118 protein-coding genes and 5 tRNA genes (2 of these 123 only partly in view) are annotated in these 110,506 nt (G+C 62.7%); 28 read left to right on the forward strand and 95 right to left on the reverse strand.

Annotated features, from left to right (window positions below; all coding sequences use genetic code 11):
* Positions 1-731 carry the 5' end (the start) of a YhdP family protein gene (locus AC0GUR_RS06960; RefSeq protein WP_472876735.1) on the reverse strand. It extends 3,154 nt beyond the left edge of the window, so the window shows 731 of its 3,885 coding nt (coding positions 1-731); it begins with the start codon at positions 729-731; the stop codon falls past the left edge of the window.
* A gap of 71 nt (positions 732-802) precedes the next feature.
* Entirely contained in the window at positions 803-2,296 is a 1,494-nt protein-coding gene (rng, locus tag AC0GUR_RS06965; RefSeq protein ID WP_472876736.1) for a ribonuclease G, read from the reverse strand.
* A gap of 193 nt (positions 2,297-2,489) precedes the next feature.
* Between rng and AC0GUR_RS06970 the strand changes: the two genes are divergently transcribed.
* Positions 2,490-3,002, forward strand: a complete 513-nt coding sequence (locus tag AC0GUR_RS06970; RefSeq protein WP_472876737.1) for a mismatch-specific DNA-glycosylase — start codon at positions 2,490-2,492, stop codon at positions 3,000-3,002.
* Positions 3,003-3,065: 63 nt separating this feature from the next.
* On the opposite strand, the gene AC0GUR_RS06975 is transcribed toward AC0GUR_RS06970, so the two are convergent.
* Entirely contained in the window at positions 3,066-3,965 is a 900-nt protein-coding gene (locus AC0GUR_RS06975; protein WP_472876738.1) for a LysR family transcriptional regulator, read from the reverse strand.
* Positions 3,966-4,057: 92 nt separating this feature from the next.
* Between AC0GUR_RS06975 and AC0GUR_RS06980 the strand changes: the two genes are divergently transcribed.
* The gene (locus tag AC0GUR_RS06980; protein ID WP_472876739.1) at positions 4,058-5,044 is read left to right on the forward strand and encodes an NAD-dependent epimerase/dehydratase family protein; all 987 of its coding nucleotides are present in this window, start codon (positions 4,058-4,060) and stop codon (positions 5,042-5,044) included.
* 12 nt (positions 5,045-5,056) lie between these two features.
* On the opposite strand, the gene AC0GUR_RS06985 is transcribed toward AC0GUR_RS06980, so the two are convergent.
* The 59 genes from AC0GUR_RS06985 to AC0GUR_RS07275 form a co-directional block, all read right to left on the reverse strand.
* Positions 5,057-6,340, reverse strand: a complete 1,284-nt coding sequence (locus AC0GUR_RS06985; RefSeq protein WP_472876740.1) for a c-type cytochrome — start codon at positions 6,338-6,340, stop codon at positions 5,057-5,059.
* Positions 6,341-6,612: 272 nt separating this feature from the next.
* Entirely contained in the window at positions 6,613-7,362 is a 750-nt protein-coding gene (locus AC0GUR_RS06990; protein ID WP_472876741.1) for a c-type cytochrome, read from the reverse strand.
* Between the two features lie 193 nt (positions 7,363-7,555).
* Positions 7,556-9,232: an MASE1 domain-containing protein gene (locus AC0GUR_RS06995; protein WP_472876742.1), complete on the reverse strand. Its 1,677-nt coding sequence runs from the start codon at positions 9,230-9,232 to the stop codon at positions 7,556-7,558.
* Positions 9,233-9,445: 213 nt separating this feature from the next.
* Positions 9,446-10,831, reverse strand: coding sequence for a class II 3-deoxy-7-phosphoheptulonate synthase (locus tag AC0GUR_RS07000; protein WP_472876743.1), 1,386 nt, complete (start codon positions 10,829-10,831; stop codon positions 9,446-9,448).
* Between the two features lie 15 nt (positions 10,832-10,846).
* Positions 10,847-11,344 carry a disulfide bond formation protein B gene (locus AC0GUR_RS07005; protein WP_472876744.1) on the reverse strand — a complete coding sequence of 166 codons (498 nt, stop codon included), beginning with the start codon at positions 11,342-11,344 and terminating at the stop codon, positions 10,847-10,849.
* Between the two features lie 290 nt (positions 11,345-11,634).
* Complete coding sequence (rplQ, locus tag AC0GUR_RS07010; protein ID WP_472876745.1) at positions 11,635-12,015, reverse strand: 50S ribosomal protein L17; 381 nt, start codon at positions 12,013-12,015, stop codon at positions 11,635-11,637.
* A 305-nt stretch (positions 12,016-12,320) separates the two neighbouring features.
* A complete protein-coding gene (locus AC0GUR_RS07015) occupies positions 12,321-13,319 on the reverse strand; it encodes a DNA-directed RNA polymerase subunit alpha (RefSeq protein WP_472876746.1) in 999 nt (332 codons plus the stop codon).
* Positions 13,320-13,335: 16 nt separating this feature from the next.
* Positions 13,336-13,962 carry a 30S ribosomal protein S4 gene (gene rpsD, locus AC0GUR_RS07020; RefSeq protein WP_472876747.1) on the reverse strand — a complete coding sequence of 209 codons (627 nt, stop codon included), beginning with the start codon at positions 13,960-13,962 and terminating at the stop codon, positions 13,336-13,338.
* 11 nt (positions 13,963-13,973) lie between these two features.
* Positions 13,974-14,360, reverse strand: coding sequence for a 30S ribosomal protein S11 (rpsK, locus tag AC0GUR_RS07025; protein WP_007513384.1), 387 nt, complete (start codon positions 14,358-14,360; stop codon positions 13,974-13,976).
* Between the two features lie 12 nt (positions 14,361-14,372).
* A complete protein-coding gene (gene rpsM / locus AC0GUR_RS07030; RefSeq protein WP_019464879.1) occupies positions 14,373-14,729 on the reverse strand; it encodes a 30S ribosomal protein S13 in 357 nt (118 codons plus the stop codon).
* 137 nt (positions 14,730-14,866) lie between these two features.
* Positions 14,867-16,192, reverse strand: a complete 1,326-nt coding sequence (gene secY, locus AC0GUR_RS07035; RefSeq protein WP_472876748.1) for a preprotein translocase subunit SecY — start codon at positions 16,190-16,192, stop codon at positions 14,867-14,869.
* Positions 16,193-16,196: 4 nt separating this feature from the next.
* Positions 16,197-16,634, reverse strand: a complete 438-nt coding sequence (gene rplO, locus AC0GUR_RS07040) for a 50S ribosomal protein L15 (RefSeq protein ID WP_472876875.1) — start codon at positions 16,632-16,634, stop codon at positions 16,197-16,199.
* On the reverse strand, positions 16,634-16,828 hold the full coding sequence (rpmD, locus tag AC0GUR_RS07045; protein WP_472876749.1) for a 50S ribosomal protein L30: 195 nt from the start codon (positions 16,826-16,828) through the stop codon (positions 16,634-16,636). Before rpmD ends, rplO begins: the two co-directional genes overlap by 1 nt.
* Positions 16,821-17,330: a 30S ribosomal protein S5 gene (gene rpsE / locus AC0GUR_RS07050; protein WP_472876750.1), complete on the reverse strand. Its 510-nt coding sequence runs from the start codon at positions 17,328-17,330 to the stop codon at positions 16,821-16,823. The genes rpmD and rpsE overlap by 8 nt, the downstream gene beginning before the upstream one ends.
* 119 nt (positions 17,331-17,449) lie before the next feature.
* A complete protein-coding gene (gene rplR / locus AC0GUR_RS07055) occupies positions 17,450-17,803 on the reverse strand; it encodes a 50S ribosomal protein L18 (RefSeq protein ID WP_472876751.1) in 354 nt (117 codons plus the stop codon).
* A 29-nt stretch (positions 17,804-17,832) separates the two neighbouring features.
* A complete protein-coding gene (gene rplF / locus AC0GUR_RS07060; protein ID WP_472876752.1) occupies positions 17,833-18,360 on the reverse strand; it encodes a 50S ribosomal protein L6 in 528 nt (175 codons plus the stop codon).
* Between the two features lie 10 nt (positions 18,361-18,370).
* Entirely contained in the window at positions 18,371-18,766 is a 396-nt protein-coding gene (gene rpsH / locus AC0GUR_RS07065; protein WP_472876753.1) for a 30S ribosomal protein S8, read from the reverse strand.
* A 239-nt stretch (positions 18,767-19,005) separates the two neighbouring features.
* The gene (gene rpsN, locus AC0GUR_RS07070) at positions 19,006-19,311 is read right to left on the reverse strand and encodes a 30S ribosomal protein S14 (RefSeq protein ID WP_472876754.1); all 306 of its coding nucleotides are present in this window, start codon (positions 19,309-19,311) and stop codon (positions 19,006-19,008) included.
* 18 nt (positions 19,312-19,329) lie between these two features.
* Entirely contained in the window at positions 19,330-19,872 is a 543-nt protein-coding gene (gene rplE, locus AC0GUR_RS07075; protein WP_324861381.1) for a 50S ribosomal protein L5, read from the reverse strand.
* 12 nt (positions 19,873-19,884) lie between these two features.
* Complete coding sequence (rplX, locus tag AC0GUR_RS07080; protein ID WP_472876755.1) at positions 19,885-20,199, reverse strand: 50S ribosomal protein L24; 315 nt, start codon at positions 20,197-20,199, stop codon at positions 19,885-19,887.
* A gap of 14 nt (positions 20,200-20,213) precedes the next feature.
* Entirely contained in the window at positions 20,214-20,582 is a 369-nt protein-coding gene (rplN, locus tag AC0GUR_RS07085; protein ID WP_007513359.1) for a 50S ribosomal protein L14, read from the reverse strand.
* A gap of 14 nt (positions 20,583-20,596) precedes the next feature.
* Positions 20,597-20,857, reverse strand: a complete 261-nt coding sequence (rpsQ, locus tag AC0GUR_RS07090; RefSeq protein WP_324861385.1) for a 30S ribosomal protein S17 — start codon at positions 20,855-20,857, stop codon at positions 20,597-20,599.
* A 12-nt stretch (positions 20,858-20,869) separates the two neighbouring features.
* Positions 20,870-21,055: a 50S ribosomal protein L29 gene (gene rpmC, locus AC0GUR_RS07095; protein ID WP_266183058.1), complete on the reverse strand. Its 186-nt coding sequence runs from the start codon at positions 21,053-21,055 to the stop codon at positions 20,870-20,872.
* Position 21,056: 1 nt separating this feature from the next.
* The gene (gene rplP / locus AC0GUR_RS07100; protein ID WP_038620428.1) at positions 21,057-21,470 is read right to left on the reverse strand and encodes a 50S ribosomal protein L16; all 414 of its coding nucleotides are present in this window, start codon (positions 21,468-21,470) and stop codon (positions 21,057-21,059) included.
* Positions 21,471-21,481: 11 nt separating this feature from the next.
* Positions 21,482-22,231, reverse strand: a complete 750-nt coding sequence (rpsC, locus tag AC0GUR_RS07105) for a 30S ribosomal protein S3 (RefSeq protein WP_472876756.1) — start codon at positions 22,229-22,231, stop codon at positions 21,482-21,484.
* 13 nt (positions 22,232-22,244) lie between these two features.
* Positions 22,245-22,580, reverse strand: a complete 336-nt coding sequence (rplV, locus tag AC0GUR_RS07110; protein WP_102303877.1) for a 50S ribosomal protein L22 — start codon at positions 22,578-22,580, stop codon at positions 22,245-22,247.
* Positions 22,580-22,852: a 30S ribosomal protein S19 gene (gene rpsS, locus AC0GUR_RS07115; protein ID WP_046972909.1), complete on the reverse strand. Its 273-nt coding sequence runs from the start codon at positions 22,850-22,852 to the stop codon at positions 22,580-22,582. The genes rplV and rpsS overlap by 1 nt, the downstream gene beginning before the upstream one ends.
* Positions 22,853-22,864: 12 nt before the next feature.
* On the reverse strand, positions 22,865-23,686 hold the full coding sequence (rplB, locus tag AC0GUR_RS07120) for a 50S ribosomal protein L2 (protein WP_354013032.1): 822 nt from the start codon (positions 23,684-23,686) through the stop codon (positions 22,865-22,867).
* An 18-nt stretch (positions 23,687-23,704) separates the two neighbouring features.
* Entirely contained in the window at positions 23,705-23,998 is a 294-nt protein-coding gene (gene rplW / locus AC0GUR_RS07125; RefSeq protein ID WP_266183063.1) for a 50S ribosomal protein L23, read from the reverse strand.
* The gene (gene rplD / locus AC0GUR_RS07130) at positions 23,995-24,597 is read right to left on the reverse strand and encodes a 50S ribosomal protein L4 (RefSeq protein ID WP_472876757.1); all 603 of its coding nucleotides are present in this window, start codon (positions 24,595-24,597) and stop codon (positions 23,995-23,997) included. The genes rplW and rplD overlap by 4 nt, the downstream gene beginning before the upstream one ends.
* A gap of 11 nt (positions 24,598-24,608) precedes the next feature.
* Entirely contained in the window at positions 24,609-25,250 is a 642-nt protein-coding gene (gene rplC / locus AC0GUR_RS07135) for a 50S ribosomal protein L3 (protein WP_109126895.1), read from the reverse strand.
* Between the two features lie 20 nt (positions 25,251-25,270).
* Complete coding sequence (gene rpsJ / locus AC0GUR_RS07140) at positions 25,271-25,582, reverse strand: 30S ribosomal protein S10 (RefSeq protein ID WP_017461875.1); 312 nt, start codon at positions 25,580-25,582, stop codon at positions 25,271-25,273.
* 464 nt (positions 25,583-26,046) lie between these two features.
* A complete protein-coding gene (gene tuf / locus AC0GUR_RS07145; RefSeq protein ID WP_472876758.1) occupies positions 26,047-27,237 on the reverse strand; it encodes an elongation factor Tu in 1,191 nt (396 codons plus the stop codon).
* A 46-nt stretch (positions 27,238-27,283) separates the two neighbouring features.
* Positions 27,284-29,401, reverse strand: coding sequence for an elongation factor G (fusA, locus tag AC0GUR_RS07150; RefSeq protein WP_472876759.1), 2,118 nt, complete (start codon positions 29,399-29,401; stop codon positions 27,284-27,286).
* A gap of 33 nt (positions 29,402-29,434) precedes the next feature.
* Entirely contained in the window at positions 29,435-29,902 is a 468-nt protein-coding gene (rpsG, locus tag AC0GUR_RS07155; protein ID WP_102305037.1) for a 30S ribosomal protein S7, read from the reverse strand.
* Between the two features lie 16 nt (positions 29,903-29,918).
* The gene (rpsL, locus tag AC0GUR_RS07160) at positions 29,919-30,293 is read right to left on the reverse strand and encodes a 30S ribosomal protein S12 (protein ID WP_019464011.1); all 375 of its coding nucleotides are present in this window, start codon (positions 30,291-30,293) and stop codon (positions 29,919-29,921) included.
* Between the two features lie 179 nt (positions 30,294-30,472).
* Entirely contained in the window at positions 30,473-34,687 is a 4,215-nt protein-coding gene (gene rpoC, locus AC0GUR_RS07165; protein ID WP_472876760.1) for a DNA-directed RNA polymerase subunit beta', read from the reverse strand.
* A gap of 79 nt (positions 34,688-34,766) precedes the next feature.
* Positions 34,767-38,924 carry a DNA-directed RNA polymerase subunit beta gene (gene rpoB / locus AC0GUR_RS07170; protein ID WP_472876761.1) on the reverse strand — a complete coding sequence of 1,386 codons (4,158 nt, stop codon included), beginning with the start codon at positions 38,922-38,924 and terminating at the stop codon, positions 34,767-34,769.
* A 321-nt stretch (positions 38,925-39,245) separates the two neighbouring features.
* The gene (gene rplL / locus AC0GUR_RS07175) at positions 39,246-39,617 is read right to left on the reverse strand and encodes a 50S ribosomal protein L7/L12 (RefSeq protein ID WP_199045690.1); all 372 of its coding nucleotides are present in this window, start codon (positions 39,615-39,617) and stop codon (positions 39,246-39,248) included.
* Between the two features lie 46 nt (positions 39,618-39,663).
* Positions 39,664-40,200, reverse strand: coding sequence for a 50S ribosomal protein L10 (gene rplJ / locus AC0GUR_RS07180; RefSeq protein WP_472876762.1), 537 nt, complete (start codon positions 40,198-40,200; stop codon positions 39,664-39,666).
* 354 nt (positions 40,201-40,554) lie between these two features.
* A complete protein-coding gene (rplA, locus tag AC0GUR_RS07185; RefSeq protein WP_472876763.1) occupies positions 40,555-41,262 on the reverse strand; it encodes a 50S ribosomal protein L1 in 708 nt (235 codons plus the stop codon).
* Between the two features lie 3 nt (positions 41,263-41,265).
* Positions 41,266-41,694 carry a 50S ribosomal protein L11 gene (rplK, locus tag AC0GUR_RS07190; protein WP_472876764.1) on the reverse strand — a complete coding sequence of 143 codons (429 nt, stop codon included), beginning with the start codon at positions 41,692-41,694 and terminating at the stop codon, positions 41,266-41,268.
* Positions 41,695-41,887: 193 nt separating this feature from the next.
* A complete protein-coding gene (nusG, locus tag AC0GUR_RS07195; protein WP_102305030.1) occupies positions 41,888-42,448 on the reverse strand; it encodes a transcription termination/antitermination protein NusG in 561 nt (186 codons plus the stop codon).
* Positions 42,449-42,457: 9 nt separating this feature from the next.
* Positions 42,458-42,853, reverse strand: coding sequence for a preprotein translocase subunit SecE (secE, locus tag AC0GUR_RS07200; RefSeq protein WP_472876765.1), 396 nt, complete (start codon positions 42,851-42,853; stop codon positions 42,458-42,460).
* An 81-nt stretch (positions 42,854-42,934) separates the two neighbouring features.
* Positions 42,935-43,010, reverse strand: a tRNA-Trp gene (locus tag AC0GUR_RS07205).
* Positions 43,011-43,148: 138 nt separating this feature from the next.
* Positions 43,149-44,339, reverse strand: a complete 1,191-nt coding sequence (tuf, locus tag AC0GUR_RS07210) for an elongation factor Tu (RefSeq protein ID WP_472876758.1) — start codon at positions 44,337-44,339, stop codon at positions 43,149-43,151.
* Between the two features lie 65 nt (positions 44,340-44,404).
* Positions 44,405-44,480, reverse strand: a tRNA-Thr gene (locus AC0GUR_RS07215).
* A gap of 24 nt (positions 44,481-44,504) precedes the next feature.
* Positions 44,505-44,578 (reverse strand) — tRNA-Gly (locus AC0GUR_RS07220).
* Positions 44,579-44,595: 17 nt separating this feature from the next.
* Positions 44,596-44,681 (reverse strand) — tRNA-Tyr (locus AC0GUR_RS07225).
* A gap of 104 nt (positions 44,682-44,785) precedes the next feature.
* The gene (locus AC0GUR_RS07230) at positions 44,786-45,274 is read right to left on the reverse strand and encodes an acyl-CoA thioesterase (RefSeq protein WP_472876766.1); all 489 of its coding nucleotides are present in this window, start codon (positions 45,272-45,274) and stop codon (positions 44,786-44,788) included.
* 74 nt (positions 45,275-45,348) lie between these two features.
* Positions 45,349-45,864 (reverse strand): GNAT family N-acetyltransferase, encoded by a 516-nt coding sequence (locus AC0GUR_RS07235; protein WP_472876767.1) that lies wholly within the window; start codon positions 45,862-45,864, stop codon positions 45,349-45,351.
* 89 nt (positions 45,865-45,953) lie between these two features.
* Complete coding sequence (ychF, locus tag AC0GUR_RS07240) at positions 45,954-47,045, reverse strand: redox-regulated ATPase YchF (protein WP_472876768.1); 1,092 nt, start codon at positions 47,043-47,045, stop codon at positions 45,954-45,956.
* 50 nt (positions 47,046-47,095) lie between these two features.
* Positions 47,096-47,695: an aminoacyl-tRNA hydrolase gene (gene pth / locus AC0GUR_RS07245; RefSeq protein WP_472876769.1), complete on the reverse strand. Its 600-nt coding sequence runs from the start codon at positions 47,693-47,695 to the stop codon at positions 47,096-47,098.
* A gap of 45 nt (positions 47,696-47,740) precedes the next feature.
* On the reverse strand, positions 47,741-48,391 hold the full coding sequence (locus AC0GUR_RS07250) for a 50S ribosomal protein L25/general stress protein Ctc (RefSeq protein WP_472876770.1): 651 nt from the start codon (positions 48,389-48,391) through the stop codon (positions 47,741-47,743).
* Between the two features lie 106 nt (positions 48,392-48,497).
* A complete protein-coding gene (locus AC0GUR_RS07255; protein WP_472876876.1) occupies positions 48,498-49,436 on the reverse strand; it encodes a ribose-phosphate diphosphokinase in 939 nt (312 codons plus the stop codon).
* A gap of 53 nt (positions 49,437-49,489) precedes the next feature.
* Positions 49,490-49,566: transfer RNA gene (locus AC0GUR_RS07260), tRNA-Gln, on the reverse strand.
* Between the two features lie 17 nt (positions 49,567-49,583).
* Positions 49,584-50,978 (reverse strand): 4-(cytidine 5'-diphospho)-2-C-methyl-D-erythritol kinase, encoded by a 1,395-nt coding sequence (ispE, locus tag AC0GUR_RS07265; RefSeq protein ID WP_472876771.1) that lies wholly within the window; start codon positions 50,976-50,978, stop codon positions 49,584-49,586.
* Between the two features lie 131 nt (positions 50,979-51,109).
* Positions 51,110-51,739 (reverse strand): lipoprotein insertase outer membrane protein LolB, encoded by a 630-nt coding sequence (lolB, locus tag AC0GUR_RS07270; RefSeq protein WP_472876772.1) that lies wholly within the window; start codon positions 51,737-51,739, stop codon positions 51,110-51,112.
* Positions 51,736-53,421, reverse strand: a complete 1,686-nt coding sequence (locus AC0GUR_RS07275) for a tetratricopeptide repeat protein (RefSeq protein ID WP_472876877.1) — start codon at positions 53,419-53,421, stop codon at positions 51,736-51,738. The genes lolB and AC0GUR_RS07275 overlap by 4 nt, the downstream gene beginning before the upstream one ends.
* Positions 53,422-53,585: 164 nt before the next feature.
* On the opposite strand from AC0GUR_RS07275, the gene hemA reads away from it, so the two are divergent.
* From hemA to ppk2 (AC0GUR_RS07295), 4 genes are all read left to right on the forward strand, one after another.
* Positions 53,586-54,860: a glutamyl-tRNA reductase gene (hemA, locus tag AC0GUR_RS07280; protein ID WP_472876773.1), complete on the forward strand. Its 1,275-nt coding sequence runs from the start codon at positions 53,586-53,588 to the stop codon at positions 54,858-54,860.
* 71 nt (positions 54,861-54,931) lie between these two features.
* Positions 54,932-56,011, forward strand: coding sequence for a peptide chain release factor 1 (prfA, locus tag AC0GUR_RS07285; RefSeq protein ID WP_472876774.1), 1,080 nt, complete (start codon positions 54,932-54,934; stop codon positions 56,009-56,011).
* 50 nt (positions 56,012-56,061) lie between these two features.
* A complete protein-coding gene (locus tag AC0GUR_RS07290) occupies positions 56,062-58,167 on the forward strand; it encodes an O-linked N-acetylglucosamine transferase, SPINDLY family protein (protein WP_472876775.1) in 2,106 nt (701 codons plus the stop codon).
* Positions 58,168-58,282: 115 nt separating this feature from the next.
* A complete protein-coding gene (gene ppk2, locus AC0GUR_RS07295) occupies positions 58,283-59,062 on the forward strand; it encodes a polyphosphate kinase 2 (protein WP_472876776.1) in 780 nt (259 codons plus the stop codon).
* Between the two features lie 31 nt (positions 59,063-59,093).
* On the opposite strand, the gene AC0GUR_RS07300 is transcribed toward ppk2 (AC0GUR_RS07295), so the two are convergent.
* From AC0GUR_RS07300 to AC0GUR_RS07315, 4 genes are all read right to left on the reverse strand, one after another.
* Positions 59,094-59,591, reverse strand: a complete 498-nt coding sequence (locus tag AC0GUR_RS07300) for a VOC family protein (protein ID WP_472876777.1) — start codon at positions 59,589-59,591, stop codon at positions 59,094-59,096.
* A 322-nt stretch (positions 59,592-59,913) separates the two neighbouring features.
* Entirely contained in the window at positions 59,914-60,180 is a 267-nt protein-coding gene (locus tag AC0GUR_RS07305) for an acylphosphatase (protein WP_472876778.1), read from the reverse strand.
* A gap of 1 nt (position 60,181) precedes the next feature.
* Positions 60,182-60,661, reverse strand: a complete 480-nt coding sequence (locus AC0GUR_RS07310) for a TlpA family protein disulfide reductase (protein ID WP_472876779.1) — start codon at positions 60,659-60,661, stop codon at positions 60,182-60,184.
* Positions 60,658-61,935 carry a YihY family inner membrane protein gene (locus AC0GUR_RS07315; protein ID WP_472876780.1) on the reverse strand — a complete coding sequence of 426 codons (1,278 nt, stop codon included), beginning with the start codon at positions 61,933-61,935 and terminating at the stop codon, positions 60,658-60,660. The genes AC0GUR_RS07310 and AC0GUR_RS07315 overlap by 4 nt, the downstream gene beginning before the upstream one ends.
* Before the next feature lie 112 nt (positions 61,936-62,047).
* Here AC0GUR_RS07315 and wrbA point away from each other — a divergent pair, with 112 nt between their 5' ends.
* The 3 genes from wrbA to AC0GUR_RS07330 all read left to right on the forward strand — a co-directional run bounded on the left by wrbA (position 62,048) and on the right by AC0GUR_RS07330 (position 65,796).
* A complete protein-coding gene (gene wrbA, locus AC0GUR_RS07320; protein WP_472876781.1) occupies positions 62,048-62,650 on the forward strand; it encodes an NAD(P)H:quinone oxidoreductase in 603 nt (200 codons plus the stop codon).
* Positions 62,651-62,685: 35 nt separating this feature from the next.
* The gene (locus AC0GUR_RS07325) at positions 62,686-63,000 is read left to right on the forward strand and encodes a DUF2069 domain-containing protein (protein WP_472876878.1); all 315 of its coding nucleotides are present in this window, start codon (positions 62,686-62,688) and stop codon (positions 62,998-63,000) included.
* 297 nt (positions 63,001-63,297) lie between these two features.
* Positions 63,298-65,796, forward strand: a complete 2,499-nt coding sequence (locus AC0GUR_RS07330; protein WP_472876782.1) for a S9 family peptidase — start codon at positions 63,298-63,300, stop codon at positions 65,794-65,796.
* A gap of 225 nt (positions 65,797-66,021) precedes the next feature.
* Here AC0GUR_RS07330 and pdxR read toward each other — a convergent pair whose 3' ends face one another.
* Entirely contained in the window at positions 66,022-67,500 is a 1,479-nt protein-coding gene (gene pdxR / locus AC0GUR_RS07335) for a MocR-like pyridoxine biosynthesis transcription factor PdxR (RefSeq protein ID WP_472876783.1), read from the reverse strand.
* 102 nt (positions 67,501-67,602) lie between these two features.
* Between pdxR and AC0GUR_RS07340 the strand changes: the two genes are divergently transcribed.
* From AC0GUR_RS07340 to AC0GUR_RS07355, 4 genes are all read left to right on the forward strand, one after another.
* A complete protein-coding gene (locus tag AC0GUR_RS07340; protein ID WP_472876784.1) occupies positions 67,603-68,598 on the forward strand; it encodes a transporter family protein in 996 nt (331 codons plus the stop codon).
* 12 nt (positions 68,599-68,610) lie between these two features.
* Positions 68,611-69,372, forward strand: a complete 762-nt coding sequence (locus AC0GUR_RS07345; RefSeq protein WP_472876785.1) for a class I SAM-dependent methyltransferase — start codon at positions 68,611-68,613, stop codon at positions 69,370-69,372.
* Positions 69,373-69,532: 160 nt separating this feature from the next.
* Complete coding sequence (locus tag AC0GUR_RS07350) at positions 69,533-71,179, forward strand: acyl-CoA dehydrogenase family protein (protein ID WP_472876786.1); 1,647 nt, start codon at positions 69,533-69,535, stop codon at positions 71,177-71,179.
* A 189-nt stretch (positions 71,180-71,368) separates the two neighbouring features.
* A complete protein-coding gene (locus AC0GUR_RS07355; protein ID WP_472876787.1) occupies positions 71,369-71,860 on the forward strand; it encodes an asparaginase domain-containing protein in 492 nt (163 codons plus the stop codon).
* 87 nt (positions 71,861-71,947) lie between these two features.
* Here AC0GUR_RS07355 and ppk2 (AC0GUR_RS07360) read toward each other — a convergent pair whose 3' ends face one another.
* From ppk2 (AC0GUR_RS07360) to sufT, 3 genes are all read right to left on the reverse strand, one after another.
* Positions 71,948-73,078 carry a polyphosphate kinase 2 gene (gene ppk2 / locus AC0GUR_RS07360; protein WP_472876788.1) on the reverse strand — a complete coding sequence of 377 codons (1,131 nt, stop codon included), beginning with the start codon at positions 73,076-73,078 and terminating at the stop codon, positions 71,948-71,950.
* 70 nt (positions 73,079-73,148) lie between these two features.
* Complete coding sequence (locus AC0GUR_RS07365; RefSeq protein ID WP_472876789.1) at positions 73,149-73,367, reverse strand: YdcH family protein; 219 nt, start codon at positions 73,365-73,367, stop codon at positions 73,149-73,151.
* Between the two features lie 110 nt (positions 73,368-73,477).
* Positions 73,478-74,035 carry a putative Fe-S cluster assembly protein SufT gene (gene sufT / locus AC0GUR_RS07370; RefSeq protein ID WP_472876790.1) on the reverse strand — a complete coding sequence of 186 codons (558 nt, stop codon included), beginning with the start codon at positions 74,033-74,035 and terminating at the stop codon, positions 73,478-73,480.
* A gap of 224 nt (positions 74,036-74,259) precedes the next feature.
* Here sufT and AC0GUR_RS07375 point away from each other — a divergent pair, with 224 nt between their 5' ends.
* Entirely contained in the window at positions 74,260-74,700 is a 441-nt protein-coding gene (locus tag AC0GUR_RS07375; protein WP_472876791.1) for a hypothetical protein, read from the forward strand.
* Between the two features lie 29 nt (positions 74,701-74,729).
* Here the strand turns inward: AC0GUR_RS07375 and AC0GUR_RS07380 are convergent, their stop codons facing one another.
* Complete coding sequence (locus tag AC0GUR_RS07380; RefSeq protein ID WP_472876792.1) at positions 74,730-76,160, reverse strand: NAD(P)(+) transhydrogenase (Re/Si-specific) subunit beta; 1,431 nt, start codon at positions 76,158-76,160, stop codon at positions 74,730-74,732.
* Positions 76,160-76,465, reverse strand: a complete 306-nt coding sequence (locus AC0GUR_RS07385) for an NAD(P) transhydrogenase subunit alpha part 2 (protein WP_472876793.1) — start codon at positions 76,463-76,465, stop codon at positions 76,160-76,162. Before AC0GUR_RS07385 ends, AC0GUR_RS07380 begins: the two co-directional genes overlap by 1 nt.
* 138 nt (positions 76,466-76,603) lie before the next feature.
* On the opposite strand from AC0GUR_RS07385, the gene AC0GUR_RS07390 reads away from it, so the two are divergent.
* Genes AC0GUR_RS07390 through AC0GUR_RS07400 form a run of 3 tightly spaced genes read left to right on the forward strand, consistent with a single transcriptional unit; the run spans position 76,604 to position 78,158 of the window.
* Positions 76,604-77,188, forward strand: a complete 585-nt coding sequence (locus AC0GUR_RS07390) for an RNA polymerase sigma factor (protein WP_472876794.1) — start codon at positions 76,604-76,606, stop codon at positions 77,186-77,188.
* Positions 77,185-77,574, forward strand: coding sequence for a DUF3619 family protein (locus AC0GUR_RS07395; protein WP_472876795.1), 390 nt, complete (start codon positions 77,185-77,187; stop codon positions 77,572-77,574). Before AC0GUR_RS07390 ends, AC0GUR_RS07395 begins: the two co-directional genes overlap by 4 nt.
* 2 nt (positions 77,575-77,576) lie before the next feature.
* Positions 77,577-78,158: a DUF3106 domain-containing protein gene (locus tag AC0GUR_RS07400; protein ID WP_472876796.1), complete on the forward strand. Its 582-nt coding sequence runs from the start codon at positions 77,577-77,579 to the stop codon at positions 78,156-78,158.
* A gap of 44 nt (positions 78,159-78,202) precedes the next feature.
* Here the strand turns inward: AC0GUR_RS07400 and AC0GUR_RS07405 are convergent, their stop codons facing one another.
* On the reverse strand, positions 78,203-79,303 hold the full coding sequence (locus tag AC0GUR_RS07405) for an NAD(P) transhydrogenase subunit alpha (protein ID WP_472876797.1): 1,101 nt from the start codon (positions 79,301-79,303) through the stop codon (positions 78,203-78,205).
* Positions 79,304-79,467: 164 nt separating this feature from the next.
* On the opposite strand from AC0GUR_RS07405, the gene cdd reads away from it, so the two are divergent.
* From cdd to AC0GUR_RS07445, 8 genes are all read left to right on the forward strand, one after another.
* The gene (cdd, locus tag AC0GUR_RS07410) at positions 79,468-79,875 is read left to right on the forward strand and encodes a cytidine deaminase (protein WP_472876798.1); all 408 of its coding nucleotides are present in this window, start codon (positions 79,468-79,470) and stop codon (positions 79,873-79,875) included.
* 111 nt (positions 79,876-79,986) lie between these two features.
* Positions 79,987-80,556 (forward strand): nitroreductase family protein, encoded by a 570-nt coding sequence (locus tag AC0GUR_RS07415; RefSeq protein WP_472876799.1) that lies wholly within the window; start codon positions 79,987-79,989, stop codon positions 80,554-80,556.
* Entirely contained in the window at positions 80,553-81,443 is an 891-nt protein-coding gene (locus tag AC0GUR_RS07420; RefSeq protein ID WP_472876800.1) for a 5'-3' exonuclease, read from the forward strand. Before AC0GUR_RS07415 ends, AC0GUR_RS07420 begins: the two co-directional genes overlap by 4 nt.
* 180 nt (positions 81,444-81,623) lie before the next feature.
* Complete coding sequence (locus AC0GUR_RS07425; RefSeq protein WP_472876801.1) at positions 81,624-82,448, forward strand: AraC family transcriptional regulator; 825 nt, start codon at positions 81,624-81,626, stop codon at positions 82,446-82,448.
* Between the two features lie 163 nt (positions 82,449-82,611).
* Positions 82,612-83,577, forward strand: a complete 966-nt coding sequence (locus AC0GUR_RS07430) for a DMT family transporter (RefSeq protein ID WP_472876802.1) — start codon at positions 82,612-82,614, stop codon at positions 83,575-83,577.
* Between the two features lie 70 nt (positions 83,578-83,647).
* Positions 83,648-84,223, forward strand: coding sequence for an NUDIX hydrolase (locus tag AC0GUR_RS07435; protein ID WP_472876803.1), 576 nt, complete (start codon positions 83,648-83,650; stop codon positions 84,221-84,223).
* Between the two features lie 94 nt (positions 84,224-84,317).
* Positions 84,318-84,680: a hypothetical protein gene (locus tag AC0GUR_RS07440; RefSeq protein WP_472876804.1), complete on the forward strand. Its 363-nt coding sequence runs from the start codon at positions 84,318-84,320 to the stop codon at positions 84,678-84,680.
* A gap of 223 nt (positions 84,681-84,903) precedes the next feature.
* On the forward strand, positions 84,904-86,097 hold the full coding sequence (locus AC0GUR_RS07445) for a GGDEF domain-containing protein (protein WP_472876805.1): 1,194 nt from the start codon (positions 84,904-84,906) through the stop codon (positions 86,095-86,097).
* A 77-nt stretch (positions 86,098-86,174) separates the two neighbouring features.
* Here AC0GUR_RS07445 and AC0GUR_RS07450 read toward each other — a convergent pair whose 3' ends face one another.
* The 12 genes from AC0GUR_RS07450 to AC0GUR_RS07505 form a co-directional block, all read right to left on the reverse strand.
* Positions 86,175-86,552, reverse strand: coding sequence for a cupin domain-containing protein (locus tag AC0GUR_RS07450; RefSeq protein ID WP_472876806.1), 378 nt, complete (start codon positions 86,550-86,552; stop codon positions 86,175-86,177).
* 174 nt (positions 86,553-86,726) lie between these two features.
* Entirely contained in the window at positions 86,727-87,029 is a 303-nt protein-coding gene (locus tag AC0GUR_RS07455) for an STAS domain-containing protein (protein ID WP_472876807.1), read from the reverse strand.
* Positions 87,030-87,040: 11 nt separating this feature from the next.
* Positions 87,041-88,225 (reverse strand): methyl-accepting chemotaxis protein, encoded by a 1,185-nt coding sequence (locus AC0GUR_RS07460; RefSeq protein ID WP_472876808.1) that lies wholly within the window; start codon positions 88,223-88,225, stop codon positions 87,041-87,043.
* Between the two features lie 15 nt (positions 88,226-88,240).
* On the reverse strand, positions 88,241-89,338 hold the full coding sequence (locus AC0GUR_RS07465; protein ID WP_472876809.1) for a protein-glutamate methylesterase/protein-glutamine glutaminase: 1,098 nt from the start codon (positions 89,336-89,338) through the stop codon (positions 88,241-88,243).
* A 100-nt stretch (positions 89,339-89,438) separates the two neighbouring features.
* Positions 89,439-90,098: a chemoreceptor glutamine deamidase CheD gene (gene cheD, locus AC0GUR_RS07470; RefSeq protein WP_472876810.1), complete on the reverse strand. Its 660-nt coding sequence runs from the start codon at positions 90,096-90,098 to the stop codon at positions 89,439-89,441.
* On the reverse strand, positions 90,095-90,976 hold the full coding sequence (locus tag AC0GUR_RS07475) for a CheR family methyltransferase (RefSeq protein WP_472876811.1): 882 nt from the start codon (positions 90,974-90,976) through the stop codon (positions 90,095-90,097). The genes cheD and AC0GUR_RS07475 overlap by 4 nt, the downstream gene beginning before the upstream one ends.
* Before the next feature lie 2 nt (positions 90,977-90,978).
* Positions 90,979-92,694, reverse strand: a complete 1,716-nt coding sequence (locus AC0GUR_RS07480; protein WP_472876812.1) for a methyl-accepting chemotaxis protein — start codon at positions 92,692-92,694, stop codon at positions 90,979-90,981.
* Between the two features lie 26 nt (positions 92,695-92,720).
* Complete coding sequence (locus AC0GUR_RS07485; RefSeq protein WP_472876813.1) at positions 92,721-93,227, reverse strand: chemotaxis protein CheW; 507 nt, start codon at positions 93,225-93,227, stop codon at positions 92,721-92,723.
* A gap of 198 nt (positions 93,228-93,425) precedes the next feature.
* Positions 93,426-95,099 carry a methyl-accepting chemotaxis protein gene (locus AC0GUR_RS07490; protein WP_472876814.1) on the reverse strand — a complete coding sequence of 558 codons (1,674 nt, stop codon included), beginning with the start codon at positions 95,097-95,099 and terminating at the stop codon, positions 93,426-93,428.
* Positions 95,100-95,271: 172 nt separating this feature from the next.
* Positions 95,272-97,257 carry a chemotaxis protein CheA gene (locus AC0GUR_RS07495; protein WP_472876815.1) on the reverse strand — a complete coding sequence of 662 codons (1,986 nt, stop codon included), beginning with the start codon at positions 97,255-97,257 and terminating at the stop codon, positions 95,272-95,274.
* Between the two features lie 39 nt (positions 97,258-97,296).
* Positions 97,297-97,659: a response regulator gene (locus AC0GUR_RS07500; RefSeq protein WP_472876816.1), complete on the reverse strand. Its 363-nt coding sequence runs from the start codon at positions 97,657-97,659 to the stop codon at positions 97,297-97,299.
* A gap of 14 nt (positions 97,660-97,673) precedes the next feature.
* Positions 97,674-97,994, reverse strand: a complete 321-nt coding sequence (locus AC0GUR_RS07505) for an STAS domain-containing protein (protein ID WP_472876817.1) — start codon at positions 97,992-97,994, stop codon at positions 97,674-97,676.
* Between the two features lie 196 nt (positions 97,995-98,190).
* Here AC0GUR_RS07505 and fliK point away from each other — a divergent pair, with 196 nt between their 5' ends.
* Together fliK and AC0GUR_RS07515 are read left to right on the forward strand one after the other, a co-directional pair.
* The gene (gene fliK, locus AC0GUR_RS07510; protein ID WP_472876818.1) at positions 98,191-99,336 is read left to right on the forward strand and encodes a flagellar hook-length control protein FliK; all 1,146 of its coding nucleotides are present in this window, start codon (positions 98,191-98,193) and stop codon (positions 99,334-99,336) included.
* Entirely contained in the window at positions 99,333-99,608 is a 276-nt protein-coding gene (locus AC0GUR_RS07515; protein ID WP_472876819.1) for an EscU/YscU/HrcU family type III secretion system export apparatus switch protein, read from the forward strand. The genes fliK and AC0GUR_RS07515 overlap by 4 nt, the downstream gene beginning before the upstream one ends.
* Before the next feature lie 58 nt (positions 99,609-99,666).
* On the opposite strand, the gene AC0GUR_RS07520 is transcribed toward AC0GUR_RS07515, so the two are convergent.
* The 10 genes from AC0GUR_RS07520 to AC0GUR_RS07565 form a co-directional block, all read right to left on the reverse strand.
* Positions 99,667-100,755, reverse strand: coding sequence for a porin (locus AC0GUR_RS07520; RefSeq protein ID WP_472876820.1), 1,089 nt, complete (start codon positions 100,753-100,755; stop codon positions 99,667-99,669).
* A gap of 131 nt (positions 100,756-100,886) precedes the next feature.
* A complete protein-coding gene (locus AC0GUR_RS07525; protein WP_472876821.1) occupies positions 100,887-101,816 on the reverse strand; it encodes a LysR substrate-binding domain-containing protein in 930 nt (309 codons plus the stop codon).
* Positions 101,817-101,935: 119 nt separating this feature from the next.
* The gene (locus AC0GUR_RS07530; RefSeq protein WP_472876822.1) at positions 101,936-103,153 is read right to left on the reverse strand and encodes a cytosine permease; all 1,218 of its coding nucleotides are present in this window, start codon (positions 103,151-103,153) and stop codon (positions 101,936-101,938) included.
* Positions 103,154-103,194: 41 nt separating this feature from the next.
* Positions 103,195-103,584 carry an allophanate hydrolase-related protein gene (locus AC0GUR_RS07535; RefSeq protein WP_472876823.1) on the reverse strand — a complete coding sequence of 130 codons (390 nt, stop codon included), beginning with the start codon at positions 103,582-103,584 and terminating at the stop codon, positions 103,195-103,197.
* A gap of 62 nt (positions 103,585-103,646) precedes the next feature.
* On the reverse strand, positions 103,647-104,609 hold the full coding sequence (arcC, locus tag AC0GUR_RS07540) for a carbamate kinase (protein WP_472876824.1): 963 nt from the start codon (positions 104,607-104,609) through the stop codon (positions 103,647-103,649).
* A complete protein-coding gene (locus tag AC0GUR_RS07545) occupies positions 104,606-106,033 on the reverse strand; it encodes a YlbE family protein (RefSeq protein WP_472876825.1) in 1,428 nt (475 codons plus the stop codon). The genes arcC and AC0GUR_RS07545 overlap by 4 nt, the downstream gene beginning before the upstream one ends.
* A complete protein-coding gene (gene fdrA, locus AC0GUR_RS07550) occupies positions 106,030-107,595 on the reverse strand; it encodes an acyl-CoA synthetase FdrA (protein ID WP_472876826.1) in 1,566 nt (521 codons plus the stop codon). The genes AC0GUR_RS07545 and fdrA overlap by 4 nt, the downstream gene beginning before the upstream one ends.
* Complete coding sequence (locus AC0GUR_RS07555) at positions 107,592-108,554, reverse strand: oxamate carbamoyltransferase subunit AllH family protein (RefSeq protein ID WP_472876827.1); 963 nt, start codon at positions 108,552-108,554, stop codon at positions 107,592-107,594. The genes fdrA and AC0GUR_RS07555 overlap by 4 nt, the downstream gene beginning before the upstream one ends.
* 24 nt (positions 108,555-108,578) lie before the next feature.
* Entirely contained in the window at positions 108,579-109,247 is a 669-nt protein-coding gene (locus tag AC0GUR_RS07560; protein ID WP_472876828.1) for a cysteine hydrolase family protein, read from the reverse strand.
* 486 nt (positions 109,248-109,733) lie between these two features.
* Positions 109,734-109,964 (reverse strand): hypothetical protein, encoded by a 231-nt coding sequence (locus AC0GUR_RS07565; RefSeq protein WP_472876829.1) that lies wholly within the window; start codon positions 109,962-109,964, stop codon positions 109,734-109,736.
* Between AC0GUR_RS07565 and AC0GUR_RS07570 the strand changes: the two genes are divergently transcribed.
* Positions 109,951-110,506: the beginning of a hypothetical protein gene (locus AC0GUR_RS07570; RefSeq protein ID WP_472876830.1), read on the forward strand. The gene runs 575 nt beyond the window's last position; only the first 556 of its 1,131 coding nucleotides appear in the window; its start codon is at positions 109,951-109,953; its stop codon lies off the right edge, out of view. The two genes, AC0GUR_RS07565 and AC0GUR_RS07570, sit on opposite strands and share 14 nt — an antisense overlap.

Below are 110,506 nucleotides of genomic sequence, written 5' to 3' on the forward strand. Positions count from 1 at the left end.
AACGAGCCGCTGCCGCTTTCAGCCGTATAGCCGCCCAGATCGATGCCATTGGCGATGGCATGCAGGTCGATATCCTTGGCACTGACCCACAGACGGCCGTCCGCCCCGTCTTCGCTGAAATTACCTGCGCCGCGCAGTTCACCGGGCGCTCCCTCGCGACGCAGCAGTGCACCCACGCGAATGCGACTTCCCTGCCGGCTCAGGCGAAGCTGCTCGGCCAACAGCACATAGTGTCGGTGCAAACGATTGTCGGTGATGTCCAGCCGCGAATGGCTCAGCGAGACACCTACCGAGAGTTTGCCGAAGTCCGGAGTTTGCTGCTCCTCGCCACCCGCGAGGCCAATGCCGTTGATATGCCACGTGCCATCGGGATCACGACTCATGTCCAGCTGCATGCCCTGCACATGCATGTTCACCAGGTGACGCGAGGGCAACAGCCAGCCGCCAAGGTCGATCTTCAGTTCGGCTTCGGGGATGTGCAGCGGTGCACCACCCTCGTTTGCGCCCACGGTCACGCCGCGCATGACAAACAACGGCCCCGCCGGTTGCCAGCGGCCCTCCAGCGTCTGGAACGTCACCGGGGTTTGCAGCTTGGCGCTCAGCTGGGCCGCCACCCAATCGGGATGACGCGCGAGCAAGGGCAGCAGCAGCTGCGTAAGCGCCATCATCACGGCCAGCGAAATAACGCCCACGCCAGCGACCCAGGCCAGGGCCCGGGCACCTAGTTGCATGCGCTTACGCCAGAGCGTGTTCACGAACCGCTCACGACCAAACCCGCCCAGCGGCGCTCACCACCAGACCCTTAAAGCAGAACGACATCGAACTGTTCCTGCGAGTAATGCTCCTCAGCCTGAAAGCGTATGCTCTTGGAGATGAACTCTTCCAGTTCGGCCACGGCGGCGGACTCTTCCTCCAGGATGCGGCCGACCACCTTGGGGCTCGCCATCACCAGTAGTTTTTCGGTGTTGAACTGGCGCACCGCCCGGGTGATCTCGCGGAAGATCTCGTAGGTCACCGTTTCTGATGTCTTGACCGTGCCCCGCCCGCTGCAGGCCGGGCAGGGTTCGCACAACTGACGCTCCAGGCTTTCGGTGGTGCGCTTGCGGGTCATTTCCACCAGGCCCAGCGCCGACATCGGGTAGACGGTGGTCTTGGCGTGATCGCGCGCCAGGCCCTTTTCAAGCATGCGCAGCACCTGGCGCCGGTGTTCCTCATCGGTCATGTCGATGAAGTCGATGATGATGATGCCGCCCAGGTTGCGCAGCCGTAGCTGACGCGCCGCTGCCTGGGCTGCTTCGAGGTTGGTGCGGTAAACGGTTTCCTCGAGGTTGCGCGAGCCGACATAGCCACCGGTGTTCACATCGATCGTGGTCATCGCCTCGGTCTGATCGACGATGAGGTAGCCACCGGATTTGAGCGGCACCTCTTTCTTGAGCGCGCGCTGGATCTCATCTTCCACCCCATACAGGTCGAAGATGGGGCGCTCGCCGGCGTAGTGCTCCACGCGGTCGTCCAGGTGCGGCATGAACTTGTGCACGAACTTCACGACCTTCTCGAAGGTCTCGCGAGAATCCACGCGCACTTTCTCGATATCGTCGTTGAGCATGTCGCGCAGACTGCGCAAGGGCAGCGAGAGTTCCTCGTAGACGCGCTCGCCCACCTTGGCCTTGGCGATATTCTCCTGCACCACGCGCCACACCTTGCCCAGGTAGGTCACGTCGAAGGCCAGCGACTCAGCGGTCTGCCCCTCGGCATTGGTACGCACGATGTAGCCGAGCGGATTCTCGCCGATCAGGGTGTTCAGCACCTCCTTGAGGCGCTGGCGCTCCTCCTCCTCCTCGATGCGGGCAGAGATGCCCAGCGTCCGGGCGTGCGGCAGCAGCACCAGGTAGCGCGAGGGAATGGAAAGGTGGGTGGACAGCCGGGCGCCCTTGGTGCCGATCGGGTCCTTCACCACCTGCACCACGATCTCCTGGCCTTCGTGAACCAGTTCGCTGATCGAAGGCACGTGGCCATTGCCGTTGCTATGGCTCACCACCTCGGCGCCTTCGACGGCCGCCGGCAGCGGCGGCCTCAGAATGTCCGACGCATGCAGGAACGCCGCGCGCTCCAGCCCAATATCGACGAACACGGCCTGCATGCCAGGCATCACCCGCTGCACGCGCCCTTTGTAGACATTGCCCACGTAGCCGCGCCGAGAGGCCCGCTCCACGTGCACCTCCTGCAACATGCCGTTCTCTACTACACCAACGCGAGTCTCGCGTGGGGTCACGTTGATCAGGATTTCTTCGCTCACCGGGCATTCCCCTGGATGGGCGATCTTTATAGCGGCAGGACGCGCACACTGTCGATGAGTGGTGAAGCACGCCGATGATCGATTCAGCGAGCGCGCCAACTGGCGCCCAAAATCTCTGCAAATCAGGGATATTCGTGTACTGGGCAGTCTTTGATTAGGTTGCCGGGACGGGGCGCCGCTATGCTGCCCGGTGATGCGCAAAACAATCCTCCCCGACCTGTTGCCGCCAGGCCTGTCGCTGGTGTTCTGCGGCACCGCCGCGGGCCGACGCTCCGCCACTGAAGGGGCGTACTACGCCCATCCGGGCAACCTGTTCTGGCGCGCCCTGCACGCTGTGCAACTCACACCTCGCCTGTTCGCCCCGGCCGAGTTTCCCCAGCTACCAGCGCTTGGCATCGGCCTCACTGACCTAGCCAAGCATCACATGGGCAACGACGATGAGCTGCCTCGTGACGCTTTCGACGTCGCGGCGCTGCAGACGCGCATCGAACGCGCGGCACCGCGCATCCTGGCCTTCACCAGCAAGGCGGCCGCCCGCGCCGCGCTGGGTCATGCTGCTGGCTACGGGCTACAGACCGAGCGCATAGGGTCGACCCAGCTGTTCGTCCTGCCCTCCCCTTCGGGTCAGGCGCGTGGGCATTGGGATCTGCGGCCATGGCAGGATCTGGCGGCACTGGTGAGGCCAGGAGTGAGTGGAGAGGAGTGAGAAGTGAGAGAGAGCCGTCCTCGGAGCACGCCTGCTTTCCTCTCACTTCTCACTCCTCTCCACTCACTTCTCGCCCTTCGCGTAATCGGCCAGCGCCTCGGCGAGATGGTCGAACAACCGGCGCACCCGCAAGCTCTGGCGCAGGTCCTCGTGCATCACCACCCAGGCTTCCAGCGGCAGTGAGAGCGCATCGGGCAGCAACCGCACCAGTTGGGGAGACCGCCGCGCCAGGCCCACCTGCGCGATGCCGATGCCAAATCCGGCGCGCAGCGCGGCGAGCCCGGCCAGATCGCTGTCGGTGCGAAGGGCAAAGTGCTCGCGGGCGTAGGGCAGCCCCTGGGGCCGTAGACGCCTGACATACGGCGTCTCCGTGTCAAAGCCGATCAGGGCGTGCCCGGCAAGTTCGGCCAGGGTGGCTGGATACCCATGGACGTCGAGATAGCTCCGGTGCGCAAACAAGCCCAGCTCAACCCGCCCCACGTGCCGGGCCACCAGGGCCTCCTGGGTGGGCTGCACCATGCGTATGGCGATATCGGCATCACGCCGCAGCAGGTCCGCCGCCTGATTCGATAGCACCAGCTCGACCACGATGCCCGGATGCCGCTCGCGAAATGCAGCCAACATCGGCGGCAGCACCTCCGCACCGATCACCTCGCTGGCGGTAACCCGCACCGTGCCACTGACCTCCCCTCGCCCGGCCGAGGCCGTGCGTTGCAGGGCCGCCGATGCTGAGGCCATCGCCTGCGCATGCGGTACCAGCTCCTGCGCCAGCTCGGTCGGTACCAACCCCTGTGGCGAGCGCGCGAACAGCACCGCCCCCAGTGCCGTTTCCAACTCGCGCATGTGGCGGCCAATGCTGGGCTGGGTCATGCCCAGCGCCCGTGCCGCACCCGAAAGACTGCCTTCGCGCATCACTGCCAGGAACGATCGGTAAAGCTCCCAACCGGGATCGACGTTAGCCATGCATATTTGTATAGCAGATCTTCGATATTAGGCAATTTTCTTATGGTCGATCCGGCGGCAAGCTGATCAGAACTTCCACGAGGACCCCAGCCATGCTTACTCGACAGACAGTTCTGGTGATCGGCGCCAACGGCGGTATCGGCCGCGAGGCTTGCCTTGCCCTGCAACGGCACGGTTGGCAGGTGCACGCACTGGTGAGGACGCTCCCCTCCCAGAACCAAGACGGCATTGACTGGGTGCGTGGCGATGCCATGAACGCCGACGATGTGCTTCGCGCCGCTGCTGGGGCCAGTGTGATCGTCCATGCGGTGAACCCGCCGGGCTATCGCGGTTGGGACCAGCTCGTACTGCCCATGCTGGACCACACCATCGCCGCCGCCCGCGCCAACGGTGCACGTATCGTGCTGCCGGGCACGATCTACAACTACGGCCAGGATGCGTTTCCGACGCTCAAGGAGGAATCGCCGCAGCATCCACTCACCCATAAGGGCGCGATCCGCACCGAGATGGAGCGCCGACTAAAGGCGGCCACTACGGAAGGTGTGCGTGTGCTGGTGCTTCGCTGTGGGGACTTCTTCGGCCCACGCGCCGGCGGCAGCTGGCTATCCCAAGGGTTGGTCAGCCAGGGCGCTCCGGTGAAACGCATGCTCTATCCGGGCCCCTACGACATCGGCCACAGCTGGGCCTATCTGCCGGATGTCGCCGAGACGATGGCTCGCCTGCTCGCTCGGGAAAGCGACCTCGCTTCGTTCGAAAGCTTCCATTTCGGCGGCTACTGGCTCGACGGGCACGCGATGGTGAAAGCACTGCGCCGCGTTACCGGCCGCCCCGGCATCACCGCCAGCAAGTTTCCCTGGTGGCTGGCACGGCTGATGTCACCGTTCAACGAAACGATGCGCGAGCTGTGCAAGATGCGCTACCTGTGGCAATCGCCGATTCGGATCGACGATGCCAAGCTCAAGGCATGGTTGGGTGATTCGCTTTACACGCCACTGGATGACGCTTTGCACACCACGCTGGTCGGCATCGGTTGCATCACTTCCGACGAACACGCCAAGCCGACCATAGCGACGGCGTGATACTCGAGTGGATCAATCGACCGGCGTGTGCCGGTAGGTAATCACGTCGCGCTCCTGCACCAGCGATGCCTTGTTCGACCACGACCGTCGGATGTAGGTCACCACAGCCGCCACATCGCTGTCGCTCAATTGTTGCGCGAACGGCGGCATCGAATAAGGGCGAGGGTTGCCTGCTGTCACCGGCGCAAACCCACCCAGCAAGACCACGCGCATCGCATTGATGCCGGTCGGTTCATTCACCGAGGAATTGCCGTTCAAGGACGGATAGACGCCCGCCACGCCATTGCCATCCTTGCCATGGCAATCGGCGCAGCGCTCCGCGTAAATCTTCGCGCCCTGCGCGAGGATCGGGCGGAGATCCAGCGGCGACTTTTCCTCGGCCACCGGCGCGCGCGGCGGCAACGACTGAAGATAGGTGGCGATGGCACGCGCGTCATCGTCCTGCAGATGCTGCGTGCCGCGTACCACCACTTCGGCCATCGGTCCGAATGCGGTGCCTCGCGATGACTGGCCCGTCTTCAGCAGGTCGACAATATCCTGCTCACTCCAACCGGCCAGCCCACCGTTGGCCTGCATGCTCAGATCCGGTGCGTACCAGTTCTGCGCAGGCATCTGCCCGCCGGCCAACGAGCCGTTACCTTGCTGACCGCCCAGCGCATCGCGTGGCGCGTGGCATTCGTTGCAATGCCCCAGGCCCTGCACAAGATACGCACCGCGATTCCACGCTGCCGATTTCGAGGCATCGGGCTGGTATTCGCCCTCATGGAAATACAGTGCGCGCCAGGCTTTCAAGCTGTTGCGCACGCTGTAGGGAAATCCCAACATCGGCGACTTGGCCGGCTGATGTACCGCGGGTAGCGATTGCAGATACGCAAACATGGCCAGCGCGTCGTCACGCGTAACCTTGGTAAACGAGGTGTACGAGAACACGGGATACAGCAACTCACCATGCCGGCCCTTGCCGCTATGCAAGGCTTGCCAGAAGTCCTCAAAGCTCCAGTCGCCAAGACCCGTCTCGCGATCGGGTGTGATGTTGGGTGCGGGAATATTGCCGAATGGCGTCGGCAACACGCGTCCACCGGCGTTGCGGGCACCGCCCTGCTCGGTATGGCACGACGCACAGTCACCCACAGTGGCGAGGTATTCGCCCTGGGCGATCAGCGCGGGATCTTTCAGCGTGGCGGCATCCACCTTGCTCGACGCCTGCAACACCGGCTGTTTCGCGCCACCACGGAAAAACCACCAGCCGCCCAACGCGAGCAGCAGCACCACCACGATCAGCAGCACGCGTTTCATGCGCCATCTCCTATGGAGCCTGATTCATGTTCTTTCATAGCTTGCGTTGGCCGTCTGTGCTCGCCAGGGAGTGGAGCGTGACGCAGGCCTGACTGGCTGTCAGGCCAAGATACGCGCCGCTTCCTGGTGGGCACAGACGGCCAACCCTTCGGGCCGGGCCTGTTTGCCCACCATCCTGCGTCATCACTCGGTTGTGTCTCGACATACACGCCCTCGTTCTTCCTTGTCTGGCGGGCAAACAGCTCCCGGCGCGGTCTATGAAAGAACATGAATCAGGCTCCTTTGCCTAAAACACCGCAATGCAACGGCGGCGTTACCGAACCCGCTGGCTGTGCATGCATATCCGCCGGTAATTCGCGGCTGGCCAGCCAGGCGGAGACGGCGCTGATATCGGATTCGCTAAGGCGATTGGCAATTTCCGACATGCAATCAGGCGCGATCGTGGCGCGCGTTTGGGTGCGCCACGAGCCAAGCTGCGAGCTGATGTAGTCATAGGGCAGCCCGACCAACCCCGGGATGTCTGGCTGCACGCCAGTGAGCTGGGTGCCATGACAGGCGGAGCAGGCGGGAATCTTCCGTGCAGGGTCACCGTGCGCGACCAATTCCTCGCCGCGCTTCAGCGCGTCTGCCGACAAACGCGGCATGGGCGAACGGCTGTAGGGCACTTCCTGCGCGGCGAAGTACTCGGCGATTTCGCGCATGTACTCGGGGCTGAGATAGCGCACCGTATATTCCATCGGGCCGTATTTGCGCAGGCCGTCCTGGAAGTCTTTGAGCTGGCGCGCAAGATACCCGGCGGGCTTGCCGGCCAGACGAGGAAAGAAGCCGCTTTCTGGCGTCCCCTCACCGTGCACGCCATGACAGGATGTGCATGCGGCAATACGCTGCTGCAAGGTGTCGGGAATCGGTGGGTGCTGTGCCTCCTGCGCATGTGCCACGCCGATGCACGCCAGGGTGATGAACAGCAACGATGCGCCTACGACACGCCCCGCCTGCCACAGCTTCGCTGAGAGCCCTTTCATGATCTTCCCTAGTGCACGTGATGCGTGACTGCACCGGCTACGAATGGCAGCGCGGCACCCCCGCCCCGATTATAGGTAGCGGCGTCAGCTTGACGCAGCGCGCACTGGAAGAGTCGCAGCTTCGCGACATCATGCCGCAGACCGGTGTGCAACGAATGCCCGCGCACGCTGGGTACACACATGCCGCTTGGACTTAAGCCGGTAGCGGACGCCCCAACAGCGCATCGGCGTCCGCCGGACGAGACCTGAATCGCAACGCATCGTGAAGCAGTAGCGTGACGCTGAGCTGGTCATGGCTTTCGCGCTCGTGCACCACACCACCGTAGATCAGCGTGCGTTCGCGTACCGTCGCCATGCCCTGCCCGTTGGTGCCGAGCAACGCCACCAACTGATGCCACTCCGGCACCGAACGATCCCGCTGCGCGGCTTGAGCGCGCGTACCGGTCAGACGCAACACAACCCAACGGCGACCGCCCGTATGACCACCGCGAATCTGCACGTGAATACGCCGCATCGACTCGCGTGCCGCCAGATACACCAGCACTTCGCAGGCCTGTCGATAAAGCATCATGTGGACATCGGGCGCCAACTGATCGAGCCCACTGCCCCTGACTTCGCAGACATAGTCCGCACCGACCAGCGATGACGCCTGTGCCAGCGGACCATCTACAAAGGTGGCCTCAAGCCCTCGCTCTCGCCAGGCGCGCGGATGCAAGGCATTGGCCAGTCGCTGCATCTCTCGTTGAGTGAACTCGAGGTGCCGCGCATAACCGTGCCCCATGCTGGCGGGCAGCATGGGACGCAGACGCTCGACCATGCGGCGCTGGCCATCGTGGATGGACTGGCCGAGTCGATCCAGCGATTCCGCCACCTGACGCAAACGCTGCTCCTCCTGGTAAAGCCCCTGCTGTGCGAGCTGAAAGCCACGCAAGGTGTCGGCATCGATGGGAGACTGTGCTTTGACACTGGATGACAGCCGCCCACCAAGCATCATCAGACTCGACATGGCAAAGGCGATCAGCGCCTGTGCCTGGATGGCTGCCGGATCGCGCACCACCGTCACTGTGAGCTGCACAGCCACGCTGGCAAGCGTGCCGCCGATAGCCGCGCCTTGCCACCCATATCGCGCAGTCAGCCACGCCACCGGAACAAACATGGCCAAACGCGAGATCTGTACCACCTCGTCGCCATGTTTTGCAGACGCCAGCCACAACAACGCAAGCAGTGCTGGCAGCACGCCTGTCAGACAATCCTTGATCAGCGGCCTCAGCCATGCCGTGGCACCGGGTGCGCGCCAACGCGCAAGCGCACTACGCCAGGCAAGGAATGCCGGCGCTAGCGTCAACGCGCCCAGATAGCTGCCGAGGAAATAGGTAAGCACGACGTGCGTGGTGATCACCGGAGCCGCCTCGCCAGAAGGCACCCGGAGGACGGCCAGCGTGCCCGTGCTGGAGAGCGCGCTGATGGTGGCCGCGATGAGTATGCACGACAACAACGCCGTCACGTTGACCAGACCGGCGCGGAACAGCGTCATGTGTCGCCGACACCATGCGAACGCTGGTGCGCTCAACAGAATGGGCGGTACGGTGACCAGAGCGGCCCACAGCACACCGAATCGCTCATGGTATGTCCAACCCAGCCACGCCATCGGCAACGCTTCTCCGATGACGAGAGCGCCCCAGTACCGGTACGGCACCAGCAGCAGGCACAGCACGCGCAACCCCGAGGTGAGGTTCCAATGCGATACCGAGACATCACGAAGCAGCGTGTAACACACCACGTAAGCAGCAATAACGGCGAGTTGCCGACATCCTGCGTAAAGCGTGGCACGCCTCCTTGCGCCTCCCGTCCCCTTCGCTACCGTCGCCATCAGCTCATGCAAGTCCCATTCAAGAAGTTTAGCGAGTCGTGTCTGCCGGTCTGGCGACATCCGCGAGCTGCCGATATGCCGTCCATTGTCGCAGGAAATCTCGCCGCACAGTGGTCAGCTCATCCTGATCGATGGTCATGCTTGCGTGGGTCAGCGACCGAAAAAAAGCCCGGCTTGTGCCGGGCCTCAGGGCGATTGATGGGTGCGCGATGGTCAGACCGCAAGTGAGCCGGCGGATTTGCGCACGATCAGCATCGCGAGCTCCAGCGATTGCTCATAGTTGAGTCTTGGGTCGACCATGGATTTGTAGGCCCGGTCGAGATCGGCCTCGCTCAAGTCGCGGGCACCACCCATGCATTCGGTAACGTCCTCTCCGGTTAGCTCGAGGTGCACACCACCCAGGCGCGTGCCCGATGCAGCGTGGATGTCGAAGGCCTGATCGAGTTCGCCGCGAATATTGTCGAAGCGTCGCGTCTTGTAGCCGTTGGAGGTGGTCTCCGTATTGCCGTGCATGGGGTCAGCCACCCACAGCACCCGACGATCTTCGCGCTTCACTGCCGCCAGTAACGGAGGCAAGGCGGTACCGATCGGCCCGTTGCCCATGCGGTGAATCAGCGTGAGGCGACCTGGCTCGTTTTCGGGATTTAACGCGTCGATCAGCGGCAGAAGCTGATCCGGTGTCACCGACGGGCCGACCTTGACCGCAATCGGATTGCGAATCCCGCGGAAATATTCCACGTGAGCGCCGTCCAGCGCAGCCGTGCGCATGCCAATCCACGGGAAATGCGTGGACAGATTGAACCAGCCTTGATGCCGCGGCACCTGGCGCGTCAGCGCGGCCTCGTAGTGCAACAACAAGGCCTCGTGCGAGGTGAAAAAGTCCACGCGCGAGAACCCGGCGATGGGGCCGGCCAGCGTTTCCATGAAGCGGAGCGAATCACCGATCGCCGACACCATGCGCCGATACTCGGCGGCCAGTGGCGAGTGTTCCACCCAGGCCAGGTCCCAGTACTCCGGGTGATGCAGGTCAGCGAAGCCGCCATCGATCAGTGCACGCACGAAATTCATGGTCAGCGCAGAGTGCGCATGCGCCTGGATCAGGCGCTGCGGGTCCGGCCTGCGGGCCGCCGGGGTGAAAGCCGGGCTGTTCACCAGGTCACCACGGAAGCTGGGCAAGGTCACGCCATCACGTGTCTCGGTGTCGGCGGAGCGCGGCTTGGCGTACTGCCCTGCGAAGCGCCCCACGCGCAACACCGGTTTCTTGAGCCCGTGCACCAACACCAGACTCATCTGCAACAGCACCTTGAGGCGGTTGGAAATCACCGGGCTCGTGCAGTCGGCAAAACTTTCGGCGCAATCGCCACCTTGCAGCAGGAAGCGCTTGCCCTCTTGCGCCTCGGCGAGCGCCTGCTTGAGCGCCAGCACCTCCCAAGACGTCACCAAGGGCGGCAGCGTAGCGAGCTGATCAATCGCGCGCCCAAGCTCTTCGGCGTTCTCGTATTGCGGCTGCTGCAGGGCCTGCCGCTGCTGCCAGCTGCCCGGCGCCCAGCCGGAGGTGGTGTACATCGATGTCGGTGCAAGAGGCATGGCGTGTGACATGACGAATTGACCCGCTCAGGCGCGCTTGCGCGCGGCGGCATACACGGCCGCGAACACCAGCAGCAGATACCAGACCAGCGTCCAGGCCGGCATCGGCAGGCCAAACACGGGTTCGATCTTGGCGCACTCGCCCGAACCCGTGAACACCATTTTTAGCACTTTGGCGAACGGGAACGTATCCATCATGTAGCCGAGATTGGGGCCACAGGCAGGAATCTGGTCCGCCGGCAACGTTTGCAGCCACAAGTGCCGCGCTGCGGTGAGGATCCCCCCCAGCGCGCCGAGCAGAACGCCGCCGGTGTAGATCCAGCGGCCACCGCCGCGCGGCGCATGCAAGGCACCCAGCAGGAAGAACACGCCCATGACCATGAATGCGATGCGCTGAAAGATGCACAGCGGGCACGGAATCATGTTCAACACATGCTCGGCGTAAAGCGCAAAGCCCAGCAGGGCCACGCAGACAAGGAAGCCGACGAAGTAGGTGGCGCGATACGACCAGCGGAAGGGATTCATGGGGACCGGGATGCTGCGATGCGAAACCGCGACATTACCCACTTGCCCCGTCGCTGTCAGCTGGCGTCCGTCAGCCCGCCCCTTTTCGGTCCCCCTCGTTTTTGTAGGAGCGCACTTATGCGCGACCGCGGCATCGCCCCCTCTTCTCGGTCTAAGACACGGTCTGGATGTTCATGTCGTGCACAAGTGCGCTCCTACAGGATGCGTGCCGTAGGAAACTCGGCCCCTGAAACGCAAAAACCCCGGCAGGTTGCCCCGCCAGGGTTTCGCGAAACACTTGGAGCAACCGATTACTCGGCAGCTTCCTCACCGCGCGGGCGATCGACCAGCTCGACGTACGCCATCGGGGCGTTGTCGCCCGGGCGGAAGCCGGCCTTGAGGATACGCAGGTAACCGCCGGGACGCTCGCGGTAACGGGGGCCCAGCTCGATGAACAGCTTGCCGACGGCTTCCTTGTCACGCAGACGCGCGAAGGCGAGACGACGGTTGGCGACGCCATCGGTCTTGGCGAGCGTGATAAGCGGCTCGGCAACGCGACGGAGTTCCTTGGCCTTGGGCAAGGTGGTGCGGATCAGCTCGTGCTTGAACAGCGACGACGCCATGTTCTTGAACATGGCCTCGCGGTGGCTGCTCGTACGGTTGAGCTTGCGACCGGATTTCTGGTGGCGCATGGCAATACTCTCTTTGTCTGTTGTTATGAAAAGTCGGCGGTTATGTCCGACTTCCCGCGGTTACCCGCTGGTGAAGCCCTTCGTGGTACGGGCTCTTGTTGAGCAAGGCGGCCGGATGGACCGCTGGGGCGTCTGCAAAATCCGAGGGATCAACACTCGTCAGACTGCCAATGCCAAGCAACCAAGGCGGTCGCCCGAAACTTCGCGCGGCTTTTCAGGCCGCTTTTGGCAACTGGCGAGCGCACCGAAGGTCGCTCGCCAGTTTGCCGATACTACCGGCGACCGCGAACGGTCGCCTTGGAACATCAGCCCAGCTGCATGCCGTGCGAAAGGCCCGGCGGCGGCCAGTTTTCAAGCTTCATACCCAGAGCCAGACCACGACCACCCAGCACGTCCTTGATTTCGGTCAGGGACTTCTTGCCAAGGTTCGGCGTCTTGAGCAGCTCGACTTCGGTCTTCTGAACCAGATCGCCGATGTAGTAGATGCTCTCGGCCTTCAGGCAGTTTGCCGAACGCACGGTGAGCTCCAGATCGTCGATCGGGCGCAGCAGCAGCGGGTCGAAACCGCCCTTCTCCGCCTTGTCCGTGGCGCTCTCGCGACGCGAGAAGTCACCGAACACCGACAGCTGATCGTTGAGGATTTCAGCGGCCTTGCGAACCGCGTCTTCCGCACCGATGGTGCCGTTGGTCTCGATATCCAGCACCAGCTTGTCGAGGTTGGTGCGCTGTTCCACACGGGCAGCGTCCACTTCGTAGGCCACACGCAGCACCGGCGCGAACGACGCGTCGAGCTGCAGGCGACCGATCGGACGAGCTTCATCGTCCGGGTGCTGGCGCGCGCTGGCCGGCTGATAGCCGACGCCGCGACGCACCTTCAAGCGCATGTTGAGCGCGATGTCCTTGGTCAAGTGGCAGATCACGTGCTCGGGGTTGATGATTTCCACCGAGTGATCGACGGCGATATCGCCGGCGGTGACCACGCCCTTGCCCTTCTTGGACAGGGTCAGGGTGACTTCGTCACCCGTGTGCTGGCGAATTGCCACGTCCTTAAGGTTCAGCAGGACTTCGATCACGTCCTCCTGCAGACCCTCAAGCGTGGTGTATTCGTGCAGCACGCCATCAATTTCCACCTCGACGATGGCAGAGCCAGGGATCGAGGAGAGCAGCACGCGACGCAGCGCGTTGCCCAGGGTGTGGCCGAAACCACGCTCGAGCGGCTCCACCACCACCTTGGCGCGGTTGGCTCCGAGCTGCTCGACGCTGAGGCCGCGAGGCCGCAGCACGCTAGTTGACGATACTGCCATGCAGGGCTCCGGTTGATTACTTCGAGTAGAGCTCGACGATCAGGCTCTCGTTGATGTCGGTCGGCAGGTCGCCGCGGTCCGGCATCGCCTTGAACGTACCTTCGAACTTCTTGCTGTCGACTTCGACCCACTGCGGACGCAGGTCCATGGTGTCGAACACGGTTGCCGCTTCCTGGACGCGCAGCTGAGTGCGAGCGCGTTCGGTCAGGGCCACCACGTCACCGGCGCGAACCTGGTACGAGGGGATGTTCACCTTCTTGCCGTTGACCAGCACAGCCTTGTGGCCGACCAGCTGACGGGCCTGGGCGCGGGTAACCGCGAAACCCATGCGGTAAACAACGTTGTCCAGACGGCTTTCGAGCAGGCGCAGCAGGTTCTCGCCGGTGTTGCCCTTGAGGGTCGACGCCTTGGCGTAGTAGTTGCTGAACTGGCGCTCGAGCACACCGTAGATGCGCTTGACCTTCTGCTTTTCACGCAGCTGCAGCGCGTAGTCCGACATGCGCATGCGCTTGTTGGCGCCATGCTGGCCGGGCTTGTTTTCCAGCTTGCACTTCGAATCGATAGCGCGAGCGGGGCTCTTCAGACTGAGATCTGCACCCTCGCGGCGGGCGAGCTTGCAGGTAGCTCCACGATAACGTGCCATGGGTATGCTCCTTAGACTCGACGCTTCTTGGGGGGACGGCAGCCGTTATGCGGAATCGGCGTGACGTCGATGATGTTCAGAACCTTGTAACCGAGGGCGTTCAGCGAACGCACGGCCGACTCACGACCCGGACCCGGGCCCTTGATTCGGACTTCCACGGTCTTCACGCCGTAATCGCCTGCAGCACGGCCGGCCTTTTCGGCGGCAACCTGAGCTGCGAACGGGGTCGACTTGCGCGAACCGCGGAAACCCGCGCCGCCGGCAGTCGCCCACGACAGGGCGTTGCCCTGGCGATCGGTGATCGTGACGATGGTGTTGTTGAAGGAGGCTTGCACGTGGGCCACGGCATCCGTGACAACGCGCTTGATCTTCTTCTTGGTCTTGACAGGCTTAGCCATGTTCGGAATCCGTTACTTCTTGATGGCGCGACGCGGACCCTTACGGGTGCGTGCATTGGTACGCGTGCGCTGGCCGCGCACCGGCAGGCCACGGCGATGACGCAGACCGCGGTAGCAACCCAGATCCATCAGACGCTTGATGGCGATACCCACCTCGCGACGAAGATCACCTTCGACGACGTACTTGCCGATTTCGTGGCGAAGCTTTTCGACTTCACCTTCACTCAGGGACTTGATCTGCGTGGTGGGAACCACGCCTGCGTCCGCGCAGACCTTCTTGGCCCGGCTGCGGCCGATCCCGTAAATGCTCTGCAGGCCAACCCAGACATGCTTCTGGACCGGCAAATTGACACCCGCGATGCGCGCCATGATGTACTTTCTCCGATGCGTTTCGTGCGCGGTAAACGCGCAATTCTAACTGTAAACGACCCAACAGGAAAGCCCTGCGGTACCAGGGGTACCGCCGCCCTCCGACTTAGACCAACTTCCCACCACCCCAGCAGCCATCAGTTGCGGCGGAGGTTGGCCTTCTTGAGCAGGCTTTCATACTGGTGACTGACCAAGTGCGCCTGCACCTGGGCAGTGAAATCCATCACCACGACAACCACGATGAGCAGAGAGGTGCCACCGAAGTAGAAGGGGACGTGCCACGCCTTTTGCATAAACGAGGGAACCAGACAGACCAGCACCAGGTAGAGGGCGCCGACACCGGTCAGACGGGTCATCACGTTATCGATGTAATCGGCCGTCGAGCGGCCGGGACGGATACCCGGAATCAAGGCGCCGGAGCGCTTCAGGTTGTCCGCCGTCTCTTGGGAGTTGAACACGATCGCCGTATAGAAGAAGGCAAACGTGATCACCAGCACCGCGAAGACAATGTCGTACAGGGGCTCACCCGGGGTCAGCGCCTGGGTCAGCTCGGTCAGCCAGCGCGACTGGTGTCCCTGACCGAACCACGTTGCCGCGGTCGCCGGGAACATCAGCAGGCTCGACGCGAAGATTGGCGGGATCACGCCCGACATGTTGATCTTCAGCGGCAAGTGCGAGGTCTGGTTCATGTAGGCCCGCTGCCCGCCGGAACGTCGCGCGTAGTTCACAGTAATGCGCCGTTGAGCGCGCTCCATGAACACCACGAACGCCGTCACCGCCAGGATCAGACCCACCACCATGATCATCTTGATCACGGAGAGCTCGCCATTGCTGGCCATGGTCAGCGTGTGCGCCACTGCGCCAGGCAGGCCGGCGACGATACCGGCGAAGATCAGCAACGAAATACCGTTGCCAATGCCGCGCTCGGTGATCTGCTCACCCAGCCACATCAGGAACATCGTGCCGGCCGTGAGGCCAACGATCGACGCCATGATGAAGCCCATACCAGGCGTGTAAACCACCGGTGCACCACCCTGCGCCACCTGCTTTTGCAGCGCTACGGCGATACCGAATGCCTGGAAGGCAGCCAGACCGACCGTGCCAAAGCGGGTGTAGGTGGTCATCTTGCGACGACCCGCCTCACCTTCCTTGCGCAGCGCCTGCAGACTCGGAACGACCGAGCCCATCATCTGCACCACGATGGATGCAGAGATGTACGGCACCACGCCGAGTGCGAACACCGAGAAGCGTGCCAGCGAGCCACCCGAGAACATGTTGAACATGTTCATCAGGCCGCCGCCCTGCTCGATGAGGTTCGTCATGGCTTCCGGATTGACGCCGGGAACCGGGATGAAGGAACCGAGACGGAAGACGATCAGCGCACCAATCACGAAGAAGATGCGCTGACGCAGTTCCGTCAGCTTGCCGAGCGATCCGAGCGATGTGCCCTGGGCTGACGCCACGTGATTACTCCACGCTGCCGCCGGCAGCTTCGATCGCTGCCTTGGCGCCGGCCGTGGCCAGCACGCCCGACAGCTTCACCGCGCGGCCGATCTCGCCCTTGAGGACGACCTTGACCTTCTTGGCGTGGCTGTCGATCAGACCGGCCTGGTGCAGGGCGATCGTGTCGATCACGTCAACCTTCAGGGCGGCCAGCTCGTACAGGAATACTTCCTGGCTTTCTTTCTTCTTCAGCGAACGGAAGCCGACCTTCGGCAGGCGACGCTGCAGCGGCATCTGACCGCCTTCGAAACCGTACTTGTGGGTGCCGCCCGCGCGAGCGTGCTGACCCTTGTGACCGCGACCGGCGGTCTTGCCCAGGCCCGAACCGATACCGCGACCCACGCGAAGGCGGGTCTTGCGGGAACCGGCGGCCGGCTTGATGTCGTTAAGACGCATGGTGATTACTCCTCAACCCGCACGAGGTAATAGACCGTGTTGATCAGGCCACGCACTTGCGGGCTGTCCTTCAGTTCACGGACGTCGTTGAGCTTGCTCAGGCCGAGCGCCTTGACGCTCAGGCGATGACGGCTCTGCACACCGCGCAGGCCCTTGACCAGGCGCACGCGCACGGTGGCGGCGGTTTCGTTCTTAGCCATTGCCCAGCACCTCTTCAATGGTCTTGCCGCGCTTGGCAGCGATCTGCTTCGGCGAAGCAACAGCCTGCAGGCCCTTGATGGTCGCGCGGACCAGGTTGATCGGGTTGCGCGAACCGACGGCCTTGGCCAGCACGTTCTTCACGCCCACCACTTCCAGCACGGCGCGCATGGCACCGCCGGCGATGACGCCAGTACCCTCGGAAGCCGGCTGCATGAACACCTTGGCTGCGCCGTGGTTGGCCTTGATGGCGTACCACAGGGTGCCGTTGTTCAGGTCGATGGAAACCATGTTGCGACGAGCGCGGTCCATGGCCTTGGAGATAGCGACCGGCACTTCACGCGCCTTGCCATAGCCGAAGCCCACGCGGCCTTCGCCGTCGCCAACCACGGTCAGCGCGGTGAAGCTCATCTGGCGGCCACCCTTCACGGTCTTGGCCACGCGGTTGACGGCAATCAGCTTCTCGAGCAGGCCGTCTGAATTTTCGCGATCGGTAGAAGACATGTTCTTTTCCGTATGCCCGAACTATCCGGGACTTTTGCTTGCGGCTAAGCCGCTTGGAGTTGTAGGTACTACTAGTGGGTTCAAGTGCCGACCGAGACCGGCACTTGACCCTGACCTGCTTAGAACTTCAGGCCGGCTTCGCGAGCTGCATCGGCCAAAGCTTTGATGCGACCGTGGAAGCGGAAGCCCGAGCGATCAAACGCCACGGACTCGATACCGGCAGCCAACGCACGCTCAGCCACAGCCTTGCCCACGGCAGCAGCGGCGGTGAGGTTCTTGGTGCCCTTCAGGCCCTCAGCGACCGACTTCTGCACGGTGGAAGCAGCAGCCACCACGCTCAGACCATCCGCAGCAAACACCTGCGCGTACAGGTGCTGACCGGTGCGATGCACCGACAGACGAGCGACGGCGAGCTTGCGGATATGCGAGCGGGTCGACTTGGCGCGACGCAGGCGGGATTCGTTCTTGTTCATCGTGTTCTCTCCAGGAAGCGGATAGGCGATTAGGCCTTCTTGGCTTCCTTCAGGGTGATCTTCTCGCCGGAGTAGCGCACGCCCTTGCCCTTATAGGGTTCCGGCGGACGGAAGCCACGGATCTTGGCAGCCACTTCGCCCACGCGCTGCTTGTCCGAACCCTTGATCAGGATTTCGGTCTGCGTCGGGGTTTCGATGGTGATGCCTTCCGGCGCTTCGAACACGACCGGATGCGAGAAGCCCAGGGCGATATTCAGCGACTTACCGGCCATGGAGGCACGGTAGCCCACGCCGACGAGCTCGAGCTTGCGCTCGTAACCGTCGGACACGCCCTTGACCATGTTGGCCAGCAGCGCGCGCAGCGTGCCGCCGAACTTGTCGTCAGCGCCTTCGGCGACGACGATGTTGGCCACGCCGTTGTCGACGGTGACGGAAGCGCCCGGCAGGGCGTGGGTCGCCAGGGTGCCCTTCGGGCCCTTGACGGAGATGCCAGCGGCGTCGATGTTGATCTCAACGCCCTTCGGCAGGGTAATCGGCTGTTTGGCAACGCGGGACATCGTCGACTCCTTATGCGACCTGGCCGATGACTTCGCCGCCCAGACCCTTAGCACGGGCCTGCGCGTCGGTCAGCAAACCGGCGGAAGTCGAGATGATCGAGATACCCAGGCCACCGAGGACCTTCGGCAGCTCGTCCTTACCGCGGTAGACGCGGAGACCGGAACGGCTGACACGGGTGATGGATTCGATAGCCGGACGGCCTTCGAAATACTTGAGCTTGATCTCGAGCACCGGCTTGCCTTCCACGGTGGAGGCCTTGGCGTCGAGGATATAGCCCTCGTTCTTGAGAAGGTTGGCGATGGCCACCTTCAGCTTCGACGACGGCATGTTTACGGCCTGCTTGCCCGTGAGCTGGGCATTGCGGATGCGCGTAAACAGATCGGCGATGGGATCAGTCATGCTCATGAAAACATCCTTCAGAGTGCACCGATATCCGAAAAACCGGAAATCTGTTTTGAGTTGTATGCCGGCCAAGGGCCGACCTGCGGGTACGCAGACCGACGACTATAGCAGCATTCTTCCGGCTTTGCGAATAACGGCGCGTAATCGCGCCAACAGCGGCAGGCCAAGGCCTGCCGCTGCATCGGAACGGGGTTGGATCATGCCGAATCAGATCGGCGCCCTACCCCGCCCAGTTTGGGGTCTTACCAGCTGGCCTTGCGCAGGCCAGGAACGTCACCACGCATGGTGGCTTCGCGCAGCTTGTTACGGCCAAGGCCGAACTTCTGGTACACGGCGCGCGGGCGGCCGGTCAGTGCGCAGCGCGTACGCTGGCGTGCCGGGCTCGCATCACGCGGCTGCTTCTGCAACTTGGACTGGGCTTCCATCTTCTCCTCGTAGGAGGCGGTGGGGCTCAGCACAATTGCCTTCAGTTCAGCGCGCTTGGCGGCGTACTTCTTGACGAGCTTGGTCCGCTTGATATCGCGGTTGACCATCGAGGTCTTTGCCATAGTGATCTCTCGCGTTTATCAGTTGCGGAACGGGAAGCTGAAAGCTTCCAGCAGCGCCTTGGCTTCTTCGTCGCTCTTGGCGGTGGTGGTGATGGAGATATCCATACCACGCATCGCGTCGACGGCGTCGAAGTCGATTTCCGGGAAGATGATCTGTTCCTTGATGCCGAAGTTGTAGTTACCACGGCCATCGAAGGCACGACCGGACACACCACGGAAGTCGCGCGTACGCGGCAGCGAGATGTTGATCAGGCGATCGAGGAATTCCCACATCTGGGCACGGCGCAGGGTGACCTTGCAACCGATCGGCCAGCCGTCGCGGATCTTGAACGAGGCAACCGACACGCGGGCCTTGGTCTGGATCGGCTTCTGGCCCGAGATCTTGGCCATGTCGGCCACAGCGTTCTCAAGCACCTTCTTGTTGCCGGCGGCTTCGCCCACGCCCATGTTCAGCGTGATCTTGGTGATGCGGGGAACCTGCATCACGTTCTGGTAACCGAAGCGCTCAGTGAGCTTCTTCATTACCTGGTCTTTGTAAAACGTTTCAAGACGCGTCGTCATAATATTTATTCCTTACGCGTCCACAACTTCGCCGTTGGACTTGAACACGCGCACCTTACGCCCATCAGAGAGCGTCTTGGCGCCAACGCGTTCACCCTTGCCCGTGGCGGAGTTGAACAGCTGGACGTTGGAGATGTGGATCGAAGCTTCACGCTCGACGATGCCGCCAGCCTGATTGGCCTGGGGGTTCGGCTTGGTGTGACGCTTGACCAGGTTCACGTTGGAGACGAACACGCGCTCGCCATCAACGCGCAGCACGTCGCCGCGCTGACCCTTGTTTTTGCCGGTGATCACGAGGACCTGATCACCCTTGCGGATACGGTTCATGGTCTGGACTCCGCTCAGAGCACTTCGGGCGCGAGGGAGACGATCTTCATGAACTTCTCGCTGCGCAGCTCGCGAGTGACCGGCCCGAAGATACGGGTGCCGATCGGCTCGAGCTTGTTGTTGAGGAGGACCGCTGCGTTGCCGTCGAAACGGATCAGCGAGCCATCGGGACGGCGCACGCCCTTGGCGGTACGAACCACCACGGCGTTGTACACCTCACCCTTCTTCACCTTGCCACGGGGAATGGCATCTTTCACGGTGACCTTGATCACGTCACCGATCGCGGCGTAACGGCGCTTGGAGCCGCCGAGCACCTTGATGCACATAAGTTCCTTGGCACCGCTGTTATCGGCCGCGGAAAGCGTGCTTTGCATCTGGATCATGTCTGCACCCTCCCTTAGACGTTAGCGCGCGTGATGATTTCGACCACGCGGTGATGTTTGGTCTTGGACAGAGGACGGCATTCCGCGATGCGGACCAGGTCGCCTTCGTTGGCACCCAGGTCGTTCTGCGCGTGCAGCTTGGTCGAACGGCGGATGATCTTGCCAATCAGCGGATGCTGTTCCTGGCGCTCGATCAGGACCGTCACGGTCTTGTCCATCTTGTTGCTGATGACGCGGCCCTCGAGGGTACGCGTCTGCTTCTTGTTGTCGCTCATATCGGCCGTCCCTTACTTCTTGCCGCCGAGCACGAACTTCGTGCGGGCGATGTCGCGCCGAACGCGGCGCAGCTGGTGCGGCTGGTTGAGCTGGCCGGTGCCCTTCTGCATGCGCAGGTTGAACTGCTCCTTGCGCAGGTCCAGCAGGTGCTTATTCAGCTCTTCGGCCGTCTTGGTGGTCAGATCTTTGATGGCCATATCACATCACCGCCCGGGTCACGAATTGGGTCTGGACCGAGAGCTTGGCCGCGGCCAGGCGGAACGCCTCGCGTGCGGTAGCTTCGTCGATACCCTCGATTTCATACAGCATGCGGCCCGGCTGGATCGGAGCGACCCAGTATTCGACGCCACCCTTACCGGCACCCATTCGAACTTCGATGGGCTTCTTGGTGATGGGCTTGTCGGGGTACACGCGGATCCACAGCTTGCCACCACGCTTGACGAAGCGGGTGATGCAACGACGACCGGCCTCGATCTGACGCGCGGTCAGCGCGCCGAACGTGGTGGCCTTCAGACCGAACTCGCCAAAGCTGACGAGGTTCGAGGAGAAAGCCAGACCGTCGTTGCGGCCCTTGAACTGCTTACGGAATTTGGTTCGCTTAGGTTGCAGCATGGCAACTCTCCTTACTTCGCCGTCCGCTCGCGACGGCCTTCACCGCCCTCGCGACGCGATTCACGACGACCCTCACCACCCTCACGGCGCGGCTGGGACTGCTCTTCCTTCGGCTCCTGGTTGATCTGGGACAGATCGAAGACCTCGCCCTTGTAGATCCACACCTTGATGCCGATGATGCCGTAGGTGGTCTTCGCTTCGGCAGTGCCGTAGTCGATGTCGGCGCGCAGCGTATGAAGCGGCACGCGACCCTCACGGGCCCATTCGGAACGGGCAATCTCAGCGCCATTCAGACGACCAGAGACATTGATCTTGATGCCCAGTGCGCCCAGGCGCATCGCGTTGCCAACCGAGCGCTTCATCGCGCGGCGGAACATGATGCGACGCTCCAGCTGCTGCGCGATCGACTCGGCAACCAGCTGTGCATCGATTTCAGGCTTGCGCACTTCGCTGACATTGATGTGCGCCGGGACGCCCATCATGTCGCTGACTTCCTTGCGCAGCTTCTCGATATCCTCGCCCTTCTTGCCGATCACCACGCCCGGACGGGCGGTGTGAATCGTCACGCGTGCGGTCTTGGCCGGGCGCTCGATGAGGATCTTGGAGATGCCGGCCTGGGCCAGCTTCTTGCGCAGCATCTCGCGAACCTTCAGGTCAGCTGCGAGGTACTGGGCGTATTCGCCCTTATTGGCGTACCACTTCGAGTTCCAGTCCTTGGCAATGCCGAGGCGGATACCGGTGGGATGAACTTTATGACCCATCGTCTATGTCCTCTTAGTTGCCAACGACCACAGTGATGTGGCTCGTGCGCTTAAGGATGCGGGAACCGCGACCCTTGGCGCGGGCATACATGCGCTTCATCGCCGGACCTTCGTCCACGAAGATGCGCGAGACCTTCAGCTCGTCGACGTCAGCACCGAGGTTATTCTCGGCGTTGGCGACGGCCGACAGCAGCACCTTGCGAACAATGGCTGCGGCCTTCTTGTTGGTGAACTGGAGCACGTCGCTGGCACGGCCCACGGGCAAACCGCGGACCAGGTCAGCTACCAGGCGTGCCTTCTGCGCCGAAATGCGGGCGCTACGCAGGATCGCTTTGGCTTCAGTGCTCATCACTTGCCCTTCTTGTCGCCGCCATGGCCCTTGAAGGTGCGGGTCGTCGCGAACTCGCCGAGCTTATGCCCGACCATGTTCTCGTTGACCAGCACAGGGACATGCTGACGGCCGTTGTGGATGGCGATGGTCAGGCCGACCATTTCCGGCAGGATCATCGAGCGGCGCGACCAGGTCTTGATCGGACGCTTGTTATTGGCGGAAACGGCGGCTTCCACCTTCTTTACGAGGTGCAGGTCGACAAACGGACCTTTCTTTAGAGAGCGCGGCATGATCGTTTCCTATTACTTGCGACGACGCACGATGAACTGCTGGGTGCGCTTGTTCGAGCGCGTCTTGTAGCCCTTGGCCGGCGTACCCCACGGAGAAACCGGGTGACGACCACCAGAGGTCTTGCCCTCACCACCGCCGTGCGGATGGTCGACCGGGTTCATCACCACACCGCGAACGGTGGGGCGAATACCCAACCAGCGCTTGGCGCCGGCTTTGCCGAGCTTCTTCAGGCTGTGCTCGCCGTTGCCCACTTCACCGATGGTGGCGCGACAATCGACCGGCACGCGGCGCATTTCGCCGGAGCGAAGACGCAGAGTGGCGTAACCCGATTCACGGGCGACCAGCTGGACCGAAGCACCGGCGGAACGCGCGATCTGCGCACCTTTACCCGGACGCATCTCGATGCAGTGGATGGTCGAACCCACCGGGATGGCGCGCAGCGGCAGGCTGTTACCAGCCTTGATCGGCGCATCGCTGCCCGACACCAGGCGATCGCCTGCCTGCACGCCCTTGGGGGCGATGATGTAACGACGCTCGCCGTCGGCATAGCACAGCAGTGCGATATGCGCGGTGCGGTTCGGATCGTATTCAATGCGTTCGACCTGGGCGGCAATGCCTTCCTTGTCGCGCTTGAAGTCGATGATGCGGTAACGCTGCTTGTGACCACCACCCTGGTGGCGAACAGTGATACGACCGTAGTTATTGCGACCACCGTTCTTGGTCTTCGCTTCGGTCAACGCCGCGTACGGCGCACCCTTATGAAGGCCCTCGGTGCGGACGCTGACTGCGTCGCGGCGGCCGGGGGAGGTCGGCTTATGAGTGATCAGTGCCATCTCAATTCAACTCCTGGCTCAGGCCTTGGACGACACATCGATGGTCTGACCATCGGCGAGACGAACGTAGGCCTTGCGCTTGCCCTGGCGGTTGCCAGTGCGGAAACGGAAGGACTTGACCTTGCCCTTGGCGTTGACGAGGTTCACCTGCTCGACCTTGACGTCGAACATCTGTTCCACCGCAGCGCGGACATCGGCCTTGGTTGCCTCAGGGGCCACCACGAAAACGTACTGGTTCTTCTCAGCCAGGCGCGCAGCCTTTTCCGAGATGTGCGGCGCGCGCAGCGTGTTCAGAATGCGTTCGTTGCTCATGCGAGCCACTCCTCGATCTTCTTCACCGCGTCCACCGTCATGACGATGTGGTCGGAACCGACCAGGCTGACCGGGTTCAGGGCCAGCACGTCAACGACGTGGATGTACGGGATGTTGCGCGCGGCCAGGAAGGTCGCCTCATTGGCGTCTTCCGACACCAGCAGCACGCGGCCAGAAACCTGCAGCTCGGCCAGCTTGGCGACCATTGCCTTGGTCTTCGGGGTATCGATGCCGAAGCTCTCGACCACCTTCAGGCGATCCTGACGAATCAGCTCGGACAGAATGGAGCGAATGGCAACGCGGTACGCCTTGCGGTTGACCTTCTGCTCGTAGCTGCGCGGCTTGGCAGCGAAAGCCCGGCCACCACCGACAAAGATCGGTGCACGGTAGTCACCGTGACGGGCGCCACCGCCCTTCTGCTTCTTGAACTTCTTGGTGGTACCGGACAGCTCGCCGCGCGTAAGCTGCGACTGCGTGCCGGCACGGCCGCCTGCCTGATAGGCAACGACCACCTGGTGGATCAGGGCCTGCTTGAGCTCACCGCCGAACACTTCGTCCGACACGTTGAGCGGCTTGGCGCCAATAACATTGAGTTCCATGGCGTCTCTCCTCAGCCCTTGGTCGTCGGACGGATGACGACGTCGCCACCGGTAGCACCCGGCACCGCGCCCTTCACCGCGATCAGATGACGCTCGGCGTCGACCTTGACCACTTCCAGGCCCTGCTGCGTGCGATTCACTGCACCCATGTGACCCGACATCTTCTTGCCCGGGAACACGCGACCCGGAGTCTGACGCTGACCGATAGAACCCGGCGCACGATGCGACAGCGAGTTACCGTGGGTAGCGTCACCCATCGTGAAGTTGTGGCGCTTGATGGTGCCCTGGAAGCCCTTGCCCTTCGACACGCCGGCGACGTCAACAATCTGACCCACCTGGAACACGTCGTCGGCCTTGATCTCGGCGCCCACGCTGTACTTGCCGAGGTCGTCGGCAGACACGCGGAACTCCCACAGACCACGACCCGGCTCAACCTTCGCCTTGGCGTAGTGACCCTTCAGCGGCTGCGTCAGCAGGCTGGCGCGCTTGACGCCGGCTGCAACCTGCACAGCGCTGTAACCATCGTTATCTTCCGTCTTCAGCTGCGTAACGCGATTCGGGGTGGCTTCAATCAGCGTCACCGGAATCGAGCGTCCGTCTTCAGTGAAGAGTCGGCTCATGCCGCACTTGCGGCCAACTAGTCCGATACTCATCTTCGTATCCTGTCTATCGCTCAACCGAGCTTGATCTGAACGTCAACGCCAGCGGCGAGATCAAGCTTCATGAGCGCGTCCACGGTCTTGTCGTTGGGGTCGACGATATCGAGCACACGCTTGTGCGTACGGGTCTCGTACTGGTCGCGGGCATCTTTGTCGACGTGCGGCGACACCAGAATGGTGTAACGCTCGATCTTGGTCGGGAGCGGAATCGGGCCGAGAACCGTAGCGCCAGTGCGCTTGGCCGTCTCGACGATTTCGCTGGCCGAGCGGTCGATCAGACGATGATCGTACGCCTTGAGCCGAATGCGAATCTTTTGGTTCGCCATAAACCGTGTCCTGTTATCGAAAGAACAAATACTGTGAACCGGAAGGGCTTCTCACCCATCCGCACAACCCATTTACTACTGCACTACCGGTCGCTTTTTGACGTGGCAATCACCACACCGCGAATCGACCTTAAAAGACTAGGCAGGCCCCAGAAGAGCCCGCCCAGACGAAAAACTTTAAAACGCGCAAAATGGCCAGGTCAACAAAGCATCGCGCTTCGTCGTCCAAGCCCTTTCTTGCGTATTGGCCATCCCGGCCAGCGAACTCGAAGCACTTCCTGTGCCTCATTTCGCTGTAAGGTCGCCCGAACCAAGGTTCGGGCGACAGGCAAGAACGCGACTATATCTGGAAAATCAGGCGGAGGGAAGCCCTAAACCTCTCTTCCCGCTGAATTTCCTAAAAAAAGCCGACCCGGAGGTCGGCTTTTTTAGTGGTCATCGCTCGAAAGCGAGGACGCTATGCCTTACTTGATGACCTTGGCCACCACGCCGGCGCCGACGGTACGGCCGCCTTCGCGGATAGCGAAGCGCAGACCCTGGTCCATGGCGATCGGGTGGATCAGGGTGACGTTCATCTTGATGTTGTCACCCGGCATCACCATCTCGACGCCTTCCGGCAGTTCGATGGCACCGGTCACGTCGGTCGTGCGGAAGTAGAACTGCGGGCGGTAGCCCTTGAAGAACGGGGTGTGACGACCACCTTCGTCCTTCGACAGCACGTACACTTCGGCTTCGAAGTCGGTGTGCGGGGTGATGGTGCCCGGCTTCGCCAGCACCTGACCACGCTCGACGTCGTCGCGCTTCAGACCGCGGAGCAGCAGACCGGCGTTGTCGCCTGCCTGACCCTGATCCAGCAGCTTGCGGAACATTTCCACGCCCGTGACGGTGGTCTTCTGGGTCGGGCGAATGCCCACCACTTCGACTTCGTCACCGACCTTGATGATGCCGCGCTCGATACGACCGGTCACCACGGTGCCGCGGCCCGAGATCGAGAACACATCTTCCACCGGCATCAGGAACGGCTGGTCAATCGCGCGCTGCGGCTCCGGAATGTAGGTATCCAGGGCCTCGACGAGGGCGATGATCGCCGGCACGCCGATTTCCGACTGGTCGCCTTCCAGCGCCAGCTTGGCCGAACCCTTGATGATCGGGGTGTCGTCGCCCGGGAAGTCGTACTTGGACAGCAGTTCGCGCACTTCCATCTCGACCAGCTCGAGCAGCTCGGCGTCGTCCACCATGTCGGCCTTGTTCAGGAACACGACGATGTACGGCACGCCGACCTGACGCGACAGCAGGATGTGTTCGCGGGTCTGCGGCATCGGGCCGTCAGCGGCCGAGCACACCAGGATCGCGCCGTCCATCTGCGCCGCACCCGTGATCATGTTCTTCACGTAGTCGGCGTGGCCCGGGCAGTCCACGTGGGCGTAGTGGCGGTTCGGCGATTCGTATTCGACGTGCGCGGTCGAAATCGTGATACCACGTGCCTTTTCTTCCGGCGCCGCGTCGATCGCGTCATACGCCTTGAATTCGCCACCGAAGCGCTCGGCACCAACCTTCGTCAGTGCGGCCGTCAGCGTCGTCTTGCCGTGGTCCACGTGACCAATCGTGCCGACGTTGACGTGCGGCTTGGTGCGTTCGAATTTACCCTTTGCCATGACTTAAACCTCTAAAAAGAACGGTAGTTGGAGGAAGAAGGCCTTATCAGGCCTTCTTCATGACCTGCTCAGCGATGTTGTTCGGCGCTTCAGCGTAGTGGTCGAACTCCATCGTAAAGGTGGCGCGACCCTGGGTCAGCGAACGAATGGTCGTCGCATAACCAAACATCTCGCCCAGCGGAACCATCGCGTTGATGGTCTTGCCCGACGGCGTGTCGTCCTGGCCCTGGAGCAGGCCGCGACGACGGCTAAGGTCGCCCATGACGTCACCGACGTAATCTTCCGGCGTCACCACCTCGACCTTCATGATCGGCTCGAGCAGCACCGGCGATGCCTTGGCAAAGCCCTGCTTGAACGCCATCGAAGCGGCCAGCTTGAACGCCATTTCCGACGAGTCCACGTCGTGGTACGAGCCGAACACCAGCTTGACCTTGACGTTCACCACCGGGAAGCCAGCCAGCGGACCGCTGGTGATGGTTTCGCGCAGACCCTTTTCGACAGACGGAATGAATTCCTTCGGGATCACGCCGCCAGTGATGTCGTTGACGAACAGGAAATCGTCCTTGACGCCATCACCCTTGCGCTCTTCCTCGGTCATCGGCGACAGCTCGATCACCACGTGACCGTACTGACCCTTACCGCCCGACTGCTTGGCGTGCTTGTAGTCCGACTTGACGTCCGAGCTGCGGATCGTTTCGCGGTAAGCCACCTGCGGCTTGCCGACGTTGGCTTCCACATTGAACTCGCGCTTCATGCGGTCCACGAGGATGTCCAGATGCAGCTCGCCCATGCCCGAAATGATGGTCTGGCCGGATTCTTCGTCCGTACGCACACGGAAGGACGGATCTTCGGCAGCCAGGCGACCCAGCGCGATGCCCATCTTTTCCTGGTCGGACTTGGTCTTCGGCTCGACCGCCATCGAGATCACCGGCTCCGGGAACGTCATGCGCTCCAGGGTGATGATGTGATCCTGCGAGCACAGCGTGTCACCGGTCGTCACGTCCTTCAGGCCGACCGCTGCGGCGATATCGCCAGCGCGGACTTCCTTGATTTCCTGACGCTCGTTGGCGTGCATCTGCAGGATGCGGCCGATACGCTCCTTCTTGGACTTGACCGGGTTGTACACCTGGTCACCAGCGTTCAGCGTGCCCGAATAGACACGGAAGAACGTCAGCGAGCCCACGAACGGGTCGGTCATGATCTTGAACGCGAGCGCCGAGAACGGAGCAGAGTCGTCAGCCGAACGAGTGGCCTCCTTCTCGTCATCATCCACGCCCTGCACCGGCGGACGATCGATCGGCGACGGCAGCAACTGCACCACCGCGTCGAGCATGGCCTGCACGCCCTTGTTCTTGAACGCCGTGCCGCAGAAGACCGGGATGATCTCGCTGGACAGCGTGCGCGCGCGCAGACCGCCGATGATTTCCTCTTCGGAGAGCTCACCCTCTTCGAGGTACTTGTTCATCAGCTCTTCGTTCGCTTCAGCAGCCGACTCGACCATGTACGCACGGGCTTCAGCAGCCTTATCCGCGAGGTTGGCCGGGATGTCGGCGTACTCAAACTTCATGCCCTGGGATTCCATGTCCCAGATGATGGACTTCATCTTGAGCAGGTCGACCACGCCCTCGAAGTTGTCCTCGGCGCCGATCGGCACCTGCATCGGAACCGGGTTGGCACCCAGGCGAGCCTTCAGCTGGTCGACCACCTTGTAGAAGTTCGCGCCAGTGCGGTCCATCTTGTTGACGAACGCAAGGCGCGGCACCTTGTACTTGTTGGCCTGACGCCAGACGGTTTCAGACTGCGGCTGCACACCACCCACGGCGCAGAGCACGAATACCGCGCCATCGAGGACGCGCAGCGAACGCTCCACCTCAATGGTGAAGTCCACGTGGCCTGGGGTGTCGATGATGTTGAAGCGGTGCTCGGGCAGGGAGCGATCCATGCCCTTCCAGAACGCCGTCGTTGCCGCCGACGTAATGGTGATGCCGCGCTCCTGCTCCTGCTCCATCCAGTCCATCGTCGCTGCACCGTCGTGCACCTCGCCAATCTTATGACTGACGCCGGTGTAGAACAGGATGCGCTCCGTGGTGGTGGTCTTGCCGGCATCGATGTGAGCCATGATGCCGAAGTTGCGGTAGCGCTCGATAGGAGTGGTGCGTGCCACGGTCTTAACCTCTGAAAGTTCTAGCTGTACTGCTTACCAGCGGTAATGCGAGAAGGCCTTGTTGGCCTCTGCCATGCGATGCGTTTCTTCGCGCTTCTTGATCGCGCCACCGCGATTTTCCGAAGCTTCGAGCAGCTCGGCGGCCAGCTTGCGCGGCATCGAGGTCTCGCCGCGCTTGCGGGCGGAGTCGATGGCCCAGCGCATGGCGAGCGCCATACGGCGACCCGGACGCACTTCGACCGGCACCTGGTAGGTGGCGCCGCCGACACGACGGGACTTCACCTCGACCGCCGGAGCGATGTTGTTGAGAGCCTTCTCGACGAGCTGAACCGGCTCGGCGTTCTTTTCACCCAGATGGGCCAGCGCACCGTAGACGATGCTCTCGGCGACCGACTTTTTGCCGCTCTTCATCACCATGTTGATGAAGCGAGCGATCAGCTGGCTGCCGTGCTTGGGATCCGGCAGGATCAGACGGGCGGGATGGGAACCTTTACGCGACATAGTTATTTCCTAGAGATCAGGACTTCGGGCGCTTGGCGCCGTACTTGGAGCGCGACTGACGGCGCTTGGTGACGCCGGCGCAGTCGAGGCTGCCGCGCACGGTGTGGTAACGCACACCCGGCAGATCCTTGACACGGCCGCCACGGATCAGGACCACGGAGTGCTCCTGCAGGTTGTGACCTTCGCCACCGATGTAGCTGATCACTTCGTAGCCGTTCGTCAGGCGCACCTTGGCGACCTTGCGGAGGGCCGAGTTCGGCTTCTTCGGGGTGGTGGTGTAGACGCGCGTGCACACGCCGCGACGCTGCGGGCTGTTCTGCAAAGCCGGCGAAGCACTCTTGTAGGTCTTCGGGCTACGGGATTTGCGAACCAACTGGTTGACTGTCGTCATCTGAAGCAGTTCCTGAGAAACATAAAGGCAGACCGAACCGGCTCGGTCTGCCAAGAAGCGGGAATTTAACATGGGCAGCCTGTCACAGACAAGCTGACGCCCTGCCGGCCATGGCCCGAACACGAGGCGCAGTCCTTGCGCCTCATTTCGTATGTCAGCGAGTAGAACCCGTGAGGGGCTTACTCCACACCAATGTCGCTACCGGAGGTGGCTTCTGCGAAGGAAGCCGACGAAGCGGAGCCGGAGAGGGTTTCAAGCTCCGAGGCGGTCAGACCGCCCTGGCGATGACGCGATGCGTGATACGCCAGACCCGTACCCGCCGGAATTAGACGGCCGACAATAACATTTTCCTTCAGGCCACGCAAGGTGTCGCGCGTTCCGCGGACCGCAGCTTCCGTCAGCACTCGGGTGGTCTCCTGGAAGGACGCCGCCGAGATGAAGGATTCCGTGGCCAGCGAGGCCTTGGTGATGCCCAGCAGCACCGACTGGTACTCAGCCGGACGCTCACCGCGCTTGATGGCACGCTCGTTCTCGCCATTGATGCGAACACGCTCGACCTGCTCGCCACGCAGGTAGTGGCTCTCACCCGGATCGGTGATTTCCACCTTGCGCAGCATCTGGCGAATGATCGCTTCGATGTGCTTGTCGTTGATCTTCACACCCTGCAGGCGGTAGACGTCCTGAATTTCCTTGACCAGGTACGAAGCCAGCGGCTCGACACCCAGCAAGCGCAGGATGTCGTGCGGGCTGGGCTCGCCGTCCACCACGGTTTCACCCTTCTCCACGTGCTCGCCTTCGAACACGATGACCTGACGCCACTTGGGAATCAGTTCTTCGTGCTCGTTGCCGTCCACGTCCTTGATGATGAGACGCTGCTTGCCCTTGGTGTCCTTGCCGAAGCTGATCACACCCGAACGCTCGGCGAGAATCGCCGGTTCTTTCGGCTTGCGCGCTTCGAACAAGTCGGCCACGCGCGGCAGACCACCCGTGATGTCGCGGGTCTTGGAGGTTTCCTGCGGGATACGTGCAACCACGTCGCCCACGCCCACCTGCACACCGTTCTGGATCGACACGATGGCGCCAGCCGGGAGCATGTACTGTGCCGGCACGTCGGTGCCCGGCAGCTTCAGCTCGCGGCCCTTGGCGTCTTCCAGACGCACGATCGGGCGCAGATCCTTGGCGGCCGTACCACGGCGCTTCGGATCGGTCACCACCGCGGATTCCAGACCGGTCAGATCGTCGGTCTGGCTCTGCACGGTGACGCCATCGATGAAGTCGATGAAGCGCACGGTACCGGCCACTTCCGACACGATCGGATGGGTATGCGGATCCCAGTTGGCCACGGCCTGGCCGGCCTTGACCGGGTCACCGTCCTTGACGGCGATGGTGGCGCCGTAAGGCACCTTGTAGCGCTCACGCTCGCGACCGTTGGCGTCGATGACGCTCAGTTCGCCCGAACGCGACACCGCCACCAGGTGGCCCTGCGAGTGCTGCACGGTCTTGAGGTTGTTGAACTTCAGCGTGCCGGTGGTCTTCACCGTCACGTTGTCCACCGCAGCCGCACGGGACGCCGCACCACCGATGTGGAACGTACGCATGGTGAGCTGGGTACCCGGCTCACCAATCGACTGCGCAGCCACCACGCCCACGGCCTCACCCATGTTCACCAGGTGACCACGGGCCAGGTCGCGGCCGTAGCACAGTGCGCACACGCCATGATCGGCGGCGCAGGTGATGGGCGAACGAACCTTGATCGACTGCACGCCGGCCTTGTCGAGCTTCTCGACCAGGGCTTCGTCCAGCAGGGTGTCGCGGGTGACGATCGGCTCGTTGTCTTCGCCGGGGCCATAGACGTCTTCCAACGCCACACGACCAAGCACGCGATCGCGCAACGGCTCGACCACGTCGCCGCCTTCCACGATCGGCTGCATGGTCACACCGTCTTCGGTGCCGCAATCGGACGAGGTGATCACCACGTCCTGCGCCACGTCGACGAGACGACGGGTCAGGTAACCGGAGTTCGCCGTCTTCAGCGCCGTATCCGCCAGACCCTTACGGGCACCGTGGGTGGAGTTGAAGTACTGCAGAACGTTCAGGCCTTCGCGGAAGTTCGCCTTAATCGGCGTCTCGATGATCGAGCCGTCCGGGCGAGCCATCAGGCCGCGCATACCAGCCAGCTGACGAATCTGGGCCACCGAACCACGAGCGCCGGAGTCGGCCATGATGTACAGCGAGTTCATGGACTTCTGGTTGACCGTGTTGCCTTCGGCATCGACCACCTTCTCGGTACCGATACCGTCGATCATGGCTTTTGCCACGAGTTCGTTGGTGCGCGACCAGATGTCGACGACCTTGTTGTAGCGCTCACCGGCGGTGACGAGACCCGACTGGTACTGCTCCTGGATCTCGACCACTTCCTTCTCGGCTTCTTCCAGGATCGGCTTCTTCTGATCCGGAATGATCATGTCGTCGATGCCGATGGAGATACCGGCGCGCGTGGCGAAGCGGAAACCGGTGTACATCAGCTGATCGCCGAAGATCACCGTGTCCTTCAGGCCCAGACGGCGGTAGCACTGGTTGATCAGGCGCGAAATGTTCTTCTTGGTCAGCTCGGTGTTGGCCAGCGCGAACGGCAGACCTTCCGGCATGATTTCAAGCAGCAGCGCGCGACCCACGGTCGTGTCGACGATCTGGGTGCTTTCGGTACGGCTGCCGTCCTCGTCGATCTGCACCTGGTTGATGCGTACCTTGACCTTGGCATGCAGCTGCACGGCACGGTTGTCATAAGCACGGCGCACTTCGCCGATACCCGAGAACACCATGCCGCTGCCCTTGGCGTTCACCAGCTCGCGCGTCATGTAGTACAGGCCCAGCACCACGTCCTGGGTCGGCACAATGATGGGCTCGCCGTTGGCGGGCGACAGGATGTTGTTGGTCGCCATCATCAGGGCGCGCGCTTCGAGCTGCGCCTCGATCGATAGCGGCACGTGCACCGCCATCTGGTCACCGTCGAAGTCGGCGTTGAACGCCGTACAGACGAGCGGATGCAGCTGGATGGCCTTGCCTTCGATCAGCTTCGGCTCGAACGCCTGGATGCCGAGACGGTGCAGGGTCGGTGCGCGGTTGAGCATGACCGGATGTTCGCGGATCACCTCTTCGAGGATGTCCCACACCTGGCCTTCTTCGCGCTCGACGAGCTTCTTGGCAGCCTTGATGGTGGTGGCTTCGCCGCGAGCCTGCAGCTTGGCGAAGATGAAGGGCTTGAACAGCTCAAGCGCCATCTTCTTCGGCAGACCGCACTGGTGCAGACGGAGGGTCGGACCCACCACGATCACCGAACGACCGGAATAGTCCACGCGCTTGCCAAGCAGGTTCTGACGGAAGCGACCCTGCTTACCCTTGATCATGTCGGCGAGCGACTTCAGCGCGCGCTTGTTCGTGCCGGTGATGGCACGGCCGCGGCGACCGTTGTCGAGCAGCGCGTCGACCGATTCCTGCAGCATGCGCTTTTCGTTGCGCACGATGATGTCGGGCGCATTGAGTTCGAGCAGGCGACGCAGGCGGTTGTTACGGTTGATGACGCGGCGGTACAGATCGTTCAGATCGGACGTAGCGAAACGGCCACCATCCAGCGGGACGAGCGGACGCAGATCCGGCGGCAGCACCGGCAGCACGGTCAGCACCATCCATTCCGGACGGTTGCCCGACTCCAGGAACGCCTCGATCAGCTTAACGCGCTTGGTGAGGCGCTTGAGCTTGGTCTCGGAGTTGGTCGAGCCGATCTCTTCCTTCAGGCGCACGACTTCGCCCGGGAGGTCCAGGGACTTGAGCAGCTCGTAGACGGCCTCGGCACCCATGCGGGCGTCGAATTCGTCACCGTGCTCTTCCACGGCTTCCAGGTACTGGTCCTCGCTGAGCAGCTGGCCGCGCTCGAGCGCAGTCAAGCCCGGATCGATCACCACGAAGGCTTCGAAGTACAGGATGCGCTCGATGTCGCGCAGCGTCATGTCCAGCATCAGGCCGATGCGCGAGGGCAGCGACTTGAGGAACCAGATGTGCGCGGTCGGCGAGGCCAGCTCGATGTGGCCCATGCGCTCACGACGCACCTTGGCCAGGGTCACTTCCGTGCCGCACTTCTCGCACACCACACCGCGGTGCTTCATGCGCTTGTACTTGCCGCACAGGCACTCGTAGTCCTTCACCGGACCGAAGATGGCGGCGCAGAACAGGCCGTCACGCTCGGGCTTGAAGGTGCGGTAGTTGATCGTTTCCGGCTTCTTCACTTCGCCGTACGACCACGAGCGGATCAGCTCCGGCGAAGCCAGAGCGATCTTGATCGCATCGAAGTCAGGCGCGGTGCGCTGCTGGTTGAACAGATTGAGCAAGTCTTTCATGGATGTCTCCGAAGATCGGGAATAAGGAAAGGAGAATCGGTCAGAGGTAACGAGGAGTGCTCCTCGTTACCTCCTCAACTCACTTCACTTCTTCCAGATCGATATCGATACCGAGCGAGCGGATTTCCTTCACCAACACGTTGAAGGATTCCGGCATGCCCGCCGCCATCTCGTGGTTGCCGTCGACAATGTTCTTGTACATCTGGTTACGGCCCTGCACGTCGTCGGACTTCACCGTCAGCATTTCCTGCAGGGTGTAAGCCGCGCCGTAGGCTTCCAGCGCCCAGACTTCCATTTCACCGAAGCGCTGGCCACCGAACTGCGCCTTACCACCCAGCGGCTGCTGCGTGACGAGCGAGTACGGACCGGTCGAACGCGCGTGCATCTTGTCGTCGACCAAGTGGTTCAGCTTCAGGTAGTGCATGTAGCCCACGGTGACCGGGCGATCGAACGCCTCGCCGGTACGGCCGTCGAACAGCACCGTCTGGCCGGATTCCGGCAGATCGGCGAGCTTCAGCATGGCCTTGATCTCGGTTTCCTCGGCACCGTCGAACACCGGGGTCGCCATCGGCACGCCTTCCTGAAGGTTGTTCGCCAACGCGAAGATTTCTTCGTCGGTCAGCGACTTCAGGTCGACATGCTGCACGGCGCCCGCGACGTGGTGGTTGTACACCTGGTCGAGGAACTCGCGGATCTGCGCGACCTTGGCCTGCGCCTCGAGCATCTTCTGGATCTTCTTGCCCAGGCCCTTGGCGGCCCAGCCAAGGTGCACTTCCAGAATCTGGCCGATGTTCATACGCGACGGCACGCCCAGCGGGTTCAGCACGATGTCCACCGAGGTACCGTCTTCGGAGAACGGCATGTCCTCCACCGGCACCACGTTCGACACCACACCCTTGTTACCGTGGCGACCGGCCATCTTGTCGCCCGGCTGGATGCGGCGCTTCACGGCCAGGAACACCTTGACCATCTTGAGCACGCCCGGAGCAAGGTCGTCACCCTGGGTGATCTTGCCCTGCTTCTCCTTGAAGCGCTTGTCGAACTCTTCCTTGTGGCGCTTGACCTGATCAGCTGCGCGCTCGAGGAACTCGGTGACGTCTTCTTCTTTGACGTTGATCTTGAACCAATCGTCGCGCTTGAGGCCGTCGAGGTAGGCGTCGGTGATCTCCGCGCCGCGCTTCAGGCCGCCCGGACCGCTCATCGCGGTCTTGCCGACAAGCTGGGTGCGCATACGGTTGTAGATCGCGCCTTCAAGGATGCGGAACTGGTCATCAAGGTCCTTGCGGATACGCTTGATTTCCATTTCCTCGATCTGCTTGGCGCGCTTATCCTTCTCGATGCCGTCGCGGGTGAAGACCTGCACATCGATGACGGTGCCGTCCATGCCCGGCGGCACGCGCAGCGAGCTGTCCTTCACGTCGGACGCCTTCTCGCCGAAGATCGCGCGGAGCAGCTTCTCTTCCGGGGTCAGCTGGCTTTCGCCCTTCGGCGTGACCTTGCCGACCATGATGTCGCCGGCCTTCACTTCCGCACCGATGTACACGATGCCCGATTCATCGAGGCGGGCCAGCGCCTGTTCACCCACGTTCGGGATGTCGGCGGTGATTTCCTCGGCGCCCAGCTTGGTGTCACGCGCGATGCACGACAGCTCCTCGATGTGAATCGAGGTGTAGCGGTCTTCCTGCACGACGCGCTCGGAGAGCAGGATCGAGTCTTCGAAGTTGTAGCCGTTCCACGGCATGAAGGCGATCAGCATGTTCTGGCCGAGCGCGAGCTCGCCCAGGTCGGTCGACGAACCGTCGGCCAGCGTGTCGCCCATCGCCACCACGTCACCCACGTTCACCAGCGGACGCTGGTTGAGGTTGGTGTTCTGGTTGGAGCGGGTGTACTTGGTCAGCGTGTAGATATCGACGCCAGCGTCGTTGTCGCCGACTTCTGCCTCGTTCACGCGAACCACGATACGGCCGGCATCGACCTGGTCGATCACACCACCGCGCTTGGCGGTGACGATGACGCCCGAGTCACGCGCCACGGCGCGCTCGATACCGGTACCGACCAGCGGGGTCTGCGAACGCAAGGTCGGCACGGCCTGACGCTGCATGTTGGCGCCCATGAGTGCGCGGTTCGCGTCGTCGTGCTCAAGGAACGGCACGAGTGCGGCGGCGACCGACACGGTCTGCATGGGCGAGACGTCCATGTAGTCGACTTCAGCGGACGGACGCAGCTCGGACTCACCGCGGAAACGGCAGGACACGAAGTCTTCGATGAACGCGCCGTCCTTGAGCGGCGAGTTCGCCTGCGCAATGACGTGGTCGCCTTCTTCGATGGCCGACAGGTAATCCACCTGATCGGTCACCTTGCCGCCCACGACCTTGCGGTACGGCGTCTCGAGGAAGCCATACGTGTTGGTGCGCGCGTACACAGCGAGCGAGTTGATCAGGCCGATGTTCGGACCTTCCGGCGTTTCGATGGTGCAGACGCGGCCGTAATGGGTCGGGTGCACGTCGCGCACTTCGAAGCCGGCGCGCTCGCGGGTCAGACCGCCTGGGCCCAGGGCCGAGACGCGACGCTTGTGCGTCACTTCGGACAGCGGGTTGTTCTGGTCCATGAACTGGCTGAGCTGCGAGGAGCCGAAGAACTCCTTCACTGCCGCCGCGACCGGCTTGGCGTTGATCAGTTCCTGCGGAGTCAGACCTTCGGACTCGGCCAGCGACAGACGTTCGCGCACAGCGCGCTCGACGCGCACCAGACCGATGCGGAAAGTGTTCTCGGCCATTTCACCGACCGAACGCACGCGACGGTTGCCCAGGTGATCGATATCGTCGACGGTGCCATGACCGTTCTTGATGTCGATGAGCACCTTGAGCACGTCGAGAATGTCGGAACGGTCGCCCTGCGACTTGACCAGATTCTGCGCTTCTTCTTCCTTGCGGTCGGCAAAGTACTTCTTGTCGAACAGCACGCCCGGACCGACGATCTCCTGACGGCCCACGCGACGGTTGAACTTCATGCGGCCCACGGCCGACAGGTCGTAGCGATCGAAGGTGAAGAACAGGTTGTAGAACAGGTTCTGCGCAGCGTCCTTGGTCGGCGGCTCGCCCGGACGCATCATGCGGTAGATTTCCACCAGCGCTTCGAGCTGCGTCTTGGTGTTGTCGATGCGCAAGGTGTGCGAGATGTACGCGCCACGATCGAGATCGTTCACGTACAGCGTCGGCACGACTTCGATGCCAGCCTTGCGGAAGTTTTCCAGCTGGTCGGCACTGATTTCGTCGTTGGCCTGGGCCAGCAGTTCGCCGGTCTTCGGGTCAATGACGTCGATGGCCAGGATGCGGCCGACCGGGTAGTCGTCCGGCACTTCCAGCGCGGTGATGTTTTCCGCGGCCAGCTGACGCACGTGACGTGCCGTGATGCGCTTGCCGGCTTCCACCAGCACCTTGTCACCGATGGCCAGGTCGAAGGTCAGCGTTTCGCCGCGCAAGCGCTCAGCGACGAGCTCCAGCGTCGTGCCACCCTTCTTGCCCAGGTGGAACACGTTGTGCTCGAAGAAGGTGTCGAGCATTTCAACATTGTTGTAGCCGAGCGCGCGCAGCAGCACGGTCACCGGCAGCTTGCGGCGACGGTCGATACGGGTGAACAGCGCATCCTTCGGATCGAACTCGAAGTCGAGCCACGAGCCGCGGTAAGGAATGACGCGAGCGGAGAACAGCAGCTTGCCCGAGCTGTGCGTCTTGCCACGATCGTGGTCGAAGAACACGCCCGGCGAACGGTGCAGCTGCGAGACGATAACGCGCTCAGTGCCGTTGATGATGAAGGTGCCGGTGTCCGTCATGAGCGGAATTTCGCCCATGTAGACCTCCTGTTCCTTCACGTACTTCACGGCCTTCTTGGACGCCGGGCTGTCCTTGTCATAGATGACCAGGCGCACGGTCACGCGCAGCGGCGCGCCGAAGGTCATGCCACGGTTGCGGCACTCGCGCTCGTCGAAGGCGGGTTCGCCCAGGCGATAGTCGACATACTCAAGCGCGGCATTGCCCGAATAGCTGACAATCGGAAAGACCGACTTCAGCGCGGCGTGGAGACCCTTGTCATCGCGGGCCTTGGGAGCGATGTGCTCCTGCAGGAACTCGCGATAGGAATCGGTCTGGATGGTCAGCAGGTTCGGAACGCCCAAAACAGGGGGACGCTTGCCGAAATCCTTGCGGATGCGCTTCTTCTCGGTAAACGAGTAGGTCATGGTGGGTACCGCCTCGGTTCGCAGTGACGCCGGTGGTGCACACACCGGCTGAATTGTGAAAGCTGTGTCTGCCGTCGACGCGCAGGTTGTGCTGCCCTGCTCGTCGATGCGTCAAAAAGGCATGAGTCAAAGGTCGGCGATGGTCTGCAGGCCTTTCAGTACTGTCTTCCTGACGGGTAAAACACGAACCTGAAAAGATGACACTTTGTCGTTACAGGCCGCATCACGATGCAGGCCCTTTGCAACGGCCAAAGCCCGGGGGCTTACGCCCCCAGGCTTGGCTTGACGCTAGATCAAACTGACGGCGCGCAAGAGCGCCAATTACTTCAGTTCGACCGTGGCGCCTGCAGCTTCGAGGTCCTTCTTGAACTTCGCAGCGTCTTCCTTCGAAGCGGCTTCCTTCACGACGCCACCGGCTTCGGTCAGGTCCTTCGCTTCCTTCAGGCCCAGGCCCGTGATGGCGCGGACGGCCTTGATCACGTCGACCTTCTTGTCGCCGGCGCTCTTCAGGATGACGTCGAATTCGGTCTGCTCTTCAGCAGCCGGGCCGGCAGCGGCCGGGCCAGCGGCCATCATGACCGGGGCAGCGGCGGACACGCCAAACTTTTCTTCGATGGCCTTCACCAGCTCCATCACTTCCATGAGCGACTTGGCGGCAACGGCTTCAACGATCTGATCGTTAGTCAGGGACATTTTGATTTACCTCTGGAAATTGATTCGATTTAGATAAGCGTCGAACTTAGGCTTCAACCGGGGCTTCAGCCGTGGCTTCCGCGGCGACGTCGCCACCACCCTGCTTGTCGGCCACGGCCTTGACGGCACGGGCAAACATCGCAGCGGGCTCGGCGAGCACGCGGGCCAACATGGCCAGCGCTTCTTCGCGGGTCGGCAGCGAGGCCAGGACTTCCACGTGGGTAGCAGGCAACAGCTTGCCTTCCACGGAGACGACCTTGGCCTTCAGCTTGTCATTGCCCTTGGCGAATTCCTTGATCAGGCGACCGGCAGCACCGGGCTCCTCCATCGAGAACGCGTACATCAGCGGACCGGTCAGGGCGTCCTTGACGACCTCGAACTCGGTACCGACGACGGCGCGCGAAGCCAGCGTGTTCTTGACAACCTTCAGGAACACACCGCTTTCACGAGCTTTCTTGCGCATCGCGGTCATCTGTTCGACCGTGGTGCCCGCGTACTCGGCAGCGACCAAGGAGTGAGCCTTCGCAGCAACTTCTGCCAGTTCGGCGACTACTTCTTGCTTCTGAGAGAGATTCAGAGCCATTTTTCACTCCTCTTATGAATTCCGCTTACGGCTCCTGCCGCTTGCGGTCCTGAGCGACGCCATCCGTGACGTCGGGGATCGCGAGATCCCGGGTGGTGGCCTTTCCAGAAAACATCCCTAGTACATCAGGATTCCAGAAGGGGCAGCACCATCTACGCAGGCCAGATTCGCGGGGAATCCGATTAAGCGAACCCGCTTGCAACGACGGCGTTTCCTTGCCAACACGAGCTCCCTGCTCGTCGTCGTCGCGCGCTGATCGCGCCTGCGGTCTTTGACGGCGACTCCGGCGATACACCGGGGCCTGCCTTCAAAAACGTGCCCGCACTGGCGCGTGCCAGTGCGGGACTTGAAGTCTTACTTGGTCGACACCGTCAGCGACGAGGTGTCTACCGGCACGCCGGCGCCCATGGTGGACGACAGGGCAACCTTCTGCAGGTACTGACCCTTGGCCGTGGCCGGCTTGGCCTTCAGCAGGTCGGCGACCAGTGCATTGAGGTTGTCGGCGAGCTGTGCAGCGTCGAAGCTGGCCTTGCCGATGGTGGCGTGGATGATGCCCGCCTTGTCGTTGCGGAACTTCACCTGGCCGGCCTTGGCGTTCTTCACGGCCGTGGCGACGTCGGCGGTGACCGAGCCGTCCTTCGGGTTCGGCATCAGGCCACGGGGGCCGAGCAGCTGGCCGAGCTTACCGACCACGCGCATCGCGTCCGGCGTAGCAATCACGCGACCGAAGTCGAGATCGCCAGCCTGCATGCGCTCGGCCAGATCGTCCATACCGACGGCGTCAGCGCCGGCGGCCTTGGCGGCCTCGGCCTTCTCACCGGCCGGCACGAACACGGCGACCTTGACGGTCTTGCCGGTGCCGTGCGGCAGCAGCGAGGAACCACGCACGCCCTGGTCGGACTTCTTGGCATCGATGCCGAGGCGAACGGCGACGTCCACGGACTCAGCGAACTTCGCCTTGGCGTTGTTCTTGACGATGGTCAGGGCTTCTTCCAGGCCATAGAGCTTGCCCGGCTGCACTGCGGCCTGAGCCGCCTTCATACGCTTGGTGATCTTTGCCATGTCTTAGCCCTCCACCACGAGACCCATGCTGCGGGCGCTACCGGCAATGGTGCGCACCGCGGCGTCCAGATCAGCAGCCGTGAGATCCGGCTCCTTCTGCTTCGCAACGTCTTCCAGCTGCTTGCGGGTGATCTTGCCGACCTTGTCGGTATTCGGCTTGGACGAGCCCTTGGCGACGCCCGTGACCTTCTTGATCAGGACGCTGGCCGGCGGGGTCTTGGTGATAAAGGTGAAGCTACGGTCCGAATAGGCCGTGATGATCACGGGGATCGGGAGGCCCGGCTCCAGCTTCTGCGTGGCGGCATTGAACGCCTTGCAGAATTCCATGATGTTCAGGCCGCGCTGACCGAGGGCCGGACCCACCGGCGGCGACGGGTTGGCCTGACCGGCCTTGACCTGCAGCTTGATGTAACCAACTACTTTCTTTGCCATTGAATTTTCCTCGCGAGTTCAAGCGCCTTGCGGCTCCTCGCAACGTTGTCGTTCCCTGAAAGAGGAAGGCCCGCCATCCCGCGAACCCCAGAAACACGGACACGCCGGGGCAAAAATCCCAGCGTGAACCGCATACTATAGAGACTGATCAAGTTTTAAGCAAGCCCCATGCCGAGGCTTGCCACGGAGCCGATCAGGCCTTCTCGACCTGGCCAAACTCCAGCTCAACCGGGGTCGAGCGACCGAAAATGAGCACCGCGACGCGCAGGCGGCTCTTTTCGTAGTTGACCTCTTCGACCACGCCGTTGAAGTCATTGAACGGACCGTCGGTGACGCGAACCATCTCGCCCGGCTCAAACAGCACCTTGGGCTTGGGCTTCTCGACACCTTCACGGACGCGACTCAGGATGGCATCGGCCTCCGAGTCACGAATCGGCAGCGGGCGATCCGCCGTACCGCCGATGAAACCCATGACCTTCGGGGTTTCCTTGACCAAGTGCCAGCACTCGTCATCAATGCGCGGCGCCTTGCCTTCGGTGTCCGTCTCGATCTGCACGAGAACGTAACCCGGGAAGAACTTGCGCTCGCTGCGGCGCTTCTGGCCGCTGCGCATTTCGATGACTTCTTCGGTCGGCACCAACACTTCGCCGAACCTCTCTTCCATACCGGCGCGGCGGATTCGCTCATCGAGCGAACGCTTCACCTGGTTTTCGAAGCCCGAATAGGCGTGCACCACATACCAACGCTTGCTCATGCCATCACCTCACGTACCGAGCTTGAGCAGCCAGTCGAGCACGACCGACTTCAGGATCAGATCGATCAGGCCCAGCAGCAGCGAAAGCACGATAACAACGACCATGATGATGCCGGTCGTCTTGAGCGTTTCGTCGCGGGTGGGCCAGACCACCTTGCGCAATTCAAACTGCGATTCACCAAGGAAACTGCGCACGCGGCGACCCGGTGCCGTGAAGGCACCGATGGCCAGCGAGATGATCAGTGCGGCCAGCACGCCCAACAGGCGCACCGACTGCGGCACCGAGCCGTCGCTGCCAAACCACGAATACGCAAAAATGCCGGCTGCCAGCACGATCACGGCCAGCACCAGCTTGGCGATATCGGCACCAGTGGTGCCCTTGGTCGATTCTGCCTTCGTATTCATGCGACGTGATCGGATGAGAGAGGCATCGACCGGGTTACGGCCCGTATGCCATCCACCATCCGTCGTGGATCCTCGGGAAGATGGCACGCCAGGAGGGACTCGAACCCCCAACCTGCGGTTTTGGAGACCGCTGCTCTGCCAATTGAGCTACTGGCGTATTCAGAAAATAGGTGAAGTCGCTCGCCTTGCCGCCACAAGGTGGCGCCCTTGGGCACCTTAACCAAGGGCGAGGTAGTCAACCACCCCGCCCTGGATCCTTGCAGCCCGCAGAGCGGGCGACTTCCCAGTGTACAGCTTACTTGATGACCTTGGCCACCACACCGGCGCCGACGGTACGGCCGCCTTCGCGGATAGCGAAGCGCAGACCCTGGTCCATGGCGATCGGGTGGATCAGGGTGACGTTCATCTTGATGTTGTCACCCGGCATCACCATCTCGACGCCTTCCGGCAGTTCGATGGCACCGGTCACGTCGGTCGTGCGGAAGTAGAACTGCGGGCGGTAGCCCTTGAAGAACGGGGTGTGACGACCACCTTCGTCCTTCGACAGCACGTACACTTCGGCTTCGAAGTCGGTGTGCGGGGTGATGGTGCCCGGCTTCGCCAGCACCTGACCACGCTCGACGTCGTCGCGCTTCAGACCGCGGAGCAGCAGACCGGCGTTGTCGCCTGCCTGACCCTGATCCAGCAGCTTGCGGAACATTTCCACGCCCGTGACGGTGGTCTTCTGGGTCGGGCGAATGCCCACCACTTCGACTTCGTCACCGACCTTGATGATGCCGCGCTCGATACGACCGGTCACCACGGTGCCGCGGCCCGAGATCGAGAACACATCTTCCACCGGCATCAGGAACGGCTGGTCAATCGCGCGCTGCGGCTCCGGAATGTAGGTATCCAGGGCCTCGACGAGGGCGATGATCGCCGGCACGCCGATTTCCGACTGGTCGCCTTCCAGCGCCAGCTTGGCCGAACCCTTGATGATCGGGGTGTCGTCGCCCGGGAAGTCGTACTTGGACAGCAGTTCGCGCACTTCCATCTCGACCAGCTCGAGCAGCTCGGCGTCGTCCACCATGTCGGCCTTGTTCAGGAACACGACGATGTACGGCACGCCGACCTGACGCGACAGCAGGATGTGTTCGCGGGTCTGCGGCATCGGGCCGTCAGCGGCCGAGCACACCAGGATCGCGCCGTCCATCTGCGCCGCACCCGTGATCATGTTCTTCACGTAGTCGGCGTGGCCCGGGCAGTCCACGTGGGCGTAGTGGCGGTTCGGCGATTCGTATTCGACGTGCGCGGTCGAAATCGTGATACCACGTGCCTTTTCTTCCGGCGCCGCGTCGATCGCGTCATACGCCTTGAATTCGCCACCGAAGCGCTCGGCACCAACCTTCGTCAGTGCGGCCGTCAGCGTCGTCTTGCCGTGGTCCACGTGACCAATCGTGCCGACGTTGACGTGCGGCTTGGTGCGTTCGAATTTACCCTTTGCCATACGCCTAAAACCCCGATGGAGTCAAATGATGAAAAATGGAGTGAAACCCGCAGACCGCGGTGAGATGGTGCTCATGACTGGAATCGAACCAGCGACCTCTTCCTTACCAAGGAAGTGCTCTACCGACTGAGCTACATGAGCACTGCAACAACTAACGAGAGCCAATGGAGCGGAAGGCGGGAATCGAACCCGCGTAATCAGTTTGGAAAACTGATGTTCTACCATTGAACTACTCCCGCCCTGCGCGGAACTCGTCTGGTGGAGGGAGGTGGATTCGAACCACCGAAGGCGTAAGCCAGCAGATTTACAGTCTGCCCCCGTTGGCCGCTTGGGTATCCCTCCAACAAAGAACGGCTATTGTGTGGATCAGCCTCGAAGCTGTCAACACCTGTAGCGGAAAAATTGACGGTTTTTCGCGATTTTTTTCACTGCAGCGCGATCGTGCGTCAGATGCCCTCGGCGACGTGCGCGTCGACCAGGCGCTCCATCTCCTTGGACAGGCTCACCAACTTCATCGCTTGCTCCTGCAGCAGGCGCTCCTTGTCATCGCGCGGCTCCCACACGGGCACGGCGGTCGGCTTGCCATCCGGCGCATCCAAGGCCACGAACACCATCACGCAACTGGTAGCCAGATGTTGTTCGTCCTTGCGCAAGTCGCGAGCCAGCACATCGACCGCCATATGCATGCTCGAGCGACCGGTGTGGATGACGCGCGCCCGCACCGTGACCAGATCACCAATGAGGATGGGTGCAACAAACTGGATGCCACTCACCGCAGCGGTGACGCAATACGCCCCGCTCCAGGCCACGGCACAGGCGTATCCCGCCTGATCGATCCACTTCATCACCATGCCGCCGTGCACCTTGCCACCAAAGTTGACGTCGGTTGGCTGGGCCAGAAAACGGAACTTCACTTCGTGCTGCTTGCCGGGCATGGATCGAGGACTCCGGGGTGCGGGAAAGGCCTCATTATGCGCTGCGACGCATGGCCGCACACGGGTGACGCGCATTACCCACGCCTCGCCACCCTGTAAATCATTGGTGTGGCGATGATCTTGCTGCGCCCTCTGATCGGGCGGCCGTCATGGACAAACCCAAAATGCAGGTACACGGGTATGGCGCCACGAGCCGCATTGAGGGTGAATGTCCGTGTGCCCGCGCGGCGCACACAGTCGTCACGCAGGCGGCGCCAGAGCTTGCTCGCTATGCCCTGCCCCTGATGGCGCGTTCCAACGAACAGCTGGAACACGTGGCTGTCATGGCGCACGGCAGCGACACCCGCCAACACGCTATCCATGAAGGCGAGATGGAACCGGTCACCCGCCCTGAGCCTCTCGCGAATGACCGGCGTGGCCATTCCCGCCTCTATGGCTGCGACAGCCTCAGGAGGCTGCTCAGGCAGGACCCAGCGGCGCACCACCCGACGCGCCAACACGGAGATGGCGGGAGCATCGTCCATGCGTGCCAATCGAAGTCGCAGCTCGCCCATGCCGGCATCACAGCACGCGGCCAGAGGCGGCGACAAGCTGCATCACTCCCGGAAATCTGGTTGCCGCTGGACAGCAACAAAAAAAGCCGCGCAGTGCGCGGCTTTTTCAGGGAGGCAACGACCGATCAAACGTTGAACAGGAAGTGCAACACGTCGCCATCCTTCACCACGTAATCCTTGCCTTCCTTGCGCAGGCGACCCGCTGCCGCCGCACCGGCTTCACCCTTGTACTGGATGAAGTCGTCGTAGCTCACCGTCTCGGCACGGATAAAGCCGCGCTCGAAGTCGGTATGGATCACGCCAGCAGCCTGCGGCGCGGTGAAGCCGCGCTTGATCGTCCAGGCGCGCACTTCCTTCACACCGGCGGTGAAGTAGGTCTGCAGGTTGAGCAGCTTGTAGCCGGCGCGGATCACACGGTTCAGGCCCGGCTCTTCCAGGCCCAGGTCCTTGAGGAATTCGTCGCGGTCCGCATCGTCAAGCTGCGAGAGTTCTTCCTCGATAGCGGCGCACACCGGCACGACTTCGGCGCCTTCGGTAACCGCCCGAGCACGCACAACATCCAGGTGCGGATTGTTCTCGAAGCCGTCTTCTCGCACGTTCGCGATGTACATCAGCGGCTTGAGCGTGAGCAGGAACAGGTCGCGGACGAGCGCCTTTTCATCGTCATCCAGACCGAGGCTGCGCGCGGACTTGCCTTCGTTGAGGCCGGCGGCGAGCTTCTGCAGCACGGGTTTCTTGGCGATGGCGTCCTTGTCGTTCGCCTTGGCGGAACGCTCGGCGCGGTTGAGCGCCTTCTCGACGGAATCGAGGTCAGCCAGTGCCAGCTCGGTATCGATGGTTTCGATATCGGCGATGGGATCGACCTTGCCAGCCACGTGGATGATGTCGGTGTGCTCGAAGCAGCGCACCACGTGCGTGATGGCATCGACTTCACGAATGTGCGCGAGGAACTTGTTGCCCAGGCCTTCGCCCTTCGACGCGCCAGCCACCAGGCCGGCGATGTCGACGAACTCAACCGCGGTCGGGATCACCTTCTGCGGGTTGACGATATCTGACAGCGCGTTCAGGCGCAGGTCCGGCACCGGCACCACGCCCACGTTCGGCTCGATAGTGCAGAACGGGAAGTTGGCCGCAGCGATACCCGCCTTGGTCAGCGCGTTGAACAGGGTGGACTTGCCGACGTTAGGCAGACCGACGATGCCGCATTTGATGCCCATGGGAACTCCGCAAAGCTGTGATCTGGCGACAGGTGAAGGCGATTGAGCAATCAGCTCGCCGCGTTCTTGCCTGCCACCGGGGTATGTAGTTGTTGCATGGCCTTGTCGAACTGGCCATCGACCGCGAGCGGCAGCACGTCGAGTGCGCGCGCGATGCCATCGATGATGGCGTCCTCATCCTTCTCGGATGGGCGCCCCAGCACCCACGACGTGACCTTATCCTTGTGACCTGGATGGCCAATGCCCACGCGCATGCGATGAAACTTGGCATGGCCAAGGTGCGCAATGATGTCGCGCAAACCGTTCTGGCCGCCGTGGCCGCCGTCGAGCTTCATGCGCACGGTGCCCGGGTCGAGATCCAGCTCGTCGTGCGCCACCAGGCACTCGTCGGGCTCGATCTTGTAATAGCGCAGCGCCGAAACTACGGCGATGCCGCTCTTGTTCATGAAGGTGGAGGGCTTGAGCAGCCACACCGGCTGGCCGCCGATGCGAACCTTGCAGGTTTCGCCATGCAGCTTGCCGTCGAAACCGAAGCGCTCGCCTTGCCCTGACGCCAAGGCGTCAACAAACCAGAACCCGGCGTTGTGCCGGGTTCGGAGATATTCGGCACCGGGATTGCCCAGTCCGACGATGAGTCGAAGACCCGCCATGAGATCGGGGCGGCCCGTGCCCGAAGGAGCACGGGCCGCAGCGACTTACTTCTTGGGAGCTTCGGCGGCCGGCGCAGCGGCCTCGCCTTCAGCGGCCGGAGCCTCTTCAGCCTCTTCCTTCACCGCATTGGCAGTGACGACGGCGATGTCGTGGTCAGCACCCAGGTGCAGCGCGACGATTTCCACGCCCTTCGGCAGCTTGAGCTGCGACAGGTGGACGATGTCGCCCGGCTTCAGGTCGGCCAGGTCGAGTTCGATGAACTCCGGCAGATCCTTCGGCAGGCAGGACACTTCCACTTCCGTCAGGTTGTGCGAGATCACCACGCCCGAGGTCTTGGCGGCGGCGGACTTTTCCTGGTTCAGGAAGTGCACCGGCACGTTGATGTGGATCGCCTTGTTCTCGTCAACGCGCTGGAAATCCATGTGCAGCATCTGCAGCTTGTACGGATGCTTCTGCCAGTCGCGCACCAGCACCTTCTGCACCTTGCCGTCGACGTTCAGGTCGAGCACCGAGGAGAAGAACCACTCGTGCTTGGCCGACAGAAGGATGGTGTTGTGTTCGATCTGAATGCTCTGCGGGGCCTGGCCGGCACCGTAGACAACAGCAGGCACGAAGCCGGAATGACGCAGGCGGCGGCTCGCACCTTTCCCCTCGTCATTACGGGCCGAAGCCTTGATTTCATGAGTCGTAGCCATGTTGGTATTGCCTATCAGTAGTGAACCGCCTCGCGGCGGTCATGCGACTCCCCCGCGACCAGAGGAGTCGTGAAACAGCGGCCGGCTTGCGCCCGCCGCGGAAAACTCAGTCGATGTAGAGCGAGCTCACCGACTCGCCAAAGGCGATGCGGCGGATCGTCTCCGCCAGCAGCTCGGCGACCGAGAGCTGACGGATCTTGCTGCACGCGGCCACTTCGGGACGCAGCGGCAGGGTATTGGTGACCACCAGCTGGTCGAGCTGGGAGCCTTCGATGTTCTTCAGCGCCGCGCCCGACAACACCGGGTGCACGCAGTACGCCACCACCTTGCGGGCGCCGCGCTCTTTCAGGGCTGCAGCAGCCGCGCACAGGGTGCCGGCGGTATCCACGATGTCATCGACCAGCACGCAGGTCTTGCCGTCCACCTCGCCGATGATGTTCATCACCGTGGCGACGTTCGCCTTCGGGCGGCGCTTGTCGATGATCGCCAGGTCCGCATCGTCGAGGCGCTTGGCCATCGCACGGGCACGCACCACGCCACCGACGTCCGGGCTGACCACGATCAGGTCGTCCATGCTGTGGTTGCGCCAGATGTCTGCCAGCAGCACCGGCGAGGCATAGACGTTGTCCACCGGGATGTCGAAGAAACCCTGAATCTGGTCCGCGTGCAGGTCCACCGTGAGCACGCGATCCACTCCGGCGGTGCCGATCAGCTTGGCCGCCAGCTTCGCCGTGATCGGCACGCGGGCCGAACGCGGACGACGATCCTGGCGGGCATACCCAAAGTACGGCATCACCGCGGTGACCGAGGCCGCCGAAGCGCGCTTGAGCGCGTCCACCAGCACCAGCAGCTCAAACAGGTTCTCCGCGCTCGGCGCGCCGGTCGGCTGCAGCACGAACACGTCCTGATTGCGGACGTTCTCCTCGATTTCCACCTGGGTCTCGCCATCGCTGAATCGACTGACGAGGGCCTTGCCCAGAGGGACGCCAAGACGCTGAGCGACATCCTCAGCAAGCGCACGATGGGCATTACCGGTGAAGAGCATCGGGCCGGACGTGTCGACAGTCATTTTTTAAACCTGATGAGCCATGTGTGGAATGGCTGGGGCGGAAGGATTCGAACCTTCGCATGCAGGAATCAAAATCCTGTGCCTTAACCAGCTTGGCGACGCCCCAGTAATACCTGGTTTTTCCTACCTGCCGTTCCCACCAACGCCGCGATGGCGCGCCAGGGCGACATGTAGCGGAGAGACATCCTCGCCCCTGGCCACATGGGCCGTGAACCTGGCGGGACAGCGCTCCGCAATGGCCTCGGCGCGTTCCGGAGAGTCCGTCTCCAGGAACACACACGCACCGCTGCCGGAAAGCCTTGCCCGGCCGAAGCCGTCGAGCCAGTCCATCGCCGCAGCCACACGCGGATGTCGCGCGCGGACTACGGGCGCGAACGCGTTCTCGACCGTTTCGCCCGAAGCAAAGGATGAAATTGTCGCTGCCGGAGCATTTCGTGTCAATTCAGGCGCTTGAAAAAGTGCCCCGGTCGGCACGTGTTCGTGGGAGTCAAGCACCACATACCAACGCTCTGGCAAGGCCAGCGGCGTGAGTTTTTCGCCGATGCCTTCGGCCCAGGCCGAGCGTCCCCGCACGAAAACGGGCACGTCCGCACCCAGTTGGCGCCCCAGTTCGGCTAACGCATCCTCGTTCAGACCCGCACCCCACAGGCCGTTCAGCGCCACCAGCACGGTGGCCGCATCCGAGCTGCCGCCACCCAGGCCCCCGCCCATCGGGATGCGCTTCTCCACCTCGATGTCGACCCCAGCGCCCACAGGCGCGTGCGGCTGAAGCAGACGCGCAGCGCGCACCACCAGGTCGCTGTCGGCCGGCACGCCGGGTACGTCGGTCATGCGATGGACCGCGCCATCCCGGCGCACGCGCAGGCGAATTTCGTCACCCCAGTCGAGCAGGCGGAACACCGTTTGCAGCTCGTGGTAGCCATCGGCTCGCCGGCCAGTGATACGCAAGAACAGGTTGACCTTGGCTGGCGCGGGCCAAACCGTCCAGTCCGCCGGGTCCGGCGGCGCCAGCGGGCGAGTCATGAACACGCGCAAATCGTCGGGAAAGCCGTTTTCGCGGTCACGCTCGCGGGCGAAAGCAAATTCGGGGCGGTTCTTGTCAACCACCACAAAGCCGTGTTTCGCATAGAACGGGGCGTTCCATGGCACATCCGACAGCGTGCCCAGATCGACCCGATGGTAGCCAGCCATGCGTGCCCAGCCGCAGGCATGCTCGAGCAGGGCCGCGCCGATGCCGCGCTGGCCATGGGATGGCAGTACGTCCATCTCGGCCACACCAACGGCATTACCGCCCTCCTCGGCATCTAGCCAGACGAAACCCACCGGCTCGCCGGAGCCGATCACGGCCACCCATACCAGCCCACGCGCCATCGCCTCGCGCAGAATTTCGGGTGGCACCGATACGCGGCGATAGGAGGGCCATGCGCGATGGCCTCGAAACAGCTCCACCGCGGCACGCTCGATGGCGCAAAGAGCATCGACCTGATCGGGGCGGGCGCGTTCGATGTGGAAGGTCATGCTTCGTCGAATTCCGGCTTATGACCCCTGTAGGAGCGCACTTTGTGCGCGACCGCAGAGGTCAGGATTTCCGCTCCGCCGGTTTGTCGCGCACTGGGTGCGCTCCCACAGGAGAGACGAGGTTCGAGGGTTTACTGGATGTTCCACGACTCCACCGACAACCTCACCTTGTACGGCGGGTTTTCGGCGAACACCTTGGACGGCACGGCCGGCTCACGCGTGGTATTCCAGGCCGGATAGTTCACGTTCCAGCCGTCCTGGTTCAGCAGGGCCGGCAAACCATCGTCACCGAACTTAAGCTCGGCCGGGCCGCTATCGGCACGCACGCCCAGCACCCAGGCGCGGAGATTCCGCAGCGGCACGTGCCAGCCCAAGGCCTTCTCCACCAGTGATTCGGCATCGGGGCTACGCAGAGGGCCGCCATCGAGCCCCTCGAGCACGGCACCGTCTTGCGTCACGCTGAGCTTGAAGCTCTTGCTACCCACCGGGCCGCGCACGACGAAGTCGTAGTTTTCGCCGTTCTGGGTCCAGGTCAGCGTGCCGCTGCCGCCTTCGCTCTTGCCATTCACCGTGCCGGATACGCCGATTTTCCCTTGCAATACCCAATGATCGGTCTTGGCCAGCAGGTGCTCACGCGCGCGTTGCTCATTGAGCAGCGTGGCGTAATCCGCGTGCGGCTGCGGCTTTACCGCCTCTTTGTGGACGCACGCGGCTAGCAGCAGCGGCAAGGCTGCCGCGAAAAGTCGAATGAAAAGCTTCATGGATTGAGGCGCTTGAGAGTGTTGTGGAGGCTCGTGCTCTGCGGGTCGATCTTACGCACTTCATCAAAAACGCGCCGCGCATCCTGCTGGCGACCCTGCTTCCACAGCACTTCACCGAGATGCACGCCGACATCGGCATCCTTATGCGCCGCCCAGGCGCCACGGAGCGTCGTTTCAGCGACGTCCAGGTGACCAAGCCGGTATTGCAGCCACCCCCAGGAGTCCTGGATAGCCGGGTCGTCGGGGCGAGCGGCGCGCGCGGATTCGATCAGGCGCTGCGCCTCGGGCAGATCACGGTTGGCGTCGGCCAGCGTGTAACCCAGCGCATTGCTGGCGTCGGTGTCGTCCGGCTTGATCTCCAGCAGGTGACGGAAGTCGTTGACCGCCTGATCGATCATGCCCGCCTCGGCGTAAACCATGCCGCGGCTGTACAGCAGCCCCGGATCGTCCGGCGTTACCTGCAGCGCGCGCGAAAGCGCGCGCTCGGCCTGCGCGTACTGCTGCTCATCCGTGTACAGCTCGGCGTCCACCTCGTAGGCGCGGCGCAGCAGGGCCGGCTGATCCAGGTAGTCAGTCTGCATCTGGGCCAATTGCTCGTGTGCCTCGGCACTACGACCCAGCCCCTGCAGCAGCACGGCGCTGCGCAGATCGGCGTCAAACGCGTGGTCGTCGTCGTCGGCCACCTGGTCGTACCACTTCAGCGCTTCTTGCTTGCGATCCAGCATTTCTGCCAACTGCCCGAGCAGATAGGCGCTGCTCTGACGCACCTGGTCGGACGATCGCTGCAACTGGTTGTACAGACGGGTGATGGTCTTGGTGTCATTGGTCTGCGCCGCCAATGCAGCCCTCAGCGCATAGGTGTCGGCGTCTTGCGGCCCGTTGTCCAGCAGGCGAGCGGCACCCGCGTAGTCACCGCCCTGCCCCAGCAAGGTGGCGTAGGCCAGGCGCAGGTGGGTGTCCTTCGGATCCTTGGTCAAAGCCTTGTCGAACAAGGCCTTGGCACCGACCTTGTCACCGTCGCGGAATTTCATCTGGCCCAGCCATGCGTAGGTCTCGGCCGTGCCGAAACGCTTCACGGCAGCTTCCGCAATCTGCATGGCATAGGCGTGCCGCCCCAGCTTGTCGCCCAGCTCGCTCATGGCCAGCCAAGCTTGCGGATCGGCCGGCAGACGCTGCGGTGTCGCCACGGCCTCGAGCAGCTGCGAGGCCTGCGCGGCGTCGCGGCTGCCCACCAGTACCCGGCCAAATTGGCGCCATGCATCCGGGTCACCGGTGCTCACCAGCAATTCCAGCTGCCGCTGCGCCTCGGCGGTATGGCCCTGGCTCAATGCCAACTGAGCCCGGGCCTGAGCCAACCCGGCGGGCTTGGCACCCAATGCCTGCCAGCGGGCGATGGCCGCCTGGGCGCCAGCGGTGTCGCGAACGGCGATGGCAAGGGCTGCGGCCTGCTCCGCCACCTTGGGGTCGTTGGACAGCATCATGGCCTGCGAGTACGCCGCCGATGACGCCTTGAGATCCGTGCGCGTGAGCGCCATTTCGCCGCTAAGTAACTGAGCGATCAGGTCATGGTTCTCATCCGGGGTAGCCACCACCAGCGTCCCCAGCGGTTGCCGGGACGCTGCCGACGGATGCCCCGCCCCTCCCGATACGGTGGCGCAGCCGGCCAGCACCAGTGCCGACATGCCACCCACTGCAAAATGCCGCAGTTGCTTGAACTTGAACCACGTGCTCAGCACACTATTCTCCGCTCATCCGTCTGTCACAGCCGTTGCTACTATGTGGAACGGCCGTCGCCAAAGCCTAGTTTACGCCGCCGGATGTTTCCCGCTTCGAATAGCCCTGAACCATGACGCTGATCGCCTTAGGGCTCAATCACCTCACCGCGCCCATCAACCTGCGCGAGCAAGTGGCATTCGATACAGAGGCCACTGGCCCTGCGCTGTTGGCGCTCACCCGTGAACCCGGCGTAGAAGAGGCCATGATCCTCTCTACCTGTAACCGTACCGAACTATATGTGAGTGTTGCGGCAGGAGCCGAAGGTGTTCCCCAGGAATGGCTACGCCGTCACCATCAACTGACTGCAGGCAAGCTGGACGAGTTCCTCTACCGACATGACGAAGATGCTGCCGTACGTCACATGTTCCGCGTTGCCACCGGGCTGGACTCGATGGTGCTGGGCGAGCCGCAGATTCTCGGGCAGGTAAAAGACGCGTATCAGCAAGCCCGCGATGCCCAGTCGCTGCGCGCACCGATGGAGCGCCTTCTGCAACACACCTTCGCTGTGGCCAAGCGAGTGCGCACGGATACTCGCATCGGTGCGCACACTGTGTCGGTGGCATTCACCGCCGTGCGTCTGGCGGAGCAGGCGTTTGCCGACTTGCGTCAGGCCTGCGTGCTGCTGATCGGGGCCGGTGACACCATCGAGCTCGCTGCGCGTCACCTGGTCGACAAGCAGGTGCGTCGACTGATCGTGGCCAACCGCACGCTGGAAAATGCACAGGAACTTGCGAGCCGCTACGGTGGCTACGCGGTTTCGCTCAACGACCTGCCGCAGCATCTGGCCGAAGCCGACATTGTCATCAGCTCCACCGCGGCGCGTCAGCCCATCGTGACGCACACCATGGTGGAAAAGGCAGTAGTCGCGCGTCGTCGCAAGCCGATGTTCATGGTGGACATTGCCGTGCCACGCGACATCGAACCCTCCGTGGGCCAACTCGACGATGTCTTCCTCTATGGCATCGACGACCTGCGCCAGGTGATCGACGACAACCGCCGCTCCCGCGAAGCCGCTGCACGCGAAGCCGATGCCATCATCGACTTGCAAGTGGGGCGCTACATGGCCTGGCGTCGCGCACTGACGCTGCGCAACCCGGCGGTGGATCTACGTCTGCATGCCGAGGCCTATCGCGACGAAGTGCTGGAGAAGGCCCGCGCCATGATTGCGCGCGGCAAGTCGCCGGAAGAGGCCCTGGCTTTCCTGGCCAACACGTTGACCAACAAGCTGCTGCACCACCCCAGCGCCCGTCTGCGCGAAGCCGCGCTCAGCGGCGACATGGATCTGCTGCACGCTGCGGGACGTCTGTACGGCATCACTGAAAAGCCAGAAGTGAGTGAAGATTAGTGAGCTGAGAGAATGCTTGTGCGGTACTTCGCTCTTCTCTCACTTCTCACTCCTCTTAACTCACTTCCCCCATGACGCCTTCCATTCGCCGCAAGCTCGAATCCCTCGCCGAACGTCACGAAGAAATCGGCCTGCTGCTTGCACAGCCCGACGTACTCGCGGACAACAACCGCTTTCGCGAGCTATCACGTGAATATGCGCAGCTCGAACCAGTAGCCGCTTCGCTCCATGAGCACGATCAGGCCGAACGCGAACTGAGTGACACGCGCGCCATGCTCGACGATCCCGAATTGCGCGACATGGCGCAGGACGACATCGGTCGCCTGGAACAACGCCTGGCCGAGCTCGACGACGAGCTGCAGATCCTGCTGTTACCTAAAGACCCGCGTGACGAGGCCAACCTGTTCCTCGAAGTGCGTGCCGGCACCGGTGGCGATGAGGCGGCGATCTTCGCTGGCGACCTGTTCCGCATGTACACGCGTTACGCCGAACGCCGCCGCTGGCATGTGGAAGTGCTCAGCGAGAACGCCGGTGAACATGGCGGCTACAAGGAAATCGTGGCGCGCATCGCGGGCAAAGGCGCGTATTCACGCCTGAAGTTCGAATCGGGCACGCATCGCGTGCAGCGCGTACCGGAAACGGAGTCGCAGGGGCGCATCCATACCTCCGCGGCCACGGTGGCAATCCTGCCGGAAATGGACGAGATCGACGATATCGAGATCAACCCGTCCGACCTGAAGACCGACACCTTCCGCGCCTCGGGCGCGGGCGGGCAGCACGTCAATAAAACCGACTCGGCCATCCGTATCACCCATCTGCCCACCGGCATCGTGGTGGAGTGCCAGGACGAGCGCAGCCAGCACAAAAACCGCGCCCGCGCGCTGAGTCTGTTGAAAGCTCGCCTGCTGGACGATGAGCGCAGCAAGCAGGCCGCCGCGCAGGCCGAATCCCGCCGCCTGCAGGTGGGCTCGGGTGATCGCAGCCAGCGCATTCGCACCTACAACTTTCCCCAGGGCCGCATCACCGATCACCGTATCAACCTCACGCTCTACCGCTTGCCGGAAGTACTGCAGGGTGACCTGGACGAACTGGTCGATACGCTCACTCGCGAAAACCAGGCCGACGAGCTGAAGGCGCTGACAGCAGGCTAAGTGACCTCCTCCGGATTGGCAGCCACGCCGCCCTGCGCTAGTTTGGGCGGATGACTGACCTCTTTACCCCCTCCTCCCAGGCACTGGCGCAACAAATCGTCGCCCAGATCGAACGTGGCGCATTCCAGGAAGCCGAACAGTCGGCCATCCTGGCCCGCGGAAACTACCCCGACGACGCCGAGCTGGCGCGACTGCATGGCATCGCCCTGATGCAGCTTGCCCGACACGCCGAGGCCATCCAGGCGTTGGAGCAGGCTGCCCAGCTAGCGCCGCAGAGCATCGAAGTCCAGTGCAACCTGGGCAGTGCCCAATTGGCCGGCGGCGATGCCGATGGCGCCATCGAGCGCCTTCGTGCCGCCCTGCGCATGGCCCCAGGCCACCCTGCCGTGTTGCTGACGCTGGGCAATGCGCTGATGGCGGCAGCCCGCTACGGGCATGCCCGTGAGTCCTACGCCATGGCCACGCACGGCGCACCCACGCACCCTGGCTTGCGACTCAACCTGGCCGCCGCGGAGCTGGAGCTTGGCCATGTCGACCAGGCCAAGCTGCACATGGAGGAAGCGCTGCAGCTGCACCCGCGCTTCGATGCAGCCCATGCATTGCGTGGCCGCATCCTGCATAAGCAGGGGCAGGCCCAGCAGGCCACCGAGGCCTGGTTGCAGGCGGAGGTGCTCTCCCCGCGTAACCCCGCGTACCCATTTGCAGCGGGCCAATCGCTCGAAGAAGCTGGCCAGCTTACCGCCGCTGCCGACGCCTACGCGCGCACTTTGAGGCTCAACCCGAACGACGGCCGCGCGCTCAGCCAGCTGCCGTTCCTGCGCCGTCGCCTCTGCGATTGGCGCGAGCTCGACGACTTGAGCTCACGCCTGCGACAGGCCGTGATCGACGGCACGGCGGTCGCTAGCCCCTTCGTGATGCTGGCAGAGGACGTTGACGCGGCGCTGCAGCTTCGTTGCGCCAGTACCTTTGCCGCCTCGATCGACAAACAGGTCGCGCCGCTGCGCAAGCAACAGGCGTTCACCTATCCCAAACTCGCACCGGACACGCCGATTCGCATCGGCTTTGTCGCCGATGGCTTCAACGACCACGCCACCGGCTTGTTGATGGTGGCGATGCTCGAAGCACTGGCAGACGACGAAGGTCTGGACCTGCACCTGTTTGCCACCACGCCGGACGACGGCGGCGCGATTCGTCGGCGACTGGCCAGTGCGACCACGCTGCATGACGTATCGCCACTCAATCACGCCCATGTGGCCGAGCGCATCCATGGCACCGGCATCGAGATCCTGTTCGACCTCAACGGGTACTCGGGCCATGACAACGCCGAATTGTTCGCGCTGCGTCCCGCTCCAGTGCAGGTGAACTGGCTCGCCTACCCAGGCAGCTCCGGTGCGCCCTGGATCGACTACCTGGTCGCCGACAAGGCCGTGCTACCGGACAGCCTGCGCGCCACCGTGAGCGAGAAGTTGCTGCGCCTGCCGCGTTGTTACCAACCCAACGACAACACACGCATAGTCGCCGAGCCGCCCTCGCGAGCCGAATGCGGCCTGCCCGAACAGGGCACGGTGTTCGCCTGCTTCAACAACAGCTACAAGCTCAACCCGGCCGCGTTTGCGCGCCTCATGCTGGTGTTGCAGCAAGTGCCTGACAGCGTGCTCTGGTTGCTCAGCGGGCCGGACGGCGCCGATGATCGTCTGCGCGCCGCAGCTACCGTTGCCGGCATTGAACCGGAGCGGCTGGTATTCCTGCCGCGACTGCCCCATGCCGACTACCTGGCTCGTTACAAGCACGCTGATCTGTTCCTCGACACCCTGCCCTACAACGCGCACACCACCGCATCCGATGCACTGTGGGCGGGTTGTCCGGTGCTCACCTGCACCGGGCGCACCTTCGCCGGTCGCGTAGCCACCAGCCTGCTGTTGCAGGTAGGTCTGCCGGAGCTCGCCTGCGAAGACGAGGAAGCGTTTATCGCCATGGCAACCCAACTGGGCAACGATCCCCACGCGCTCGTCACGCTGCGTCAGCATCTCTCGCAGCAACGGTCGCAAAGTTCGCTGTTCGACATGAAGGGTTTCGCCAAAGATTTCCGTCGCGCCGTGCAGGCCATAAGCGCGCGCTATCGCATTGGTCGCAGCCCGGTGGATCTGGATCTTTAAAACCAGGAGCGAGAAGTGAGTAGTGAAAGTCGCGCAACCCAGCGCAGGAGCACGATGCTCTTCTCTCACTCCTCACTTCTCTCCACTCACTTCTGGCTCTCAGGGAGACACGCTCATGGCCAAGAAGGACAAAAGCTACCGTCGCTTGATGGAAGAGCTGCAGATTGAGCTAGCCGAGTTGCACCGATGGCTGCAGCACAGCGGCCATCGGCTGGTGGTGGTGTTCGAGGGCCGTGACGCGGCGGGCAAAGGCGGGACCATCAAGGCCATTACGCAGTCGATGGATACGCGCGGCTATCGCATCGCCTCGCTGCCTAAACCCAACGAAACCGAAGCCACCCAGTGGTACTTTCAGCGTTACGTGGAACATCTGCCCAGCGCTGGCGAAATCGTGCTGTTCGACCGCAGCTGGTACAACCGCGCAGTGATCGAGCCGGCCATGGGTTTCTGCACCAAGTCGCAGTACAAGGCCTTCATGAGTGCTGTGCCGGCCTTTGAAAAATTGCTGACGGACGACGGCATCATCCTGATCAAGTACTGGCTGGCAGTGGACCAGGAAGCGCAGGAAGAGCGCTTCGCCGAACGCGCGAAAAACCCTCTGAAACGCTGGAAACTGTCACCTAACGACCTCGCCTCCCGTGAGAAGTACGCCGAGATCGGCGAGTTGCGTGACGTCATGATCGAACGCACCCACCGCCCCAGTGCGCCGTGGTTCGTGGTCGACTTCAATGACCAGAAGCGCGGCCGCATCAACCTGATCCGGCACCTGCTCGAACAGGTGCCGCGCCATGAAGAATCCATCCCCGAGCCGAAACTGCCCAAGCTCAAAGGCAAGCTCAGGACCGAAAAGGTGACCAGCAAGGCGGTATGGGTGCCGGACAGCTGCGGCGAATGAGAGCGGCCTTACTGCGTGGCCGCTCGCCCATTTAAGCGGCCGCGCGGCGCAGTTCGTGCAGGTCGAGTTTCTTCATCTGCATCATCGCCGCAGCGACGCGCGCCACCTTGCCCGGATCAGGGTCGGTAAGCAGGCGAATCATCTCGTCCGGCACCACCTGCCACGACAGGCCGAAACGATCCTTGAGCCAGCCGCACTGCCCGGATTTTTCATCCACTCCTTGCAGCAGCTTGTCCCAGAAGTAATCCACCTCGTCCTGCGAGTGACAGTGAACCACCAGTGATACGGCTTCATTGAAACGGAACACCGGGCCGCCATTGAGCGCCGCCATCGACTGGCCATCTAACTCAAAATCGACCGTCATCACCGAACCCTCCACGCGCCCCGTCGCGGCGGCGCTTTCCGCGGAATAACGGGTGGTGGCGCGAATGCGCGAGTTCTCGAATATCGAGACGTAAAACATCGCCGCCTCTTCGGCTTGGTGGTCGAACCAAAGAAACGGGGTGATGCGCTGAAAACGGGCGGTCATGTGGCTTCTCCTGCCATGCGGGTGCGAGGGCACCATGGAAACGAAAAGACGCGCACGAAGCGGATGCTTCAGATCATCGACGAACCATGTGCCCGCGATTCGACAGAGCATGGGAAGCTTCGCGCTGTAAGACCAGGGTGGATGTCATGTGAAAGCCGCCCTAACTGACTTCCCGCAGGCCGCGTCGCGGCGAAGCCTGACAAAAGGCTCCGCTCGCATTGGCATGCATCGCCAAACGCGTTAATCATCGCGAGGAAATTGAGGCGTGTTTCACTATGTTTGATTGAGCCGCCAGCAGTGATCGCGTTGCTGGAGTCAGCCTCTATGCCGTAAAGAAACCAGCCCGCTCAGGGTCGAGGCAGCTTTCACGCGCAACGTCCGTAACCTTCGCCGCTGCTGGCCCGCGCCATAGCCAGCGTTCCAGCTCGTCGACCGCAGTGGCCTCGCCGCTGGCGACCACTTCCACGCGACCATCCGGCAGGTTTTTCGCGTAGCCGGATAGCCCTAGCACCAGCGCCTGGTCGCGGGTGCTGGCGCGATAGAACACGCCCTGCACTCTGCCACTGACCAGGAAGCGCGCGGCGACCATGTTATTTCCCCAAGCCCATGGCCTGGCTCAGCGATGCATCAGTCACCGGCCCGATGAAACGCTTGACTACCTTGCCATCCGGGCCGATCAGCCACGTGGTGGGCAAGCCGCGCGGCTCATCGAAATCTTTGAGCGGTTTGTCCAGCGTCACCTGCGCGATGGGATAGCTCACGGGGTGCTTGGCCAGGAAGGCTTCGATATCGGCTTTGTCGCTGTCTTCAAAAGCCAGGCCGATAGCGGCGACCTTGTCCTGATGCTGAGTAACGAATTTCGAAATGTCGGGCATTTCCTTGATGCACGGTATGCACCAGGTGGCCCAGTAGTTGACGATCACCCACTTGCCGCGCTGCGCCGACAGATCAAACGTTTTGCCGTCAAACGTGGTGACTTTGAGCGACGGCTGCTCAGGCATGGCCGCGTGCGCCAGGCCAGCCATGCCGAGAGCCAGCACTACAGCGGCCAGCGGTTTCAACAGGTTCATGAATGCATATCCTCGGAATCGTTTGATGCAGTGGCACCGACCGGATAGGCCTGGTCCAATCGCGTGCGCAGCGTCCCATGGAGCGATTGCGCCGCACTGTCCAGTAACGCCACCAGCCTCGGCGACAATTGCAGGTTGTGCAGGCGTGCCTCCTCCGCGGGGTACAAAGGCACGCGGTAAGGGCAATGAGCATACACGTGCTCCAGGTCGGTGCTGTCGAGACTGCGACACAGTAGCCAGCCACCACCCACTTCACCCTGGATCAGCTCGGCGCGTTGCAGGTCTTCGAAGTAGCACACGATCGACGCACGATGCAGACGCGGCTCCTTGGCGCGCACGCTGTCCGGATCGATCCGCTTCCCCTGCCGCTGCGCTTCGATGAAATGCCCGAGCACGACAAACAGCCCGAGCAACGACGCATCCTGCGGCAGGTACTGCTCGGGCGGAAGGTAATCGAACGCGGAGACCGATGCCGCCACCGACGCGCACAGGATCACGATGACCCACGACAGGTAGATCCACAGCAGCAGGATGGGCAGCGCCGCCAGCGCGACACCATAGACCTGCTGGTAAGTCTGGGCGTGATGAATGAAGCGGGTGAATCCCCAGCGGGCGAACTCGAACAGAATCGCGCCCAGCAGCGCACCGATGGCGGCGTTGCGCCAATGAATGCGCCGATTCGGCACCACCATGTACATCAGCATCAAGGTGAGGAAAGTCACGATGAAAGGCAGTGTGCTCAGCACCCGCTGGCGCAGGCCGAGCGTATCCGCCGCATCGTGCAGAAACGGTACCGCTGTGACGTATGACGCCATGGCCAGCCCGCCGACCACCAGCACCGGCCCCAGGGTGAGTGCTGCCCAGTAGAGCAGCAGGCGTGAGGCCCAGCCGCGCGGGCGCTGCACACGCCAGATGCGGTTCATGCGGTCCTCGATGCTCATCATCATCGACAAGGCGCTGAAGAACATCACCAGAATACTGATGCCGGTGAGCCGGCTGGCGTTGTTGGCGAAGCCGTCCAGGTACTCCTGCACACGCTCACCTGCCGTCGGCACGAAGTTGTTGAACACAAAGGTGATCAGTGTCGTTCGCGCTTCGGCAAAGGCGGGAAACGCAGCAAAAATGGCCAGCGAGGCGACGATCAGCGGCACCAGCGACACCAGCGTGGTGTACGAGAGCGCACCGGCTGTCTCGAAGCACTTGTCGTCGATGAATCGATGCCACAGGAAGTGGCTGAAACTCCGCGTTCGATCGCGGTCAAATTGGAGGGCCATGACTGCTCCTTCCTCGGCACCCGGTCCGGTAGTGCACCTGACGACCTGCCGGCAGGCAACACGGGCGAGATCGAACGCTACACTAACCGATCACGACGCTGGCGCCCAAACGATGCTTCAAGAGATTCTGGTTCTTTACTACAGCCGCTCCGGTCACACCGCTCAGCTCGCGCGCCTGGTGGCGCGGGGCGTGGAGGAAGTACCCGACATGCGTGCCCGCTTGCGCCAGGTGCCGCCCGTGGCACCCGTGACTGAGGTGGCCCAGCCGCCGGAACCGGACCAAGGTGCGCCCTATGTAACCCGGGACGATTTGGTCGAGTGCGTGGGTCTGGCCATGGGTAGCCCTACCCGCTTCGGCAATATGGCGGCGCCGCTCAAGTACTTTCTCGACTCCACCGGCGCCGAGTGGGCCAGCGGCGCACTCGCCGGCAAACCGGCCGCGCTGTTCACCGCCACCAGCACAATGCACGGCGGGCAAGAGTCGACCCTGCTCACCATGGCGTTGCCATTGCTTCATCACGGCATGCTGATCGTGGGCCTGCCCTACACCGAGCCCGCACTCACCGCCACGCAGAGCGGCGGCACGCCTTACGGCGCCAGCCACGTCGCCGGCGCCAATGGCGAGAACGCCATTACCGAGCACGAACGCGAACTGGCGCGCGCCCTAGGTCGACGTCTTGCCGATGTCGCGCGTCGTCTGAGTGCGAAGGCGTGAGTGTGCCTGTCAGCACCGTGCATCGCGTAGGCCTGATGGCGTGGGCTGCGCTGGCCGCGCTTCAGCTCGTCTGGCACGGCTGGCTGTTCCCGGCCGAAAGCATGCCGGTGCCCGTTGCCCTGGCCATCACTTTCATTCCACTGCTGCTGCCGTTGCTTGCCATTCGCAACGTGCCCCGCGCGCTGCTGTGGGTAGGCATTCTCAGCCTGTTCTATTTCAGCCACGGCATTGCCGAGGCATGGAGCGCACCGGGTGAGCGCATGCTGGCCTTTATTGAGATTGGCCTGACGCTGATCTTGATTGGCTCGCTGGGGCTAGGTGTGCGACGCAAAAGAGCAGGGGTGAGTTGAGAGGATTGAGCAGCAAGAGGATGCCCTCCCTCGTGCTAGCCCCTTGCTAACTCGAAAACGGCCAAAGGATCGAAACGTCATTCCCGCGAAGGCGGGAATGACGCATCGCTCTTTGCTGGGTTCCCGCCTTCGCGGGAATGGCGCATCGCTCTTTTTGGCCACTTTCCATCTTGAGATGGGTTCAACTTCGTTTCTGGCTCTTCAGCTCGAAAGTTTTCTCGAAGGCATGACTTCCAGCAGGGATGGCACGCGCTGACGGCAAGGTAAGGTCGAACGGTTCAGATAGGAGACTGTTCGATGCGCCTCACCACCCTCGGCAAGCGATTGCCTCTTGTTGCCGGCCTGATGGCCCTGCTCCCCGCCGCCGTGCTTGCCGGCTACGACAAGCCGCCAGAGCCCTTGCTCGGTGTCATGCATGCGCCCTTGCCGGCGATCCCCATGCTCGATCCCACGCGCGAGCGCATGTTGCTGGTCGAGCAGTCCCAGTATCCGTCGATTGAACGTGTGGCCGAGCCTTATGTGAAGCTGGCCGGCCTGCGCATTGAGCCGCGCAACCACAGTCGCCACGATGCCTCGAGCGGTTACGGCATCCGCGCCTGCCTGAAGAACTTCACGCTGGAAGACGTGGTCAGCCACAAGCAGATTCCGGTGAGCCTGCCAGCGGATGCCTGTCCCGGCACCCCGTATTGGTCGCCCGATGGCCGCCGCTTCTCCTTTACCAACACCACCGATGAGCGCACCGAGCTGTGGCTGGGTGATGCACTTACCGGCAAGACGCGTCGCGTGGAAGGCGTCGCACTCAACCCCGTCATGGAAAACAGCGTGCAGTGGCTGCACGACAGCGATTCGCTGCTGGTGAAGCAGGTACCGGCCAACCTGGGTCCTGCGCCCAAGGCAAACGCCAACGCTGGTCCGGAAATCAAAGAATCCATCCAGGGCAAAGGCGAGAGCAGCACGTACGAAGCGCGCGACACGCTCGCCAGCCCCGACGATGAGGCGTTGTTCGATTACTACGCCACCGCGCAACTCGCTGTCGTCGATGCCGACAGCGGCCAGGTCCGCGCTATCGGCAAACCTGGCGTGATTGCGGGCGTATCTGGTGCGCCCGACGGCCAGCACGTGCTGATCGAAACGCTGAAGAGGCCCTACTCCTACGTCACCACCTACGAACGCTTCGCGCGCGACGTCAGCGTGCTCGATGTGCGCAGTGGACAGTCCACAGCCATCGCTTCGTTGCCGGTGGCCGACCGTGTGCCAGTGCGCGGCGTGCCGGTGGGCCCGCGTGATTTCGAATGGCGCGCCAATGCGCCCGCCACGCTGATCTGGCCCGAGGCGCTCGACCAGGGTGACTGGAAAGTCACCGTGCCCAACCGCGACAAAGTGATGATGTGGAGCGCACCGTTCAGCGGCAAGCCGCAGGAAGTGACGCGCACCGCGCAACGCTTCAGCGGCATGCGCTGGCTGGCCCAGGGCAACGAACCGTTTGTGTACGAGTACGACGCCAACCGGCAGTGGGTGCACATCAGCCGCATCGATGTGTCCCACCCCTCCAAGGCTGCGCGCACGCTGTGGGATTACTCGGCCAACGAGAACTACAAGAATCCCGGCACGCTGCTGAGCCAGATGTTGCCCAACGGCGTCAGTGTGGTGCGTCAAGATGGCGACATGGTGTATCTCGCCGGCCCCGGCGGCACCCCGAAGGGTGACCGCCCGTTCCTCGATCGTTACAACCTCTCCAACGGGCACACGGAGCGCCTGTTCCGCAGCAGCGCGGAGACGTACGAACGCCCGGTGGCGGTTATGACCGGCGGCGAGCGCTTCATCACGGCACGGCAATCGCCAGCGGAGCCGCCCAATCTGTTCCTTTACACATTGGGCGCGGCGGCGAACGATCCCAACACGGGCGAGGCTGCGTTTGCTTCCAACGCCGAGGCCATCACGCACATCGCAGACCCGACGCCACAAGTTCGCGGCATCGGCAAGCGACTGGTGACTTACAAGCGCAAGGACGGTGTGGAGCTTTCCTTCACCCTGTACACGCCGCCGGGTTACAAGGAAGGCACGCGCCTGCCGGCCATCCTTTACGCCTATCCCCAGGATTTCGCCGATCCCAGCCAGGCTGGACAGATCAGCGGCTCGCAGCAGAAGTTCGATGTGCTGCGCGGCTACCGTCTGCTGCTGCTCTCGGGTTACGCGATCATCGACAACGCGGCATTCCCCATCGTGGGTGATCCGCGCACGGCGTATGACACGTATATCGAGCAGCTGACGATGGATGCGCAGGCTGCGGTGGACAAGGCCGTGGAACTCGGTGTCGTCGACCGCAATCGCATCGGCGTCACTGGCCATAGTCACGGCGCGCTGATGACGGCCAACCTGCTCGCACACACCCATCTGTTCCGCGCAGGCGTGGCCACCAGTGGCGCTTACAACAAGACGCTGACGCCGTTCGGCTTCCAGAACGAGCGCCGCTCGCTATGGCAGGCACCGTCGGTGTACGAGCAGGCATCCACGTTCTTCCATGCTGACAAGGTCAAATCACCGTTGCTGATTATGCACGGCATGGACGATGCCAACCCCGGCACCGAACCGATTCAGTCGCAGAAACTGTTCCAGGCGATTCGTGGCCTGGGTGGCACCACGCGACTGGTCATGTTGCCGCACGAGCCGCATTGGTACACCGCCATGGAGTCGAACGAGCAGGAGGTGTACGAGATGCTTACCTGGTTCGATCGGTACGTGAAGAACGCGTCGCAGAAGAGCGAAGCGGGGGCGTCAAACAAGTCAGCGCCTTAAGGTGTGACAAGGATGGAGAGTGTCGGCAACGGCACTCTCCATCGTGGCGTTGCGCCACGCGTTCCCTCTCGCCCGCCAAGTCGTCATCCCTGCGAAGGCAGGGATCCAGTGCCTTTAGGACACTTGGAGAAGGGCGAAAGACGCTGGATCCCTGCCTTCGCAGGGATGACGGACCGCGCTGATGAGCCCTGCCGGTTTAACTCGGCACTCCGTGTTTGATGCAACTCAAAAACACAAACTGAGCTTGCGCACACCTTCATCAATCTGTTCCGCGCTGGCTCCACCGTAACCCAGGATCAATCCGCTGCGCGGCGATGGCCCGAGATAGCACGGCGACAACGGGCGCACCGACACGCCATGCAGCGCGGCTTTGCGCGACACCGCAACATCATCCGCACCTTCGGACAGCAGGCCGGCGAGCTGCATCCCCGCCTCGGTGCCGATCACTTCCAGCCGGCCAGCCAGATAGCGATCGATGGCTCGCAGCACTGCCTCGCGCCGCGCCATGTAGAGCGTACGCATGCTGCGGATATGCCGTGCGAAATGACCTTCGCGGATAAAGTCGGTCATCACCATCTGGTACAGCGTCGAAGAGAACGTGTCGATGGCGTCGCGCCCCGCATAGAAATCCGATACGAGGTCCTTGGGCACCACCAGATAACCCACGCGTAGTGAGGGAAACATCACTTTGCTGAAAGTGCCCAGATAGATCACGCGGGCATCCCGGTCGGTGCCTTGCAAGGAAGAAAGCGGGCGACTGCCGAAGCGGTATTCGCTGTCGTAATCGTCCTCGATGATCCAAGCCTCGTTGCGCGCCGCCCATTGCAGTAGTTGCATGCGTCGCGACGCACTCATCGCCATGCCCAGCGGGAACTGATGCGAGGGCGAGATGTAGACCGCACGGGCGTCCGCGCCAAGCTGCGCGCCCTGCTCCACGTCGATGCCCTCTCTGTCGACGGGCACCGGCACCAGCTCGGCACCCGCCGTGCGCAGCGCCTGATGAGCGCCGGGATAACCGGGGTCTTCCATCCACACGCGGTCACCCGGGTCCAGCAATACATGGGCGCAGATCTGCAACGCGTGCTGCGAACCCGTGGTGATGATGATCTGCGATGCATCACAACGCACCGCGCGCGCAGCGCCGATGTACTCCGCAATGGCTGCGCGCAGTGGCAAATGACCCATGGGATCGCCATAAGCCATGGCATCGAGTGACAGCCGCCGCGCGTGGCGGCTCACCAACTTCGACCATAGGCCCATGGGGAAGTGATCCAGGGCCGGCAGGCCAACGCGAAAGGCGCCCATGTTGCCTAGCCAGGTTTGTTCGGGTTGGCGCATGTGGGCGACGCGGCGCGAGGTCCGTCGCGATGTTCCCTGCCCTGGTGCATCCAGCGACGGGCCTGCCTTGCCGAACTTGTGCATCGAAAGGTCTGCCGGGATCGAGCGCGCAATGCAGGTGCCGGCACCGGTGAAGGTTTCCAGATAGCCCTCTGCCTGCAGCTGTTCGTAGGCACCCAGCACCGGGATGCGTGAAATGCCCAGCTCGGTCGCAAGGCTGCGGGTGGATGGCACACGTTGCCCCGGCCGCAGCTGACCGTCGCTGATCGCATGGCGAAACCACTCGGACAACTGCTGGTACATCGGCGTGTCGCTGTCCGGGTCCATCGCGACCGGGGGCAGGAAGCCGGGCGGAATGCGCTGCATGGCGGTCGCTCCAGAGTGGCTATATTCAAGTGGGTCAGAGTGGCTATTTCAGCTGACCACTTTTCGGCATAGCTTGCGCCCCGTCATACCGATAGGGCAACCATGAAGCGCTTCCTGCCAGACCGTCTCGTTCACCGCATTGCAGCCACGTTCTGCCTGGGTTGCCTATTGGCCTGGCTCAGTGCGCTGACGCCCGTACATGGTCAGGAGGTGGCCACGCCCCCCGCGCAGCAAAGCCGGGACGACGCCTGGTGGACCGGCCCCATGATGGCCAACTCGGCCGAAACGCTGCCACCGGGTCACTGGCTGCTGGAGCCCTACCTCTACAACGTGATGACGCACGGCTCGGATAGCTACGGGTCACGCACCTATATCAACTACGGACTCGCCAATCGTTTCACCATCGGCATCATTCCCGTATTCGGTTACAACCGGGTCAGTGGCCAGCCGAACAGTGACGGCGTGCAGGTGGGTGACGTCACCTTGCAGGCGCAATTCCGCTTACGACAATTTCATGAAGGCAGCTGGCTACCTACCGTCGCCATCCAGCTGCAGGAAACCTTGCCTACCGGCAAGTACGATCGCCTGGGCAATCGCCCCGCCAATGGCCTGGGTAACGGCGTCTACACCACCACCATCGGCATCAATTCGCAGACGTACCTGTGGATGCCCAACGGCCGCATTCTGCGCGTGCGCTTCAATGTCACGGCCTCGTTCTCTTCCACCGCGAATGTGGAGGGCGTCAGCGTCTACGGCACAGATGCCAACTTTCGTGGCCACGCGCGCCCGGGCAATAACGTCTTCGGCAACGCGTCTTTGGAATACAGTCTTACGCGCCGTTGGGTGCTCGCACTCGATGTGATCTACAACCACAACAGCAGCACGCGCGTGAGCGGGCAAGAGTATGTGAACAGCGATCCGTTTCCACCGGATATGACCCTGGGCGCAAGTTCCAACCGTTACATAGGCTATGCACCCGCTGTGGAGTACAACTGGTCACCCAACATGGGCTTGCTGGTGGGGGCACGCTTCATTCCTTCCGGCAATCGCACAACGTCGTCCATCACTCCTGCTGTCGCACTCAACTGCGTATTCTGAGGAAATGACACCATGAATCGTTTATGCCTGATTGCCGTTTCTGCTCTGCTCGTGTTCACCGCCGCTGAAGCCGCGGCGCAAACGCATCCCTTGCCGAGCTTCGTCGGGTTGGCCATCGCCGACAAGAACCGCCCGGCCGATGACCGTACGCTTGATGACCAGCGCCACCCTGCCGCCGTACTCGGCTTCAGTGGCATCAAGCCTGGCGACATCGTTGTCGACCTGATGCCCGGCAAGGGCTACTACACGCGACTACTCAGCCACATGGTCGGCCCCAAGGGCAAGGTCTACGCCTTGCAGCCGTCGGAGATGGACAAGGCAGCACCAAAGGGTTTGGTAAGCGTACGCAGCTTTGCCGGTACAGATGCCTACCCCAACGTCATCGTGCTGGTGCAACCGGACAATGATCTGAAACTGCCAGAGCCGGTCGATGTGATCTGGACGTCGCAGAACTATCACGACCTGCACGATCCCTTCATGGGCTCCCCGGACATGGCGAAACTCGACAAGCATTTGTTTGATGCGCTGAAGCCGGGCGGCATGTTGATCGTGCTGGATCACGCCGCCGCAGCGGGCACAGGCATTTCCAAGACCGACGATCTGCATCGCATCGACCCCGCCGCCGTGAAGAGTGAGCTCGCTGCGGTGGGTTTCCAGTTCGATGGCGAAAGCGATGTGCTGAGTAACCCCGCCGACGATCACACCAAGGGGATCTACGACGCATCCATCAAGGGTCACACGGATCGCTTCATCTACAAGTTCCGCAAACCCTGACCGCTTCTTTTTGTCCGGCGCACATCACCGTCCCCTCGCTGCGCGCCTTCGGTCCTGGTGACATGGCTGAAGGCGCGCAGCGGCGCCGGCACCCTGCGAAAACGGCGACGGATAGTCATCCGGCCTATACTCGACCGCACCGATCCGTCGAGAGCCGACCATGGGATTCGTGCAAGATCCGCCGCAGCTCGCTCATCCGTATCGTGAAGATCGTTTGTTGCGCACCACGCTGGATCGGGCCTTGCCGTCAGCCCGTCGCGCCGCGCTCGATGCCGATTTGCAGGCGCTGGGTGATTACGCCGTCATGGCCTGGCAACGCGCTTGCCGCACCAGGCGCCGCAAACCCGTGCTCACACCGTGGGACGCCTGGGGCAACCGCGTCGACCGCATCGAACTCACTGAGGCCTGGCGGGAAGGCCCGCACATCACCACGGCACACGCTGTGCTCGCGTCGGGCCATGAAGCCAACGAGCATGCGCGCCTGGAAGAATTTGCACGCGCCTACCTCTATCACCTGGCCAGCGAGTTCTACACATGCCCGCTCGCCATGACCGATGGCGCGGCTACTGCGCTGAAGGCTTCCGGCAACAAGGCATTGATGGAACGCGCACTGCCACATCTGCTCAGTCGCGACGCCACCAGCTTCTGGCTCAGCGGCCAGTGGATGACCGAGAACACGGGCGGCTCCGATGTTGGCAACACCGAAACCATTGCGCGCAAGGATGACTCGGGGCAATGGCGACTGTACGGCCGCAAGTGGTTCAGTTCCGCCGTTGTCGGAGAAATGGCGCTGGCACTGGCGCGCCCCGAAGGCGCCAGTGCAGGTCCCAGCGCGCTCGCGCTGTTCTACGTGGAGACGATGGACGGCACGCGGCGCAAACCGGAACTCGTAATCGATCGCCTCAAGGACAAACTCGGCACACAGGAACTGCCCACCGCGGAGATTCATCTGAACGGCCTGCCGGCTTGGCCACTTGGCGAGCTGGCCAATGGCGTGCGCCAGGTCGCGCCGATGCTCAACATCACGCGTACCTGGAATGCCGTCTGCGCCACCGCCAGCATGGCCAGGGCGATCTCCCTCGCCCGCGACTACGCCACGCGCCGAAGCGCCTTCGGCAAGCGCCTTATCGAGCAGCCGTTGCACGCGCAGACGTTGGCCGATATGCAGGCGGAATTCGAGGGCGCGTTTGCGCTCACGTTCGAGGTAGCGCACCTGCTTGGCCGCGTCGAGCATGGCAGCGCGCAACCGCATGAAGCGGCGCTGCTGCGGCTACTCACGCCGCTGGCCAAGCTCTGGACCGGCAAGATGGCCACCAAAGTGTGCTCCGAGGCATTGGAGTGTTTCGGTGGCGCCGGTTACATCGAAGACACCGGCCTGCCTCAGCTCCTGAGAGATGCGCAGGTTTACGCGATCTGGGAAGGCACCACCAACGTGCTCTCGCTGGACAGCCTGCGTGCGCTGGCCGGCGACAACCTGGAGGCGCTACGCACCGCCATCGAGGGCTGGCTGGCCGATAGCATCGATGCCCATGCCCGCCGGCAGATCCACCTAACCATGGATGCAGCAACGGCCTATCTCAAAGTCCATGCCGGCCATCGCGAAACCCTGGAAGCTGGCGCCCGCGGCCTGGCCTTCACCCTCGCCCGCTGCGCCGCAGCCGCCCTGCTGGCGCGACACGACAGCTGGTCCGCGCCGCATGGCAGTGCCCGCACCGGCGCGGCCCTGCGCCGTTTCGTGGCGCATGGGCTGTCGCGGCTGTCGACTGCCGACGCCACGGACACCGCTCTGCTTCTCGGACCGCACTAGCCCAAGAAACAGGCCCGACCTCACCGTCAATCCCGCGAAAGCGGGAATCCAGCGACTTTGGCTCTTACGCCGCGAAAAGGCACTGGATTCCCGCTTTTGCGGGAATGACGGTGAGGAGGGGGGCCCCGAGGTGCCCCAAGACCGCCTAGCCGCTAAAATGCCCACCTCCCCATCTTGCGGCTATCGATCATGCAGCATCTGACCATCGTCACCACCGGCGGCACCATCGACAAGATCTATTTCGACGACAAGTCGGATTACAAGATCGGTTCGCCGCAGATCGGCGACATCCTCGGCCAGCTCGGCGTGGCCTTCCAGTTCGATGTGATCCCGATCCTGCGCAAGGACAGCCTGCACATGACCGAGGAGGATCGCGCGCTCGTGCGCTCGACCATCGAGGCGCAACCCCATCGCCACGTACTGGTGACGCACGGCACCGACACCATGGTGGAAACCGCCCGCGAGCTGGCCCACATCAAGGGCAAGGTAATCGTGCTTACGGGTGCACTGAATCCGGCCCGCTTCCAGGGTTCAGACGCCGTGTTCAATATCGGCTGCGCCGTGGCCGCCGTGCAGACCCTGCCCGATGGCGTCTACATCACCATGAACGGCCGCGTGTGGGATCCCGCCAAGGTGCGAAAGAATCGCGAAGCCAATCGCTTCGAAGAAAGCGCCGGCTGATTCCCGGCGCATGCGTCTCAAGAAGGGCCCGGTCAGCACTGACAAGGCCCTTTTGTATCAAAGTGACACGCGATTTGGGCGCTGCACTCAGCCGAACAGCGCGCGCCCCACGATCAGCGGATCTGCCAGGCCAACCACCTTATGGTCGCGGTTGGCATAGGCGAGACGGTTCAGCACATGGCGCATGGCGTTGATGCGCGCGCGCTTCTTGCAGTCGGAGCGGATCACGATCCACGGCGAATCAGCCGTATCCGTGTGCGCAAACATCGCTTCCTTGGCCTTGGTGTAGGCATCCCACTTATCCAGCGAGGCCAGATCCACGGGACTGAGCTTCCACTGCTTGAGCGGATGCAGCTTGCGTTCCTCAAAACGCCGGCGTTGTTCTTTCTGACTCACCGAGAACCAGAACTTGAACACGTGAATGCCGCTGTTCGCCAGATGCCGCTCGAACTCCGGCACCTGCCGCATGAATTCGTCGTAGTCGTTGGGCGTGCAAAACCCCATGACGTGTTCCACGCCTGCGCGGTTGTACCAGCTGCGATCGAACAGCACGATTTCGCCACGGGTCGGAAGATGCTGGATATAGCGCTGGAAATACCATTGCCCGCGCTCGGACTCGGTAGGTTTTTCCAGTGCCACCACACGTGCGCCACGAGGATTCAGATGCTCCATGAATCGCTTGATGGCTCCGCCCTTGCCCGCTGCGTCGCGTCCCTCAAACAGGATGATCACCCGCTGCCCCGTTTCGCGCACCCAAGCCTGCAATTTCAACAGTTCCACCTGCAGGCGGTACTTCTGCTTCTCGTAATTACGCCGCGACATCTTGTTGCGGTAGGGGTACTCGCCCTTGCGCCAGCCCAATGACAGTTCATCGTCGGGATGACGGGTCGCGGTACCCGGACGCAGGTTTGGGTCCCCCTCCAGTACCAGGCTGCGAAAGCGTGCGGCATCGTCCGGCGACAGGCCGTCAAGGATGGTCTTGACGCTGTTCAGCAGGTCGTCGGCACTGTGTGCCGCTTCGCGCAGCAGGATGTCTTGCAGGCCGTCGGCCATCAGCGACTGTGCGGAAGATATCGCTTCATCGACGAAGTCACGCGCTTTTGCGGACAGCGCATCAGCGCCGGCCGCATCGTGCTTGGTCGTGGAGGTGTCAGTGGGATCAGCGGTCTTACCGTTGCGCGAAGCAACGGGGGTTTTGGGGGGAAGGGTCGACGACACGGCATCCACTCGCGTGCATGGAAAAGGAGCCGCGCCGTTGCGGCACGGCCCGAGAAAGGACTTGTGTTGCTCAGGCCACCGATGCTTTGCGCAAAATGGTGTAGAGCTGGTCCTTCACGTGCAGCTTTTCTTTCTTCAGCTGCTCAATGGCCATGTCGCTCGCGGGCTGCGCGCCCGTTTCCATGTTCTTGACCTCCTGGTCCAGCTCGTTGTGGAGGTGGAACAGGCGAGTGAAGTGCGGGTCCTGGCTTTTCAGCGTGGTGATGAGATCGCGATACTCAGGAAACATTCCTTGACTCCAGTTGCGAAATACAGACAGCACACGCAGTCTGGTGCCGCCTGGAGCCAGGAATATTGATCTGAATCAGGGAGTGTCCGCCCCTTGCGAGGGCAACGGACTCAGAGCATGCCGGTTTCGAGCTTGGCCGCGTCGGACATCATCGAGTGATTCCACGGCGGATCGAACACCAGATCCACATCAGCCTCGGCCACAGTGGGAATGAGTTCCAGCTTGGTGCGCACGTCATCCACCAAAATGTCTCCCATGCCGCAACCCGGCGCGGTGAGAGTCATCTTGACGTACACCTTGCGCTCGTCGGGAGCGCGGTGCTCCATACTCACGTCGTAAACCAGACCAAGCTCAACGACATTGATGGGAATTTCCGGGTCGAACACCGTGCGCAGCTGATTCCACACCAGAGCTTCGACATCTGAGTCGGTGGCATCCACGGAAAGTTCGATCGGCGGCGGCGGCTCCTTGCCCAGTGCATCGGCATCGTTGCCGGCGATGCGGAACAGGTTGCCTTCCACATACACCGTGAAGCTGCCACCCAGTGCCTGGGTGATGTAGCCGATCTGACCGGCAGGCAAACTCACCACATCGCCCTGCGGCACCATGACTGCCTGGCAGTCGCGCTCCAGGGTGAAAGGTTCGCTGCTAAGACTGAAACCGCTCATACCGATCCTGCCGAATCTCATCGATGGGCGCGGCAAGGTGCCCCGCCTAGCTCTCTATTATGCCGTCTGGCGGCTGCCCATGCCCGCTCACATCAGGCCAATGCGAACCAATCTCAAGGGGGCAGCGCCTGCGAGACGGGCTGCGACCCGCTACGTCGCGTTATGATGGTGACTTTACGCCTGAGAAGAACCGTGCCTGCTGCCCTGCTCGTTTCCGCCTGTTCATGAACGCACGGGCCGCATTTTCTCTGCTGTTTGCCGTGCTCAGCGCAGTGATGCTGGGCCTCGCCGCTGGCGCCGTCTGGATGGTTCCCACGCTGTATCTGCAGCAGGCCATGCCGTGGTTTGCCCTGCCCGCCGGCTGGTTGCTGGGCAAGGCCACCCGCCAATGGGTGCGCCCTGCCGGCAGCAACGCGGCCCTGCTTGCCGCGCTGGCGACGTTCATCGCCGCCGTCTACGTCAACCTGCTGATGGCCGGGGCCCGCATTGCCGGCCTGATGGGCCTGGGACTGATCGACGCCCTGCGTACCGCGGGTTTTGACCTGCTGCTGCAACTGGCAAAGGTCGGGCAGGGGCCGATGGACGATGTGTGGTACGTCATCGGCATGGGCATCGCCGCTTTCGTGGCGAAGCGTGCCAACCGGTCGCCGAAGGCCGGCGCATAAGTCACGGGCGAGGAGCTCCGTTCGAGCTCCTAGGTCTCCAGCGACTTCAGCTCCGTCACCAGCTGGCCCGCTGCCGCCTGGCCATCGCCGTACAGCATGCGCGCGTTGTCGGCATAGAACAGCGCATTCTCGATGCCCGCAAAACCGGTGCCCTTGCCGCGCTTCACCACAATCACCTGCTTGGCGGCCGCCACATCAAGAATCGGCATGCCGTAGATGGGCGATGACGGGTCGGTCTTGGCCAACGGGTTCACCACGTCGTTGGCGCCGATCACCAGGGCCACGTCGGTGTTGGGAAATTCCGGATTGATGTCGTCCATGTCGGCGATAAGGTCATAGGGCACGCCAGCCTCGGCCAGCAACACGTTCATGTGACCAGGCATGCGGCCTGCCACCGGGTGAATGGCAAACTTCACCTTCACGCCGCGATCGATCAGCAGCTTGGCGAACTCCCACACCTTGTGCTGCGCTTGTGCGACGGCCATGCCGTAGCCGGGCACGATCACCACACGCTCGGCGTAAGCCATCATCACCGCCGCGTCGCTCGCCTCGATCGGTTTCTGGCTGCCGCCGATGGTCTGTGCAGCCGCGCCAGTAGCACCGAAGCTGCCGAACAGCACGTTGCCGATCGAACGGTTCATCGCCTTGGCCATCAACTGCGTCAGCAAGGTACCGGCTGCACCCACCACCGTGCCGGCGATGATCATCGCCTCGTTCTGCAGCACGAAACCCTCGAAAGCCACGGCCAGACCGGTGAACGCGTTGTACAGCGAGATCACCACCGGCATGTCGGCGCCGCCGATGGGCAGGGTCATCATCAAGCCGAACAACAGGGCCAGCACGAAGAACGCCACAATCAGCGGCTCGGTGAGCTGTCCGCTCACCATCATCGCGCCAAGAATCACCGCGCCAGCCAGGACCAGCATGTTAACGGCGCGCTGGCCGGGAAACACGAAACGCTTGTCCAGCCAACCCTGCAGCTTGGCGAAGGCAATCAGCGAACCGGAAAAACTCACCGAACCGATCAGCGCACCCAGCACGGCCAGGGTCAGCTGGGCGATTCCCGGGGTGGCCGCACCGCTGGCGGTGAACTCGCCGCCATCCAGCAAGGTGATGGCGTTGCCGGCATAGCTGAACAATTCCGCCGCGCCGATGGCTGCCGCCGCACCGCCGCCCATACCGTTGTAGAGCGCCACCATCTGCGGCATGGCCGTCATGGCGACCCGGCGGCCAGACCACCAGGCCGCGGAGACGCCAATCAGCACGGCCGCCAGGATCAGCCCCCGGTTATGCATATCTGGAAGGGCAAAGGTGGCCAGGACTGCCACCAGCATGCCCACGCCTGCCCACAGGATGCCGCCCCGAGCGGTTCGCGGGGAGCTCATGCGCTTGAGACCGAGGATGAACAGGAGAGCAGCGAGGAAGTAACAGGCCTTGATTACCACCGGAAGCCAGGCCATCACTTCGCCTCCTTGCTTACGACAGGCTTGCTGGCTTTAAACATCTCCAGCATGCGTTCTGTAACCACATAGCCGCCGGCCGCGTTGCCGGCGCCCAGCAGCACGCCAATGAACCCGATGATCAGTTCGAATGTCGTCTGGGCATGCCCTAGCGCTATCATGGCGCCCACCAGCACAATGCCGTGAATGAAGTTCGAACCGGACATCAACGGCGTGTGCAAAATGACCGGCACCCGGGCGATGATTTCGTAACCCGTGAATGCGGCCAGCATAAAGATGTAAAGCGCCAGGAACCCGTCGATCATGACCCCTCCCTGCCAGGACATCGTTGTCCCCGCATCATACGGGCGCGGGTCAACCTGCGCGAGCCTTGAGCGTTGATGCACAAGGACGTTCCAATGGAGTCCCAGGATGCGCGATCCGGCGATTTGGACGATGACGCGATGAGCAGCGTCGTCTCCGCCCTTGATGCCGACCTGCTGGCCGAAGATGTCCGCGCGGTACCCGCCTCGATGGATGCCTTCCTGGCGCAGGTGGAGCGGCGTGCGTTTCGTATGGCCGAGCTGAACCTGGGCCATCGGGAAGACGCGCTCGATGCGGTGCAGGACGCCATGCTTCGACTGGTCAAGCACTACAGCGACAAACCCGCGCAGGAATGGACCCCGCTGTTCTGGGGCATTTTGCGCCGGCGCATTGTGGATCTGCAGCGTCGCCGCAAGGTGCGCTCGATCATGGTGGGCTGGCTGGGCGGCCGCGATGAGGATGGTGACGAGCTGCCGATGTGGGAGCCGGCTGATACCGGGCCGGGCCCGCTGGAGCGGCTGACCGACTCGCAGTCGTTCGCAGACATGGCAGCCGCCGTGAAATTGCTACCCCAACGCCAGCGTGAAGCGTTCATGCTGCGCGTGCTGGAAGGCCTGGACGTGGCTGAAACCGCGCAGGCTATGGGATGTTCGGAAGGGAGCGTGAAAACACACTTGTCGCGCGCACTGCAACGGCTGCGCGACCAACTGGAGGACTGGCGATGAATGCGCCCGATAACCACCTCGAACGTCGCGCCCGTGAGCTTTACCGTGAAGCCGCGCGTCAGCTCGACCCCGCAACTGCCGCGCGCCTGCGGGCGGCTCGCCGTTCCGCACTTGCCGGCGCCGACAACTCGTCGTTCGCCCATCGCCTGATGCAGCTGCTGTTGCCGGCTGGGGCGTTTGCGGCCATTGCGTTTGCCGCGCTGATGCTGTCCTCGCCGGTGCGAGGCCCGACCAGCGCCGTACCGGCTGGCGTCAGGTCTTCGCCTACCGCAGAATCAGAGACCGAACTGCCTCCGGATGCAGCTGCGGCCGACCCAACGCTGTACCAGAACATGGACTTCTACGGATGGCTAGCCAAGAACGGCGATAGCCAGGCGAGCAGGTGATCATGCGTCGATGTCGTACCTTCGTGCTGCTGTTTCTGGCCTTCTGGCTTGGCGGCATCGGCACCTCAGCCCTCGCACAGAACGCCCCGCCTCCGCCCCCGCCACCCCCGGGTGCGTTTCCGCCTGGGCCACCACCGGGTATGCCGCCCGGCCCGCCGCCCGCGCCGCGCCCGTGGCAAAGCCTGTCGCCCGAGGAGCGAGACGTGCTCTCGCCGCTCGCCAACAAGTGGGATACGTTCCCGCCTGAGCGGCAGGCGCGCATGCTTCAGCGTGCCCAGCAGTGGAAGAATCTGCCACCGGCGCAGCGTGACGAAATTCGTCAGCGCATCGATCAGTGGCAGAAAATGACCCCGCAACAGCGCGAGCAGGCGCGGGAAAACAGCCGCCGCTTCCAAGAGCTGCCGCCGGACGAGCGCCAGCGGTTGCACGCCGCATTCGAGCACTTCCAGCAGCTGCCACCGGATCAGCGCCAGCAACTGCTGCGCCAATGGCACGAGGAAATGCACGACCGCCCACCGCCGGCGTTTCGTGGTCCTCCCCCGCCGCACGGCGCCGCTGGCCCGCACGGTCAGCCGAGGCATTAAGAAAAACCCCGCAATGGCGGGGTTTTTTGTACCTGAGCGCCGCCTTAGCCCTGGAAATGCGGCTCGCCGTTGTGCGTGACGCAACTCTTGGCGATCAGCTCGTCGTTGAAGTCGGGCGTAAGCGCATCGCCCTGCACCATCAACTCAAGGAAATTGTAGGCATTGCGGGCAAACATTTCCGAGGCATGCAACGGCGCGCCAGCCGGGAGATTGAGCGGGCCGAGGATAACCACGCCCTGATGCTCCACCCTTTCGCCCGGCCGGGTGAGCTCGCAGTTGCCGCCACCCTCGGCGGCGAGATCCACAATCAAGGCGCCGGGTTTCATGCCGTTGACCATGGCCGCCGTGAGGATTTTCGGCGACGGCCGCCCCGGTACCGCGGCGGTGGTCACGATCACGTCCACCGCCTTGAGATGTTCCGCCAGCGCTTGCTGCTGGGCTGCGCGTTCTTCCGCTGACAGCTCGCGCGCATAGCCACCGCTGCCCGCCGCACTCACCCCGACGTCGACGAATTTCGCACCCAGCGACTCGACCTGCTCGCGGGTTTCCGGCCGCACGTCGTAACCCTCGGTCTGTGCACCCAACCGGCGCGCCGTGGCGATCGCCTGCAGGCCCGCCACACCCGCGCCGATGACCAACACACGCGAAGGGCGAATAGTGCCTGCCGCCGTGGTGAGCATGGGGAAGAACTTCGGGGCCGCCTCGGCGGCAATCAGCATGGCGCGATAGCCCGCCACCGCAGCCTGTGAACTGAGCACGTCCATCGCCTGCGCACGCGTGGTGCGTGGAAGCAGTTCAAGCGCAAAAGTGGTGAGCTTGCGTTTGCCCATCGCCACGATACGCGCTGCCGCTCCGTAAGGACGAAGCTGGCCGACGACGGTGGCGCCCTCACGCAGCTTCGCCCACACACTGTCGTCGGGCGGCAGCACGCAGGTGAGCACATCTGCCTGCGCCAGCACGCTATCCGCATCGGCAAATTCCACATCAGCGTAGCTGTTGTCGGGAAATCCGGCGGCTGTACCGGCGCCACGCTCAAGCAGTACGCGCACACCCTTGCCGCGAAGCTTCTTCGCCACTTCGGGCGTAATCGCCACCCGGCGTTCGCCGGCGGCGGTTTCGCGCAATGCAGCCACGGTGATCGGCATCGTGCATCCCCTGCGAAAAGGTCCGCCCATCCTAGGGAGGCGACGATCCATTCGGCAAGAGTGCACTTGCATCGCACCCGCCGAACGGGGTTAACTGGCGCGCCACCGGCTTCGAAGGTCGTGGTTTGCATCGTAGCGATGGGGGTCCCGCTTTGGAGATCCCGATGACTGCAGATGTAGTTTCCGATGTCCTGCTGAGCAAGGCGCGCCAGGCGCGCGAACTGGCTTATGCCCCGTACTCGCACTTTTCCGTGGGCGCTGCCCTGGTGACTCGCGATGGCCGGTATTTCTCCGGCTGCAATGTGGAAAACGCTTCCTACGGCCTGTGCAACTGTGCGGAGCGCACCGCCCTGTTCTCCGCTATAGCTGCCGGCTACCGACCGGGCGACTTTGTCGCGCTCGCCGTGATCGGCGACACCCCGACCCCGATCAGCCCCTGCGGCGCCTGCCGCCAGGTGATGGCCGAGCTGTGCGACCAGGCCATGCCCGTTTGGTTGGGCAACCTCGCAGGTGCCGTGCAGGAGACGACGGTGCAGGCATTGCTGCCGGACTGGTTCCGCCTCACAGGGTGAGAGCGGAAAATAGTGAAGAGGAGTGAGTAGCGAGAGGAAGCCCCCTCAATTCTCACTCCTCTTTACTCACTTCTGCCGTAGCATGAGTACTTTGCCCGACCGGAACACCCCATGTCTCACCCGCTTTCCCTGTTGCAGCAGCGCCATTCGGTCCCGTCCCGCCAGCTTGGCGAACCGGGCCCCTCGGGCGATGAATTGCAGGCGCTGCTGCAGACGGCCATCCGCGTGCCTGACCACGGCAAGCTGGTGCCGTTCCGGCTGATCCTGCTGCGTGGCGAGGCCAAGCTGACCTTCGGTAAGCGGCTGGCTGAGCTGTCGTTGCGGGTGAATCCGAACATGCCCGAATCCAAGCGTGAGAAAGACCGCACGCGTTACGACTTCGCTCCGTTGGTGGTGGCGGTGGTCGCTCATGTGGACGAATCCAGTAGCGTGCCGGTGATCGAGCAGAAGTTCAGCGCCGGCTGCGTTGCCTACAATCTGCTGCTCGGCGCATCGGCCCTGGGTTACGGCGCGCAGTGGCTCACCGGCTGGGCCGCTTACGATCGCGAGGCCGCGGGCATCCTCGGTCTGGCGGATCATGAGCACGTCGTTGGCTTCGTGCACATCGGCACGCCGCAAATCGACGTACCCGACCGCGAACGCCCCGAACTTGCCGACGTGCTGCGCACGTGGACGCCATGAGCCGCCCGGCCGCCCACCTGATCGACGGAAGCCTGTATGTGTTCCGTGCGTGGCATTCGATGCCCGACGAGTTCCAGGATGCCGAAGGCCATCCGGTCAACGCCGTGCATGGCTTCACGCGCTTTCTTTGCGAGCTGCTGGAACGCGTCAAACCCGAACATATCGCGGTGGCCTTCGATGCGTCGCTGACCACATCGTTCCGCAATGCCATCTACCCGGCCTACAAAGCCAACCGCGAATTGCCGCCTCCCGATCTGGAGCGCCAGTTCGTGCTATGCCGCGAAGTGGCCGAAACGCTGGGCCTACCGGTATTGATCGACCACACCTACGAAGCCGACGACCTGATCGGAAGTGCACTCTGGAGTTTGCGCGGCCAGGGTTTCCGCAGCGTGATCGTGTCGGCGGACAAGGATTTCGGCCAGCTGCTGGGCGAAGACGACGAACAGTGGGACTACGCGCGCAACCTGCGCTGGGGGCCCGCAGGCGTGCATGAAAAGCTTGGCGTGCATCCCAACCAGGTCGCGGATTACCTGGCGCTCTGCGGCGATGCGGTCGACAACATTCCCGGCGTGCCCGGCGTAGGTGCGAAGACGGCGGCAGCCCTGCTCGCCCACTTCGGCAATCTCGATGCGCTGCTTGATCGTGTTGACGAGGTGCCATTCCTGCGTCTGCGCGGTGCCGCGAGCTGTGCGGTGAAGCTGCGTGAGCATGCAGAAGCCGCGCGCCTTTATCGTCGCCTGACCCGCATTGCGCTGGATGCACCGGTGCCGCCGGAAGCCGGCGCCTTGCGTCGCCAGCGTGGCGAGACCGCGGGCATGGACGCGCTGTGCGAGCGGTTGCGCTTCGGGCCGCTGACGCGCACGCGGTTGAAGGCGTTGTTGGGCTAACCCTCAGCACCCCTTCCCTCCTGTAGGAGCGCACTCGTGCGCGACCGGCCCGCCCAATCGCACTGCAGAAGATGGCGTTCGCGTGCTCGCTTCAACCGGCGTAGCAGATTGATTGGGAGACCGCGGTCGCGCACAAGTGCGCTCCTACAGAGAGCGCTCGGCTCGCGGTAGCATGGCGCCATGCAAGGCGTTCCCTCCACGTTCTCATCCCAACGCGACGCTGCCGAATTCCGGCTGGCGACGCATCGACCGGGCGTGGAGCTCTACCGCGCGCACATCGTGCGACACGCGTTTGAGCCGCACACACACGATGGCTTTGGGCTGGGCGCCATCGAATCCGGCGTGGAGCGATTTCGTTATCGCGGCGCTGATCATCTCGCGCCACCGGATTCAGTGGTGATGATGAACCCTGACGAGTTGCACACGGGGCGCGCGGAATCCGAGGGTGGCTGGCATTACCGCATGGCTTACATTGAGCCTACTGCAGTGGCGGAGGTCACTGGCGAGCCGGATTGGTGGTTCACCGACGTGGTGCGCGAGGATCTGCCCAGCGCCCGTCGCGTCACCGCCTTGCTGGACGGGCTATGGCAAACACGCGAACCGCTGGCGTTCGACAGTCTGCTGTATGAACTGCTGATGCTGTTTCGCCACCACGCACAGGTGCCGCGCAAGGCGCCGCGTGAAGGTGTTCATCGTTTCGCATCTGTGATCGATTACCTGCACACCCACCTTTCGCAGCGCCTCACACTCGATGAGCTGGCGGCGGTGGCCGGTTTGAGCCCGTTTCATTTCCTGCGCCAATTCCAATCGCAACACCACGCTACGCCGCAACAGATGCTGATGGCCTATCGCTTGGCCGAGGCTAAGCGCCTGCTCTCCAGTGGTGAACCTCCGGCGTTGGTTGCAGCGGCAGTCGGGCTCGCAGATCAGTCGCACCTCACCCGTGCCTTTGCGCGGCGTTACGGGGTGACGCCTGGGCGCTACCAGCAGGCATTGCGCTCGTAAGCCGCCACGACGCATGACGCTATTGTAGGAGCGCACTTGTGCGCGACCGCAGCGTCGTGGCGTTACCGCTCCGTAGGCTTGTCGCGCACAAGTGCGCTCCTACAGAGAGGACACCAGCAATCTGGTACAAGACCACGCCATCCCACTCCGGCACGCTGCTTCCATGTGGACAGGCATTCTCTACGCACTCACCGCCGGCCTGATGTGGGGCCTGGTGTTCATCAGCCCATTGCTGCTGCCGGAATATCCGGCGGCGCTGCAATCCGTCGGCCGTTATCTCGCCTTCGGCCTGATCGCCCTGCCGCTGGCATGGATCGACCGGCGCGCCCTGAGCAGACTGACACGCACCGACTGGCAGGAAGCGCTCAAGCTCGCCGCCATCGGCAACTTGCTGTACTACCTGTGCCTGGCCAGCGCGATTCAACTCGCAGGCGCGCCCTTGCCGACCATGATCATCGGCACGCTACCAGTGGTGATTGCGATCTCCGCCAATCTCCGGGATGCCCGCCGCGATGGCCGCTTGCCCTGGCACCAGCTGGTGCCCTCACTGGTGTTGATCGCCGCCGGCATTGCCTGCGTCAATCGCGCCGAGCTGGCGGCGCTGAACCAGCACACACCCGGCGACCTGTGGCGCTATGCGCGCGGCGCATTGCTTGCCTTTGGTGCTGTGGCCTGCTGGACCTGGTACCCCTTGCGCAACGCTGACTGGCTGCGTCGGCACCCGGAGCGCAGTCCTCGCACCTGGGCCACGGCGCAGGGTATCGCCACGCTACCGCTCGCCCTGGCGGGCTATGTCGCGCTGTGGTTGTTCATGGGCGTGAGCCACAGCCCCTTCACTATGCCCTTCGGTCCCCATCCATGGCGTTTCGTGGGGTTGATGGTGGCCATCGGCCTGTTCGCCTCCTGGCTGGGCACACTGTGCTGGAACGCGGCCAGCCAGCGCCTGCCCACCGCGTTGGCCGGTCAGCTGATTGTGTTCGAGACGCTTGCCGCCCTTGGCTACGCCTTTGCCCTGCGAGGCCAGGCGCCAGGCTCGCTCACGCTCACTGGCATCGCCTTGCTGGTGGCTGGCGTGGCGTGGGCGGTGCGCATCCGTCCACGCCCCGTGGAGTTGTCCGTCACTGAATAGCGCGCGCGTGGTTGTCGCTGACATACCAGCGCGGCAACATGCAGGACTCCCTTGCCAGACGACTGCGCTGATGAATCACCCTCATGCTCATCCCCCCGCCGACGCCGATGCGCCCGTGGAAACCCTCTACGTGGGCAAGTGGCTGAGCCTGCGCAAGCGCGGCCGCTGGGAATTTGCCGAGCGCAACAACCCGGGCGGCGCGGTGATCATCCTGGCGGTGACACCCGAGGACAAAGTGCTGTTCGTCGAGCAGTATCGAGTGTCGATTCTCAAGAACACCATCGAGATGCCTGCCGGCCTGGTGGGTGATCTGCACGAGCATGGCGACGAGGACGCCTTGCTCGCCGCCGGCCGTGAGCTGGAGGAAGAAACCGGTTATCGCTGTGGGCGTCTCGAGTTCGTGCATGAGGGTCCATCCTCATCGGGCATGAGCACGGAAATGATCGCCTTCGTGCGCGCCTGGGATCTGGTCAAGGTCGGTCCCGGCGGCGGCGACGAGAGCGAAAACATCGTGGTGCACGAAGTGCCGCGCCAAGAAGCCGGCCAATGGCTGTTCGCCCGCGCCGCGGAAGGCTACTCCATCGATCCCAAGCTATTTGCAGGGCTGTGGTTCATTGAACACACCGATCTGCTCGCTCGTACCTGAACCTAAAAAGCTGGCGTAGCTAAAGATTTCAGCGGAACCGCCGATGCCAATCAGGTCATTCCTTTCCGACCTGACCCATCGACGGATTCCGCCCATGAAGACCCTGATCGCTTCCGCCCTGTTTCTGTTCGCCCCGCTGGCTGCTCACGCCGCCTGTGCCCCCACCGACTTTGCCGTGCAGGACTTCAAGATGAAGGTCGTCGGCAGCGGCATGAGCGCCCGCCTGAGCCTGAGCGGCCAGCTGGTGAACCATTGCGCGCAGGCTGCTGCCGCTCAGATCGCCATCGACGCCAAGGACAACTCCGGCAAGGTGCTGCAGTCCAAGAAGGGCTGGCCGGCAGGCACCACCAACATCGCGCCAGGCCAGTCGGTCGACTTCGACCTCGGCCGCCTGTTCCGTTTTGACCCCGAAATGCAGTCGTACACCGTCGGCGTGGCTGACGTGCGCACTTGGTAATGCCCTGACCGGCTCAACGCATTGCTTCACTTCAGGCCCCGAAAGGGGCCTTTTTTTCTGCCTAACGGCGACAAGGCACCCTCACTTATGTGACGCAGTTCAAGTTTTCACCCTTTCGTCCGATAAGCTTCATGACCCAAGACGGTCACGTCGATCCGCCAGCCTCGGCCGAGGCCCGGCGCAGCCCATCGGCCAATGGGGTGTGCTGGCACAAGGGAGCGCCATGCATCTGGACATACCGACCCTGACGCTAGTCAGCCTTTTGATGGGCATAGGTGCATCGCTCGGTTTTACGTCGCTGATGGCCGTGCTGTACACCCAGACCGTGCTGCGCATCTGGGTCGCCAGCATCTGGATCGGCACCGTCGGGATCACCCTGATCGGGCTGCGCAACCACATTCCGGATGCGCTCTCGATCGTGGTGGGCAACGGGCTGCTGGGGCTGTCCAACGTGCTTACGCTCAAGGGCATTGCCAAGCACGTGGGCCATCCCTTGCGCTGGCGCTGGCTGAGCTTGCTGGTCATTGCCTATGCCGGGTGCATGGCGTGGTTCGCCTATGTCACCCCCAGCCTCGGTACGCGCCTGCTGATAGGCAGCCTGCAAGCGATGGCCTTCAATTTTGCCTATGCGTATCTGCTGCTGCGCTACAGCGAGCCCGACATTCGCATCAGCTGCCGCATCGCCGCCACGGTCATGCTGTGCAACGGGCTGTTCTACCTGGTGCGCTCCTTCATGCCGCTCGATCCCGGCTCGGGGCAGGACATCATGATGGCCGGCACACCCGTGGCCGCCACCTACGTGATCGGCATACTCACCGGCCTCGCTTCGTACTTCGCGCTGCTGCAACTGATCACCGAACGATTGATGGTGGACCTGCGCCGCGCCGCGCGCACCGACGGCCTCACCGGCCTGCTCAATCGCAGCGCCATCGTCGCGGAAGGGCGCGCCAGCCTGGCGCGTTGCCAGCAACGCGGACAGCCCTTCACCCTGATCATCTTCGACCTCGACCACTTCAAGCAGATCAACGACCGCTGGGGGCACGACGCAGGAGACGCCGTGCTTCGCCATGTCACCGCCATACTGCGCGAGGTAACGCATTGGCCCGGCTCCCTCGCCAGCCGCTATGGAGGCGAGGAATTCGTGCTGGCCCTGCCCGGTGCCACGTTGAGCCAAGGGCTGGAGGTAGCCGAACGACTTCGTCACACCCTGGCGCACTCGCATGCACGCATCGACAACCACCTCATACCGGTCACCGCCAGTATCGGTGTCGCTATGGCGCGCCCTGATGCGCGCTTCGAATATCTGGTGCGGCAAGCGGATGAAGCCATGTACCGCACCAAGTTCGATGGGCGTAACGGTGTGAGCTCAGCCGAAGACGATAGGAGTCTGGTGGAGGCCGGCGACTCGCGCTGCTGAACTCCCGGCACGGCAACATCCCGGCGTACAACCGGGAGCATGGAACTGGGGCGCCAGTCCATTGGCGCACCACACGCTTATTTTGCCGACTTGAGTTCCACCACCAGCGCCTTCTCCGGCGCCGCCCCGGTGTTCTGGTTGCTATGGGTCACGGGGTCGCTCCAGATCGCCTCGCCCGCCTTGTGCTCCGTATCGGTCACCTTGCCGTCCGAGAAAGTCGTCTTGGTCTTTCCACCGGTAATGAAATAGACGACATTCCCCGGATGCGAGTGCATGGGAAGCGTATCTCCCGGCTTCAGCGAGACTTCGATGACACGGACCTGCTCGTTGTCGAGCAACACCTTGGTGTTCTTCGGTGCGACCTTGGCCATGTCTTGGGCAAGCACTGCCCCGCCACAAACAAAGCCGCACACCATCACCGCACACGCCACACCGAACCGAACGCGATTTGCCATGACACGCCCTCCGGGTATTCGATGAATACGCAAGTCGCGGAGGGGCGGAAGCGGCGCGGCTTAGCCTGGGATCAAACACCAGTCGCAGAGGTGGCCACGCTGGCCCGGCGGAAGCTACGCCTGCCGCCGGGCAGCGTCAATTGAGCAGATGGCAGAGCACCGGCAGGCGACGCTTCAGTGCAGTACGAACAGCTTGTCGAAGCCAGCCACGCGCAAGGTTCCGCGCAGGCTGCTGCCGGCATTCACGATGCGGATCTCCGCGCGGTCGGCGCCAGCGTGTTCACGCAGCAGCAGCAGCATGCCCAGCGCGGAGCTGTCCATGCTCGACACGTCACCCAGGTCGATGACATAGCTGCGCGCGGCGATGCCACCGAGGCAGGCGTCGTGAAAATCACGGTGTACGCTGAAATCGAATCGTTCACCCAGTTGCACGGTTACGCAATCGAGCTCGTGGTCATGGTGGACAGTCAGGTTCATGGCTCACATCCTTAGAAGAGTTCGATCTCGCCGGCGTCCATCGAATTCTGCAGCGCGGGGCCACGCGAACGCAGGCGCGCCTTCTCGCGCTGGATGGCCAGCCTGTTCCGCACGCGCTCGGCGCGCTGCGCCAGCAGCTCGGCATCGATCGGGTTGCAGGCCAACTCTGCGATGTCGCGCGTGCATTCGGTGGTGATCTCCTGGAGCTCTACCAGCCGCACGCGCGTCTGATTGATCAGCTGGCTGAGAATGTCTTCGAACTGCAGCGAGCGGATGGTGGTCGATACGTCGGTGCCAAGGCCACGATTGATCTCCACCACCTGATCGGCCACCGCGCTGGTGCGCGCGTCGCTTTCGGTGACGTGGGCCATCATGGCGTCGATGCCGCCCTTGGCGGACAGCGCCACGTTGAGATCCTGCGAGGCCATGGTACCGACCAGCCCACGCAGCTGTTCCATCGCCGTGCGGGCACGCTCGACGTGGCTGCCGATCTGTTCGTTGAACTGGTTGGAGTGGCTGGCCAGGTTGCGGATCTCGCCCGCCACCACCGCAAAGCCACGACCGGATTCACCTGCACGCGCCGCCTCAATGGCGGCATTGAGCGCCAGCAAGTTGGTTTCTTCGGCGATCGTGTTGACGTTCTTCAGCAGGCCGAACACGGCATCCATTTCCTTGGCCATGCCGTCAATGCGATACACGATGCGCAGGCTTTCCCGAGACATCTGGACCACCATGTCCACGAAATGCTCGAGCAGATCGCCGGTACGTGCGGCGAAATCCTGCACGGACACGCCCTCGTTCTGTGCGTCGATGATCTGGCGCAGCAGCGACTGCTGCATGCCGGTTTTGCGCGAAAGACCATCGAAGCCACCACCGAGCTCGGAAACGGCGTCGCGCAGCAGATCCAGCGCCTGATGCAGTTCGCGCGTGGCATGACCGAGCTCGTCGACCAGCGAGCTACGCACTTCCTCCAGCGCTTCGCGCACCGGCGCGTGCTGCTCCAGCGACGCCTGAATCACCGGCTCAGCACTGGGTGCGGCGCGGCGCAACTCGACAATCCATGTCGCGGTAAGCAGCACGATCAGCACGGGCGCCAGCCAGGCAGTTGGCCATAGCAGGGTCAGCACCAGTCCCGTGGCACTGGCCACCAGACCCATGACCGGGCGCACGCGCAAAAAAGAAAGAAAGGCATCCATGAAGGTATCCGCAGATCAGGTGGCCGCTGCAACGGCCCGAGGAATGGGTTGATGCGCCAGCGCGAGCAGGCGCGCTGCGATGTGATCGAGAGGCAGCTTTTCGTTGGTGGCGCCCAGCTTCCACGCCGAGCCCGGCATACCCCACACCACCGAAGATTCTTCGTCCTGCACCAGCGTGCGGGCGCCCGTCTGCTGCAGTTCCAGCAGACCACGCGCTCCGTCATCGCCCATGCCCGTCAGCAAGGCGGCCACGGTGGCCCGACCCACGCTGGCGGCCATGGAGCGGAACAGCACATCCACGCTGGGCTTGTGGCGATTCACCGGCGGACCGTCGTGCAGACGGCACACGTACTTGGCGCCATCCCACATCACCAGCAGATGCTGGCTACCCGGGGCGATGTATGCGTGCCCCTGCTGGATCGGCTGGCCATCCCGCGCTTCACACACACGCATCGCCGAACAGGTGTCCATGCGCGCCGCGAACGGGCCACTGAAAGCGGCGGGAATGTGCTGGGTGATGACGATGGGCGGCGCATCGGGCGGCATTGCCTCCAGCACCACGCGAATGGCCTCGGTGCCACCGGTAGAGGCGCCGATGGCAATGATCGGGCTGCCACCGCGCGTACCGGCACTCTGCGCACGCGGCAGCACGGCATCGGCGGAAAGGCGCGGCGGCACTTCCAGTTTGCGTACCGCGGTGCGCTGGCGCGGCCGGGCCAGTGCCGCCAGCTTCACCTTTGCGCAGATTTCCTGCGCACCTTCGGCAAAGGTGCTCGCCAGATCGGTGTTGGGCTTGGCAAAGAAATCCACCGCGCCCAGTTCCAGCGCGCGCAGGGTGACTTCCGCGCCCTCGAGGGTAAGCGAGGACACCATCACCACCGGCATCGGGCGCAGGCGCATCAGGTTTTCGAGGAAGGTAATGCCATCCATGCGCGGCATTTCCACGTCGAGCGTGAGCACGTCGGGATTCAGCTGCTTGATCTTTTCGCGGGCAATCAACGGGTCCGCCGCCGTGCCGACGACTTCGATGCCCGGATCGCACGAAAGCATGGTCGACAACAGTTTCCGCACCAGTGCGGAATCATCGACCACCAGGACTCGTACTCTTTCCATTGCCTACTCTTCTCGCCTTCGTGGTGCAGCGTGGGCGCTTGGCGCCCCTGCCAGCTGGCCCGTGCCGGCGCCGGATGCTTGCCCGGTGAAGCTGTTCCGGTCAGAACAGTTCCACCTCTCCCTTTATCGGATCGTTTGCCAAACGCTTGAGATACAACCGCTCGCCGTCTACCAACACGCCGTCGGTGCGGCCGCGCAAATGTTTGACCCGGGCCTTGCCCGTGGTCGGGAAGAACTGCACGTGGCGCGGGTGGATGTCGCCCAGATCCTCCGCACGCACGGCCAGATGCTCGGCCTCCAGGTAGCGCCGGACAAAAGCGATGTTGCGCTGGCCGATGTCGGTCATCGTGGCCAGCACACGCCCGCCGCCAAACACCTTGGCCTCCAGATCAGCACGCTGGCCGCCCGCCTTGAGAATGGCGTTGATCAGTTGCTCCATCGCGTCGTTGCCGTAACGTGCCGCGCGACCCACGGTGTCAGCCCAGCCCCCCCGCTCGCCACCCATAGGCTCGGGCAACATGAAATGATTCATACCGCCAATGCCGCGCTGGCGGTCGTAGATGCACGCCGACACGCAAGAACCGAGCACGGTGGAGATCATTTCATCCTGCTTGCTGACGTAATACTCGCCGGGCAGCACCTTCACCGTCACGCAGGCATGCGAGGGGTCCCAAAAGCGACGCAAATGCTCGAAACCGGGCAACACGCGCGCCGGGTCATAACTGACGCCGATGGGAAGATTCACTGCGGGGACACTCATGCACTGCGTTTCCGGTAGACCGTGCGTCCTATCAGGTCGAAGTTGTCGTTGAGTCCATACATGGACTCGGAATGGCCAAGGAACAGATAGCCCCCGTCGGGCAGCAGGCCGGCGTAGCGCCCGAATAACCGCTGTTTCGTGGGCTTGTCGAAATAGATGACGACGTTTCGGCAGAAGATCGCGTCGAACGGACCTTGCATCGGCCAGTCGTGCAACAGGTTCAGCGGTAGCACGGTCACCAGCTCCCGCAGGCGTGGGTGCACGCAGGCGAACTGGTCGTATTCACCCTCACCGCGGAGAAACCAACGACGGCGGCGCTCGACGCTGACGCCCTCCAGGCGCTCCAGCGGGTAGACGCCCTTTGTCGCGGTCTCCAGCGCCTGCGGCGACAGATCGGTGGCGAGAATCTTCGCATCGATGTTGCCGTGCTTTTCCAGCGCCTCGGCCAGCACGATGGCAAGTGTGTACGGCTCCTCGCCCGTCGCGCAGCCGGCCGACCAGATGCGCAGGCGGCCGCCGTGTTTCTTCTCGGCAATCCAGCGTGGCAGCAGCTCGTTGGTGAGCAGGTCGAAGTGATGGGACTCGCGAAAAAAAGCCGTGACATTGGTGCTGATGGCGCTCGCCAGCTCACCAAGTTCGCTGTGCGGGTCGCGCCGCAGCAGTTCGCAGTAGCTCTGGAAATCGCGCAGCTTCAGCGCCCGCAAGCGACGCAACAGACGCCCCTGCACCAGCTGCCGCTTGTGCTCGCCCAGCGAGATGCCGCAGTGCTCGTACACAAACGTGCGCAGAAAAGCGAACTCACCGTCGCCCAGCGACGGGCCATTCATGCCCGCCACGGCGGCGTTGCTTTCCATCGTTGCCGTGGCGGACGGGGACATGCTCAGAACTCCTTCCAGACGCCTGCATCAGCGGCTTCCGCCGCACGTGGTGCACGGACGGGCGCAGCGTTGGTGCTGCGCACTGCCGCAAACACCGCTTCGGCCTCGGCCATGACGGTCTTGGAGCGTGCCGTCTCAGAGACGGATTCGCCCGTGCCCTCACCCAGCTGGAAAAAACTCACCTGACGGGCCAGCTCACCGGCCTGCTCCTGCATGGCTCGCGCGGCGGCAGCTGCCTCTTCCACCAGCGCGGCGTTCTGCTGGGTCATCTCGTCCATCTGCAGCACGGCATGATTCACCTGGTCGATGCCAGCGGACTGCTCCTGACTCGCGGCAGCAATCTCAGCCACGATGTCGGTAACTTTCTTCACGCTGTCCACGATGTCCGCCAGTGCCTTGCCGGACTGATCCACCAGCGACGAACCCACGCGCACCTTCTCTGCGCTGTCGTTGATAAGACCCTTGATCTCTTTGGCGGCACCGGCGCTGCGCTGTGCGAGGTTGCGCACTTCCGTCGCCACCACCGCAAAACCGCGTCCCTGTTCACCCGCACGTGCTGCTTCCACCGCAGCATTGAGGGCCAGCAGGTTGGTCTGGAAAGCGATTTCATCAATCAGGCTGACGATCTCGGAGATCTTGCGGCTGGAATCGTTGATCTCGCGCATCGCCGCGCTCGCCTGCGAAGCCACCTCGCCGCCGTGCTCGGCCTGGCGGCGCGTGGCCGTGGCGAGCTGGTTGGCGTGGCTGGCGTTCTCGGCATTCTGCTTGACGGTGGAGGTCATCTCCTCCATCGACGAGGCGGTTTCTTCCAGGCTCGACGCCTGTTCTTGCGTGCGCTGGCTGAGGTCGTCGTTGCCGCGTGCGATCTGCTGTGCTGCGGAGCTTACCGAGCCCGCGCCATGACGCACCTCGCCCACGATGGCGCCGAGACGCTCGTCCATGGTGCGGAGCGCTTCGAGCAGTTCGCCCAGCTCGTCTTTGCTGCTCACTCGAATGTCATGACCCAGACGCCCGCTGGCGATCTCGTTGGCCACCTTCACCGACACGCCCAACGCAACCATGATCGAACGCATCATCAGCAGGGCCATCGTCGCCGCCACGGCCAGGCCGCCAATCAGCGCAAACAGGCTGACGGCGCGGATGAGGTGATAGCGCGAGACCTGGTCGTCGTAGATCTGCTTGGCGTCTGCACGCTGTGCGTCCACCAGCTTCGCCAGGGTGTCCTGGCGCTCTATCATCATCGGTCGCACTTGCATCTCAAGCAGTTCCATGGCGCCGGTGTCGCCCTGCTTGAGCGCGTCGACCATGGAGTCCTTGGCGTCCTTGTAATCGGCATCCGTAGAGCGCCAATCGGCGTAATACTTCTTCACCGCTTCGCTCTTCGGGATGTCGTCGAATTGCTTCTTCAGCGTTTCGACTTCCGCCTGCAGCTTTTCGTACTCGGCGAGCTTAGCCTTCACCTGGTCCGGCTTGCCGACCAGCGTGCCGGATTCACCAAGCAGGATGAAGGACATCAGCGAGCGCTGCGAGATCTGCGAGATGAGCTGCGCGGGCACGATCTCATCGTCATAGATCTTGCCCATGCCGTCGTTCTGCATCTGCATGCCGCCGAGGCCCACGATGGCACCACCGATCAGCATCAGGCCCAACAGACCAAGCACGGCACGCATCCGGTTGCGGACGGACAGCGTGGGGACTTTCAGTGTGAATTTTTTCATGTTGATTCCACTTCCTGCTAAATCGGTCAGGCCACGGCTTTCACATCAGAGGCAGCGGGCAGAGCAGCCTCCAGCATCTGTGCGTCCTGCGGCTGCAACAGCTTGTCCACGTCCAGCAGCAGCACCATGCGCTCGCCGACGGCGGTCAATCCCTTGAGGTATTCGGTATCCACCGTGGTGCCCATGTCAGGCACGGGACGAATGGCGGCGGCATCCACATCGAGCACATCGGACACGGCATCGACCACCACGCCGAAGTTGCGGCCGGCGACCGTGGCAATCACGGTGACGGTGGTGGCGCCGTAGGCTTCGCGCTCCAGGCCGAAACGCAGGCGCATGTCGATCACCGGCACGATGGCGCCGCGCAAGTTGAGTACGCCCAGCACGTAATGCGGCGCCTGTGGAATACGGGTGACCGGCGTCCAGCCGCGGATCTCGCGCACTGCCAGAATGTCGATGCCGTATTCCTCGTGGGCGAGGTTCACGGTGAGGTACTGCGACTGGAGCGCCTCGCTCCGGGTGTTATCGGACATGGTTGCCTCATGGTCGGGGCCATCTACCAGGCCCCTTTCAAAAGCTGAATCGGCGGAAAACTGGGAAACTTGAGCGATGGCGCTGAGCCAGATGCCTCTCTGTGGGAGCGCACCCTGTGCACGACACACCTACGGAGCGGCGACACTGTGGCGCTGCGGTCGCGCACAAGGTGCGCTCCTACAGAGGGTGTCGCGTGTTTAGAACTCGTTCCAGCTATCTACAGTGACAGGTATCGTGCGGGACGCCGCAGGCGCCACGACGGGGTTGACACGCGGCCGCGCCGGAGCGGCTATCGGGGCTTCCTGCAGGCGGAAGTAGCGAATCTGACGCTCCAGTTCGTCCGCCTGTTCCTGCATAGCGCGGGCAGCGGCTGCAGCCTCCTCCACCAGCGCAGCATTCTGCTGGGTGACCTCATCCATCTGCATCACGGCGCGGTTGACCTGATCGATACCCGACGACTGTTCCTGTGCCGCGGCCGCCATCTCAGCCACGATGTCGGTGACTCGCTTTACGCTGTCCTCGATGCCGGCCAGAACTTGTCCCGATTCCGCCACCAGCACCGAGCCAGCCTGCACCTTCTCCACCGTGTCGCCGATCAGCCCCTTGATCTGCTTGGCAGCACTGGCGCTGCGCTGAGCCAGGTTGCGCACCTCGCTCGCCACCACGGCAAAGCCACGGCCCTGTTCGCCGGCACGTGCCGCCTCGACCGCAGCGTTCAGTGCCAGCAGATTGGTCTGGAACGCGATCTCGTCGATCAGTTGTACGATGTCGGTGATCTGGCGGCTGGCCGATTCGATCTCATGCATGGCGCCGCTGGTGCGCAGCGCCACTTCCCCGCCCCGCTCCGCCTGTGTACGAGCTGTGCGCGCCAATTGATCCGCATGGCTGGCGTTGTCTGCGCTCTGGCGCACGATGGAGGTCATTTCCTCCATGGACGCCGCCGTCTCCTCCAGACTGGAAGCCTGCTCCTGCGTACGCTGCGAAAGGTCGTCATTGCCGCGGGAAATCTGCTGGGCGGCGGTGGATACCACCTGCGAACCCTGCTGCACCTCGCGCACGATCTCCACCAGTTTGGTGCGCATGCGCTGCAGCGCGTCGAGCAGGCTGCCCGGCGCAAACGTGTGACCCTTGTCGCTGGCCGCCAGGTCACCGTCGGCGATACGTGCGGCCATCGCCAGCGCATAAGCGGGCTCGCCACCGATGCTGTGACGAATACTGCGCATCGACAGCCAAACCACGCCAATCACCAGCAGGCCCACCAGCAAGGCGCGCATCAGGCTGCCTTCCAGCACCTGGCGGAACTGTGCGTCGATGTCCACGAAGTACGCACCCGCGCCGATGTGTAGATCCCACGGCTTGTACCAGGCGGTGTAAGTGATCTTGTGCTCGGGCTGCTTGCTGCCGGGCATCGGCCAGATGTATTCGGTGGCGCCCCGCCCTTCCTTGCGGTCGGCAGCCAGCATGTCCTGATAGAAATGCTTGCCGGTGACGTCGGCATCGTTTTCGATGTTGGTGCCCACACGCGCGGGCAGCATGGGATGCATGCGCATCACGAAGTTGGAGTCGAAGGCAAACACGTAGCCTTTGCCGTCGTTCCAGCGCAGCGCCGTCAAGGCCACCAACGCACGGCGACGCCCCTCTTCATCGCTGAACTCCCCGGCCTGTGCGCGGGTGTGGAAGTTTTCCAGCAGACTCTCTGCCGTACTTACCTCATCGGTCAGCGCGCGTACCCGCGCTTCCATCTGCAGACGGCGGCTATCCACGGCGGAAATCACCGTCAGCGCCAGCAACCCGGCTACCACAAAGGCAACCACCAGCCACACCTTGGCGCGCAGGCTAAGGCGATCGACAACTTGCCAACGGGACTTCATAGGGAGAAACCTTCAGAACGAAAGGATGGGAAGCGATGGCCCAGATGTATTCCCTGCGCTGTATTTCTTCGGCCCGCAGTGCGCCGGTCGCGGCTTTCTGTCGCGACTGAATCTGTTCTACGTGTGTTGTTGCGGCTGGCGCCGATCCTTCGACGCCCCTTCCGGAGTTGCGTCAGGCGGCCTTGCGGCGCCCCTGCATGCGTACCAGACCTGCAATATCCACGATCAACGCCACGGAACCGTCGGCCAGGATGGTGGCGCCCGACACGCCTTGTACGCGGCGATAGTTGGCTTCCAGCGACTTCACCACCGCTTGCTGCTGGCCGATGAGTCCATCGACGAACAGGCCCACGCGCGTGCCCTCGCCTTCCACCACCACCATCAGGCCTTCATCGATGGCGCGTACGGCGTTGTCGCAAGCAAACATGTCGTGCAGGCGGATTACCGGCAGGTACTCGTTGCGGAAACGGAACAGCTCGCCGCCACCCGCCACGCTGCGCACCGCGTCGCTCTTGAGTTGCACCGACTCGACGATGGACACCAACGGCACGATGTAGCGTTCATCACCCACCGCGGCGGTAAGCCCGTCGATGATCGCCAGCGTCAGCGGCAACGTAATGGTGAACACGCTACCTTTGCCCTGCGTACTGCGAATGGTGACGGCGCCGCCGAGATCCGCCACGTTGCGGCGAACCACGTCCATGCCCACGCCGCGACCGGAAAGATCGGTGGTCACTGCTGCCGTGGAGAAGCCAGGCTGGAAGATCAGATCGCCCACCGCTTCGTCGCTCATGCCTTCGCCGCTGGCGATAATCCCGCGTTGGATGGCCTTGGCGATGATGGCGTCGCGATTCAGACCGGCGCCGTCATCGGACACCTCCACCACGATGCTGCCGCCGCGATGCGACGCCTGCAAGGTGAGGGTGCCGGTGTCCGACTTGCCTGCCGCGCGGCGGATGTCCGGCGTTTCCAGACCATGGTCGATGGCATTGCGCACCAGGTGAACCATCGGGTCGCCGATTTTCTCCAACACCGTCTTGTCCAGCTCGGTCTGCTCGCCAACCAGCTCCAGCTTCACCTGCTTGCCGAGCTTCTGGCTGATGTCACGCACCATGCGCGGGAAACGGTTGAAGACAGAGGCGATGGGCAGCATGCGAATGCCCATGACGCTTTCCTGCAACTCACGCGTGTGACGCGCAAGTTGGGCCAATCCCTGTTCCAGCACGGCCAGCCGCGAGGCGTCGATGTCACCGCCGCGGAAGGTGTCGAGCATGGATTGGGTAATCACCAGCTCGCCCACCAGGTTAATCAATCCGTCGATCTTGTCGATGGACACGCGCACCGAACTGGACTCGGCGCTGGCGTCACGTTGTGCGCGAACCGCACCGGCATCAGCCACGCTGGCCGTGGGTACGGCAGCTGCAGCTGGCGCTGCTGCTGTCTGGACAACCACGCGCTTCGCTTCAATCGCGAGATCGCACTCGTCTTCCACCCAGTCGAATACGGCGGCAATGTCTGCGCGCTTGACCGGCCCCTTCAATTCGATGGTCCAGCCCAGATGGCATTCGCTGGGTTCGAGTGCCGCGAGCGTCGCCGGTAACCGGTCGAACTCCGGCGTCACGCTGAGCTCACCCAGGCCGGTCAGTTCACGGATCAGGCGCAACGGATCGTTGCCCCCCGCCAGCATGCCGGGATGAGGGCGGAATTGGACGGTCCACGCATCCGCCTGATCTTCGGCGCGACGCGCCTGCACGTCGCCGGCAGGCACACCGCGCCCCATCGCCATGGCCAACTCGTTGCGCAGGCCATCGGCCACCGCATCGTTCAACGGTTCACCCGCTTGCGCTCGCGCGAACATGCCACGCAGGCAATCCACCGTGCGCAGCAACAGCTCAATGATGCTGCCGTCGATGGCACGCTTGCCGCCGCGCACTTCATCGAGCAGGGACTCCGCTTCATGCGTGAACGAGGACATCTCCGGAAAGCCGAAGGTGGCCGCGCCGCCCTTGATCGAATGCGCCGCGCGAAAAATGGTATGCACCAATTCCGCATCGCCGCCGTTATCCAGCGCGAGCAGCGACGACTCCATCGTATCGAGCCCTTCCAGGCTCTCTTCGATGAACACCTGTTGGAACTGCGCCAGACCGGCCTTGCTCATGGGGATACTTCTCTCAGGAATAACGTACGTGCGGTACCGTCAACCAAGCACGCGCTTGACCGTAGCCAGCAACTGCTCGGGGTCGAACGGCTTCACCAGCCAACCGGTAGCGCCGGCGGCCTTGCCTTCCATCTTCTTGTCGGTATGCGACTCGGTGGTCAGCATGAGGATGGGCACACCCTTGTATGCAGGCATCGTGCGCAGCTCTCGCACCATGCTGATGCCGTCCATCACCGGCATGTTCACGTCCGCCAGCACCAGGTCGAAGCTGCTGCCTCGCGCCGCGTCCAGCGCCAGCTGGCCGTTTTCGGCCTCGCTCACATCATGGCCAGCGCCACGCAAGGTGAAAGCCACCATGCCGCGCATCGAAGCCGAGTCGTCCACCGCAAGAATCTTTGCCATCTTCCACCTCAGTTTCAGGCCGGCATCGTTGCCGGCAATTCCAGAGCCTTGACCAGGCCGAGCACGCCGGCCGCGTCACGCATGACATCGCTGACACCCGCCCAAGTGGGCGTCTTCCCGCTTGCCACCGCGCCGCGACGGAAGGTCAGCAGCAGCTGCAGCGCCGCGGTATCCACGCGCTCCACACCCGTGCCATCGAGCTGTACGGCAGGCGCTTCGAGTGCCTCGAGCAGACTGGCTTTGACGTCGGCCAACCCAGCGAGACGAAAATCGGCCGGCAGCGCGATCACCCGCGCCTCGCCACCACCCTTGCCCTGCATCGACTTGCTGCCCATTGCACCTGTTCCCCGGTCCACCTTGTGGACGTCTACGGGTGGTTTATCGGCCACCTCCGATGGCGCTTTAGCGCGGCTGACGTCATTGAACCGGTGACGAACCTGCCAAAACGTGGCATTCAAGTTTTCGGCCCCCGTGCCGATGCCCACAGCACGGACGGGCGCATGCGCGACGCCCTGCCGCAAGGAGCCTCGCTTGATCATTCAACCCACCAGCTTCGCCGCCCTTACCTGGGCTGGTGCTGCCTCTGGCAGCGCGGCGGAGAGCTGGCGCATCGGCACCGTGCTGTCGGCGCGCCCGTTGGGGATCAATCCCGATGGAATGATGGTGCTGCAGATCGGCGCCCTCGCGGTGGAAACAGAAGCGCCGCGTGGCCAACTGCCTTCGCAATTTCAGGTGCGCGTGCTCACGCTCGGTGCGCAACCGCAGCTGGAAGTGATTGCGCCACAGACCGCCGAACCGGCGATGCAAGTTGCGCTGCGCGAGCGCCTTCCGCAACAGAATGGCTACGCTCCGTTGCTGGCCACGCTCGATGCACTGGCCCAGCGCCCCGCCCTACGCCAGCTGCCCGCCTACCTGCGACCCGCCCTGGCTTTGCTGGAACATGGCGTACGCACGCCGGCCGAAATCACGCGCGGCGAAGGTCTGGAAGAAGCCGTCCATCGCAGCGGGCTGTTTCTCGAGTCGCAACTCGCGCAGTCGCAGGTCGACATGGCGGTGTTGAGCCAGGAAGACTGGAAGGGTGCCTTGCTGCGTCTGGCCAGCCTGCTCGATGACTACCTGCCCGCCCGACGACCTGGGTCAGACAGCGGCAGCGAAACACCGCCGCCATTGCAGCAGCGTGGGCCGCAGGCGCAGCCGCGCGTGATGCTTCCAGCCGCCTTGCTCAATGATGATGTCGACGCTCTGCTCAGTCGACTCCACGGCGAAGTACACGCCGCCCTGGCACGCGTTGAGGTCGCGCAGCTCGAAGCCACCACGGTGCCGGCATGGATGATCGAGATACCGCTGCAGGGTGAAGACGGGCGCGACATCCTGCAAATCCAGTTGCAGCAGACGATGGATGCCGACAACGGCTCAGCGTCATGGGTGCTGGGTTTCGCACTTGACCTGCCAGCTCTGGGTCCGGTGCAGGGCGAATTGCAGCTACGCGATCTGCGCCTCGCGGTGCGCTTGTGGGCTGAGCGTACTGATACTGTGCAGCGTCTGGAACGGCAATTCGGCGCACTGCGCTATCAACTCAGCTCGGTGGGCCTGATCCTCGATCAGCTCAGTTGCCAGCAAGGACTGCCGCAATCGAGCAGCCCTCACAGCGCCATCCTCTTGAAGACCATGGCATGAGCACACCCCTACCGCCAGCCCAACGACGCGTCACACTCCGCTTGTCAGGCGGTCCCAGTGACGCCACGCCCGCCGCCAGCCTGCCAGCGGAATCGCTGGAAACCCTACTGGCTCGCGCACGCGCACTGGGCATCCCGCTGCACCATGATCCGCAGATGGCGGCGTTGCTTGCGTCGCTGCGATTGCGGCAGGAAGTACCCTCTACGCTGTATGCCGCCGCAGCGGCCGTGCTCTCATGCATTTACGACGCCGCCGACCTCGACGCCGAATAACGCCATGCGCGTGCACGCCGGACCCCACCGGCGCTGGCATGCACGCGCCCGGCAAGCCTCAGAACTTCACCCGCAAGCCCAGGCCAAAGGTGTAGCCGCCTGACTGATCGTTGATCTTGTCGTTCATATAGGCCACATAGGCATCAGTGTTCTTGGTGAACGGGTAGTCGTATCCCAGTGACCAGGTGCGGCGGGTCTGCTCCATGCCACCGGAATCATTCGAATACGCATAAGAGGCCAGTACCGAGCCTTTGCCCGCCGGCACCGAGATACCCAGCTGCCCGGTGTTGACGTTCCAATGCCCTTGGCCGGCTTGCTGGTTGTGCGTGTACATGTACTGCGCAAAGGCCTTGACCACCTTCCAGTCGTACGAGACGCCCAGTTGCCCCACGCTCTGGCTGGTCCAACCCGTCACGATCTGGCCAAGATCCGCCGGCTGGCCGTTGTAATTGAGATACTGGTAGACGCCGGTCGCTGCAAAATTGCCGTTGGCATACAGCATTTGCGCCGCCACCTTCTTGGCGCCGTGATGATCGGACGAGTTGCCCGAGGCATAGGTGACATTGCCCTTCAGGCCATGGAACTCCGGCGATTGGTACTGCACCGCATTGCTCCAGCCCGAGTCGCCCGCCACGCCCTGATCGGTTGCATAGCTCGGGTACGAACCCACGCCGAGATACGTTTGCTTGATCATCGGCGAGAACCCATACGAATCCACGAACGGGTTGAACAGGATGGTGGAGATGAAAAGCGGCGTGGTCACGCGACCGATATGCAGTGACCCGTAGGGCGACTCGATACCTGCGTAGGCGCTACGCGAAAGGAAGGTATCACCATCGAAGCGACCATAGGCGCCATCGGTGGGACGAAAGAAACCCTCCAATGTCACGACGGCTTTGTAGCCTTCCGCCAGCTGATCACTACCACTGATGCCCCAGTACGACGTCGACATGCCGCCGTCGGAAATCAGCCATTCGCTGTTTCCGCCTGGGAACTTCTGCGCACCACCCCACACATCAACCAGCCCGTAGAAATGCACCTCGGGCGTCGGCAGATGGGTTTGTGCAAACACGGGCGCTGCGCAGATGCCGCCCAGTAGCAGGGCACACGATGCCCGTTTGAAGCCAGTCACAGAAAGCATGTTCATGATATCCACTCCATTGGATGAGGCGGCATGCACACCAGAAGGGTCTTTCTGCGGACAAACGGGCCCTGCCGCCATCGCAAGCGATGCGGTGCCCGGTGCACTGCCGGGTTAAAAACTCAGTCGTTAAAGCGTCAGTGCGTACTCATAGAAGAGCTTCGCGCAACGCCACAAAGTCCATTGCGTCGTTCGGGCTGGGACAGGTAGTCCACCGCCCAACGCCGCGCCTTGCCCATACCATCGGGCCGAAACGCCAGAAACAGCTGCGTCGCGTGCTTCTGCTCCCGTAAGGCCTTTCTCACCAGCGGCAAACCGCGATGCGTTCGATAGAGGTGGCTCGGTATGTAACCGATGGCTGCATTACGACCAATCAGCGCTGCTGCGGTGAGAAAATCCGAAACAAAGACCGGCTTCTGTCCCTCCAATAGCCAGGCCTGGAGTCCCTGCAGGTTCACCGAGGTATCTCGAATGCACACGGCCGGATAACGCCGCAACTCCACGTTTTCCAGCACGTGTTCTGCGCGTGCCAGCGGGTGGCCCGCACCCACCACGAAATCCCATTCCATGTGTCCCAGCGACTGGCTCACCACGCCATCGGTGCTTGGCACCGCGTGCGGTGCGCCCACAACAATGTCAGCCCTGCCGCTGTAGAGCGCGTCCCAGGAACCGTTGTAAACCTCTCTGCTCACAGTGAGCTTGGATGAGGGGAACGTTTCCTCAAACGTACAGATGAAATCGATCAGCTCGTCCTGCGGAACGATGTTGTTGACGGCCACGGTCAGCTCGCTCTCCACGCCCGCGTCGACAATGGCGACGTTGCGCTTCAATGCCTCCAGGTCGTCAAGTATGGATTTGCTGTGGTGGATGAAGTACTCACCCGCAGACGTCAGCTGGATGTAGCAACCCTTGCGGGTAAACAGCTGTACGCCGAAGGTTTCCTCCAGCTTCTTCACCGTATAGCTGATAGCCGATGGCACCTTGTGCAGCTTCTCGGCGGCTAAGGTGATGCTCTGGTATTTGGCGACCATACGCACAACTCGGATACTTTCGTCTGAGGTAAACATGGGACCGACCTCCTGCTTCCGAAACCGTACCAAGCGCGCTGCCTGCGTGGTCGACACCTGCGGCCAGTTGACACACCTTCTTGGCACAGTTTCAGACGAATCTCAGGTCGGTAGGCCCGTTATCGGTTTAGCCGGCTAAGTACGGCGTAACACACGCTGGCCACCAGAATCGAATCCAGCGAGGGAATGGTGGTCAAGGTCAGTAAGCCCTTGATGGCGGCAAAACCCACCAGCGAGCCGGCCAGCCACGCTACGAAGGTCAGCACTTTCACCTTGGGCTCTTTCACCAACGTGATTTCGTCGTAGCCACCACGGCGATACAGCAGGTAATCGGCCACGTAGATGCCCGCTACCGGCGGCGTCGCGACGCCGAGGAACAGCAGGAACGGAATGAACCACGACATGATGTCCATGCTGCCCACGATGGCAGCCAGCACACCCAGCGCGATGGTGATCTGCCATTTCGGGAAACGCGTCAGCAGGGTCGACACCACCAGCGTTCCCTGGAACATGTTGCCGGCATTGCCCGTCACCGTGGCGAAGATCAATAGCAGTGCGGTCGGTAGCACCGCGCCAAACACGGCCATCGCCTCCATCAACGAACCTTTGCCGGTCAGCGCGCTTGGCATCGCACCCGCCCAGAAGAGCAAGGGATAGGCCACGGCGAACGTCAACACCGCCGCCATGATGGCGTGCTTGCGGTCATGCACGAAGCTGCCGAAGTCCGGAAGGGTGGTTACCAACACGATGATGGTGCCGACCACGGTGGAGACGGCAACACCCGTGCTCATCTGACTTACGTCGCCCACCGACATACCTTGCCCGTGGAATGCGCGGTAAACGACATAGCACAACATGGCCGAGATGATGGGTACCGCGATCTGCGCCACCTTGCCCAATACGGCAAACCCGAATGCCGTGGATGCCACAAAGATCACGCAGCCGATGGCCACCAACAGAGTCGTGGGAACGTCAACACCGAAACCGGCCAGCAGATCATGTACGGAGTGGCCGAACATGCTTGCCGTCACAGCGATCCACCCAAATAGGCTGATCGCCATCAGCACGTTGATCGCAACGGCACCCTTTTCGCCGAAGGGGTATTTGACGATGCCGTAAGTGGGGAGGCGTGCCTTCTCTCCCACGCATATATTGATGGCGGCCAGTACGGTCAAGATAAGGCTGCCAATGGCCACCACTGTGACCAGTGCCGAACTGCTCAGCTTGCTGCCCAGGCTGGACGAAGAAAGCAGCACCGGTGTGACGGCAATGCCCAGCAAGATCATCGCGATGCGATGAGAGGGCGCCGTATCCAGATTGACGTTGGTCTTGCGCATTCCATAGCTCCTGTGAAATCCATCCTTCCGCTTTTGCTCGATTACGAGTCGACGTGCTGGCCCGTATAAGCGCGCCAGCCACCGAACCGGGTGATCTCCTTCTGCCCTTTCAGCAGCCACGGCTCAGCCAACACGCCAAGCACCTCTTCGCCGCCACTCAGGACGACCTTGCCGATGCTCAAACCCGCGGGCTCGCTCAGTAACAGCTGGCCAAGCGATGCCATTGGCAGTTCCCACAATTCCAGGGCCACCGCAGAGCCTCCCTCGCTGACGCGGATCATGCCCGGGTGCCTGTCGCCAATACTCCAGATTCGATAGCTGGTTTCGGTGTCGTCCTCGCGCACGAACACACCGTGTGCAGCGCGCATGTTGTGATTTAGCGACAACCCGCGCATCAGCGTGCCGTTGACTGCCAATAATGTCTTGTCCATCGCCTGCCTATCCTTTGCTCTGTCCTGGGATTGGCATGGCGCACCATGCCAACCGTCATCGTTCAACGGGTAATCCACGTACCGGTTTCGCGCATCAACGCGCGTTTGATCGCCGGACCGCTGGTAATCAGGCCCTTGCCGCTGCGCCCCTGGCGTTCGTCGTGCATGACGAAACGAAGAATGGATTCCACTTTCGGCAGCATGCTTCCCGCGCCGAACTGCCCCTGGCGGATCAGCTCCTGCGCTTCGTCGACGCTGAGCTGCTTGAGCCAACGTTGCTCCGGCGTGCCAAAGTTGACCGCCACCTGCTCGACGCCGGTGGGAATCAGCAGCAGATCCGCCTCAAGCTGTTTGGCCAGCAAAGCGGAAGCCAGATCCTTGTCGATCACAGCCTCGACCCCCACCAGCTCGTTCGCTTCGTTGCGCACGACGGGAATACCGCCACCGCCACAGGCAATAACCACGCAGCCCTGGTTCAGCAAGTTTTCGATCACCGCCGACTCCATGATCTCCAGCGGCTCCGGCGAAGGGACCGTGCGTCGCCAGCCGCGTCCAGCATCTTCCATCAGGGTCCAGCCCAGCTGTTGCTGCCGTGCTTGTGCGGTGGCCTCGTCCAGGAACGCGCCCACGGGCTTTGTCGGGTGATGGAACGCTGGATCTGCCGGATCGACGCGCGTCTGCGTGACGATGGTCGCCACCGGCTTGTGAATGCCACGGCGACGCAGTTCATTGTCCAGCGCTTTCTGGAACATGTAGCCGATGGCGCCCTGCGTATCACCCACGGCATAGTCCAACGGTACCGGGCACACTTCGTCGGCAGCAATTTCCGAGCGACGCAGGATAAAGCCCACCTGAGGGCCGTTACCGTGGGTCAACACCAAATCCCAGCCGGCCTCGATCATTTCAGCGATGTGTTGCACGCTTTCGACCACGGCGTCGTATTGGTCGGGAATGGCAACGTGGTCGTTGTCGCGGATCAGCGCGTTGCCACCAACGGCAACGACGGCGAGTGGCTTGGTCCTCATGATGCATCTCCAGTGTGCGTGCGAATTTGCGCAGCCAGCGCATGAATCGCTTCGATAAAGCACGGCATGGGTGCCGTGGTAATGCCTGCGCCGATCTGACCGACGCCCGCCCGCTTATGGGCAATGCCAGTGTTGATGACGGGCAGAATGTTCTGATCCACCACCTTGCGCGCGTCGATGCCCGCAGCAGTGGGGGCGAAGTTCATGGCCGGCAGCGTGAATGCGCCATTGCCGCCCAGCGTGATTGCGCGCATACGCTGGCTGTTGGCAATAGCGTCGGCAGGCGTGCCACCCACGAACTTCACAATGGCCGGCGAGGACGCCATGGCAAAACCGCCCAACCCGGCTGTCTCAGTGATGGCGCTGTCACCCAGATCCGCTGCGGCGTCTTCAACGCCATAGCCTGGGAAGAACAAACCTTCCACCGGATTGGCAGGCGCGGTGAACCACTGGTTGCCGGTGCCCGACAAGCGGATACCGAAATCCACGCCATTGCGCGCCATGATCGTCACCATCGAGCTGAAGGGCACGTTGGCGGCGGCATCCATCATGACCTTGCTCGCGGCCATGGAAAGATTGAGGAAGAAATGGTCGTTGCCGAGAATGAACTCGATCGCGCGGCGCGCCTCATCCAGTGGTGCGCTGCTGCCGAGCATCGCCGGCACGAGTCGCTTCACCAGCAGGCCAGTGGCGGCAGCATTGCGGTTGTGCACTTCGTCGCCCATATGCAAGGCTTGGGCGATCAGCGGCTTCAGTTCCAGCTCGCCGAACACATGCAGCGCTGAACTCAATACCGGCGCCAGTTCCTCACGCATCCAACGAAGGCGATCGATCACCTCCGGGCTATTGGCGCCAAAACGCAGCACCTTGCCCAGACCCTCGTTCATGTTGGTGTAGGCACGCCGACCGGTGGGTCGATTCTCGATAACGAACAACGGCATGGAAGGACTGATGATGCCGGCCATCGGGCCCACCGCCTGATAGTGATGGCAAGGCTCCAGCTCAACGGCACCATCGCGGATCAGCCGCTCAGCAGCATCCTGACTGCTTGCCCAGCCTTCAAGGAAAATCGCGCCGACGATGGCGCCCTTCACCGGGCCACACATGCGCTCCCAAGAAATAGGCGGGCCCGAGTGCAAAATCAGCTTGCGCTCAGCCATCGCGGGAATGGCTTCCGCCGCTGGCATCACATCCACCAGCACCGGCTGTGCATCCAAATATTGCTGGAACGCGCGCTGATTGGCCTGCTCGACCAAGGGATGCCTGATCAGCGAGGCCAGCTCCAGCCCGGCCTGGACGTTGCCATAGGCAGGTGGTTGCCAGCTCAGTGAATGGACCTCGCCACCCGCCTCGTGGAGATTGCGCGCGAAACTTTCCAGACCGCAGTTAACGACCTTCAGCGGTTGGTCGAAGAGATTGCTCATCCTTGATGCTCCATGACTCCTGCGTTCTGCAGATTGGCCGCATAGGCAGCCCAGTACGCCGCCTGCGCGTTGCAGTCGGCCACGATCACGCCAGCGTCGTGCAGCGCCTTGATCTGGCTGCTTCGCTTCTGCGGATCAGCCTCCGTCCCACATACGTGGGCGATCAGCAGCGGATGGCTCTGATGTGACCCGGTGATGTCGCTGATCAGTGTGACGAGTTCGGCAGCCGGCTCCTGTGCCGCGCCGTATCCCAGCACCAGGTCGAATAGCACCACGGCTGTTTCGGGGTCACGCAGCTCGGCGGCGATGCGCTCATTGCGCAGCGTAGGATCGATCATGGGATGCGGACGACCGCGCGTGAACGCGTCATCTCCCATGTCCACCAGTGTGTGAGCCGTGCTCTGCCAAACATCGTTGAGAAGGTGATTGCCCTTCACCGGTGTGTTGGAGCATGCGGTGATGCCTTGCCGCTGGCATATCAGCTGACTTTCGTAGCAGAAGGTGCCTCCGGCAAACACTCCACGAATATAGCGACGACGCGACGCAAGTCGGCGACGTTGTTCAATCAGCACCTCAGGGACCACACCACTGCCATTATCTTTCGCCGCAGGCGGCGAACCGCGCAGCAACGCCACCGCCTGCTCGGCCGCACCGGAGAGCGTCGATGCGGCATGGACGCCCCAGCGTTCGATCTGGGTTGGCTCGGCGCCCAGAAAATTAACCACGATGGGCTCGCCCGCCGCACACGCACGCGCCAGGATCGTTTCCGCCACGGCGGGGGCCGGCGGCTTGGATACCAGCACGATGACGCGCGTCTGCGCATCCTCAATCAGCGCATCCAAACCAAATAGCATCGATATGCCGCCAATCTCCTCGTGCAGGTCATGCCCGCCGGTACCCAGGGCCTGGGACACACCCTCACCGAGCTGGTCGATGCGGCAGGTCACCTCCTGTAACCCCGTGCCTGACGCGGCGACCAGACCGATGGCGCCACGCGCCACCACATTGGCGAAACCGAGCGGCATGCCGTTCACAATGGCCGTGCCGCAGTCGGGGCCCATCACCATCAGGCAACGCTCTCGCGCCAATGATTTGACTGTCTTTTCCTGCTGCAGGCTCACGTTGTCACTGAAGAGCATGACGTTCATGCCCAGCCGGACGGCCTTTTCCGCCTCAGCCGCTGCGTAGTCGCCAGGCACCGATATCAGCGCGAGGTTCGTCGCGGCGTCCGCTTCGGCCATCGCCTGAAGGCTTGCTATCGCAGCCTTGGCGCTGGACGACGACGAGTCCATTTCTTCGACCGAAGTCAACAGATCGGTGGCCGTGCACAAGGCCAGCTCGCATGCCTCGTCGTCTCCACCGACGGCGACGATCAGGTCGTTGGGGCCGGCGTCCACCACGTCGCCCAGGCCAGCATCACGCAGTTGGGCACGATTGGTTTCCGTTCCCATGGCGACGGATGCCTTGTCCACGCCGGGCAACTTGCTTATGCGCGCGGATACCTGCATCAACGAAACCGAGTCCCGATACAGATTTTTGAAAATCTTGAAGCTGCTGCTCATGTCGCTGCTTGTCCGTAATGTGTTTGCAAGGCGCTTTCCCGCGCCTCGGGTATCGCCGTTTCGTTGATGTTTCGCGGGTGTGGCATGCATGGTTCCGCGCGATCAGCGCTGGATTGATGCGGCAGGAAAAACACACCCCGAAGCCCATGGAGGATCCCCGCCATGGCGTCGGCTCCCGAGGTGGCGCCGTGATTCATCAATGCGCGTGCCGATCCCGAGATTTCCTTGTCGGGCGCGCTTCGAACAATGGCATCGATAAGCCCATGCACTGGCTCGGAGAAATGCCCTTCCACCGCCTGAGCCAGATAGAAGCGGCTGATGTCGGTAGTGCCGCTCATGTACTTGCTGATCAGCGACCGCGCGCGCTCCAGGTGCGTTCCAAGCACCAGATGCCTTCGCCACGGCCAGAGTGCCGCCAGATAACCCAGCAGGTAGTCGTCGCCCGAAGGTGTCAGGCCAGGACCACGACCGATCAATGCGCGAACCTGTGGCTCGTCGATGCTTGCGAAGGTGCAGGTGGATGACGCATCCCGCGCCAGCGACAGAGGATCGGCGAACAACCGATGCTCCATCACGTGATGGCTATGCACGCGGTCCAGCAGGCCGATGATCTCTGCACCAGGTACTGACGGCAGGTGGCTCTCATCGGTTTGTGGATCCCAGATCGATGCACCACGGGTATCCGCCCACCAGCCGTGACCACGGAGCATTCCCTTGCTCCAGGTCACTCGACCATCGCCCGTCAGGCGACGCCAATCCCAATCCATGGGAAGGCTTAGCCGGATCGCCTTCGGGACATTTCCACTTTCGCTGCCAAGCAGGGACACCATGCCAACGTCGTCACTGACAAGGTTGATCACATGCCGGAATCGACTATGCGTGCGGAATTGAATCGGTTGCAGCAACATCGGTGGTACCAGGTAGCCGATGGAAAGCGCCGTCAAGATATCGCCTTCCATTGGTACTCCTAACAACTCATCCGCTCAGGACTTCAGGCCATCGACGATGGCCACCGAATCGCTGACCCAGCCAAAAATGGCGCCCTGAGCCTTGATCATTTCCAGTGCTACGCGCTGGAATTCCGGGAAGTACGAACCCACACAATCGGCGGGCACGATGCACTCGTAGCCGCGATCGTTCGCTTCGCGCACGGTGGTGGTCACGCAGACTTCCGTAGTGACGCCACAGACAATCAAGGTCTTGATGCCCGCCGTGTGCAGCATGAGATGCAGGTCGGTCTGGTAAAACGCACCCTTGCCCGGCTTGTCCACCACGGGTTCGCCGGGGATCGGGTAGAGCTCGGGGATCAAGTCGTGACCGTTCTCTCCACGAACCAGAATGCGCCCCATGGGGCCGTCCGACCCGATGAACGTCTTGCCACCGCGCGTCAGTTTGGCGGGCGGGCAATCGGCAAGATCGGTGCGGTGCCCTTCGCGGGTGTGAACCACCAGCAGACCCGCATTGCGCGCAGCCGCCAGCACCTTCTTGCACGGTTCAATGGCCGATCGCACCAGCGAAACGTCATTACCAAGGGCTTCGCCGAAGCCGCCCGGCTCGACAAAATCGCGCTGCATATCAATCATCACCAGAGCCGTTGTCGCCGGGTCAAATGCCAGGCTGAACGGTTCGGCGCGAAATTCCTTCTTGACCATGTCTACGCTCCTCACATGCTTGTGACGTTCATCAGTTTGAGCCGAGAACCAAGGGTGATGCAGCGCCTTACCGTGGCTTGCTCTGCGTCGGCGGGAATCCGTTTCCGGCAACACCCTTGACTCTCTGGAAACTGAGTCTAGCGAGCAAAGAGGTCTCTACAGCGAAATGATTTCTTGCTTGGCCGCAAAATATTTGAAAGCTGAAATTGAGACATTTCTCAAGCGAGCTGGTCCTCGCAAGGCACGTAAACCGTGCATGTGCACGGTAATGCTATGGCCCCGTGCCTGCACGGCAAAACCCCACTCAAACCAAGCAGCCATAAGACCTTCTGCAATCAAGCGTCTCACAAGGAGCAGGCTCGCCAAGACGTCCCACACCATCGCTCCAGGCGTGGATGCGATGAAAGTTTTCGTCAATGTCAGTGAATGCTGACCTGTCGAGCCGAACATCCGACGCCTGCGAATAGCCGATGCGCTCTAGGCCTCTTACTTCGCCACACGCAGAATTTCCTTGCTGAGGTGACCGCCGGCCCCGTACTGGAGTGCAGGTGACCGCACCGATGCATCGCCCGGCATACGCCGGTCGATCAGCGTGATCCAACGACCACACACTCGCTGATGCTCATCCGTAGTAGCGACGTCGTCGTAATCGGTGGATTTCCCGCGTACCCAGGGGCTACGCCAACTGCAAGGAAGAAACGATATGTCTTCGATCATGACACCCGCCATTCGCATCGGCGCTGGCTCGCTACTCACGCTGACGCTTCTTTTCAACGCAGCACACGCCGAAACGGAAGGTGGCGTCTCAACTGGCGGCACTGCGTCCTCGGACACCGCATCGGCGCCTTCCGCCGATTGCGCGCATTTCTACTCCGACCTCAACGCCGACCTGAAGGCGGAATTGAAGGCCGGCTGCAAACCCACTCAAGCGCAGATCGGCCAGCTGATGAACAACCCGGTGGCCAACCTGGTCATGTTCCCGCTGCAGAACGACTACACGCGCATCAAAGGCGGCCCGCTCGACAGCTACAAGGATGTGAACGTCACCCAGTTCATTCCCACCTTCCCCACCAAGCTCAACGACGACTGGAACCTTGTCAGTCGCGTTTCGATTCCCATCGTCAGCGAACCGATCAACAAGCACATCGGAGGCCTCATCGGCGACACTCCGATGCAGATCGCCACGGATCCCAGGACAGCCTCCATCGTGGCCGACCCGTTCAGTCGCACGACCGGCCTGGGTGACATCACTTATGTCG

Source organism: Dyella sp. PARNA 12/25 (assembly GCF_055702865.1).

Excerpts from the sequence above, each read along its gene's own strand:
- AC0GUR_RS07345 (WP_472876785.1), top strand. The coding sequence starts at position 68,611 with ATGAATCGTTTATGCCTGATTGCCGTTTCTGCTCTGCTCGTGTTCACC.
- AC0GUR_RS07515 (WP_472876819.1), top strand. The coding sequence starts at position 99,333 with ATGAGCACACCCCTACCGCCAGCCCAACGACGCGTCACACTCCGCTTG.
- AC0GUR_RS07545 (WP_472876825.1), bottom strand. The coding sequence starts at position 106,033 with ATGAGCAATCTCTTCGACCAACCGCTGAAGGTCGTTAACTGCGGTCTG.
- cheD (WP_472876810.1), bottom strand. The coding sequence starts at position 90,098 with ATGAGTGTCCCCGCAGTGAATCTTCCCATCGGCGTCAGTTATGACCCG.
- rplJ (WP_472876762.1), bottom strand. The coding sequence starts at position 40,200 with ATGGCTCTGAATCTCTCTCAGAAGCAAGAAGTAGTCGCCGAACTGGCA.
- AC0GUR_RS07365 (WP_472876789.1), bottom strand. The coding sequence starts at position 73,367 with ATGTTTCCTGAGTATCGCGATCTCATCACCACGCTGAAAAGCCAGGAC.
- AC0GUR_RS06975 (WP_472876738.1), bottom strand. The coding sequence starts at position 3,965 with ATGGCTAACGTCGATCCCGGTTGGGAGCTTTACCGATCGTTCCTGGCA.
- rplE (WP_324861381.1), bottom strand. The coding sequence starts at position 19,872 with ATGACGACGCGTCTTGAAACGTTTTACAAAGACCAGGTAATGAAGAAG.
- rplR (WP_472876751.1), bottom strand. The coding sequence starts at position 17,803 with ATGAACAAGAACGAATCCCGCCTGCGTCGCGCCAAGTCGACCCGCTCG.
- rplQ (WP_472876745.1), bottom strand. The coding sequence starts at position 12,015 with ATGCGCCACCAGAAATCCGGTCGCAAGCTCAACCGTACGAGCAGCCAC.
- pth (WP_472876769.1), bottom strand. The coding sequence starts at position 47,695 with ATGGCGGGTCTTCGACTCATCGTCGGACTGGGCAATCCCGGTGCCGAA.
- AC0GUR_RS07305 (WP_472876778.1), bottom strand. The coding sequence starts at position 60,180 with ATGGTCGCCGCGCGCTTCCTGGTCAGTGGCAGAGTGCAGGGCGTGTTC.
- AC0GUR_RS07290 (WP_472876775.1), top strand. The coding sequence starts at position 56,062 with ATGACTGACCTCTTTACCCCCTCCTCCCAGGCACTGGCGCAACAAATC.
- rpsE (WP_472876750.1), bottom strand. The coding sequence starts at position 17,330 with ATGTCTTCTACCGATCGCGAAAATTCAGACGGCCTGCTCGAGAAGCTG.
- rplX (WP_472876755.1), bottom strand. The coding sequence starts at position 20,199 with ATGAACCGTATCCGCAAGGGTGATCAGGTCCTCGTGATCACCGGCAAA.
- AC0GUR_RS07400 (WP_472876796.1), top strand. The coding sequence starts at position 77,577 with ATGCGTCGATGTCGTACCTTCGTGCTGCTGTTTCTGGCCTTCTGGCTT.
- rpsQ (WP_324861385.1), bottom strand. The coding sequence starts at position 20,857 with ATGAGCGACAACAAGAAGCAGACGCGTACCCTCGAGGGCCGCGTCATC.
- AC0GUR_RS07340 (WP_472876784.1), top strand. The coding sequence starts at position 67,603 with ATGAAGCGCTTCCTGCCAGACCGTCTCGTTCACCGCATTGCAGCCACG.
- AC0GUR_RS06995 (WP_472876742.1), bottom strand. The coding sequence starts at position 9,232 with ATGGCGACGGTAGCGAAGGGGACGGGAGGCGCAAGGAGGCGTGCCACG.
- rplW (WP_266183063.1), bottom strand. The coding sequence starts at position 23,998 with ATGAGCAACGAACGCATTCTGAACACGCTGCGCGCGCCGCACATCTCG.
- wrbA (WP_472876781.1), top strand. The coding sequence starts at position 62,048 with ATGCTTCAAGAGATTCTGGTTCTTTACTACAGCCGCTCCGGTCACACC.
- sufT (WP_472876790.1), bottom strand. The coding sequence starts at position 74,035 with ATGAGCGGTTTCAGTCTTAGCAGCGAACCTTTCACCCTGGAGCGCGAC.
- AC0GUR_RS07535 (WP_472876823.1), bottom strand. The coding sequence starts at position 103,584 with ATGGACAAGACATTATTGGCAGTCAACGGCACGCTGATGCGCGGGTTG.
- AC0GUR_RS07530 (WP_472876822.1), bottom strand. The coding sequence starts at position 103,153 with ATGCGCAAGACCAACGTCAATCTGGATACGGCGCCCTCTCATCGCATC.
- rpsG (WP_102305037.1), bottom strand. The coding sequence starts at position 29,902 with ATGTCGCGTAAAGGTTCCCATCCCGCCCGTCTGATCCTGCCGGATCCC.
- AC0GUR_RS07460 (WP_472876808.1), bottom strand. The coding sequence starts at position 88,225 with ATGGATGCCTTTCTTTCTTTTTTGCGCGTGCGCCCGGTCATGGGTCTG.
- rplN (WP_007513359.1), bottom strand. The coding sequence starts at position 20,582 with ATGATCCAGATGCAAAGCACGCTTTCCGCGGCCGATAACAGCGGTGCC.
- AC0GUR_RS07430 (WP_472876802.1), top strand. The coding sequence starts at position 82,612 with ATGTGGACAGGCATTCTCTACGCACTCACCGCCGGCCTGATGTGGGGC.
- AC0GUR_RS07560 (WP_472876828.1), bottom strand. The coding sequence starts at position 109,247 with ATGGTCAAGAAGGAATTTCGCGCCGAACCGTTCAGCCTGGCATTTGAC.
- AC0GUR_RS07350 (WP_472876786.1), top strand. The coding sequence starts at position 69,533 with ATGGGATTCGTGCAAGATCCGCCGCAGCTCGCTCATCCGTATCGTGAA.
- rpsM (WP_019464879.1), bottom strand. The coding sequence starts at position 14,729 with ATGGCGCGCATCGCGGGTGTCAATTTGCCGGTCCAGAAGCATGTCTGG.
- AC0GUR_RS07455 (WP_472876807.1), bottom strand. The coding sequence starts at position 87,029 with ATGAACCTGACTGTCCACCATGACCACGAGCTCGATTGCGTAACCGTG.
- AC0GUR_RS07565 (WP_472876829.1), bottom strand. The coding sequence starts at position 109,964 with ATGATCGAAGACATATCGTTTCTTCCTTGCAGTTGGCGTAGCCCCTGG.
- rpsC (WP_472876756.1), bottom strand. The coding sequence starts at position 22,231 with ATGGGTCATAAAGTTCATCCCACCGGTATCCGCCTCGGCATTGCCAAG.
- rplL (WP_199045690.1), bottom strand. The coding sequence starts at position 39,617 with ATGTCCCTGACTAACGATCAGATCGTTGAAGCCGTTGCCGCCAAGTCG.
- rpoC (WP_472876760.1), bottom strand. The coding sequence starts at position 34,687 with ATGAAAGACTTGCTCAATCTGTTCAACCAGCAGCGCACCGCGCCTGAC.
- AC0GUR_RS07005 (WP_472876744.1), bottom strand. The coding sequence starts at position 11,344 with ATGAATCCCTTCCGCTGGTCGTATCGCGCCACCTACTTCGTCGGCTTC.
- cdd (WP_472876798.1), top strand. The coding sequence starts at position 79,468 with ATGACTGCAGATGTAGTTTCCGATGTCCTGCTGAGCAAGGCGCGCCAG.
- AC0GUR_RS07000 (WP_472876743.1), bottom strand. The coding sequence starts at position 10,831 with ATGTCACACGCCATGCCTCTTGCACCGACATCGATGTACACCACCTCC.
- AC0GUR_RS07390 (WP_472876794.1), top strand. The coding sequence starts at position 76,604 with ATGAGCAGCGTCGTCTCCGCCCTTGATGCCGACCTGCTGGCCGAAGAT.
- rplV (WP_102303877.1), bottom strand. The coding sequence starts at position 22,580 with ATGAGCACTGAAGCCAAAGCGATCCTGCGTAGCGCCCGCATTTCGGCG.
- AC0GUR_RS07425 (WP_472876801.1), top strand. The coding sequence starts at position 81,624 with ATGCAAGGCGTTCCCTCCACGTTCTCATCCCAACGCGACGCTGCCGAA.
- AC0GUR_RS07555 (WP_472876827.1), bottom strand. The coding sequence starts at position 108,554 with ATGGAAGGCGATATCTTGACGGCGCTTTCCATCGGCTACCTGGTACCA.
- AC0GUR_RS07495 (WP_472876815.1), bottom strand. The coding sequence starts at position 97,257 with ATGAGCAAGGCCGGTCTGGCGCAGTTCCAACAGGTGTTCATCGAAGAG.
- rplF (WP_472876752.1), bottom strand. The coding sequence starts at position 18,360 with ATGTCCCGCGTTGCCAAACAGCCGATTACCCTGCCGAAGGGCGTTGAG.
- AC0GUR_RS07380 (WP_472876792.1), bottom strand. The coding sequence starts at position 76,160 with ATGGCCTGGCTTCCGGTGGTAATCAAGGCCTGTTACTTCCTCGCTGCT.
- AC0GUR_RS07275 (WP_472876877.1), bottom strand. The coding sequence starts at position 53,421 with ATGTCGGCACTGGTGCTGGCCGGCTGCGCCACCGTATCGGGAGGGGCG.
- AC0GUR_RS06985 (WP_472876740.1), bottom strand. The coding sequence starts at position 6,340 with ATGAAACGCGTGCTGCTGATCGTGGTGGTGCTGCTGCTCGCGTTGGGC.
- AC0GUR_RS07450 (WP_472876806.1), bottom strand. The coding sequence starts at position 86,552 with ATGGCAAATCGCGTTCGGTTCGGTGTGGCGTGTGCGGTGATGGTGTGC.
- AC0GUR_RS07325 (WP_472876878.1), top strand. The coding sequence starts at position 62,686 with ATGGCGTGGGCTGCGCTGGCCGCGCTTCAGCTCGTCTGGCACGGCTGG.
- AC0GUR_RS06990 (WP_472876741.1), bottom strand. The coding sequence starts at position 7,362 with ATGAAAGGGCTCTCAGCGAAGCTGTGGCAGGCGGGGCGTGTCGTAGGC.
- AC0GUR_RS07015 (WP_472876746.1), bottom strand. The coding sequence starts at position 13,319 with ATGGCAGTATCGTCAACTAGCGTGCTGCGGCCTCGCGGCCTCAGCGTC.
- AC0GUR_RS07415 (WP_472876799.1), top strand. The coding sequence starts at position 79,987 with ATGTCTCACCCGCTTTCCCTGTTGCAGCAGCGCCATTCGGTCCCGTCC.
- fdrA (WP_472876826.1), bottom strand. The coding sequence starts at position 107,595 with ATGAGCAGCAGCTTCAAGATTTTCAAAAATCTGTATCGGGACTCGGTT.
- AC0GUR_RS07395 (WP_472876795.1), top strand. The coding sequence starts at position 77,185 with ATGAATGCGCCCGATAACCACCTCGAACGTCGCGCCCGTGAGCTTTAC.
- AC0GUR_RS07230 (WP_472876766.1), bottom strand. The coding sequence starts at position 45,274 with ATGCCCGGCAAGCAGCACGAAGTGAAGTTCCGTTTTCTGGCCCAGCCA.
- AC0GUR_RS07250 (WP_472876770.1), bottom strand. The coding sequence starts at position 48,391 with ATGGCTACGACTCATGAAATCAAGGCTTCGGCCCGTAATGACGAGGGG.
- AC0GUR_RS07440 (WP_472876804.1), top strand. The coding sequence starts at position 84,318 with ATGAAGACCCTGATCGCTTCCGCCCTGTTTCTGTTCGCCCCGCTGGCT.
- rpsH (WP_472876753.1), bottom strand. The coding sequence starts at position 18,766 with ATGAGCATGACTGATCCCATCGCCGATCTGTTTACGCGCATCCGCAAT.
- AC0GUR_RS07300 (WP_472876777.1), bottom strand. The coding sequence starts at position 59,591 with ATGACCGCCCGTTTTCAGCGCATCACCCCGTTTCTTTGGTTCGACCAC.
- ychF (WP_472876768.1), bottom strand. The coding sequence starts at position 47,045 with ATGGGCATCAAATGCGGCATCGTCGGTCTGCCTAACGTCGGCAAGTCC.
- AC0GUR_RS07330 (WP_472876782.1), top strand. The coding sequence starts at position 63,298 with ATGCGCCTCACCACCCTCGGCAAGCGATTGCCTCTTGTTGCCGGCCTG.
- arcC (WP_472876824.1), bottom strand. The coding sequence starts at position 104,609 with ATGAGGACCAAGCCACTCGCCGTCGTTGCCGTTGGTGGCAACGCGCTG.
- rplC (WP_109126895.1), bottom strand. The coding sequence starts at position 25,250 with ATGAGTATCGGACTAGTTGGCCGCAAGTGCGGCATGAGCCGACTCTTC.
- rplA (WP_472876763.1), bottom strand. The coding sequence starts at position 41,262 with ATGGCAAAGATCACCAAGCGTATGAAGGCGGCTCAGGCCGCAGTGCAG.
- AC0GUR_RS07310 (WP_472876779.1), bottom strand. The coding sequence starts at position 60,661 with ATGAACCTGTTGAAACCGCTGGCCGCTGTAGTGCTGGCTCTCGGCATG.
- tuf (WP_472876758.1), bottom strand. The coding sequence starts at position 27,237 with ATGGCAAAGGGTAAATTCGAACGCACCAAGCCGCACGTCAACGTCGGC.
- AC0GUR_RS07420 (WP_472876800.1), top strand. The coding sequence starts at position 80,553 with ATGAGCCGCCCGGCCGCCCACCTGATCGACGGAAGCCTGTATGTGTTC.
- rpsD (WP_472876747.1), bottom strand. The coding sequence starts at position 13,962 with ATGGCACGTTATCGTGGAGCTACCTGCAAGCTCGCCCGCCGCGAGGGT.
- AC0GUR_RS07315 (WP_472876780.1), bottom strand. The coding sequence starts at position 61,935 with ATGGCCCTCCAATTTGACCGCGATCGAACGCGGAGTTTCAGCCACTTC.
- nusG (WP_102305030.1), bottom strand. The coding sequence starts at position 42,448 with ATGAGCAAGCGTTGGTATGTGGTGCACGCCTATTCGGGCTTCGAAAAC.
- AC0GUR_RS07525 (WP_472876821.1), bottom strand. The coding sequence starts at position 101,816 with ATGTTTACCTCAGACGAAAGTATCCGAGTTGTGCGTATGGTCGCCAAA.
- rpmD (WP_472876749.1), bottom strand. The coding sequence starts at position 16,828 with ATGGCTAAGAACGAAACCGCCGCCACCGTGCGCGTGCGCCTGGTCAAG.
- rpsL (WP_019464011.1), bottom strand. The coding sequence starts at position 30,293 with ATGACGACAGTCAACCAGTTGGTTCGCAAATCCCGTAGCCCGAAGACC.
- AC0GUR_RS07465 (WP_472876809.1), bottom strand. The coding sequence starts at position 89,338 with ATGGAAAGAGTACGAGTCCTGGTGGTCGATGATTCCGCACTGGTGCGG.
- ispE (WP_472876771.1), bottom strand. The coding sequence starts at position 50,978 with ATGACCTTCCACATCGAACGCGCCCGCCCCGATCAGGTCGATGCTCTT.
- AC0GUR_RS07375 (WP_472876791.1), top strand. The coding sequence starts at position 74,260 with ATGAACGCACGGGCCGCATTTTCTCTGCTGTTTGCCGTGCTCAGCGCA.
- rplK (WP_472876764.1), bottom strand. The coding sequence starts at position 41,694 with ATGGCAAAGAAAGTAGTTGGTTACATCAAGCTGCAGGTCAAGGCCGGT.
- lolB (WP_472876772.1), bottom strand. The coding sequence starts at position 51,739 with ATGAAGCTTTTCATTCGACTTTTCGCGGCAGCCTTGCCGCTGCTGCTA.
- rpsK (WP_007513384.1), bottom strand. The coding sequence starts at position 14,360 with ATGGCTAAGCCTGTCAAGACCAAGAAGAAGATCAAGCGCGTTGTCACG.
- AC0GUR_RS07355 (WP_472876787.1), top strand. The coding sequence starts at position 71,369 with ATGCAGCATCTGACCATCGTCACCACCGGCGGCACCATCGACAAGATC.
- AC0GUR_RS06980 (WP_472876739.1), top strand. The coding sequence starts at position 4,058 with ATGCTTACTCGACAGACAGTTCTGGTGATCGGCGCCAACGGCGGTATC.
- rpoB (WP_472876761.1), bottom strand. The coding sequence starts at position 38,924 with ATGACCTACTCGTTTACCGAGAAGAAGCGCATCCGCAAGGATTTCGGC.
- pdxR (WP_472876783.1), bottom strand. The coding sequence starts at position 67,500 with ATGCAGCGCATTCCGCCCGGCTTCCTGCCCCCGGTCGCGATGGACCCG.
- AC0GUR_RS07485 (WP_472876813.1), bottom strand. The coding sequence starts at position 93,227 with ATGTCCGATAACACCCGGAGCGAGGCGCTCCAGTCGCAGTACCTCACC.
- AC0GUR_RS07255 (WP_472876876.1), bottom strand. The coding sequence starts at position 49,436 with ATGCTCTTCACCGGTAATGCCCATCGTGCGCTTGCTGAGGATGTCGCT.
- hemA (WP_472876773.1), top strand. The coding sequence starts at position 53,586 with ATGACGCTGATCGCCTTAGGGCTCAATCACCTCACCGCGCCCATCAAC.
- AC0GUR_RS06970 (WP_472876737.1), top strand. The coding sequence starts at position 2,490 with ATGCGCAAAACAATCCTCCCCGACCTGTTGCCGCCAGGCCTGTCGCTG.
- rpsN (WP_472876754.1), bottom strand. The coding sequence starts at position 19,311 with ATGGCAAAGACCTCGATGGTCAACCGCGATATCAAGCGGACCAAGCTC.
- prfA (WP_472876774.1), top strand. The coding sequence starts at position 54,932 with ATGACGCCTTCCATTCGCCGCAAGCTCGAATCCCTCGCCGAACGTCAC.
- rpmC (WP_266183058.1), bottom strand. The coding sequence starts at position 21,055 with ATGGCCATCAAAGATCTGACCACCAAGACGGCCGAAGAGCTGAATAAG.
- AC0GUR_RS07475 (WP_472876811.1), bottom strand. The coding sequence starts at position 90,976 with ATGTCCCCGTCCGCCACGGCAACGATGGAAAGCAACGCCGCCGTGGCG.
- ppk2 (WP_472876776.1), top strand. The coding sequence starts at position 58,283 with ATGGCCAAGAAGGACAAAAGCTACCGTCGCTTGATGGAAGAGCTGCAG.
- AC0GUR_RS07480 (WP_472876812.1), bottom strand. The coding sequence starts at position 92,694 with ATGAAAAAATTCACACTGAAAGTCCCCACGCTGTCCGTCCGCAACCGG.
- AC0GUR_RS07490 (WP_472876814.1), bottom strand. The coding sequence starts at position 95,099 with ATGAAGTCCCGTTGGCAAGTTGTCGATCGCCTTAGCCTGCGCGCCAAG.
- AC0GUR_RS07435 (WP_472876803.1), top strand. The coding sequence starts at position 83,648 with ATGAATCACCCTCATGCTCATCCCCCCGCCGACGCCGATGCGCCCGTG.
- rpsJ (WP_017461875.1), bottom strand. The coding sequence starts at position 25,582 with ATGGCGAACCAAAAGATTCGCATTCGGCTCAAGGCGTACGATCATCGT.
- AC0GUR_RS07500 (WP_472876816.1), bottom strand. The coding sequence starts at position 97,659 with ATGGCAAAGATTCTTGCGGTGGACGACTCGGCTTCGATGCGCGGCATG.
- AC0GUR_RS07385 (WP_472876793.1), bottom strand. The coding sequence starts at position 76,465 with ATGATCGACGGGTTCCTGGCGCTTTACATCTTTATGCTGGCCGCATTC.
- rplD (WP_472876757.1), bottom strand. The coding sequence starts at position 24,597 with ATGGAACTCAATGTTATTGGCGCCAAGCCGCTCAACGTGTCGGACGAA.
- rpsS (WP_046972909.1), bottom strand. The coding sequence starts at position 22,852 with ATGCCGCGCTCTCTAAAGAAAGGTCCGTTTGTCGACCTGCACCTCGTA.
- AC0GUR_RS07520 (WP_472876820.1), bottom strand. The coding sequence starts at position 100,755 with ATGAACATGCTTTCTGTGACTGGCTTCAAACGGGCATCGTGTGCCCTG.
- secE (WP_472876765.1), bottom strand. The coding sequence starts at position 42,853 with ATGAATACGAAGGCAGAATCGACCAAGGGCACCACTGGTGCCGATATC.
- rplB (WP_354013032.1), bottom strand. The coding sequence starts at position 23,686 with ATGGCACTGATCACTCATAAGCCGACCTCCCCCGGCCGCCGCGACGCA.
- AC0GUR_RS07405 (WP_472876797.1), bottom strand. The coding sequence starts at position 79,303 with ATGCCGATCACCGTGGCTGCATTGCGCGAAACCGCCGCCGGCGAACGC.
- AC0GUR_RS07505 (WP_472876817.1), bottom strand. The coding sequence starts at position 97,994 with ATGGGCAGCAAGTCGATGCAGGGCAAGGGTGGTGGCGAGGCGCGGGTG.
- rplP (WP_038620428.1), bottom strand. The coding sequence starts at position 21,470 with ATGCTGCAACCTAAGCGAACCAAATTCCGTAAGCAGTTCAAGGGCCGC.
- AC0GUR_RS07445 (WP_472876805.1), top strand. The coding sequence starts at position 84,904 with ATGCATCTGGACATACCGACCCTGACGCTAGTCAGCCTTTTGATGGGC.
- tuf (WP_472876758.1), bottom strand. The coding sequence starts at position 44,339 with ATGGCAAAGGGTAAATTCGAACGCACCAAGCCGCACGTCAACGTCGGC.